The 115,343-nt window shown below is 47.3% G+C and carries 93 protein-coding genes and 2 pseudogenes (2 of these 95 running past the window's edge); 23 read left to right on the forward strand and 72 right to left on the reverse strand.

The window, feature by feature from the left end:
- The 6 genes from pyrF to ACSR9A_RS04915 form a co-directional block, all read right to left on the reverse strand.
- A protein-coding gene (gene pyrF, locus ACSR9A_RS04890; protein WP_473755985.1) for an orotidine-5'-phosphate decarboxylase crosses the window boundary here: on the reverse strand, nt 1-292 show its beginning. 608 nt of this gene lie to the left of the window's left edge; 292 of the gene's 900 nt are visible here — the first part of the coding sequence; its start codon is at nt 290-292; the stop codon falls past the left edge of the window.
- Between the two features lie 108 nt (nt 293-400).
- Nucleotides 401-1,564 carry a response regulator gene (locus ACSR9A_RS04895; protein WP_473755987.1) on the reverse strand — a complete coding sequence of 388 codons (1,164 nt, stop codon included), beginning with the start codon at nt 1,562-1,564 and terminating at the stop codon, nt 401-403.
- Nucleotides 1,561-3,369 carry a sensor histidine kinase gene (locus tag ACSR9A_RS04900; protein WP_473755988.1) on the reverse strand — a complete coding sequence of 603 codons (1,809 nt, stop codon included), beginning with the start codon at nt 3,367-3,369 and terminating at the stop codon, nt 1,561-1,563. Before ACSR9A_RS04900 ends, ACSR9A_RS04895 begins: the two co-directional genes overlap by 4 nt.
- Before the next feature lie 121 nt (nt 3,370-3,490).
- The gene (locus ACSR9A_RS04905; protein WP_473755989.1) at nt 3,491-6,748 is read right to left on the reverse strand and encodes a hypothetical protein; all 3,258 of its coding nucleotides are present in this window, start codon (nt 6,746-6,748) and stop codon (nt 3,491-3,493) included.
- Between the two features lie 275 nt (nt 6,749-7,023).
- On the reverse strand, nt 7,024-8,646 hold the full coding sequence (locus tag ACSR9A_RS04910; RefSeq protein WP_473755990.1) for an S-layer homology domain-containing protein: 1,623 nt from the start codon (nt 8,644-8,646) through the stop codon (nt 7,024-7,026).
- 61 nt (nt 8,647-8,707) lie between these two features.
- Nucleotides 8,708-10,057, reverse strand: coding sequence for a hypothetical protein (locus ACSR9A_RS04915; protein WP_473755991.1), 1,350 nt, complete (start codon nt 10,055-10,057; stop codon nt 8,708-8,710).
- Between the two features lie 318 nt (nt 10,058-10,375).
- On the opposite strand from ACSR9A_RS04915, the gene ACSR9A_RS04920 reads away from it, so the two are divergent.
- Nucleotides 10,376-13,495, forward strand: a complete 3,120-nt coding sequence (locus ACSR9A_RS04920; RefSeq protein WP_473755992.1) for a stalk domain-containing protein — start codon at nt 10,376-10,378, stop codon at nt 13,493-13,495.
- Nucleotides 13,496-13,602: 107 nt separating this feature from the next.
- Here the strand turns inward: ACSR9A_RS04920 and ACSR9A_RS04925 are convergent, their stop codons facing one another.
- The gene (locus ACSR9A_RS04925; RefSeq protein WP_473756110.1) at nt 13,603-15,123 is read right to left on the reverse strand and encodes a DHA2 family efflux MFS transporter permease subunit; all 1,521 of its coding nucleotides are present in this window, start codon (nt 15,121-15,123) and stop codon (nt 13,603-13,605) included.
- Between the two features lie 228 nt (nt 15,124-15,351).
- Between ACSR9A_RS04925 and ACSR9A_RS04930 the strand changes: the two genes are divergently transcribed.
- The gene (locus ACSR9A_RS04930) at nt 15,352-15,951 is read left to right on the forward strand and encodes a TetR/AcrR family transcriptional regulator (RefSeq protein WP_473755993.1); all 600 of its coding nucleotides are present in this window, start codon (nt 15,352-15,354) and stop codon (nt 15,949-15,951) included.
- Nucleotides 15,952-16,026: 75 nt separating this feature from the next.
- Here ACSR9A_RS04930 and ACSR9A_RS04935 read toward each other — a convergent pair whose 3' ends face one another.
- From ACSR9A_RS04935 to ACSR9A_RS04975, 9 genes are all read right to left on the reverse strand, one after another.
- Complete coding sequence (locus ACSR9A_RS04935) at nt 16,027-16,572, reverse strand: VanZ family protein (protein WP_473755994.1); 546 nt, start codon at nt 16,570-16,572, stop codon at nt 16,027-16,029.
- Nucleotides 16,573-16,767: 195 nt separating this feature from the next.
- A complete protein-coding gene (locus tag ACSR9A_RS04940) occupies nt 16,768-17,859 on the reverse strand; it encodes a sensor histidine kinase (RefSeq protein WP_473755995.1) in 1,092 nt (363 codons plus the stop codon).
- The gene (locus ACSR9A_RS04945) at nt 17,852-18,547 is read right to left on the reverse strand and encodes a response regulator transcription factor (RefSeq protein WP_473755996.1); all 696 of its coding nucleotides are present in this window, start codon (nt 18,545-18,547) and stop codon (nt 17,852-17,854) included. The genes ACSR9A_RS04940 and ACSR9A_RS04945 overlap by 8 nt, the downstream gene beginning before the upstream one ends.
- 62 nt (nt 18,548-18,609) lie before the next feature.
- Nucleotides 18,610-20,160 (reverse strand): SAM-dependent methyltransferase, encoded by a 1,551-nt coding sequence (locus tag ACSR9A_RS04950; RefSeq protein ID WP_473755997.1) that lies wholly within the window; start codon nt 20,158-20,160, stop codon nt 18,610-18,612.
- Between the two features lie 312 nt (nt 20,161-20,472).
- Nucleotides 20,473-21,402, reverse strand: a complete 930-nt coding sequence (locus tag ACSR9A_RS04955) for an MBL fold metallo-hydrolase (RefSeq protein ID WP_473755998.1) — start codon at nt 21,400-21,402, stop codon at nt 20,473-20,475.
- Between the two features lie 25 nt (nt 21,403-21,427).
- Nucleotides 21,428-22,474, reverse strand: a complete 1,047-nt coding sequence (locus ACSR9A_RS04960) for an ABC transporter substrate-binding protein (RefSeq protein WP_473755999.1) — start codon at nt 22,472-22,474, stop codon at nt 21,428-21,430.
- A gap of 27 nt (nt 22,475-22,501) precedes the next feature.
- Nucleotides 22,502-23,194 carry an ABC transporter permease gene (locus ACSR9A_RS04965; protein WP_341280178.1) on the reverse strand — a complete coding sequence of 231 codons (693 nt, stop codon included), beginning with the start codon at nt 23,192-23,194 and terminating at the stop codon, nt 22,502-22,504.
- A gap of 4 nt (nt 23,195-23,198) precedes the next feature.
- Nucleotides 23,199-24,038 (reverse strand): ABC transporter ATP-binding protein, encoded by an 840-nt coding sequence (locus tag ACSR9A_RS04970; RefSeq protein ID WP_473756000.1) that lies wholly within the window; start codon nt 24,036-24,038, stop codon nt 23,199-23,201.
- Nucleotides 24,039-24,067: 29 nt separating this feature from the next.
- Nucleotides 24,068-24,748 (reverse strand): Crp/Fnr family transcriptional regulator, encoded by a 681-nt coding sequence (locus tag ACSR9A_RS04975; protein WP_473756001.1) that lies wholly within the window; start codon nt 24,746-24,748, stop codon nt 24,068-24,070.
- Between the two features lie 361 nt (nt 24,749-25,109).
- Between ACSR9A_RS04975 and ACSR9A_RS04980 the strand changes: the two genes are divergently transcribed.
- From ACSR9A_RS04980 to ACSR9A_RS05000, 5 genes are all read left to right on the forward strand, one after another.
- Complete coding sequence (locus ACSR9A_RS04980) at nt 25,110-26,666, forward strand: response regulator transcription factor (RefSeq protein ID WP_473756002.1); 1,557 nt, start codon at nt 25,110-25,112, stop codon at nt 26,664-26,666.
- Between the two features lie 7 nt (nt 26,667-26,673).
- Nucleotides 26,674-28,416 carry a sensor histidine kinase gene (locus ACSR9A_RS04985; protein WP_473756003.1) on the forward strand — a complete coding sequence of 581 codons (1,743 nt, stop codon included), beginning with the start codon at nt 26,674-26,676 and terminating at the stop codon, nt 28,414-28,416.
- Nucleotides 28,417-28,584: 168 nt separating this feature from the next.
- A complete protein-coding gene (locus tag ACSR9A_RS04990; protein ID WP_473756004.1) occupies nt 28,585-29,961 on the forward strand; it encodes an ABC transporter substrate-binding protein in 1,377 nt (458 codons plus the stop codon).
- A gap of 87 nt (nt 29,962-30,048) precedes the next feature.
- Nucleotides 30,049-30,936, forward strand: coding sequence for a carbohydrate ABC transporter permease (locus tag ACSR9A_RS04995; protein ID WP_341280184.1), 888 nt, complete (start codon nt 30,049-30,051; stop codon nt 30,934-30,936).
- The gene (locus tag ACSR9A_RS05000; protein WP_341280185.1) at nt 30,933-31,739 is read left to right on the forward strand and encodes a carbohydrate ABC transporter permease; all 807 of its coding nucleotides are present in this window, start codon (nt 30,933-30,935) and stop codon (nt 31,737-31,739) included. The genes ACSR9A_RS04995 and ACSR9A_RS05000 overlap by 4 nt, the downstream gene beginning before the upstream one ends.
- Nucleotides 31,740-31,821: 82 nt before the next feature.
- Here the strand turns inward: ACSR9A_RS05000 and ACSR9A_RS05005 are convergent, their stop codons facing one another.
- The gene (locus tag ACSR9A_RS05005) at nt 31,822-32,862 is read right to left on the reverse strand and encodes an alpha/beta fold hydrolase (RefSeq protein ID WP_473756005.1); all 1,041 of its coding nucleotides are present in this window, start codon (nt 32,860-32,862) and stop codon (nt 31,822-31,824) included.
- 217 nt (nt 32,863-33,079) lie between these two features.
- Here ACSR9A_RS05005 and ACSR9A_RS05010 point away from each other — a divergent pair, with 217 nt between their 5' ends.
- A complete protein-coding gene (locus tag ACSR9A_RS05010; protein WP_473756007.1) occupies nt 33,080-33,772 on the forward strand; it encodes an MIP/aquaporin family protein in 693 nt (230 codons plus the stop codon).
- A 120-nt stretch (nt 33,773-33,892) separates the two neighbouring features.
- Here the strand turns inward: ACSR9A_RS05010 and ACSR9A_RS05015 are convergent, their stop codons facing one another.
- The 6 genes from ACSR9A_RS05015 to ACSR9A_RS05040 form a co-directional block, all read right to left on the reverse strand.
- The gene (locus ACSR9A_RS05015; protein WP_473756008.1) at nt 33,893-35,008 is read right to left on the reverse strand and encodes a response regulator; all 1,116 of its coding nucleotides are present in this window, start codon (nt 35,006-35,008) and stop codon (nt 33,893-33,895) included.
- Complete coding sequence (locus ACSR9A_RS05020) at nt 35,005-36,738, reverse strand: sensor histidine kinase (RefSeq protein WP_473756009.1); 1,734 nt, start codon at nt 36,736-36,738, stop codon at nt 35,005-35,007. Before ACSR9A_RS05020 ends, ACSR9A_RS05015 begins: the two co-directional genes overlap by 4 nt.
- Nucleotides 36,739-37,043: 305 nt before the next feature.
- Nucleotides 37,044-40,634: an S-layer homology domain-containing protein gene (locus ACSR9A_RS05025; RefSeq protein WP_473756010.1), complete on the reverse strand. Its 3,591-nt coding sequence runs from the start codon at nt 40,632-40,634 to the stop codon at nt 37,044-37,046.
- A 619-nt stretch (nt 40,635-41,253) separates the two neighbouring features.
- On the reverse strand, nt 41,254-42,681 hold the full coding sequence (locus tag ACSR9A_RS05030; protein ID WP_473756011.1) for an NAD-dependent malic enzyme: 1,428 nt from the start codon (nt 42,679-42,681) through the stop codon (nt 41,254-41,256).
- A 46-nt stretch (nt 42,682-42,727) separates the two neighbouring features.
- Nucleotides 42,728-44,149 carry an aspartate ammonia-lyase gene (gene aspA / locus ACSR9A_RS05035; RefSeq protein ID WP_473756012.1) on the reverse strand — a complete coding sequence of 474 codons (1,422 nt, stop codon included), beginning with the start codon at nt 44,147-44,149 and terminating at the stop codon, nt 42,728-42,730.
- Between the two features lie 32 nt (nt 44,150-44,181).
- Complete coding sequence (locus ACSR9A_RS05040) at nt 44,182-45,447, reverse strand: cation:dicarboxylate symporter family transporter (RefSeq protein ID WP_473756013.1); 1,266 nt, start codon at nt 45,445-45,447, stop codon at nt 44,182-44,184.
- Nucleotides 45,448-45,686: 239 nt separating this feature from the next.
- Between ACSR9A_RS05040 and ACSR9A_RS05045 the strand changes: the two genes are divergently transcribed.
- Nucleotides 45,687-46,958 (forward strand): sensor histidine kinase, encoded by a 1,272-nt coding sequence (locus tag ACSR9A_RS05045; RefSeq protein WP_473756014.1) that lies wholly within the window; start codon nt 45,687-45,689, stop codon nt 46,956-46,958.
- A gap of 4 nt (nt 46,959-46,962) precedes the next feature.
- On the forward strand, nt 46,963-47,892 hold the full coding sequence (locus tag ACSR9A_RS05050; RefSeq protein WP_473756015.1) for a DNA-binding domain-containing protein: 930 nt from the start codon (nt 46,963-46,965) through the stop codon (nt 47,890-47,892).
- 121 nt (nt 47,893-48,013) lie between these two features.
- Here ACSR9A_RS05050 and ACSR9A_RS05055 read toward each other — a convergent pair whose 3' ends face one another.
- The 4 genes from ACSR9A_RS05055 to ACSR9A_RS05070 all read right to left on the reverse strand — a co-directional run bounded on the left by ACSR9A_RS05055 (nt 48,014) and on the right by ACSR9A_RS05070 (nt 52,242).
- A complete protein-coding gene (locus ACSR9A_RS05055) occupies nt 48,014-48,481 on the reverse strand; it encodes an S-layer homology domain-containing protein (RefSeq protein WP_473756016.1) in 468 nt (155 codons plus the stop codon).
- 134 nt (nt 48,482-48,615) lie between these two features.
- Nucleotides 48,616-50,208, reverse strand: a complete 1,593-nt coding sequence (locus tag ACSR9A_RS05060; protein WP_473756017.1) for a hypothetical protein — start codon at nt 50,206-50,208, stop codon at nt 48,616-48,618.
- Nucleotides 50,205-51,089: an ABC transporter ATP-binding protein gene (locus tag ACSR9A_RS05065; protein ID WP_473756018.1), complete on the reverse strand. Its 885-nt coding sequence runs from the start codon at nt 51,087-51,089 to the stop codon at nt 50,205-50,207. The genes ACSR9A_RS05060 and ACSR9A_RS05065 overlap by 4 nt, the downstream gene beginning before the upstream one ends.
- Before the next feature lie 229 nt (nt 51,090-51,318).
- Nucleotides 51,319-52,242 carry an AraC family transcriptional regulator gene (locus ACSR9A_RS05070; protein WP_473756019.1) on the reverse strand — a complete coding sequence of 308 codons (924 nt, stop codon included), beginning with the start codon at nt 52,240-52,242 and terminating at the stop codon, nt 51,319-51,321.
- A gap of 174 nt (nt 52,243-52,416) precedes the next feature.
- Between ACSR9A_RS05070 and ACSR9A_RS05075 the strand changes: the two are divergent.
- Nucleotides 52,417-53,145: pseudogene (locus ACSR9A_RS05075) on the forward strand (SDR family oxidoreductase).
- 242 nt (nt 53,146-53,387) lie between these two features.
- Here ACSR9A_RS05075 and ACSR9A_RS05080 read toward each other — a convergent pair.
- Entirely contained in the window at nt 53,388-53,732 is a 345-nt protein-coding gene (locus ACSR9A_RS05080) for a winged helix-turn-helix transcriptional regulator (protein WP_473756020.1), read from the reverse strand.
- Between the two features lie 154 nt (nt 53,733-53,886).
- Here ACSR9A_RS05080 and ACSR9A_RS05085 point away from each other — a divergent pair, with 154 nt between their 5' ends.
- Nucleotides 53,887-54,240 carry a DoxX family protein gene (locus ACSR9A_RS05085; RefSeq protein ID WP_473756021.1) on the forward strand — a complete coding sequence of 118 codons (354 nt, stop codon included), beginning with the start codon at nt 53,887-53,889 and terminating at the stop codon, nt 54,238-54,240.
- Between the two features lie 82 nt (nt 54,241-54,322).
- On the opposite strand, the gene ACSR9A_RS05090 is transcribed toward ACSR9A_RS05085, so the two are convergent.
- The 6 genes from ACSR9A_RS05090 to ACSR9A_RS05115 all read right to left on the reverse strand — a co-directional run bounded on the left by ACSR9A_RS05090 (nt 54,323) and on the right by ACSR9A_RS05115 (nt 59,645).
- Complete coding sequence (locus ACSR9A_RS05090; protein WP_473756022.1) at nt 54,323-55,285, reverse strand: MBL fold metallo-hydrolase; 963 nt, start codon at nt 55,283-55,285, stop codon at nt 54,323-54,325.
- Nucleotides 55,286-55,548: 263 nt separating this feature from the next.
- Nucleotides 55,549-56,223 carry a hypothetical protein gene (locus ACSR9A_RS05095; RefSeq protein WP_473756023.1) on the reverse strand — a complete coding sequence of 225 codons (675 nt, stop codon included), beginning with the start codon at nt 56,221-56,223 and terminating at the stop codon, nt 55,549-55,551.
- Between the two features lie 97 nt (nt 56,224-56,320).
- A complete protein-coding gene (locus ACSR9A_RS05100; RefSeq protein WP_473756024.1) occupies nt 56,321-57,700 on the reverse strand; it encodes a sensor histidine kinase in 1,380 nt (459 codons plus the stop codon).
- Between the two features lie 17 nt (nt 57,701-57,717).
- Entirely contained in the window at nt 57,718-58,416 is a 699-nt protein-coding gene (locus ACSR9A_RS05105) for a response regulator transcription factor (RefSeq protein WP_473756025.1), read from the reverse strand.
- Nucleotides 58,417-58,433: 17 nt separating this feature from the next.
- A complete protein-coding gene (locus ACSR9A_RS05110) occupies nt 58,434-59,027 on the reverse strand; it encodes an NAD-dependent epimerase/dehydratase family protein (protein WP_473756026.1) in 594 nt (197 codons plus the stop codon).
- Nucleotides 59,028-59,039: 12 nt separating this feature from the next.
- On the reverse strand, nt 59,040-59,645 hold the full coding sequence (locus ACSR9A_RS05115) for a DUF4304 domain-containing protein (RefSeq protein ID WP_473756027.1): 606 nt from the start codon (nt 59,643-59,645) through the stop codon (nt 59,040-59,042).
- 338 nt (nt 59,646-59,983) lie between these two features.
- On the opposite strand from ACSR9A_RS05115, the gene ACSR9A_RS05120 reads away from it, so the two are divergent.
- Nucleotides 59,984-60,781, forward strand: a complete 798-nt coding sequence (locus ACSR9A_RS05120; protein ID WP_473756111.1) for an undecaprenyl-diphosphate phosphatase — start codon at nt 59,984-59,986, stop codon at nt 60,779-60,781.
- A 426-nt stretch (nt 60,782-61,207) separates the two neighbouring features.
- Entirely contained in the window at nt 61,208-62,101 is an 894-nt protein-coding gene (locus ACSR9A_RS05125; RefSeq protein ID WP_473756028.1) for an alpha/beta hydrolase, read from the forward strand.
- Nucleotides 62,102-62,220: 119 nt separating this feature from the next.
- Here ACSR9A_RS05125 and ACSR9A_RS05130 read toward each other — a convergent pair whose 3' ends face one another.
- The 4 genes from ACSR9A_RS05130 to ACSR9A_RS05145 all read right to left on the reverse strand — a co-directional run bounded on the left by ACSR9A_RS05130 (nt 62,221) and on the right by ACSR9A_RS05145 (nt 72,186).
- Nucleotides 62,221-62,769 (reverse strand): GNAT family N-acetyltransferase, encoded by a 549-nt coding sequence (locus ACSR9A_RS05130; RefSeq protein WP_473756029.1) that lies wholly within the window; start codon nt 62,767-62,769, stop codon nt 62,221-62,223.
- 217 nt (nt 62,770-62,986) lie between these two features.
- Entirely contained in the window at nt 62,987-63,766 is a 780-nt protein-coding gene (locus ACSR9A_RS05135; RefSeq protein WP_473756030.1) for a class B sortase, read from the reverse strand.
- A 19-nt stretch (nt 63,767-63,785) separates the two neighbouring features.
- Nucleotides 63,786-69,776 (reverse strand): DUF7601 domain-containing protein, encoded by a 5,991-nt coding sequence (locus ACSR9A_RS05140; RefSeq protein ID WP_473756031.1) that lies wholly within the window; start codon nt 69,774-69,776, stop codon nt 63,786-63,788.
- Between the two features lie 358 nt (nt 69,777-70,134).
- A complete protein-coding gene (locus ACSR9A_RS05145) occupies nt 70,135-72,186 on the reverse strand; it encodes a methyl-accepting chemotaxis protein (protein WP_488199543.1) in 2,052 nt (683 codons plus the stop codon).
- 297 nt (nt 72,187-72,483) lie between these two features.
- On the opposite strand from ACSR9A_RS05145, the gene ACSR9A_RS05150 reads away from it, so the two are divergent.
- Nucleotides 72,484-73,737, forward strand: a complete 1,254-nt coding sequence (locus ACSR9A_RS05150; RefSeq protein ID WP_473756033.1) for a DUF5050 domain-containing protein — start codon at nt 72,484-72,486, stop codon at nt 73,735-73,737.
- Nucleotides 73,738-73,885: 148 nt separating this feature from the next.
- Here the strand turns inward: ACSR9A_RS05150 and ACSR9A_RS05155 are convergent, their stop codons facing one another.
- The 3 genes from ACSR9A_RS05155 to ACSR9A_RS05165 form a co-directional block, all read right to left on the reverse strand.
- Nucleotides 73,886-74,794 carry an NAD-dependent epimerase/dehydratase family protein gene (locus ACSR9A_RS05155; RefSeq protein ID WP_473756034.1) on the reverse strand — a complete coding sequence of 303 codons (909 nt, stop codon included), beginning with the start codon at nt 74,792-74,794 and terminating at the stop codon, nt 73,886-73,888.
- Nucleotides 74,795-74,814: 20 nt separating this feature from the next.
- Nucleotides 74,815-75,930, reverse strand: a complete 1,116-nt coding sequence (locus ACSR9A_RS05160) for a kanamycin nucleotidyltransferase C-terminal domain-containing protein (protein ID WP_473756035.1) — start codon at nt 75,928-75,930, stop codon at nt 74,815-74,817.
- Between the two features lie 211 nt (nt 75,931-76,141).
- Nucleotides 76,142-76,408: a CD3324 family protein gene (locus ACSR9A_RS05165; RefSeq protein WP_473756036.1), complete on the reverse strand. Its 267-nt coding sequence runs from the start codon at nt 76,406-76,408 to the stop codon at nt 76,142-76,144.
- 923 nt (nt 76,409-77,331) lie between these two features.
- Here ACSR9A_RS05165 and ACSR9A_RS05170 point away from each other — a divergent pair.
- Nucleotides 77,332-77,517 carry a 23S rRNA (pseudouridine(1915)-N(3))-methyltransferase RlmH gene (locus ACSR9A_RS05170; protein ID WP_473756037.1) on the forward strand — a complete coding sequence of 62 codons (186 nt, stop codon included), beginning with the start codon at nt 77,332-77,334 and terminating at the stop codon, nt 77,515-77,517.
- Between the two features lie 57 nt (nt 77,518-77,574).
- Nucleotides 77,575-77,721 carry a 23S rRNA (pseudouridine(1915)-N(3))-methyltransferase RlmH gene (locus ACSR9A_RS05175; protein ID WP_473756112.1) on the forward strand — a complete coding sequence of 49 codons (147 nt, stop codon included), beginning with the start codon at nt 77,575-77,577 and terminating at the stop codon, nt 77,719-77,721.
- Nucleotides 77,722-77,759: 38 nt separating this feature from the next.
- Here ACSR9A_RS05175 and ACSR9A_RS05180 read toward each other — a convergent pair whose 3' ends face one another.
- The 8 genes and pseudogenes from ACSR9A_RS05180 to mmuP all read right to left on the reverse strand — a co-directional run bounded on the left by ACSR9A_RS05180 (nt 77,760) and on the right by mmuP (nt 85,459).
- Complete coding sequence (locus ACSR9A_RS05180) at nt 77,760-78,854, reverse strand: hypothetical protein (protein ID WP_473756038.1); 1,095 nt, start codon at nt 78,852-78,854, stop codon at nt 77,760-77,762.
- A 3-nt stretch (nt 78,855-78,857) separates the two neighbouring features.
- On the reverse strand, nt 78,858-80,048 hold the full coding sequence (locus ACSR9A_RS05185) for a hypothetical protein (RefSeq protein ID WP_473756039.1): 1,191 nt from the start codon (nt 80,046-80,048) through the stop codon (nt 78,858-78,860).
- Between the two features lie 45 nt (nt 80,049-80,093).
- Nucleotides 80,094-80,405 (reverse strand): annotated as a pseudogene (locus tag ACSR9A_RS05190) (type II restriction endonuclease).
- A 3-nt stretch (nt 80,406-80,408) separates the two neighbouring features.
- A complete protein-coding gene (locus ACSR9A_RS05195) occupies nt 80,409-81,356 on the reverse strand; it encodes a hypothetical protein (protein WP_473756040.1) in 948 nt (315 codons plus the stop codon).
- Between the two features lie 3 nt (nt 81,357-81,359).
- The gene (locus tag ACSR9A_RS05200) at nt 81,360-82,124 is read right to left on the reverse strand and encodes a hypothetical protein (protein ID WP_473756041.1); all 765 of its coding nucleotides are present in this window, start codon (nt 82,122-82,124) and stop codon (nt 81,360-81,362) included.
- Between the two features lie 70 nt (nt 82,125-82,194).
- Nucleotides 82,195-82,674 carry a 23S rRNA (pseudouridine(1915)-N(3))-methyltransferase RlmH gene (gene rlmH, locus ACSR9A_RS05205; RefSeq protein ID WP_473756042.1) on the reverse strand — a complete coding sequence of 160 codons (480 nt, stop codon included), beginning with the start codon at nt 82,672-82,674 and terminating at the stop codon, nt 82,195-82,197.
- Between the two features lie 227 nt (nt 82,675-82,901).
- Entirely contained in the window at nt 82,902-83,918 is a 1,017-nt protein-coding gene (mmuM, locus tag ACSR9A_RS05210; RefSeq protein WP_473756043.1) for a homocysteine S-methyltransferase, read from the reverse strand.
- 167 nt (nt 83,919-84,085) lie between these two features.
- A complete protein-coding gene (gene mmuP / locus ACSR9A_RS05215) occupies nt 84,086-85,459 on the reverse strand; it encodes an S-methylmethionine permease (RefSeq protein ID WP_473756044.1) in 1,374 nt (457 codons plus the stop codon).
- A 422-nt stretch (nt 85,460-85,881) separates the two neighbouring features.
- Here mmuP and ACSR9A_RS05220 point away from each other — a divergent pair, with 422 nt between their 5' ends.
- The 3 genes from ACSR9A_RS05220 (at nt 85,882) to ACSR9A_RS05230 (ending at nt 88,952) form a co-directional block, all read left to right on the forward strand.
- On the forward strand, nt 85,882-86,859 hold the full coding sequence (locus tag ACSR9A_RS05220; protein ID WP_473756045.1) for an iron-hydroxamate ABC transporter substrate-binding protein: 978 nt from the start codon (nt 85,882-85,884) through the stop codon (nt 86,857-86,859).
- Between the two features lie 81 nt (nt 86,860-86,940).
- Nucleotides 86,941-87,948: a FecCD family ABC transporter permease gene (locus tag ACSR9A_RS05225; protein WP_473756113.1), complete on the forward strand. Its 1,008-nt coding sequence runs from the start codon at nt 86,941-86,943 to the stop codon at nt 87,946-87,948.
- A complete protein-coding gene (locus ACSR9A_RS05230; protein WP_473756046.1) occupies nt 87,945-88,952 on the forward strand; it encodes a FecCD family ABC transporter permease in 1,008 nt (335 codons plus the stop codon). The genes ACSR9A_RS05225 and ACSR9A_RS05230 overlap by 4 nt, the downstream gene beginning before the upstream one ends.
- 105 nt (nt 88,953-89,057) lie before the next feature.
- On the opposite strand, the gene ACSR9A_RS05235 is transcribed toward ACSR9A_RS05230, so the two are convergent.
- The 7 genes from ACSR9A_RS05235 to ACSR9A_RS05265 form a co-directional block, all read right to left on the reverse strand.
- On the reverse strand, nt 89,058-89,825 hold the full coding sequence (locus ACSR9A_RS05235) for an anti-sigma factor (RefSeq protein WP_473756047.1): 768 nt from the start codon (nt 89,823-89,825) through the stop codon (nt 89,058-89,060).
- A gap of 2 nt (nt 89,826-89,827) precedes the next feature.
- A complete protein-coding gene (locus ACSR9A_RS05240; protein WP_473756048.1) occupies nt 89,828-90,397 on the reverse strand; it encodes an RNA polymerase sigma factor in 570 nt (189 codons plus the stop codon).
- A 60-nt stretch (nt 90,398-90,457) separates the two neighbouring features.
- A complete protein-coding gene (locus ACSR9A_RS05245) occupies nt 90,458-91,279 on the reverse strand; it encodes a cupredoxin domain-containing protein (RefSeq protein ID WP_473756049.1) in 822 nt (273 codons plus the stop codon).
- Nucleotides 91,280-91,307: 28 nt separating this feature from the next.
- Complete coding sequence (locus ACSR9A_RS05250; protein WP_473756050.1) at nt 91,308-91,994, reverse strand: plastocyanin/azurin family copper-binding protein; 687 nt, start codon at nt 91,992-91,994, stop codon at nt 91,308-91,310.
- The gene (locus ACSR9A_RS05255) at nt 91,952-92,869 is read right to left on the reverse strand and encodes a COG4315 family predicted lipoprotein (RefSeq protein WP_473756051.1); all 918 of its coding nucleotides are present in this window, start codon (nt 92,867-92,869) and stop codon (nt 91,952-91,954) included. The genes ACSR9A_RS05250 and ACSR9A_RS05255 overlap by 43 nt, the downstream gene beginning before the upstream one ends.
- Nucleotides 92,870-93,053: 184 nt before the next feature.
- The gene (locus ACSR9A_RS05260; RefSeq protein WP_338553732.1) at nt 93,054-93,221 is read right to left on the reverse strand and encodes a CxxH/CxxC protein; all 168 of its coding nucleotides are present in this window, start codon (nt 93,219-93,221) and stop codon (nt 93,054-93,056) included.
- Nucleotides 93,222-93,398: 177 nt separating this feature from the next.
- On the reverse strand, nt 93,399-94,757 hold the full coding sequence (locus ACSR9A_RS05265; protein ID WP_473756052.1) for a S1C family serine protease: 1,359 nt from the start codon (nt 94,755-94,757) through the stop codon (nt 93,399-93,401).
- Nucleotides 94,758-95,043: 286 nt separating this feature from the next.
- Between ACSR9A_RS05265 and ACSR9A_RS05270 the strand changes: the two genes are divergently transcribed.
- A complete protein-coding gene (locus ACSR9A_RS05270; RefSeq protein WP_473756053.1) occupies nt 95,044-95,283 on the forward strand; it encodes a hypothetical protein in 240 nt (79 codons plus the stop codon).
- On the opposite strand, the gene ACSR9A_RS05275 is transcribed toward ACSR9A_RS05270, so the two are convergent.
- From ACSR9A_RS05275 to ACSR9A_RS05345, 15 genes are all read right to left on the reverse strand, one after another.
- The gene (locus tag ACSR9A_RS05275; protein WP_473756054.1) at nt 95,252-96,058 is read right to left on the reverse strand and encodes an MBL fold metallo-hydrolase; all 807 of its coding nucleotides are present in this window, start codon (nt 96,056-96,058) and stop codon (nt 95,252-95,254) included. The genes ACSR9A_RS05270 and ACSR9A_RS05275 overlap by 32 nt on opposite strands.
- A gap of 45 nt (nt 96,059-96,103) precedes the next feature.
- Nucleotides 96,104-96,841 carry a two-component system regulatory protein YycI gene (gene yycI, locus ACSR9A_RS05280; protein ID WP_473756055.1) on the reverse strand — a complete coding sequence of 246 codons (738 nt, stop codon included), beginning with the start codon at nt 96,839-96,841 and terminating at the stop codon, nt 96,104-96,106.
- 14 nt (nt 96,842-96,855) lie between these two features.
- Nucleotides 96,856-98,217 (reverse strand): YycH family regulatory protein, encoded by a 1,362-nt coding sequence (locus ACSR9A_RS05285; protein WP_473756057.1) that lies wholly within the window; start codon nt 98,215-98,217, stop codon nt 96,856-96,858.
- Complete coding sequence (gene walK, locus ACSR9A_RS05290) at nt 98,217-100,061, reverse strand: cell wall metabolism sensor histidine kinase WalK (RefSeq protein WP_473756058.1); 1,845 nt, start codon at nt 100,059-100,061, stop codon at nt 98,217-98,219. Before walK ends, ACSR9A_RS05285 begins: the two co-directional genes overlap by 1 nt.
- Nucleotides 100,058-100,813, reverse strand: a complete 756-nt coding sequence (gene yycF / locus ACSR9A_RS05295) for a response regulator YycF (protein WP_341280251.1) — start codon at nt 100,811-100,813, stop codon at nt 100,058-100,060. Before yycF ends, walK begins: the two co-directional genes overlap by 4 nt.
- A 210-nt stretch (nt 100,814-101,023) precedes the next feature.
- A complete protein-coding gene (locus ACSR9A_RS05300; protein ID WP_473756059.1) occupies nt 101,024-102,592 on the reverse strand; it encodes a peptidoglycan DD-metalloendopeptidase family protein in 1,569 nt (522 codons plus the stop codon).
- A gap of 143 nt (nt 102,593-102,735) precedes the next feature.
- A complete protein-coding gene (locus ACSR9A_RS05305) occupies nt 102,736-103,575 on the reverse strand; it encodes a hypothetical protein (RefSeq protein ID WP_473756060.1) in 840 nt (279 codons plus the stop codon).
- A gap of 98 nt (nt 103,576-103,673) precedes the next feature.
- Complete coding sequence (locus ACSR9A_RS05310; RefSeq protein ID WP_473756061.1) at nt 103,674-104,222, reverse strand: NADPH-dependent FMN reductase; 549 nt, start codon at nt 104,220-104,222, stop codon at nt 103,674-103,676.
- A 93-nt stretch (nt 104,223-104,315) separates the two neighbouring features.
- Nucleotides 104,316-105,602 (reverse strand): adenylosuccinate synthase, encoded by a 1,287-nt coding sequence (locus ACSR9A_RS05315; protein ID WP_473756062.1) that lies wholly within the window; start codon nt 105,600-105,602, stop codon nt 104,316-104,318.
- Nucleotides 105,603-105,790: 188 nt separating this feature from the next.
- Nucleotides 105,791-107,152, reverse strand: a complete 1,362-nt coding sequence (gene dnaB, locus ACSR9A_RS05320) for a replicative DNA helicase (RefSeq protein ID WP_341283116.1) — start codon at nt 107,150-107,152, stop codon at nt 105,791-105,793.
- An 18-nt stretch (nt 107,153-107,170) separates the two neighbouring features.
- A complete protein-coding gene (gene rplI, locus ACSR9A_RS05325; RefSeq protein WP_056036137.1) occupies nt 107,171-107,614 on the reverse strand; it encodes a 50S ribosomal protein L9 in 444 nt (147 codons plus the stop codon).
- Complete coding sequence (locus ACSR9A_RS05330; protein WP_473756063.1) at nt 107,611-109,578, reverse strand: DHH family phosphoesterase; 1,968 nt, start codon at nt 109,576-109,578, stop codon at nt 107,611-107,613. The genes rplI and ACSR9A_RS05330 overlap by 4 nt, the downstream gene beginning before the upstream one ends.
- 18 nt (nt 109,579-109,596) lie before the next feature.
- The gene (locus ACSR9A_RS05335) at nt 109,597-110,547 is read right to left on the reverse strand and encodes a DUF2232 domain-containing protein (RefSeq protein ID WP_473756064.1); all 951 of its coding nucleotides are present in this window, start codon (nt 110,545-110,547) and stop codon (nt 109,597-109,599) included.
- A gap of 514 nt (nt 110,548-111,061) precedes the next feature.
- Complete coding sequence (locus tag ACSR9A_RS05340; RefSeq protein ID WP_341280258.1) at nt 111,062-111,484, reverse strand: CBS domain-containing protein; 423 nt, start codon at nt 111,482-111,484, stop codon at nt 111,062-111,064.
- A gap of 54 nt (nt 111,485-111,538) precedes the next feature.
- Nucleotides 111,539-112,588: an LCP family protein gene (locus tag ACSR9A_RS05345; RefSeq protein ID WP_473756065.1), complete on the reverse strand. Its 1,050-nt coding sequence runs from the start codon at nt 112,586-112,588 to the stop codon at nt 111,539-111,541.
- A gap of 212 nt (nt 112,589-112,800) precedes the next feature.
- On the opposite strand from ACSR9A_RS05345, the gene ACSR9A_RS05350 reads away from it, so the two are divergent.
- Nucleotides 112,801-113,154, forward strand: coding sequence for a DUF4870 domain-containing protein (locus tag ACSR9A_RS05350; protein ID WP_473756066.1), 354 nt, complete (start codon nt 112,801-112,803; stop codon nt 113,152-113,154).
- A 174-nt stretch (nt 113,155-113,328) separates the two neighbouring features.
- On the opposite strand, the gene ACSR9A_RS05355 is transcribed toward ACSR9A_RS05350, so the two are convergent.
- Complete coding sequence (locus ACSR9A_RS05355) at nt 113,329-114,096, reverse strand: DUF1836 domain-containing protein (RefSeq protein ID WP_341280261.1); 768 nt, start codon at nt 114,094-114,096, stop codon at nt 113,329-113,331.
- A gap of 244 nt (nt 114,097-114,340) precedes the next feature.
- Here ACSR9A_RS05355 and ACSR9A_RS05360 point away from each other — a divergent pair, with 244 nt between their 5' ends.
- A protein-coding gene (locus ACSR9A_RS05360) for a hemolysin family protein (protein ID WP_473756067.1) crosses the window boundary here: on the forward strand, nt 114,341-115,343 show its 5' portion. The gene runs 320 nt beyond the window's last position; only the first 1,003 of its 1,323 coding nucleotides appear in the window; the start codon lies at nt 114,341-114,343; the stop codon falls past the right edge of the window.

The raw sequence follows: 115,343 nt of genomic DNA on the forward strand, positions 1-115,343 counted from the left end.
TTAAATTTTTCGATTTGGCGTAGGCAATCGTTTTTTCTAATGCACGAATTCCCTCGCTACCATAAACCTCATAATAAGCTAGCTGTGGCTTTACAGCTACTACATGTTCGGCCACTGCATCAATCACAATTCGATTATAATGATAAATGGCCTCACCAGCCTTTTGATCGCTCACCTCACCGCTATCCAACAAATAATCCGGGAAGTATTGCAAATCGGGATCTAACCCTGCTACTAATACAGAGTTTTTATGTATGATTTCTTCAATGAGCACATCAGCGAAATTTTTCATTTTATACTCCTCTTATAAAGCAAAATAAATTGGGTCAGCTTAGTGATTTATTGTATCACACAATGCATACACTGTCTTCCAATCAATACAAATAATTCAGATTTTTCTCTATATATCCTTTCCATCATGCTGCTTCCAGTAAGTATTCAGTTCCCGCAGCAGCCGCTCATAAAGTATAGTAACCTCAAGCGACGGGCTGACACCCATCTCATGATGCAGCATATCCACAAATTTAATATATTGCTGAACTAATGCTTCTTTATTTTTCTGTATAGAATGGGCACGCATCAGCAGCTTTATTGTCTCTTCATCCAGCTCATTTATAGCAGACTGTTTCGTGAGCAATCGGATGGCTATAGCCGTATCCCCTCTAAGAAGCAAGGCGCTGCACAGCCGCTGGGAGAAGGCAACATACAATTGTGAGAAACGCTCAATCTCACTCCATGCCCAAGGATAGGCGCGATCTCCGAACAAATCCCCGACATAAAGCTGCTCCAGCTCGAGCGCCTGCTCGATATTTCCATCATGAATCGGCCCTATTAGCTTACAGCCTTCTTCAAAGCTGAACATATCGAAGCGCGCCTCATTCAAATTCAGACCATAGTGAACACCATCGGAGTGCAAGCTCCCCTTAAGTCCATTCGCTTCAAGCAGCTTTCGCAGCTGGTAGGCGGTTGTGTTCAAGTAGCTTTCGGCATTTTTTCGGGGCATACCGCCAAAAATATCCTCAATTAGCCGTGCCCGCGAAACGAGGCGGCCTTTATGCAGCGATAAATAGCCGAACAGCTCAGCACTTTTACTCGTCTTCCATTTAATAATTTCATCCCTGGCGCTGCGGATTTCCATTCTACCGAGACAATTGAACAGCACTTTGGCCGGGGCGGCCTTCTGTTCCTCGGGCAGCACAGCTGAAGCACCTTCGGACATCGCTTTGTGGATGGTCTGTCTCAGCCTCTCCAGTACGACAGGCTTCACCATATAGTCGTAAGCATAGACGCCGAACGCAGGCAGTGCATATTCCTTATGCGAGGTCACAAAAACCAGCTTCGTCCGCCTGCCTTGCTCCCTCAAGCGCTGAGCAAACTCCAGCCCGCTCTCCTTTGGCATGTTAATGTCCATAAAGATCATATCGATGTCCTGATTTTGCAAAAAAGAGAACGCCGCAGCTGTATCCTGAAAGCTGCCCATGATTTCAACTTCGTCTATTTTGCCCAGCATTCTATTCATAATCAAGTGCATGGCTAGTTCGTCATCGATAATGATGACCTTCATCCTGTCCCTCTCCTTTCCGACTGTTTATGGGGATAAGCTGGTGCTAGTGGAGGTAGAGGCAATGAAAAATAAAACGTACTACCCTGCTGAGGCGCCGTGTCGAACCAAATCTCGCCCCCGTTCAAGTGCACGAACTCCCGGCATAAAGTAAGGCCTAATCCAACGCCACGCTCACCCGCGGTTCCTATCGAAGGCACAGGGTAAGCATCCTGCTGCAATAGCGAATCCACCTGCTCCATTGGCACTCCCGCGCCTGTATCGCTAACCGATACGACTATTTTGCCCTCTGCAAGCTCCGCTCTTAAACGAATGCTGCCTCCGTAATCCGTAAACTTAATCGCATTGGACAGCAGATTTCTTATAATGAGATCAAGCATTTCCTTATCGGCGAAAATAAACGTCTCCTGCGGAATTTCCGATATAATACGAATGCTTTTGCTTTCACTGCGAACTTGCAAGAGACGCGCATTCAGCTGTACCGTCTGGTGAAGATCCCGCACCACCGGGTTAAACACCATGCCGCCCCGCTGGCTGCGAAACCATTCAAGCAGGCTCTCTACGAGAGCAAACGTCTTCTGAATTTGCTGTCCCATCTCCTGAACGATTTCATCATGCTTGCTCCCGTATTCCTGCAGCTCGTCCTCCATCAGCTCCACTAGATTCAGCGATACGGCGAGCGGATCACGAATATCATGGGCAACTACGCTGAACATTTTATCCTTGAACGTATTGAGCTCCTGAAGCTGTTTTGCATTTTCTTGCAGCCGCTCCTCGTTGCGAACGCTTTCGGTCACATCACTTAATAACAGCATTTTGCCGGCAGGTCTGCGCCGGTTATCGTGTATGAAGGAGAGATGGAGGTTATAAAACCGTTCATCGCCCTCCCTGGCAAGCTGGACTTTAGGATCAACAGCGGGGCCTTGAGCTATTTTTTCAAGTAGAATGGGGTACTGTGCGAATATGTAGGTGGCCGGCTGTCCAATCCAGCTATTGCGGAGGCCGGTTATGACTTTTTTTGCCGATTCATTAAAGCTGGTTAGCGAGTTATCCAGATCGAAGACCATAACGGCATCCTGCATGGAGGCGAAAACCTTTTGCAGCGCCAGCGGAGCCAGCCTCAACATATTAAACTGGTAAATACCCCACATATAGAATAGGCCGGAGACTAGAAATCCAAATGGAGAAATATCATACGGGATGTTAAGAATACCGCTTAAATAAACGAGAGTGAAGCCGTAAGGCCCCCACGATCCAATAAACATGAGCGCGATTTGTTTTTTCATCCGCGAAGCCGATTTAAAGAACATTTGAATCAAAAGAATCATGCCAATGACAAAAAATGAATAGGCGTATACGACATGAAGCTTATAGAAAGGCCCTTTTTCCAAAACAACTAGCGGGAAACCTTCCGAAAGATCTAGGGTCATGCTTGTATAAAAGAGGTGATGCCATTCATTGGTATGGTGGGCTAGAAAATTAATGAAGGGTATGAATAGAAGAAGAATGACGAGTTTTTTGGTAACCAGCGCTTGGCGGCCGGTATATTGCAGGACCATAATAAACCACAAAATGGTACCGAAAGGAATACCGATGTATTCAATATGCAGCCAAAACCGGATATCCTCCAAAGAATCGCTGACGATTTCAAAAGCATAGCCGAAGGTGTACAAGGTACCCGTCATCATCCCTAGTCCATAGCTAATGGCAATGGGAAGCTCTCTTCTTTTGAAGCAAAGATAGCAGATAATGATGGAACAGCAGGTCGCTGCCAAGAGCATGGCGGATAAGTACAAGTTGTTGTGCATGGCTGAATGCCCCCGTAGCAGATTATTCATTTATGGTGCACTTCATATCTTATCAGAAGACTCGGAAAAAGAATATAAAAAAAGAGCCAGTCCGCGAACGGGCTGGCTTGTGTCTTACCCCTTATAGCTCAATCACAATACATTCGTCAGCCTGCTCGTGAACGTCGGCCACTGCAAAGAGATCATGATCAGGGACCGTTTGTATTGGCTTAGCTGGAAGCTCAAATGCGCGCAAACGGTTATTCGGCGCTTTATCTGAATAAGCTTCTGATTTACCCTTCAGCGTCATCTCGATTTTCTTGACGTTGTCCAGATTGACCCCATCATTCATCGGCATATTAGCCAAATCGACCGTAGGCACCTTAATGGACCACACCGATAGCAGCCCCGGCAAAATTCGGTTTTTATCGTCCCCGACTACGCCTCCAGCTTTAGGTTTGTATTTTTCCACCATACCGCCTGCGCCGCGCCCCTTTTGAAAGGAAACCTCGTATTCATAAAAACCGAGGGTGCTATTATGAATAAAATCATGACGCTTAGCGTACCGATCCAAGAATGCAGTCGAGCCGGAGTGTGTGTATTGGACATGCACATCGCCTTGGGATAGGCGTGCTCCTGGCAGCTCAATTGAGCAATCGCTCACTACCAAATGCGCTTTTCCAGCTATTTTTTCCCGAATGATCTGGTTATTAAGCGAGATGGAGAAGACCGCCGCTTTTCCCTCGCGCAAAGCTTGAAATTGCTCAGGGAAGTTATCCTCGTTAAAAATGAATTTGATATCGGTAAAGGGCTGCGTTGGGCCTTCGGAGGCATTGAGCGCTTTTGTTAATTGGCTAGTAATCTCGGCATGGGCCATACTTAGCTCCGCAACATGACTGCCCTTTATCTCAGGAAAGCGGACATTGCTAAGCACCATATACCTGTAAGCTTGATACTCCTGATAGAGGAAATCAATTAAGGCAAGCTTAGCCTGACTGTACAAGTCATAAATAAACGAATGGAACAGCTGCAGGCTCTCGTCGTCATTGTCCCCTAGCCTCTGGCGCAAGCGCTCGTCTTCGGCATGAATTCTGATTAGCTCCGTTGCAAGCCTCTGATCCTCCAAATAAAGTCCATTGTACGCAAGCACCTTGCTTTGATAATCCTCTACTACATTCAGAAATTCATTAAAATCCTTACGATACTGTCCGGCAGCATTCGGAACCTTGCTGTATACCGGCGCAAGCATTTCCTCAAATTCCTCACGGGACATTGCTATTAAGGTTGAGTTGTATCCAAACGCCTTCTTCGCGCCATCTATTTGATTGGACAGATCTACAAGGCCTCCGCCCTGCTTATATAACGCATACCCGGCAGCCGCCGTCTTTTTAACATTGCCAAGCGCTTTCGAAAGCTCCTTCTCTTGCTCCTTTTTCTCTTTCTTGATTGCCCTAGCCCTATCACTCTTATCGCCTTCATTAATAACATTAGCCTTGCCTTCATTCCCCAAATTGCTAATAGCAGAGGCAATTGCTCCGCCAGACTTTAGAGCGACTACTACAGGAGCAGCACCCGTCGCCAGCGCGACTCCCGTTATGATTAATTCCACTGTGAGCTTTAACGAATCCAATCGCAGTTCTCTGCGCAAAGCCTCAACAAAATCGGTCGCGGTCTTCTGGAGAGCTTCGCCTTTGCTTTTTACATCAGCCAGCTTTGTATCTATATCCCGCTTGAGCTTCTCTCGCTCATTAACGAGCTCCTCTCTGCGGTTCTCTATCTCCTTATATTTTTTAATGGAGGTATCCAGCGCTTTTTTTATAATAGCAACCCGACTGTCTTGACTGGACTGGAACCGCAAATAATCCTTGTATAAATCCTCTGCCTGCTGAGCCGCAGTGATGAGATTATTACCCAGCAACAAATAGCGGTCAAGCGGCATAAGGGGAACCCAGTTCCATGGGTGCCCAAAATAATCGAGACCTTGACTGAGCTGGGCCACTAATATGGAGGTCTTGTTGCGCAATACAAGCCACTGGAGCGAGGTGGACTGCATTTGTTTGCCAAAATGAATGAATGACTTGCTCTCCTCATCATGCTCTGTTTTCAATTCCTCTTGCTCCAAAACATATTTAAGCTGATCAAACCATGCGGCATCCGGAAGCGTTTTTAGCAACCAGTCGAGCAGCGTGGCCGCTTCTTCAATTTTATCTTCATTCCCCGCTAAATACGCTATGCCAGCCGTGTGCAGGGTAAGTGTTTTTTGTTCCAATGTACCGAATAAACGCTGATCCATTAAACGTATGGGTTGCAGCTCAGGCTCAAGATGATCCACATGTGGACTACTCTCTAGCAGCTGCGCGGCCTCCACAGCTCCATAGAAATGCTTGTATTGAATAGCCGCAGGCTGTCCATCATTTTTGATGCCGCAAAGTCCTGGTTGTCCATTTAAAGCGGGAACAGCAGGCTGTCCATCCTTTCCTACTTTTCCTTCCTTTCCGCTTGATTCGCGTTCATTACCTAGAATATATTTTGAAAAAGCTGGTAGAGGCAAAGAATTCCAAAAATCCTTATTCTCCTCCATTGCAGGAGGCAAACGCAATTTACGGCCGCCTATACCACCCTTGCCCCCTACGTTTCCCTTTCCCGGAGTTGCTATCTCGCCAGCCAATCCGCCATTGCTCTCCATTGTAATGAAATGCTCTTTGGATGGAATAACATAGCCTACAAAAATAGTTCCTCCATGGCCTCCATTACCTGATTTGCCTGCATCTCCACCATTACCACCATTGCCACCATTACCTCCTACGATGGCATCTTCAGCAGAAAAACCTGCCTTGGCATCCGCTCCCTCTGAGCCTTCTGCACCTTCGCCCCCGCCTCCGCCATCCTGTCCACGACCGCCGTTGCCACCGTTTGCAATGAGTTTTAGCTGGCCGCCCAAATTGAACTTCTCTGCTGCTAATGAAATAGAGCCAGCAGAGGGGCCCTGCCCGCCGTTTCGTCCATTAGAGCCACTTTTGCCATGTTCACCTAGACCTTGAGATTTCTCAACTAAAATTGCTCCTGGCTTAAAATCATCTACCCGTGTCTTCTTATCGGCCGATGTATCAATAATGACTTCCCCATCCGATGAAATAATACGAGCATTAATTATAATATTTCTTCCCTTCACCTCAAGCTTGCCCGCTAAGTGAATAGTATCCGCATGAATGAAGTAGTGGACAGACGAATCATATAAATATTGCGATGTTAAAGTAAAATCAACAGCTGTTAAGTAAACCGTCTCTCCTTTCTGTACGCGCTGGACGTTCGAATACTGCATTTGGTTTGCTGTCCAATTACGTTCAACATGCTCTTGAACAGGTCTGTTTCCACTGATGTTATTCGTTTCAGTTGCCAATCCCTTCGCCTCCTTGAATTTAATTTTTAGTTACAGAAAGCTATGCTAATACAATCAACAAATCATTTTCCCAGCATTAAAAGCCTATAAGCTTCCAGCTAAACTAATATTAACAAACCGCTCTGAACGGATTTTGAACCCTATTATCCAAATTTTCATTGATTAATGACCTTTAGGTATTGCCATTCCAATAGAAAAGGCAGCCCCTATATGAGGGACTGCCTTATTTGTTTGTGTGCTTGCTTGCTTGTTAACATGTTATGGCTTCAATCACGTTATTTGCTTTTCAGCGCCAAAATATTCAGCAAAACCGTTACTGCTTCCGCTCTTGTTGTATTGGCTTGAGGCGCGAATTGGTTATCGCCTTTCCCCTGTACAATGCCAGCTTGCTTCGCATAAGCCACACCGCTTTTCGCCCATGCTGGAATGTCTTGATCATCTGCAAAGCTAGTTGCCGCATTCGTATCAGCAGGAATACCTGCTGCATTTGCCAGCATCGCTACCATTTCCGCACGCGTAATTTGAGCATTCGGATGGAATCCGCCATCGGCATAGCCTTTCGTAATGCCAGCCTGCACCGCTTGCGCGACTGCTTTTTGCGCCCATGCGCCAATGCTCGCTGTATCCGTGAAGGTCAGCGGCGCGCCTTCCGCTTCCGGTTTCAGCGTATTCATCAGCATGACTGCAAATTCTGCACGCGTTACCGTTGCATTCGGCTTAAAGCTGCCGTCCGGATAGCCGCTGACGATGCCTGCGCCTATCGCTTTCTTAATGTTTGCTTCCGCCCAGTGGCCAGCAATATCATTAAATTCCTGAGCTGGATTCACAGGATCGACGATAGGCTGAGCTACAGCCATAACTGCATACTTCGTGAAATGATTCACCGCTACCGTAATCTGGTTGCCGCTAACTGTTCCGCCAACCTCTACCCATGTTTTCTTCACTTCGTCAAAATAGAATACCGAAGCCTTCTGGCCGCTCTTCAGACTGGCTTTGTTGAAAGTAAACGTCAACGTAACCGGATTGCTGAAGTTCTCCGTGAAGTTTTTCAGAATTTCAAAGACCGAGCTAGCCAATACCTCTTGGTTCGTCAGCAGGCCTTGTACATTTTGCAGCTTTTCAATCGTAATTTTTAGTTCCTTCGCTGACGCATTAGCTGGAATCGAGACGATTACCTCACTATTCAAGCTAACCTCGCCCGTTCTGCCTACTGGAAGCGTCAGACTTCCGTTAGTAGAAATAATCTTGTCTGTGCCAGGTACAGCCGTCGAGCCGCCGCCACCAACAGCGCCACCGCCGCCCGTGTTCGGGGATTCGGCAAGCGTGTAGCTTGCGCTCATCACTTCGCTATTTATTTTGCCCGCAGCAACAGCAATCGCTTTAATCGTCAGCGCGCTGCTAACGACAATGGGCCCGCTGTACAACGTACTGCTTGTCGTTGGATTGCTGCCATTCGTCGTGTAATAAATAGCCGCGCCTGCTGTTGAGCTGCTCAGCGTCACGCCTGTTCCCGCTGCAACCGCTCCACTTGCCGGGTTTGCCACAGGGCTAGCCGTCGTTTGGCTTTCTGTTACCACCACATTAGTCGATGAAATTTGGTCGGCTTGACCAACGTTAATTTCATAGGTTCCGACCACTTCACTAGCACCAAGAGTAATGGTATCGCTGTACGTGCCGTTGTTAACCTTAGCAACATTGAAGTACAGAATGCTGCGGTCCGGACGGTACACTTTAATAATAACCTCGGACAGGTCTGAGGTTCCTGTAATGTTAATTGGGCTGCCGGGATGGATGCTGCCTGCTACCGGATTTACCGAGACAGCAGCCCATAAGGAGCTGGGAAACAGCGATAGGCATAGACCAATGATTAAAGTTAAGCTCCATGTACGTATTCTCACTTCAGACATACCTCTTTTCTATTCAATTAAAATAAAGGCTGCTCGCTCTTCCTATCCCTTATTAATCCCAGTTGCGCCATTCTTGGTAACGCTGCTCAAACTCAGTTGCATCCACTTCTGTTACAAGATTATAGCCCAGGTTGCTCGGATCAGCATTGTCTCCTGTAATGAGAAATACGCGTACCGCGTAGTTCGGGTTTGTTGCCGCATCCGCTAAATTGAAATGTGCGCGATTCGTCTGATAGCTATTCAACCTGTCAGTCGTCACCGAAACGGTGTCCACAGGTACATCGCCATTCATAAGCTGAAAAATGACTGTCGCTTGATCATTATAACTATTGTTAGTGATGTATCTTACGAATTTGACGGATGCGGTTAGTCCGCCGCTCGCTCTGTCAATAAGAGGCTCGCTCATATAATAGGAATGTTCGGATTGATGAAGAGTAATCTCGTATCTGCCATCCATCGTATCATAAGATTTCACAACAATTTTATTTTTGCCCTCCGATAGCACGCCTGCTTGCAGCACCATTTGGCCGTTATCTTGACCAAAAACCCCAGGCGGTGTGTAAGTATAGCTTTCACTTGGCACAGTCACGCCATTTACCTCAAAGGAATCCGGTACCCAGTCTGCGGTTGGAGGATTAACACTTATTGTTAAGGCCCTTCCAGTAAAATAGTAATCTTCATTATCACTACCTAGGTATGGCTGGCGATTTGACACAACCAAAACAGGCATGGTTATTCTTATCTTATCCCCTGTCAGATTATCTGCAATATCGAAGCTTACAGTAGCAGTGCCCTTACTACTACCTTGTAGATAAAAATAATAATAGCCTTGGTTGTTTATAGTTGCTATAGCCGGATTTGAGCTTGTGATATTGCTAACCGTTACTCCAGAGGGTGAACTGTAAATACTGGGACCATACACAATTTGATTATTACCAACTGTTGTTACAGGGAAAACATAGTTCAGATCAACCATTGGAGTCACCGTACCAATATGATTAGCTCCAACCGTTAGCGACTTATAACCTACAACTTCTCCGCTTAGAGCGTTTACTTCAACCATGGAAATGGTATCGCCAGCAGCAGCCGGTACAAACAAATTGTCACTCAGCTTATAAGTATAAACATCGACAAGCGTGCTAAACGATGTTCCTACTTCAGGTGTTGCCTCTGCACTCGCCTTTCCATAGGTCGACCACACGACCGTACTATTACTAACGCCCGTCACTTTCACTTTACCCTGTGTAACAATTCCGTTGTTTGTCTCCAAGGCAGCTGTACTAAGAACTTGGCCCACCGGAACCGAATTTGGAGCAGCCAAAGCCGCGTTCGGCACAACAGACAGCGCTACGACCAGCGCCAACATCATAAACAATACGGTGAAGCTAGATTTCCCTTGCACTTTTACTTTAAACCAACCTTTTAACATGAATCTTTCACTCCCCTGTGTTTTCTCGTTTTCGACATGCTGTTCAATGAGCAACCTTCCTGCTCACGATTCCAGTTCAGTATAATCCACCCCAATGACAGCAAAATGACAAACTCCGACAAAAAAAATTTTCTAAGTGAAACATCTCAAATCTCTCATACTTCCGTTATTCTCAGTTCCAGACTTTTTATGAACAAAATATGAATAAGCAGAAACTTTTACCCTTCTTGCTACGTCTTATTATCGATCCAGAAAATGATGGAAGAACGATCCAGAGGGGATATGAACGTTATGAGAAAAATGGTTTCCGCTCTAGCTGCTTTTGCAACGCTGTTTTTTGTGTTACTTCAGCCTGTAGCGCAGGCAGCAACAACCGATATTAAAATTTATATCGATGGGCAAGTGCTGCAAACCGATCAACCCGCTATTATTATTTCAGGCAGCACCTTTGTGCCCTTGCGCGGGATTTTTGAAGCTTTAGATGCCAAGGTATTATGGAGTCAAAAAACCAAAACGGTAACCGCCACGAAAGGCGATACGACCGTTGTTCTTAAACTGGGTGCAAGAACGGCTACGATTAACAATACAACCGTTACACTGGACGCCCCAGCCCGTTCCATTAAAGGAAGAACCGTCGTCCCTGTCCGCTTCGTCAGCGAATCGCTTGGCGAAGATGTCAAATGGGACTCAAAAACAAGAAGTGTACGCATTACTACAGCTGCATCCGTAAGTATTGGCGCAGCTACTTCGGTGAGCGTGTCCACGGTTAGCCAAAATGGGGATGGAAGAGATATGCAAGTTAATTTCACACCTCCATCCGACATGACGAATGTGAACAGCTACCGTATACTCGTCGTTCCGGCAGATAAAGCTGCGTCCTTTAATTTGGCTAAAGCACAAATTGTAGGCGGTACGAATTATACGGCAGTGCCTACATCGTCTGCATACCAAAACAATGTACTAACGGCTCAAACGAGAGATACAGACGGGGCGCTGCTTCGCTCTAATCTGCCTTATAAAGTATTTATTTTGACCGTTGGCAATATCGATCGTTATGCGCTATCCAGCGCTTCCGCATCCATCACCCTGAGCGTCAAATCGACGGTTGATGCTGCATCGAATGTACGGATTAGCGATGTTGGCGACTTCGGCGACGGCCGTGACCTTTCGGTCAGTTTTAACCGGGCCTCCAATGAAAGTAACATTTCCAGCTACCGCGTTATCATTGTGAAAACCGCTAATGCGTCCAAATTTGATTTGGCAGCAGCAAATACGCTTAACAGCTCCTATTACACGACCGTTTCCAAAACCGGCAGCAGTACGATGAGTACAGGCTTCAGTTCCTCGGCAAGGGACAGTTCGGGGGAATTTATTAAAAATGGCGTTGCCTATACGGCTTATGTTCTTTCTATGAGCAGCAGCGTCGGCACGACTTCTAATACCTTGTCCTCGGCTTCTTCGTCTGTGACGCTTGGTTCCTCCTCCGGATACACGCCGGCCATTACGAGCGTAACCGATGTGAGCAACTTTGGGGACGGACGCGATTTGCGCGTTAACTTTAATCGGGCATCGGATGAGTCCCGGATTAGCTATTACCGGATCTTCGTAGTAAGAGAGGCCGATTATGGCAGCTTTAATTTATCAGAGGCGAATAACGTATCGTCGGGAAGATATACGGATATTTCTAGAACTGGCAGCAGCAGCTACAGCCAAATCCTCTCTTCCAGCGCAAGAGACGTGAAGGGGAATTCCATTATTAATGGCGTTGCCTACCGCGTGTTCGTTATGGGTGTTACTAATAACAGCTCCACCAATTCCAGCACCTTGTCCACTGCCTCCTCCAGTATTGCTCTTTATAGTACAGGGGTTAGCAGTGTAACCAATGTTGGCGTAAACGACGTGAGCGACTATAACAATGGTCAGGATTTACGCGTTTCGTTCACTAGAGCTAGCGATGAGAGCAGCTTAAACCATTACCGTATCTTCGTCGTTAGGACGGCAAATGCAAGCAGCTTTAATCTAGCTGCAGCGAACAGTATAACGAATTCCAGCTATTATACGACCGTTTCCAAAACAGGCAGCAATATTAATCAAGTATTGCCTGCGACAGCGCGCGACATTAATGGGGCGCTTATCCAAAATGGCGTCAGCTATCAGGTATTCGTTTTGTCGGTTGGAAATGGCAGCTCGACCAGCAATAATGCTCTTTCCAGCAGCTCGATAGCAATTACGCTGTCAGCTAGCGCTGTAACAGCAGCAGCGAATGTTGCTGTCAGTGACGTAAACGAGCTTAACAATGGACAGGATTTGCTCGTTGCTTTCACTAAAGCAGCTGATGAAACCAACCTGAACCACTACCGTGTGTTCGTAGTTAAGGCTGCTAATGCAGCCAGCTTCAATCTGGCAGCGGCTAACGCCGTGAGCAACGCCAATAACTACACGACAGTAGCTAAGACAGGCGGAAATATTAGCCAAGTGCTCGCTGCAACTGCCCGGGATGTTAACGGCGATCTCATTCAAAATAATGTCAGCTATCAAGTATTTGTATTGTCCGTTGGCGGCGGCAGCTCTGCTGGCACCAATGCGCTGTCCCTAGGTTCAGCAGCTATTACCCTGACGACCACTAAGAGCGTATCTGCGGCAGCTAATGTCGTTGCAGTTGAATACAATAGCGGTCAAGATATCAAGGTTGATTTCGCAAAACCTACGGATGAAACGAATATTGATCACTACCGTATTTTCATCGTCAAAAGTGCGAATGCTGGCGGTTTTGATCTGACCACGGCGAACCGGATTACTCAGCCTGATTATTTTACAGCAGTCAATAAAAGCGATACACCAAGCAAAGTGCTTACTCGCAACACACGCGATACAGGCGGGGAGTTCATCCAAGATGGCGTCAGCTATCAAGTGTTTGTATTGTCCATTGGCGGCGGCAGCTCAGCAGGCACCAATGCGCTGTCTTCCGCTTCTGCGCCTATTACACTGCCTGTACCGCTGCCTCCGGCAGCAGCAGCAACAGCCGTTAATGCAACCCTGCTCGCAAGCGGTCAGGATATTCAAGTATCCTTCACGAAACCAGCTGATGGGCGAAATATCTCACAATATCGCGTATTTATCGTTAAAGACGCTGATGCTGGCAGCTTCAACCTCGCTGCGGCGAGTGCATCGGGCAACTATACGTTGTCGCCAGCTGAAGCTATCTTAACGCTATCCAAAAGCACACTCGATGTGAGCGGACAGCCACTAGCTTTTGACACCAACTATCGTGTATATGTGCTTTCCGCAGCCAATAGCGGTGCGAATGCCTTGTCCGATCCTTCGGCAGCCGTTCTAATGCCAACGCCAGTTGCGCCACCAACGGTACCTTCCGCACCAACGCCATCTCCTGATCAGCCTGCAGGAGTTTAGATTTAATGGAAGCTAGATGTACGCAGAAAGGCCGGAAACCCCTCAGTGGGTTCCCGGCCTTTTTTTGCATGACATGCCTCTCACCCATAAGAAGATTTTCTCTTCTATTAGGTGTTTTTTAGTTTTTTAGCGTGCCCGATTGCAGCTGGCACTTTATTTATTACCGGCATCTTAACGCCTTCCTCTTCACTTTGCTTGACCCGTTTAATAAAGAACGAAAGCACAAGTCCAATGAGGCCGATTCCAACGATAACAAGATACGCGTCATTAATGCCTTGAATGTTAGCGTGTATCATCATTTCCTTGGAAGCCGTCTGTGTGCCGCTACTCACCATCGTATCCGTCAGATGGGTTTTAGTGCTCGACGTCATGACGGTTACGAGCAAGGAGGTACCAATCGCGCCAGCCACCTGCTTAATCGTATTAGAGATAGCCGTTCCATGCGCATTCAGTCTGGCAGGAAGCTGGTTCAAGCCCGCTGTAGTAATAGGCATCAGGAACAGCGCCATCCCGATCCGTCGTCCCGTAGACATCAGCAGCAAGTAGTTATAGCTGGTTGAGTCCGTCAAATTTACAAATCCAATCGTAGTTCCGATTGTAATGATCATGCCCACAATCGACAGCCACTTTGCACCAAAGCGGTCAAACAGCTTCCCGGATACGGGCATCATCAGTGCCATAAGCAGAGCGCCAGGCAGCATAAGCATGCCCGATTCCAGTGCTGTATATCCACGTGCATTTTGCAAATAGAGAGGAAGCAGCATCATATCAGCGTACATCACCATAGTGACAGCGATATTGATAATAGTCGTTAAGGAGAACATATTATATTTGAACGCCCTGAGATCCAGCAGCGGACTGCTAGAGCGCAGCTGCTGCCACGTAAACACAGCCAAGGAAACAATCCCCACTGTTAGCGAAATCACAACTTCCGTGTTGGACCACCCTAGGCTGCCCGCCTTGCTGAACCCATAAATCACCATTCCAAAGCCGATGGTTGAGAAAATCATTCCCCATACGTCGAGCTTAGGGAACAAGCGCTCAGCCACATTTTTCAAATAAAAATGAGCAAGAATAATGACTAAAGCAGCAACAGGAATAATCGCCTGGAACATCGTGCGCCAGCTGTATTCCTCCATTACATAACCCGTGATAGCAGGGCCAACAGCAGGTGCAAAAACAATAGCTAAACCAACGACACCCATCGCAACCCCGCGTTTGTCTGGAGGGAAGATGGTTAGGATTACATTCATCAATAATGGCATGATAATACCGGCCCCAGCCGCTTGAATCAGCCGTCCAACGAGCAATATTTCAAATGAATTCGCTATCGCTGCCAGTATGGTTCCTCCGAGAAAAATAACCATGGCCGATTGAAAAAGCTCTCGTGTCGTAAAACGCTGCATGAGATAGGCCGTAATCGGAATGAGCACGCCATTAACCAGCATATACCCGGTAGTCAGCCATTGGGCTACGGCAGCCTCAATTGAAAACTCGACCATTAAATGGGGAAGCGCGACACTCATAATGGTCTGATTTAATACGGCGACAAATGCCCCTACGATTAAAACGAACAATAGGGGCCCTTTCTTAATTGAGCTGCTGTCAAAAACAGGGTTTGTACTAATCTTACTCAATCCTTTCGACTTCAACTAATTGACAGTCTGTAGTATAATTTACTTAATGTAAAAGATTATAGGCGTCTCGTTTTATGATTACAAGCGACACCTTTTTCATTACTGTTTATTAGTTTACAAATATCTATAATCTGTCGTTTTACTTCGTAATAATCTACAAATTCACTTAAAACCGTCGTATAGACAATTGATTTGAAAATGGAAAGGATCGGTGTTTGCATGCAGGCAAAATCACCAAAAATAGATCCGCGCGTTAAACGCACACGCCAATTGATTCGAGAAGCTTTTCTTGAGCTGATTCAGGAGTACGATTTAGAGAAAATCACAGTGAATCGACTTGCGGAGCGGGCGACCATTAATCGGGTTACCTTCTATCTTCATTACAAGGATATCCCGGATATGCTGAATCAGATGGCGGACAACATGAACACGCATATTCGTAATCTGCTAGAAAATGATTATGAACCGTCCGGTTCGGCTGATCATGAATGGCCCGAGCTGGTCAAGCTTATTCAGCATTTTTCCGATCATTCAACCTCCTACAAAATACTGCTCGGCTCCAGGCGTCTGCCCCTATTTACGGAGCGCCTTTCTGTGCTTATGATGGACTATATTAAAAGTAAAATGAGTAGTCACCATACGTCATCCAAAGCCATTACGCCCGAAATTCCAAATGATATTGCAGCCTGGTATGGCGCTTCTGCTTTTCTTGGCACAATCGTTATATGGCTGCGCAACGATACGCCCTATACGCCTGCCTTTCTTGCCAAACAGCTTCTGCTGTTGGCTCCATTCCGTTCAAATGTAGACAGCTCGTAGAACCCGATTCCTTACTTAAGCAAAATTTGACGCATAAAAGCCGGGAACCCCTTATGGTCCCCGGCTTTTCCCAGCTCATGTATGAGAAGTCCTCTTTAATCCTCTAGCCGTTGTGGGCTGGAGTACTCTCACGCCATCCGTAACGATTTTCCAAGCTATGTACCCGATCATTCCGCCAACGGTGTTTAACAGCAAATCATCCACATCAAAGATGCCAATACCTAGAAAAAACTGGTTGCCTTCAAAAAATAAGCTTAACAGCAGGGAAAACACGAATATTTTTATGCCTAATCCCCCTCGAGATCTGCTTAACTCCGCGATAAAAACACCCAACGGAATAAAGATCAGCGTATTGCCAATTAAATTGGTAAACAGCATCGAGCCAGAGATCGATAATCCATCAATCCCCCTTGAAATTTCATCGAATAGCTTTAGATTCGCTTGGCGCTCGTAAATGAGATACGGGTGGTACAAAAACGTTTTGAAATGATACCACCAAGCATCGAGACCAATAGCGTTCCATTTGAGCAAAATGATTTTAAATAATAAAAACAAATACACAACAAACGCCGATCCTATAAAAAGCTCCCACTTATTCGTTTTATTTGCCCTCTGTTCCAAATGGCATCCTCCTTTATCGTCACAATCTCGCCATTCTATTTATAAAGCTCTCTGTCCGTCGCTGCATAGCCCAGCAGAACCAAGCATATAAAAATGCCCCACTTCGTCATTAACGCGTCCTCCCCTTGCCTTATACTTCTAGGATAGAGAAAACTAGTTAAAAAAAAGTGGGACAAATTTAAAGTTTTTCTTAAATTATGAGCGTACAGGCAATCGCACCTCAAATACCGTCCGCACCACATTGCTCTCGGCCGTGAGGGTTCCCTCATGCTGCTCTACAATATTTCTGGCTATGAATAGGCCGAGGCCCGTGCCGCCCTCTTGATGCGCCCGAGACCGATCACCGGTATAATACATTTCGAAAATATGCGGCAAATCCTCAGGAGGAATCTCTCCTCCATAATTAGCGACTTGAATGACCACATGCCCCGTATCAAGGCGCCCATTAATGTCCACGTATAGGCCTTCTTTGCCGTGCCTGGCGGCATTGGTCAATAAGTTCTCGAATACACGGGCCAGCAGCTCCCCGTCGCCATTAATATACAGCTCGGGAGCCACATCCATTCGGGCTGCTAAATGATTTTTCTCAAAAACAGGGTACAGCTCCTCGTTCAGCTGCCTGAGCAGCTCGCTGAGGTCGATAGGCTCTTTCTCAACGGGCAGCTTGCCATAGTTCATGCGCGTAATGTCGAATAGTCCATCAATCAGCTTCTCCAGACGCTGCGATTTGTTGAAGGCAATCATGGTGTAATGCTTGATCTGTTCATCGGTTAGCTGATTATCCTTCACCATCAAATCCAAATACCCCAATATTGAGGTAAGCGGCGTTCGAAGATCATGCGCCAAATTCACAACCAGCTGATCCTTGCTATTTTCGGCAAAATCCCCTTTTTCAACCGCCGCTTGCAGCTTTTCGCTGGCCAAATTCAAATCCTCCGCAATGCTGCTGAACTCATCGTTTGAGGATATCTGGACCCGATTATCAAATTCCCCATTAGCCAGATGGCGGATTCCCTTGGAAATTTCATTGAAATAAGTCCCATATCGCTTTGTAAACCAGAAGAAAAAAACAATAGCCAGCGGGATAAAAATAATGAGGAACACATAAATATCCCCGACTTCCCTCATCATCCTCCGGTAAAGAGCCAATCGATCCCCTTCGCGGACATCGACATAATAAAGCTGCAGCAGCTTATAAATGCCATACGTAATCGCACCGGATAAAAGCATGCTTAAGCCCAGCAACATAATCATCGTGGTCCGAAAGCTCCGTCTGCTTTTAATCATTGAACGTGTACCCCACGCCCCAGATCGTCTTGATGAACTTTCGCTTGGTCGTATCTTCTCCCAGTTTTTTGCGCAGGGTACGGATATGGACCATAACCGTATTGCCGCTCTCATAGTAGGCCTCGCCCCACACCTGTTTAAAAATGCTTTCCGCGCTAAACACCTGCTTCGGATGGCTCGCTAGCAAATATAAAATGTCGAACTCCTTCGGCGTTAATTCGACGTCGTCGCCGTACAAGGTGATTTTATGCTGGTCGGGTGAAATCACGAGTCCGCCTAGCTCCAGCACCGCTTTATTCATGACGGCTGGCTGATTGAATTGCAGCGACCTGCGAAGCTGCGAATTGACACGCGCCACCAGCTCCATTGGGTTAAAGGGCTTGGTCATGTAATCGTCCGCTCCCATAACAAGCCCTGTGATCTTGTCCAGATCGGAGGTTTTGGCGCTCAAGAAAATAATCGGCAGATGGTATTGCTCCCGAATTTTACGAGTGACCTCGTACCCATCCATTTCCGGCATCATAATATCCAAAATAGCCAAATCAATCGTCTGCGATTGCACAGCTTGCATAGCTGTCTTCCCATCGGATGCTTTTATAATGTAGTAACCTTCTTTTTGCAGGTGCAAGGCCACCAGATCCGCGATTTCCACCTCATCATCTGCGACCAAAATCGTAATACGCCTCAAATCCCAGCCACCCCCAACTGTCTTTCCTGAAAATAATGATCAACAAGTTCAGCCTATGCTTATTATTCAAATCGCCCCAGCAGCGCCAATGCCTCTTCGTGATCCGGCTCAAGCTCCAAAAATTGCTGAATATAGCCCAATGCCTGCTCGTCCAGCTCCAGCTCAAAACAGCTAATAGCGAGACAATAAAACACGGTTGAAACAACCTCATCCTGTTCTTGCTGCACCGATATTTCTAGAAACTGCTTGGACTCTTCGTACATTTCCATCTCAAACAGCAGCAAGCCTGCATCAAGTGCCAAGTCATAACGCTGCTCCATGACGTAATACGACGACCACATCAGCTGGATGCCTCTTAGCAGGTCCTGCATTTCTTCATCATTCGCATCTGGCAGCAGGCTGGCTATTTGCTTCGTGCTCTGAATGAAAAACTCCGCATCATATCCACCCAAACGCCAAAAGGCGAGCAATGGTTGCAGTTCCATGCTGGCGAGATTGCGGTCAACCCACATTTTCATGCTGAAAAACTCATCCGGGCCAAAACGCTCAACAAATCGGCGGTAGGCTAATCGGGTATTCGCGTATGCCATCGGTTGATCCATATGGAGAATGCAGCCGACATTTATATTTTTATAATGATGCGGAGGAAACAACGCCTGAGCTCCTCTTTGCTCAAACACATGCTGAATCGCATGGTAGTTGGCGGTCAATGAAAAGCTGCCATGCAGGAACAGCTCCGGCGGCTCGGCAAATTTCCAGTTATCGAGCAGGTGGTCGCCTTTGTCAGCGGTTATCAATAGAAACCCTGCCTGAGACAATTGATTCAAGCGCTCCAAGCAGGTTAGACCAGCGGCAGGAAATAAAATATGCGAATCCTCCAGCTGTTCCTGATATACGGCAATGACATCGCGGTATGGATAGTCATCTTGCTCATACTCGGGCGCTCGCCTGTGCTCATAATGCAAAGCAATTTGATCTAATAGCTCGGCTGGTTTAAGGGCATCCCGATTGTCAGGATATTCGACAAAAACATCCGCCTCATAGATTTGGCCGTCGCCTACATAAATCAGCTCTTGTGGAATGCTGTCAAAAAAATAGTTGGCGACTATAATTAATGGCTGCTCTAATTCCTGTTCTCTAATGGTTGTGCCTGAAACGACGAGGTTTATCGACGTATCATGAACCGCATCAAATCGTGCAAAATCCAGCACGCCCTCGGCGATAAAAGCTTGCAGGGCAGGATGCTCCTGCCAGGCCAGAACATTTTTCATGGCCAAATCGGTCATAATATAGCGGAAAGGGGGAAGGGATATCCCCGCATAGTCTCTCAGCTGGCACAGCTCATGCAGCACATGGTAGGCGAGACGGCCTGCTCCTGCTCCAAGCTCCACAATAAATACAGGCTCTATGCGATTCCCCTGATTTGCCCGATCTTGAAGCAGCCCAAATATCATTTCGGCATAGGCCGAAGCAATCATCGGATTACTCGTTATATATTGAGGAACCTGATCATTATTCCAAGCCTTCATGCCTTCTTCTTCGAAATATTCCCTTTGGAGATGCCATATAGGAGCTTCACTAAAGCGATAGCGTTGTGTATGGTTAACGGTCATTTATATGAATCCTGCCTTCTGAAAGTTATTGCGTTACGTTGTATGCCAGCTTACTTGCCTGCACATGACTTATTTTCATAATATCCCTTTTTATGATAGCACATCCCTTACAAGTACGCCGTTTCAAACTGCTCAGGGCGTAGCCACACAGATATTTTTAGTTTAAAGGGTTACAACAATCAATAGTCCGATTGTCATACAAAAAAAGGACGCCCAAACCGGCGCCCCACTCTAAACGGATAGATTTAATATTCAGATTCAATAAGTCCGACAACAAGATAGAGGGGCGCCCTGTAGGGAGTCCTTTGTCCGCTACTTTAATTCGAAGACCATCAAGTCGCGACCTACTGTGATCGGGCCGGCGTAAATGCCAGCCATCCCCTCGATATACGCTTGCTCGGCCTCTGGATTCGCCTCTGGCGCGGGAATGTGATGCGTGAGCACGAGATGCTTGACTCCCGCCCGTTGCGCGATTGCAGCCGCTTCCAGCGTCGTCGTATGATACTTCGCGGGGTTTGACAGCGCCTTCTCGTGCTTCGGATATTGCGCGGTCAAGGCGTCAAGCCACGACTTGTTGTACGCTTCGTGAACGAGCAGATCTGCCCCGGTCGCTTGTTTCTCCGTATTGGCCACCGGAATCGTATCGCCTGATATAACGACCGTCTTGCCGTTATACTCGAACTTGTAAGCGATGGCCGGATAGACAGGGCGATGGTCCACTTCGAAGGCAGTAATTCGGATGCCGTCCTTGTTGTACACAACACCCTCATTGCATTCCGTATACTCGATTAGCGAGCCCGCTTCATCCGACAGATTATAGCTAATTCGGAGCTTGACGTCGAACTCGAAGGACTCCCGCATTTTACCGATGATCTCCTTCGTCGTCTCTGGTCCGTACACTTGCATGGGCACTGAACGACCTTCAAAGACACGTTCTGCGGTAATATGCGTGCGCCAACTCGTGATGAACACGTCGAAGAATCCTCCGTTATGATCGTAATGATGATGGGTAAACAGGACATCGGATATCCTTTGAGGCATGATGCCCGCTTTGATTAGTTGGTCCACCGTAGAGCCCCCGCAATCAACGAGGAACGTCTTGTCTCCCGCGAGCACCGCGGCTCCGGGCTTCGCTCTCCCATAAAAGGCACGGGGAGAACCCGTCCCGAGCAGAACGACGGTCAGATCTGGGTGGTAGTCTGGCCTCAAATTCATTTGTGGCTGGATATACATCGCTGTCATCGCTGTCAGCCCTCTCATTTTCGTTTTATTTGCCTTCCTGCGTCTCCTTCAGCAGCGACAGATCGTACAAGCCTGCCAGATCCAAGCCATCTGCTCCGACTCCCTTGATATAGCCGGCATCGACCGCCACCTGCGCCATTATCTTCAAGGAATCTTGGTCGATGTTCATCGTCAGATTTAGATGAGACAGTGTGGCCTTGATCAATTCGGCGTCCAAGCCCTTGCCCGTCAGTTCCTTCAACTCGTCGCTAACGAGAGAATATGTGTCGTCTGGACTATCCTTGATAAACTTGATTGCGTCCTCGTTGGCCAAAAGAACGGATTTGGCCAAATTCCGGTGTTCCTTCAGGAAGTCGTCGCTAGTTACGATAATCGTAAGAGGATAATTTCCCTTGTTCGGCGGAATCTGATCCCACTCGATGGCGATATTACCGATGCCTTCATTTTCGATCTGCGTCCCCCATGGCTCCGGCAATAGCGCCGCGTCTACCTGGCCTTGCTTCATGGCCGTCAGCGTATCCGCCGGAGCCATCGCAATAAGCTGAACCCCGCTATTGTCCGTCGACACCTCCAGGCCATGCTCCTGAAGAAGCAGACGCAAAGATATCTCATTCGTGCTCCCCTTTGTCGGGATAGCGACCAGCTTGCCCGCCAAGTCCTTGACGCTCGTCACGCCAGAGCCTTTTCTCGTCACTAGCACGGCGCCGCCGTTGTTCGCTCCTGACAGAATCTTGATGTTCTTGCTCCTTGTATATTGGTTGATTATCGGGCTTGGCCCGACGTAACCGATGTCGATCTGGCCTGTCGCCATTGCAGTCGAGAAGTCCGAGCCGTTATTAAAGCCCTGTACTTCGATCTTCACATTAGCGCCAAGACGGTCTTGCAGATAGCCCTTCTTGATCGCTACGAAGGCCGGAGCATGGGTCACGTTCTTGAGCAAGCCGATCCTCACCGTAATGGGGTCGACCGACTTGGAGCTTCCGTTACTCCGCGAGCCAGAGGTCCCGCAGCCGGAAAGCAGAGTCAGAATCAAGACGATCATAAGACTCGAATAAGCCACTTTTCTAAACATGCATCATTCCCCTTTTCCTGGTTAAGCTTACGTTTTGGCAGCATTCAGACCGTACTGGGTCCAGATCCGTTCCTCTATGCGCTTGAAGACGAGGTGGTCGGAGATTGTACCGAGAATCGCGATCACGAGTACGATGCAGAGCATAAGAGAGGTGTCGCCGAGACTTCGCCCCTCCTCCAGCAGCTGCCCCAAACCGATGCCGCGCGCAATGAGCTCACCGGAGACGAGTGCCCGCCAGGCGAACGCCCAGGCCATGCGCATGCCCGTAATGAGCTGTGGTATGGCTGCAGGGATCATCACTTGGTAAAAGAGTCGGAACCCGCGGCCTGTTCCAAACATCTCCGCCGACAACAGATAGATTGGAGGAATGTTCTTGATCCCACTCCGACTCGCAATCGTCATCGTCCATGTCGCCCCAATCGTCGTGATGAACACAACGGCGAAGTCGTTCAGCCCGAACCATATGATAGCGAAAGGTAACCAAGCGATGCTCGGCACCGTCTGCAGAGCGACGACGACAAATCCGAACGTCTCGTCCAGCAGCCGGCTCCGAGCGAACAAGACGCCGAGTGTCATGCCGATGCCGCATGAGAGGACGAACGCGATGAGGATTCGCCTCAAGCTGCTAAGCGTCGCTTCTAGCAGTTGCCCATTGGCCATCCCATCGTAGAATGTCTGCATCGTCTGCAGTGCCGATGGAAAGCGCCAGCCCCAATGCATTGTCCTATATGCCGTCTCCCAGATTATTAGCAGTAGAATGAGAAAGAGGGCTTTTCTCCAAAGTGTAGTCATTGCCATATTCCTCCTTCGCCACCTTCTCCAGTTCAGCGGCCAACGTATCCATAATCTGACTCTCGATATGGTGCAGAAGTGAATCGCCAGGCTCCCGCGGCCGTGCCGCCTGTACGCGGAACTCCTTCTTAATCCGTCCCGGCCGTGTAGACATGACGAGCACTCTGTCCGACAGTATGACCGCCTCCCGGATGTTATGCGTGATGAATAGAATGGTCTTCCGCGTGTTCAGCCATATTTGCTCCAATTCCTTATGCAGCAGCAGCCTAGTCTGTTCGTCCAGTGCAGCGAACGGCTCATCCATGAGCAGAATCTCCGGGTCCATAACGAGCGCCCGCGCTATCGCCACCCTCTGCTTCATCCCGCCCGACAGCTCGTGGGGATAGCGGTCCGCAAACTTCCCCAAATGGACAGCCCGGATCTGCTCCATGGCTCGCTCGCGGCGCTCCTTCTTTTTGATTCCCTTTTGCTTGAGACCAAATGCGACGTTCTCCAGCACGGTAAGCCAAGGATACAGTGCATGGTCTTGGAATACGACGATTCGATCAGGCCCTGGGGCCGTGACTTCCTTGCCGTTCGCTTCTACTCGGCCGTGATCCGTCCGCTCTAGACCTGCTACCAAGTTAAGCAGTGTGGACTTGCCGCAGCCGGAAGGACCAAGGATGGAGACGAACTCTCCCTTCCCTATCTCGAAGTTAATGTCTTCCAACGCAGTATAGCCCGCTCTACCCCGTTGCGCGAACGTCTTGCCTACTCCTTCTACCCGAATCATGCTCCCGCCCCCCATGGCTTTCCACATCGTTACAAGTGCTGTTGGAACTCGTTGGTATCGTGAATGACAACCATTTTCTTCTCATAGCGAATGATGCCTTCCTCCCGCCATCGACCCAATGTCTCCGTAACCGTCTGCCTGCTGCAGCCGATGACATAGGAGATCTCCTCATGGGTAAGCGAAAGCGTGACGACCGTCTCCTTCCCCACACGAACTCCGAGCTGCATTAGCAGCTGAGCCAGCCTCCAGGCAACCGGCCGTGAGATGAGCGTCTCTACGTAACGCTGTGTCTGCAGCAGACGACGGGCGTTGACCACCGTAAGCGCATAGAGGGCATCCGGATGTTTCTTCAGCAAGCTGGTGAATTGGGAAGTCGGAATCGAGAGAATCCGGCTGTCCGTGATGCATCGCGCATAGCGTTGTCTCTTCTGCCCCGTCAGCACCTCGGCCGCACCGAACACCTCGCCCTTGTGCCTCAGGAACAAGGTAATGCTCTGGCCCTCTTGCGCAAACTGCGAGATCTTCACCAGTCCGTCCTGGACGAAATAGATCTCCTGACTTTCTTCCTCGCTCCTGAAAATAAAGGAGTTCTTCTTCATGCCACAAGAAGAACCAAATTCCTGGAAGAGCTTCGCTAACGCGAGTTGCTCGGCTTCACCGTTATTCGTTACGGTTCCTTCCCAATAGAAGGACATACCCTCTTGGTCCATCGTCGTTCCACCCTTCTCTTGCTGTTGGCTAATTCAAAGTTTACCTATCGGTATTTACAATTATAATTCATGGTTTAAAACAAAAAAAGTCGGCTAGCCGACAAAATATAAGACGTATCATTGGTTTATTTGTCGGAGATGGTAGTAACAGAAAAGAATAAGGTGAGGAACGGTCTTATAAAAAATACAAATATTCAGGTTTTCGTCGTATACTTGGCGAAAGTTAGTCCATCTCTAAGAACACCTTTGGGTTCTCAAATCATCTGTCATTTATTGAAAGGGACAGGCTCAGTTGTATTTAGATACATGGCGCAAAAGAATGATAAATTTAAAGCATTAAGAATATGGAGGCACGAAACAAATGAACTGGGTTAAAGTGATGCTCGTGGATGATGAAGTGCTGGCGATTGAGCATATGAAAAATCTAATTTCGTGGCAGCAGCTCGGCTACGAGATCGTCTGCACGGCGAACAAGCCGTCTCAGGTCATAAGATTGGCGAGAGAGCATCGCCCAGACTTGATTATTATGGATATCGTCATGCCCGGCAAGGATGGGCTGGCGCTTAGCAAGGAGCTGCTGGCAGAGGGACTGGCGCTGAAAATCGTGCTGCTTACCTCCCACAAAGAATTTGAGTACGCCAAAGAAGCGCTCAAGCTGGGCGTGTCCAACTATTGGATTAAACATGAGATGGATGCGGAAACGGTCAAGCGAGAGCTCGGCGGTTTAAGGGAGGACATTGAAACCGATAGGCGGCTCCAGAAAAATGACCGCGGAAGACTGCTCGTTGATTGGCTCGGCGGAAGGCCTCTGTCGGACACGCAGTGGAGGACGGCGACAGCGGGCGTGGGCGAAGCGTTCGATCGGTTTCATCTGCTGGTGCTCGAGCCTGCCCGTATGATGCCGCTGCTGCCCGGTGTTATGCCAATTAAACCGGAATGGCCGACGGAGTGGCCCGATGTAAGAGATTCCAGCCTGCTAGCGGCGATCCCCTTTCTAGAAAGCTGCTTTGTTCTCATTTACGGGGATAAGAGCAGCAGGGGCGAGAGCAAGATGCGGGAGCTGCTTGAGGAAAAGGCGGCCGAGGCACGGCGTACGATCGAACAGCTGACGGGCCGCGCTGCATCCATGGCGATGGCGTACGGTTTGCCAAATCGGGCGGACGTTCCCGGAAAGCTGGCTGAAGCATTGAAATGGCTGTCACAGGCGATGTTTCATAGCCCTGGCCACTTGTTCCGATTGAACGAGCTTCAGCGTGAGGACGAGAAGCCCCCCTCACATCTGGAGTGGGAAGAAGGCCTCGGGAAGACGAAGGAACGGCTATCGGAGAGCCAATATGAAGAAGCTGCGCGCGAGGTTTCGGCCTTATTTTCGCTAGCTTTGATAGCAAAGGATGCCAGCGGATTCGCGGACTTGTGTCGGCAGCTGGTCAACCTGCTGAACCGCTATCGCGCCACTTGTGGACTGCCATCTCTAACGGAGACTTGGGCTGCTGGCCCGGGCACGAGAGCAGATTGGTCCTCGCTTGCGGGTATTCGCGATTGGTTTCTGCTAGAGTTGAATACGCTTGCACAAATGTCAGCCGGATCGCCCACAGTATCCCGCAAGGTGCGCCAAGCGCTGGAGCAGATGGAGCGCCATTACGGCGATCCCGAGCTCGATGCAGATACGCTTGCAAGGCAGCTCGGCATTTCACGCGACCACTTCCGCCACCTGTTCAAGCTGGAGACAGGCAAGACAGCGCTCGACCGGCTTACAGAAATCCGAATGGAGAAGGCCAAGCAGCTGCTGGATGAGGGAAACCTCAAGGTTTATGAAATCGCCGACCGGGTCGGCTTCCGCAATGGGCAGTATTTCAGCCAAGTCTTCCGCAAGCTGACGGGCATGACCCCGCTCGAATATATGGAGAAACGCAGGTGACCTTACAATGCGCATGAGGATACGCACCAAGATAATTGCCAGCACCGTTCTCGTCGTTTCCATTTCGCTTATTCTTAGCGGCTTTTTCATCTATGACTACGCCAAGGATATTATTCGCGAGCAGTCGATCAAGGACAGCCGGACGAAGCTCGCGCAAATTTCGTTTCAGCTCAATAAGATTCAAGAGCAGGTCGTTAAGACAGCGGAGTACATCGTATCCGACGAGGAAATAACAGCTCTCATTCACGCGCCAGCAAGCGAGGATATTGAGGTGAATTACTTCCGCAAGCAAGCCGTGCAGGAGAAGCTCGGGCGGTTTGTGGCGCTCAGCAACTTTATTCTGAACGTCGTGATCGTTACGCCGAAGGAGGAAACCTATTCCAACTATAGCGGTTACGAGGACTATTTCTCCGAGTACTTGAAGCAGGACTGGTTTGTGAAAATGAAAAATTCACGCGCTGCCTACAGCGAGCCGCATCCGTTCTTTTTTATTAGCGGCAACCGTCAGGTCTTTAGTTACGTGTTGAAATATCGCCCCATCGGGCAGGAGTTAGACGCGGAAAGCTATCTTGTCATCGATATCGCCTATTCCGAATTAGCAAACGTCTTTTTGCAAAGCGCGCAGGATTTCGAGCAAATCGAGCTGTTCACCGGCTCAGGCGCCCTGCTGCTTGAGGCCAATGATAAGCTGCCGGAAGCAGACCGGTCGTTCATGACGAGCGTCTTGCAATCTGGCGAGCCATTCGCGGAGGACGCCCGCACGATCGTATTGATGGACGATGCCATGAACCAGGGCTGGAAACAGGCGGCTTTGCTGTCTAAGAGCAAATTATTTATGAAAATTAATCGCGTGTTCTTTTTCTATATCATTATCATTGTTACCGCCATTATTGTAACACTGGTCGTCATGCTGCCCATTATTGTCAATTTGATGAAGCCATTGATCCGGCTGACGAATGCGATGAAGCGCGTCGCGGTCGGCGATCTCGGGACAAGCGTCCATATTCGCAGCGGGGACGAGCTTGAGATTATAGGCACAGGCTTCAATCGAATGGTCAGAGACTTGAAAAGCCTGATGGATACTGCCGTCCAGAACGAAACCTTGAAACGGCAAATGCAAATCGATTTATTGATGGCCCAGATCAATCCGCATTTTTTGTACAACTCCTTAAATACGGTCATTTACTTGTCCCATGCCAATCGCGGGACTGAAGCGGCCGAAGTGACGCAGGCGCTCATCTCCATTTTGCAAAATACGATTAAGACGGGGGAAGGGGCTGTACGCGCACCTCTGTCGGAGGAGAAACGGATCATCGACAAATACACGGTCATCCAGCAGACGCGTTATCCTGGCCAATTCCGGCTCATCTGGGAGATCGACGAAGCACTGCTTGATCGTTCGGTTCCCCGAATGGCGCTTCAGCCGCTCGTGGAGAACGCGATTGTGCACGGCATCATACCGTCGGAACTAGAGGAGGGCACGATTATTGTGCGGGCTTACCGGGACGGAGAACAGCTTGTCTTGGAAGTGGAAGACGACGGACAAGGCATGACGGTTCCCGAAGAAGGCTGGAGGATGCACATGGGGCAGGTGGGACAAGAACCGGAGCGTACAAGAGGAATTGGCTTGTCCAATATCCAAGACCGGCTGCAAACCCATTTTGGCGCATCGGCGCGTCTGGAAGTATCTAGTGAATGGGGCCAAGGAACCCTTATACGAATTATGCTTCCTTGGACGGAGCAAGCGTAAACGGCTTTCGCCATCCTCTGGCGGCAATGCTTCCGTTTCGCGTAGAAATTGAGGGGATCACCGGATTTTATACGAAATCGCCGTTTTGGCTGATTACCGGCTAATAGGGTCCTGAGTTACGATAGCAGTGTAAGCACTTACAAAACTATTTTAGGGGGACTCACCAACGTGAACATCAAAAAGAAGAGCAAATGGGTGGGCGGTTTCGTATCTGTGATGATGCTGACTGGGCTGCTCGCAGCCTGCGGCGGCAACAACACCACTGTAGACAACGGTACGGGCAACAATGGAAGCACTGCTGCTCCTGCGGTGTCGACTGCGGCCAGCACCGATCCGACGCAGATTAGCGGCACCGTGAAAGTCTGGGATTGGGATGAAGCGTTCCAGAAGGGCATGATCGTAGAATTTAATAAAAAATATCCGAACATCAAAGTCGAAGTAACCGTCGTTAATCCGAACGATTACTTGCAGAAGCTGCAAAGCGGCATCGCTTCCGGCTCTGACGTTCCCGACGTCATTCTTGGAGAGTCGGCCTACCGCGGCAAGCTGTTTGACCTTGGTGTGCTCGACAACCTTGAAGCGGCGCCTTATAACTTCGATAAAAACACCATTATAGATTACGTCGTGCCTTACGTCTCTAATTCCAAGGGCGAAGTCATTGCCGTTGATCAATCGCTAACGCCCGCAGGCTTCGCTTACCGGAGAGATTTGGCGAAGCAATATTGGGGCACGGACGACCCAGCTGAGCTAGAGAAAAAGATTTCAACCTGGGATGATTTCATCGCTGCCGGCAAGGAGCTTAAAGAGAAGAGTGCTGACAAGGTGCTCATGTTCCCTGGTCTTGGCGATGCCTTTCTTGCTTTAAAAGGACAGAATTTTGTTTCCTACGTAAACGGCACAGAAATCGATTTGACGAGCAAGCTGCAAAAGCCTTTGAACCGCTTGTTTGAGATGCGCGACGCTGGCATTATTGGCAAAAATGAATTGTGGACACCCGCTTGGTCGGCTTCCATGGCGAAAGGCGAGTTCATGTTCTATCCAATGGCACCATGGGGAGCCAAATGGCATATTTCAGCGAATGATCCCGATGGTTCGGGACGCTGGGGTCTCCTCAAAGCGCCAGAAGGCGGATTTACCCGCGGTGGAACAGCGATCGGCATCTACAAGGACAGCAAGGTTAAGGATGCGGCTTGGGCATTCATCCAATACGCCTACTTGTCCGAAGAAGGCTCCGCATTCAACTTTAAGACATTCGGCAATATGACCAGCTCCAAGTCATTCTATGAAACTCAAAAAGCGCTCATCGACGCGCCAGGACCTTACGACGAGTTTTTCGGCGGCCAAAACCTCGCGAAATATTTTGTCGAAAATATCGTTCCCGATATGAAAGGCGAGGCACAGTCCAAATACGATTCCGTCGTAGACTCTGTATTTAACGCTCTGTACCCGCTATGGATGAAGGACGGATCGGTTACTTCCGACTCCGCGCTGCAGAAGTTCATTCAGGAAACGAAGAATAAAGCGTCCGATGCGACCGTTAAGTAAATTTTGGGAAAACGAGGGATGACCGTGAATGCGGAACGCATAATTAAGACTTCCGCCGCATCCAGCAAACGCAGATGGGGGCCACGCATGTGGCCCTATCTTTTCGCCCTGCCTTTCGTGCTGACGTATGCGGCGTTTCAATTGTATCCAGTCCTATACTCATTCGTGCTCAGTCTGCATGACTGGAATGGCATAGGTGAGAAGACGTATGTCGGCTTTAAAAACTATGTACAGCTTTGGACGAATGACCCTTTGTTTATTAAATCCTTGTGGAACACCTTGATCATGATGGCTATGTTTATTCCAGTAACCTTGATTCTAGGGCTCACGCTGGCGTATTGGACTTTCCATTTGACGCGTGGCAAGAGATTATTTCAGACAATCAATGTATTACCATATATTACGACACCAGTAGCCATCGGCTTTATTTTCTCTTATTTGTTCGACTGGCAAACGGGAATCGTGAACCTGCTCCTTACGAAAGTCGGACTACTGGACGAAGCCTTTTACTGGCTTCAGGACCCATGGGGCTCCAGAGCGATTATCGCTCTAATGGTCATATGGCGCAATCTTGGGTATTTTATGATTATTTTCATGGCTGGCATGACGGTCATTCCGCAAGACGTATACGAAGCCGCTAAGATGGACGGCTCTACAGGGCTTCATACCTTCCGTAAAATCACAATGCCTCTGCTTCGGAACATTATCGTATTTCTCGTCGTCACATCCGTTATTAACGGCTTACAATTATTCGATGAACCGAAGCTGCTTTATGGCGGATGGTCAGGCTCGGCGCAGGTCGGTGGTCCTGACAACACAGCACTAACCATTATTTGGAAATTCGTGGATGAGTCATTCGGTTCCAACACGCGTTTCGGCTACGCTTCAGCTATTGCCTACTCGCTGTTCTTGCTAATCGTATTATTCTCCATTCTAAGCTACAAACTTACAGCACCTAAGGAGGACAAACGATGAAAGCAGCCAGCATGTGGTTTTGTCTAATTGTCATCTCCCTGCTCTCGCTATTTCCGTTCTATATTATGATCGTAATGGGGACCCATTACAGCGAGGATCTATTCAAAGGGATTCCTATCCTTCCAGGCAGCTATTTGGGGGAAAATCTGAAGACGGTACTGCAGGCCGACTTTATCAAAGTATACGGAAACAGCTTGATCGTATCGATTGTATCCGTCGTGCTAGCGACATTTACAAGCACGCTGATCGGCTACGCCGTGGCGAAGTTTGAATTCCGCGGACGCAAGCTGCTCCAGACCTTCGTTATCATCACCATGATGGTGCCGACCCAAGTTGGATTGATCGGTTATATTATCGAAATGAGACATCTCGGTGTCGGAAACACGCTGTGGCCGGTCATTCTCGTATGGGCAGCATTCCCGTTCGGTGCATTTTTCATGATCCAATTCATGCGCGATTCGATTCCAAACGACCTGCTGGAATGCGCGCGCATTGACGGCTGCTCGGAGCCTGGAATCTTCGTCCGCATCGTGCTGCCCATTATGAAGCCGGGTTTGGCGACGCTGGCGACACTGGTGTTCCTATGGTCGTGGAACAACTACTTGCTGCCTCTCGTCACAATCAACAAATCAGAGTGGTACACGCTCCCGATTTTCATCTCGAATTTAGGCATCGTGCATCGGACTGATTACGCGGCACGAATGACCGCACTTACAATGACGACGATTCCCGTCCTGATTTTATTTATCCTTGGTTCCAAAACGTTCATGAAAGGCTTGACCGCTGGAGCGGTTAAAGGCTAGACGTTATTGGCAATATGACTAGGCTCCCCCTACAGCAACAGGTTTTATGACAAACCTGTCTGCCGCAAGGGGAGCCTATTCGTTATTTTTCTAACTTTAGAAAGGTATCCGACATCCACTTAACAAAACGTTCCTTTTCTTCATATTGCGGGTAATGCGCCGATTCCGCATAAGGAAGGAATTCCTTGTGCATAGCATCAATACTGTCAAAATAGTTCCGAGCTGCATGGGATGAAGTCATAAAGTCATAGTCCCCCATAACAAAATAGAAGGGCAGCTCCAGCTTATTGACTAAGGTAGGCAATGGATGTTTAAAGACCTCCTCAATTAATATCCCCTGGGATTGGGTCATCCCTTTGTTGTAACGGATGGCATCGAGCAAGTTGTATTCGCTGGTGAACATCAAATTCACCAGAGAACCGTCTGGAATTTTGGTTAGTCTGGATGCCCCGCCGTATTTATTGACATAGTGGCGAGGAGTCAGAGCCCCACCCGTCTCAATAGCTTCCTGCAATTGCTCCAGTTGTGCGGTATCCTCGGCGTTTCCTTCTACTTGTGCCTGTCCCAGAACGTAATGCAGAGCGTCGATCTCGCTTTCTACCGTATCCCCCATTTGACCGATTCCAATATAGGCTTCGTACTTTTCAGGAGCTCTTGAAGCAGCTTGCGTAGCAAGATAGGTACCGTATGAATGACCGATCAGAATAATCTTTTCCTTGCCCAGCCGTTCCGCAACGTAATCCGTTACCGCCAGCAGATCCTTCACCAGCAAATCAGAGGAAAGATTAGAATAGTCCTCGTTAAAATGATAGGATTTGCCGCTGGCCCTTTGATCGTAGTTAACGATGGTAAACTTCGTTTCCAATAGATCCTGCATGCTTTTTGCAAAGGGAATTTCCGAAGCGCCTGGCCCTCCATGCACATTCAAAATAACCGGATTATTTCGATTGTTGCCCCTAATCATAATCTCTTGTTTGGTCCCATTCAGATCAACGTGCTCCAGCACACTTATACTATTCTCGCCTTTTATACGAGGCGTCCATGTCGGGAAGAAGAGGGTTAGACAGACTAGCGCAATAAGCGCGATGCTAATGATCAAGGTTGGTTTTACAATGTTTTTCATTTCATGCGTTCCTTTCAAATTCATAATCTATCAGCTAATGATTCCATAATACTCCACTGCCGATTATTCTAAATCCATCTCATGGATGAAATAAGGCACCGTCTCTGGTTGTATATGAGAAAATAGGGAGCTCTGCCCTTCCCCGCCCCATGTTCAGTTTTTGTAAATATGCCTCCTTTATAATCAAAAGGATATTTAATCATTGGGAGGTAAGTTGATGAACGCTTCATTCAAAAAATATGCTGCCGAATTCATTGGAACATTCGTGCTTGTTCTGTTCGGCTGCGGCAGTGCCGCTACAGCGGGAGGTGAGCTTGGCTATTTGGGCATTGCATTGGCATTCGGTCTGACTATTGTGGCGATGGCCTATGTCATCGGTCCAATATCGGGGTGTCATATTAACCCCGCGGTTTCACTTGCCATGCTTATTAGCCGCAAGCTAACGGGGGCGGATTTCATTGGGTACGTGGTTTCGCAAATCGCTGGTGCTCTTGCTGGCTCCGCCATTTTGTACGCAATTATTGTGTCCGCAGGCCTGCCCACAACGGGGCTTGGTCAGAATGGCTTTGGCCCTGGGTATGGAATCGGGATTTCAGCGCTGATGGCATTCATAGTCGAAATCATCTTAACCTTCGTATTTATTTATACGATACTGGGCGTCACCTCCACTGAGGGCAATGGAAATGTAACGGGCCTCGTTATCGGACTGACGCTCGCTTTTGTGCATATTCTTGGCATCGCCTTAACCGGAACTTCTGTCAATCCGGCAAGAAGCTTGGGCCCTGCATTGCTGCTTGGCGGCGAAGCGTTATCCCAAGTGTGGGTGTTTCTTATTGCCCCGCTTGCCGGCTCGGTACTGGCCGTTGCCACTTACAAGTGGCTGAACAGCCCTAAGGGGAAGCAAGCCTAAAATGATTTCAAGCTCGTTTTGAGGAATTTCGGGAGGAGAGAGCTGCTGGGAGGTTTTCCAGCAGCCTTTTTACGTGTATTTTTCCATAAAAAAAGACCCCCTCAATAGATGAGAAGGCGATCACTGATACCATTTATAAATCTGAAGAAATTCCTCTGAAGGGTGGAGGCCAAGCTCATTAAACAACAATTGCGTATAGTGCTCATAATAGCTGCTTATGGACTGCCGATCCCCCATAGCCACGAGAATTTTCAGCAGCAGCAGATTTGATTCCTCTTCAAATTCATTGCGGGCTACCATTCTTCTCATTATTTGCGCCGCTTCTCTAAATCGCTTCTGGTCCAGCAGCCAGCTTGCAAGACGCTTAGCCAAGGAATCATAGATAATGGCTAGTCTCTCCCGCTCCACAGCTGCCCACTCAAAAGATTTATCATCAAACAAATCGCCAGTAAATTGCTTCTCCAGCTCTATAGCCGTCTCTGCATTGGATGCATGGATTTCATATAGAGCCTTCGCCTGCTGCTCAAACTGGATAAAATCGACATCGGCATGATCCAAATCAACCCGATACTGCTCTTGCGCTGAGATGACCACCTCTTTCAACCCATGCGGTGACAAGACTTTTCTAAGCTGGTATGCCGCTGTACGGAGATACGTTTCTGCATTTTTAAGAGGCATTTCCGGGAAAACATCCTCTAAAATACGGGTTTTAGAGGTGCTGCGGCCATGATTGATGAGCAAATAAGCGAATAATTCCATGCTCTTTTTAGAAATCCATCTTACGTCACCTTCTTGCCTGCTGCTCACCTCGAAACACCCTAAGCCGCGAACCACTAGTCGATTAGTCGTAAGATCCTCCGCAGGATGGGAAGAAGCGTCCTGTCTTCTAGCCGCTTGTGTAATGGTCTTGGCCAAGCGCTTTCGGGAAACCGGTTTAACCATATAGTCCAATGGATAAACATCGTAAGCTTCAATGGCAAATTCAGAGTGGGATGTCGTAAATACAATATCCAGCTTAGCACGAAGCGAACGCAAGCTATGGGCGAGCTCGAGACCGTCATCCCCAGCTATCCTGATATCTAAAAATGCCAGCTCCACGTCATTTGCCCGAACGAAGTCCAGCGCCTCAGCAGCCTTCTGGAAGCTTCCCACAAGCTCTACGTCGTCCATAGTAGACAACAGCCGCTTCATAGCAAGCAGCATAGCAGGCTCATCGTCAACGATAACCACCTTCATCGCTCTGTTCCGCCTCTCACGCTGAATTGAAATAGGCTTCCTTGTCCTAATTTACTCTCCACCCATAAGTTTCCCCCGCCTAGTTTGACAAACTGCCGGCTTACAAGCAGACCTAGTCCCGCTCCCTTTTCTCCTAAAGTGCCCGTCAATGAGTCCAGCTGCTGCTCACTAAGCAGCCTGTGAACCTGATCCTCATCCATTCCAACTCCATCATCACGGACTGAAATGATCACCATATCCTCCGATAACTCGGCCCCTATATGAACAGACCCGCCCAGCCCAGTAAATTTAATTGCGTTGGATAACAAATTGCGGATAACTAAGCCAAGCACCTGTTGATCAGCATATACATAAGTCTCTGCAGCAAGGGTGTGATGTACATTTATTTGTTTAGCCTCGCTAGTAATATGCAGCAGATGGAAGCATTCCTCTACAATCTCAGACAGCTCCAGCAGCTGTGGCCGGAGGATCACGTCTTCCCGCTGGCTGCGAAACCACTCCAGCAAATTATTGGCTATGCCGAGCGTATTACGGATCTGGCCACCCAGCGCCTCAACGATTTCCCGGTGATCGCTCGCCATTTTGTTTCTGTCTTCTTCTAGAAGCTCCACTAGTTGAAATTGCAAGGCCAGTGGACTGCGAATATCATGAGAGACGATCGTAAACAGTTGATCCTTCAGCTGGTTAAGCTGTGCGATTTGTTCCAAATGGCGCTGCTTCTCTGTTATATCGAAGATAAGGGAAATACTGCCCTGCGTATGCTTGCTCTGCTTTTGCAGCGGATATACGTTTATGCTGTAAATTCTCCTCTCGCCATTGAGCCAAGTATCAATCTCCACACTGCCCTGCTGCATAGACATGCACAACTTCTGCCATTGCGGCCATGGTGCTAGCAGCTCCGCCATTCCCCGGTCATAAATTTCGGCATGACCCAGCTCTAAAAACCACTGAACAGCCTTTTTATTGCTGTCGATGATCTTTCCTGAAGCATTTGCAATCAATATACTTTCCTGAAGCGTGTCGAGCACGGCATCCCTAGCATAAGGAACAATAGAGAAAAACTTATACCGCATGGCAATGACCATCATGATCATACCTGTAAATCCACAATAAACCGAGAGCCTTAGCAGCCATGACGACATTTCCGGATTCACGAATTTAATAATCTCAAGCACCAGTGGCAATGATCCTAGACCTAGAACCCACATGCCTGGCTTGCGAAAATCATCTCGAATATTTCGCACATAATGAATTAAAAAATAAATACATACAGCCACGATGCTGTAACAAAAGAGCGTAAATAGGATGGAATAAATGGTTTTTGTCGTTATTAATTCGCCATTATAGAGCTCAATCGTGCGAAAAATCAAGTGAAGCTCGGGGTCGAACCATACCAGCAGCGACCATAGCACGAATACCGTGAACAGCAGCACTTTCCATCGAAGCTTAATAACCTTGTCGGAGCCGATCAAATAATACACAAATAAAACTAAGAAAGGCACCATTAAATTAAGCATCGTATGCTGAACATTACGAAAAATCAGCTTTTCCAGTAAGAGGGGACGGTTCTGCTCCAAAATGATAGCACCAGAGTAAATCATTCGGCATACCGTCAAACCAATGAGATAGCCCACTCCGCGCACTCTTCTAAAACCATACTCTGATAATAAAATAATTCCCATCATTATCAATGAAGCAATCATAGAGACGAGCTCTATTGTGAAATCCATATGGAAGGTCCCTCTATATTTGACATAAATAGAATAATGACTTTCTACTCTCTTCATACAGTATACGAATACGAAACCATAGAGCGCAATATATGCCGCCTCCTATTTCAACAAATAAACCTATTATTCGACAGCATGGGGTGGGGGGATGAGACCGCAGCGTATATAGAAAGTCAAAAAAAAAGACTGGCCGAGCCTATCATTAATCAATGATAGGCCCAGCCAATCTAATTCATAAATCGGGGGATGGGCACTGCAGCATCGGGGGATGAGTACTGCAGCCTATTAAATAAAGATTTGTTAGATTAATAAAGAATGTTCCAAAGCCGCAACAGCAAGGCAGTAGCTTCGGCTCTAGTTGTCAAACCGGCTGGCACAAATTTATTGCCTTCCCTGCCCTCTATCAGCCCATTCGCACGGGCATTGTAAACATGTGCTTTGACCCAGGCTGGAATGCTTGCATCATCGGTAAAGGAAGCACCTTCCTGAGTATCAATCTCCCACTTCATTGCCCGGGAGACCATGGCGGCCATTTCAGCCCGGCTTACCGTTTGCTGCGGCCTTAGTGTCCCGTCGGAATACCCTTCGAGTATACCCTCAGCTACTGCTGTCTGAACCGCCTGTTGGGCCCAGACTGGAATACTGTCCTTATCGCTAAAGGGCATCGTAATCGATTCATTGCCAACCGGGATTTGAAGGGTGCGAAGCAGCATAAGAGCAAACTCTGTCCGAGTTACGTAGCCATTAGGCACGAAAGTTTCAGCACTCATACCCTCCACAATTCCAAGCTTTGCTGCTTCGCAAATATTTGATGAAGCCCAATGATTATTAATATCTTCAAAGGTACATGAAGAGCCTGCGTTCCCAGTATCGGAAATGCGATTAATCTTTAACGTATACGTTTTTATCGTTCCATCCTCGGCTTGAACCGTGATGGTGACACTATTTTCTCCCACTACTAAAGGAACCGTCTTTGTCTTAATTACGCGTTCTCCCAGCAGCCTAGCTGTTGCCATGGCATGAGCAGGCGCCATTTGCAGCTCGACTTCTTTGGTATTCGTACTCGTTATATACTCCGTAGTCCCGGGTGCAAATATTGGCGATAGCTCTATAGCCTTACCGCCTGCAAAGACGTTTAAGTACGCCAGATTTGCATCGCTAGAGCGCGTTACGGATGGTGAGGATGGTGAGGTTGGAGAGGTTGGTGCGCTCACTACGCTAAAGCTTGCAGCTGCTGCATCAAGCACATTTCCATATTCATTTTCCACTTCGCCCCCAGCTACATTCACTCTGTACAAGCCAGTGCTAAGCGTGCCGTTTAACGTCAACGTGTAGGTTAGCAAAGACTCATCAAACGTTGTCGTATAAGAGGAAAAGGCTTGTCCATCCTTCGTCATGCTGATCAGAGGCTGTGCATTTGCAGAAGTCAGCAGAGCCCCATCATGGATCCAATATACCGACTCGCTCACAGTCACGGAGACTTGGGCCGGCGGCACAACGAATGACTGCTGATCGTTAAAGCCACTGAATGCAACGACGGGTTTCGAGTTATTATCCTGTATAAAGGGATTAGATACGGCATCGACCACATTGCCTACTTTGTCTAAGGCTCGAATGTGCAAGTACCAGTCGCCATTAACATTGGTCTGACTTAATGTATCCTCGTTATTGAAAGCCGTCCAGCCTCCGGTCGGAACAGCTGTGCCTTGCGTCCACGCATACAGCATTGAGGAAGGCTCCACGCCGCTTTGCGTGTCACTAACCGTGACTTTGCTTGAGGCGCTTGCTGCAGACGTTACTCCTCCATTTATGCTGAATGCTACCTCTGGTGGAGTTGAATCGATTTCTAGCGCAATTCTGTACGCTTGGTTTGGATAGAAATAAGGCTCGACGCGAACAGGAATAATTGTATACGCTATTGCTCCCGCCACATTGATTGTTGCCGCATTGCCGCTCGTTATAGATTGATTATTCACATAGACCAAAATTTCATCTGGATCTGTCATCGTTGGCGTTAGATGGGCACTGGATAACGATTGCCCATCATAATAATAGGTGTACGATGTGACGGAGACGTCAAAGGCTTCCGTAAAATCCCCTTCTTGCAGCTTTAAATCGATCAGCTTGCCTGGTACGGTGCTTTGACCATAATCGTCGTTCCCCCAGGCAATGACGCTTCCATCTGCTTTTATGGCAAGTGAATGCTCAGCTCCAGCAGCGATGGACACCACATTTTGGAGGCCAGCTGGCACACTAATCTGACCGCTAGCATTGCTTCCCCAAGCGACGACGGTGCCGTCCGCTTTTAAGGCAAGTGAATGGTCAGCTCCAGCAGCAATGGACACGACTTGGTCCAATCCAGCCGGAACCGTGCTTTGACCACTATCATTATTCCCCCAGGCAACGACCGTGCTATCCAATTTCAAGGCTAGCGAATGGTTGTCCCCAGCAGCAATGGACATGACTTGATCCACTCCAGCTGGCACCGTGCTTTGACCATCATTATCTCTTCCCCATGCAATGACCGTATGGTCCGCTTTCAAGGCGAGCGAGTGAAACTCTCCTCCGGCAATAGCAACTACTTTATCTAATCCGATCGGAACCGTGCTTTCACTATAAACATCGCTGCCCCATGCGGTAATCGTGCGGTCCGCTTTCAACGCAAGCGAATGATTGGCTCCCGCCGCAATCGATGTTACATTTTCGAGACCGACAGGAACGGTACTTTGGCCATTACTGTTGCTTCCCCATGCAGCGACGGTACCGTTCGATTTCAGCGCAAGCGAGTGACTAGCTCCTCCAGCGATCGACTCCACGCTTCCTAGTCCAGCCGGTATCGCACTTTGTCCATCGCCATTGTCTCCCCATGCGGAGAGAGTTCCATTCGATTTCAAAGCGAGCGTATGGGACCCGCCCGCAGCAATTCTGCTTCCTTTAATGGGGGAAGCATAGCCTGCCGGAATGTTCTTCTGTCCATTCCCATTAGAACCCCACGCAACGACTGTACCATCTGCTTTCAGGGCAAGTGAATGAAACCAGCCGTTAGTAATCGCAACCACATCATTCAGTCCCGCAGGTACATCCGCCTGTCCTGCACCATTTTCTCCCCATGCAACAACAGTCCCATCCGCTTTCAGGGCCATTGCAGTCGATCTGTTTGCAGAGATCGATACTACTTTACCATCTGCTGCATCAGTGGGTATTACCGCTTGACCGCTTGAATTAAGTCCCCATGCGACGATCGATCCATCCGATTTTAATGCCATCGCAAAAAAGGCTCCTGCGGCGATTGACACTACGTTACTCAGACCAACAGGGACATTCGATGTGGGATTGCTCCCCCATGCAATGACCGTGCCATTCGTCTTTAATACGAACGAAGCCTCTTTTCCGGCAGCGATTGAGACTACATCCGTCTTTGCTGCTGGGGGTATGCTCAAATGATCATAGGCATTATTGCCCCACACCACGACCGTACCATCCGCTTTCAAGGCGAGCGAAGAGCCTCCTCCTGCAGCAATGGCTTTTACCCCTCCCGCTGCTAATTCATTCGGAATTGTCGTTTCCCCTCCGCTATTGTTTCCCCATCCGACGACTGTGCCATCTGCTTTTAGGGCGAGTGAATGATCACTCCCAGCTGCAACAGAGATGACATGGGCAAGGCCGATCGGCACATTCGTTTGGCCCACATTATTGTGTCCCCATGCGACGACGGTACCATCCGCTTTTAACATGATGGAATGGTTAGCTCCTGCGGAAATCTGTACGCCCTTCACGCTTCGCATGCCCTCTTGTGCTGCATTAACGGTATTCCGCCCATAGGGTGTAAGTAATCCCATTAACAGCACGAGGATAAGTACAGGGTAAACCATCTTTCTTGCTTGATTAAATAACAATATGTACACCTTCTTTCATGCCAAAAATTTTGGTTGAAATTCCCTTGTTGAAATTTTAACAAATCCCCGTGAAAGAATAATGAAAGACTTTTGGCTAGGTCCCGAAAGAAGCCAGCGTTTAAACTTCTACCCTCTACTATAGGGAATGGCACGACTTGGAGGACACAGCAGCCGCTATTTCAACCGAATCACTGGTTTGGGTACAGGCTGCGGACACAGGAGCCGCTAATGTGCTGCCTACCTTCATTTTGAGAGGAATGTGAGAGCAATAGCGAATCTCCTGTCCGCTTACGACCTGAAATGGGATTAAGAGCTAGAATAGCGGAAGCTCAGTCCGCCGAAAAAGGAGTGAGCTCCCAAAGCTGCGCGGTCTCCGTCACAGTGCTTTCTGTAGCAGTAGGTCTCTGCACTCCCGATAAAACTATCATTGAGATTTTGAAGGGAAAGCTGCGGCAGGGTACAAGGTAGATTTTGAAAACGGGTCTGCATGATCTGGGTAAACCAGTTTTTGCTGGCTAAACGATAAAAAGCAGTTATCACAAAAGAACGCTTTTGTGATAACTGCTCCTATGAGTAAGCTTCGCAACGCAACGCACCGTAACAATTACAGTGGCAGAATTTACTCCTTATTGGAGTCTCTCAATCTTTTTCGGGCAACTCCGGTATTATAGGCCGCTTCTATAACAGCCTCTCTTACCTTCTCCACTACCTTCTGGTTGAATACGCTCGGAATAATATACGTTTCGCTCAATTCTTCATCCGTCACAACGGATGCAATTGCCTGAGCGGCCGCAAGCTTCATCGCTTCATTGATTTCACTCGCCCGGCAATCCAAGGCGCCGCGGAAAATTCCCGGAAAGCAAAGCACGTTATTGATCTGATTCGGCTTGTCGGACCGCCCTGTCGCCATAACTCGAACGTAAGGCTCGGCCAGCTCCGGATCGATCTCCGGTACGGGGTTAGCCATTGCAAAGACGATTGGGTCCTGCGCCATGGACTGGACGTCTTCGACCTTGAGAATATTCGGAGCCGAAACGCCAATAAATACATCCGCTCCCTTGATCACTTCAGACAAGCTGCCTGTTTCCAGATGCGGATTCGTTAGCTCGGCAAATGCCGTCCAATGAGGATTGCCATACGAGATGCTCCGACTAATGGCGCCATCGCGGTCCACACCGATTAAATTGCGCACGCCTGCCGCCAGAAGCATCTTCGAGCAAGCAATGCCCGCTGCGCCGATACCATTCACAATGACCTTAATATCCGACATTTGCTTGCCGGTAATCTTGAGCGCATTGAGCAGCCCGGCCAGGATGACTACAGCCGTTCCATGCTGGTCATCGTGAAACACGGGGATGTCCAGCTCCCGCTTCAATCGCTCCTCGATTTCAAAGCAGCGCGGTGACGAAATATCTTCCAAATTGATGCCTCCGAATGCCGGAGCGATGGCCTTTACGATGCGGATAATTTCTTCGGTGTCCTTCGTATCCAGGCATATCGGAAAAGCATCCACACCAGCAAATTCTTTGAACAGCATGGCCTTGCCCTCCATCACGGGCATGGCCGCCATCGGCCCGATGTCGCCAAGCCCAAGTACGGCCGTTCCGTCAGAAACAACGGCGATCGTATTGCGTTTGATCGTCAGCGAGTAGGCCTTATTCGGCTGTTCCGCAATCGCTGTACAAACTTGGGCGACACCGGGGGTATATACCCGCGATAAATCATCACGGTTTTTCACCGGAATTTTGGAGGTAATCTCAATTTTACCGCCCAAGTGCACAAGAAAGGTCCGGTCCGACACATGAATGACTTTAACGCCTTGCAGCTTCTCAAGCGATTCGACAATCTGCTTGCTGTGTGCCTGATCGGATACGTTAACGGTAATATCGCGGACGGTGCTCGTACGGCTCGACGAGATCACATCAATTCCCACGATATCCCCGCTTATCCTTTCAATCGCGGCGGCGATATCGCCAAGAGAAGTTAGTTGTTTATCAATTTGCAGCCGAAATATCATATAGGTGCTGGCACCATTTGCTACGGACATGTCGCTCTCTCCTTTTTTGGTCACTCTATTTATGAAAATGGCTTTTTTATCTCTTGTCCAACAGCTCCACTCCCGCAATGCCCGGGTTTGTCATCTCATACGGATCGAGAATGATTTGGAGCTCCTCTTCCGTCAGCACATTGTAAAGCAGGCATAGCTCACGAACCGGACGGCCTGTCAAAATGGCTTCGCGCGCAATTCGGGCTACGACCTCATAGCCAAGATGCGGGTTGAGCGCAGTGATAACTCCGACGCTTTTCTCCACATACTCTTTGCAGCGCTCCACATTCGCTTCGATCTCTTCCAAGCAATGGGCCCTGAAAACTTTGAATACTTGATTCATCATGCTGAGAGATTGCAGCAAATTAAATACAAGCACAGGCTCCATGACGTTAAGCTCCAACTGCCCGGCTTCAGAGGCCAAACAAATCGTATGATCATTGCCGATGACCTGGAACGCCACCTGATTGACGACCTCCGCCATAACCGGATTGACCTTGCCCGGCATAATGGACGAACCCGGCTGGCGGGCGGGCAAATTCAATTCCCCGAATCCGGCACGCGGCCCGGAAGCCATCAAGCGCAAGTCGTTGGCGATCTTGGACATGTTGATCATGCATACTTTGAGCGCAGCGGACACCTCTGTATATGCATCCGTATTTTGCGTAGCGTCGACCAAGTGTTCTGCATTAGTAAGCGGCAATCCGCTAAGCTCGGCAAGCGATTCAACGACCCGCTTAATATAGCGGGGATCAGCATTGAGGCCGGTTCCAACAGCTGTTGCTCCCATATTGACCTCGTACAAATGGCCGCGGGTCTGCTTAATCCTTTTAATATCACGCTCCAGAACACGGCTGTATGCCTCAAACTCCTGCCCAAGTCGAATAGGTACGCCATCCTGAAGATGTGTTCGTCCCATCTTGATAATGCCGTCGAACTGCACGGCCTTTTTTCGAAACGTCGCCAGCATTTCCTCCATCGTCGCAAGCAGCTTCTCAATTAAAACAAGCGTTGCAATATGAATGGCCGTTGGGAAGGCATCGTTGGTCGATTGGGACATATTCACATGCGTATTGGGGCTGACTTTAAAATAATCGCCTTTGGTTCCTCCGAGCAGCTCTATCGCCCTATTGGCGATGACCTCATTGGCATTCATATTAATAGACGTGCCCGCTCCGCCCTGTATCGGATCAACGATAAATTGCTCATGCCATTTGCCGTCCATCACTTCCTGTGCTGCTTGCATAATCACTCTTCCAGTGTCTGGGTTCAGCTGTCTAATCTCCATGTTTGCTGCAACCGCCGCATGCTTAACGATGGCCATCGCACGAATCAACTCTTCATGAATGCGGTAGCCAGTAATTGGAAAGTTTTCTACCGCTCGCATCGTTTGAATGCCATAATAGGCGTCTTCCGGCACTTCTTTAGAGCCAAGAAAATCTTTTTCGATTCTGAAATGAGCTGACATTGGACGTTCCCCCTTGTTATGAGCTTATGAGCTTATGAACTTTTTTTGAGCGTCTCCAAATATTGTTGTCCCTTACTCTGATCATATTGTTTCTCCCATTTCGCCATAACAACCGCGGCAATGGAATTTCCAAGGACATTGACTACTGAACGGGCCATATCCAAAATCCGGTCAATACCCGCGATAAAGGCAAGCCCTTCGAGCGGAATGCCGACAGATCCAAGGGTGGCCAGCAGAACGACGTATGAAGCGCCCGGCACCCCGGCAATTCCCTTCGAAGTCAGCATCAATACGAGCACCAGCATAATTTGAGAGCTAATCGGCATGTGAATGCCGTACATTTGCGCAATAAACAATGCCGTTATCGCTTGATATAAGGTTGACCCATCTAAATTAAACGAATATCCGACCGGTATGACGAAAGAGGTGATTGATTTCGGAACTCCGAACTTTTCCATCTTCTCCATCATCTTAGGAAGCGCTGTTTCGGAGCTTGCTGTCGAGTACGCCAGTATGAGTTCATCTTTCAAAATGCGAATGATCGATATAAGACTGGTGCCGCATATTTTCGTAATTAGGCCAAGAATAAGCACCACAAACAAAATCATGCCCACATACACGGCCAATACTAATTTCCCCAAAGGCAGCAGCGAGGCGATGCCAAATTTGGATACCGTCATGCCGATTAATCCAAAGACGCCGATTGGAGCAAATTTCATAATTTGATTCGTTACCCAAAACATCGATTCGGCAAGACCTTGGAAAAAAGAAAGAACCGGCTTCCCTTTTTCACCGATAGCGGCAATGCCCAGACCTAGAAATACTGAGAAAAAGATGATGGCGAGCATATCGCCGGCTACTAAGGATTCGAAAATGTTTTTCGGAACAATATTCACAAATGTATCCATGAAGCTATGATTGGTCACTTTTTCCGTTGCTTCCACATAACTCGTGATGTCCGACTTGGCTAACCCCGCCATATTGACACTGGCACCGGGCTGAAAAATATCCGCGATGAGCAGGCCGAAAACAATAGCTGCTGTCGTGACAATTTCAAAATAAAGGATCGTCTTCCCACCCAGCTTGCCGAGCTTTTTAATATCTCCTACACCCGCTATTCCGACAACCAGGGAGGAGACGACAATCGGAACGACAATCATCTTGATTAATCGTATGAAAATGTCTCCTGCCGGTTTCAAGTAGCTTTCGATGGTTGGGTTGCCATAAAAGATAGCCCCTACGGCTACCCCTAATACGAGGCCGACTAAAATTTGAAAAGCCAAACCAAATTTTTTCATCATGCTTCCCCTTTTCTATAGGTTATTAAGCGCTTTCATTTTGTGTAGTTTCGGTGTTTCTTTGAATGGTCTCATTGTATGGGCAAGCTACACAAATCTATTCGAATCTACAAATTCGTTATAAGAATTTATAAATTTCGGCATAATGAGGAGACAGAAGGGCGCTTTTCACGAAGGAAAATGGGAAATGATGTCGAATGACTGTTACGTCATGCAAGAAAGGGGGCTGGGATGCAGCATTGAGAGACAAATGGCTTTTGCTTCTGCTCATGGTTGTTTCGGTGCCGCTTGCGGGGGAATTGAATTTTTATCCGTTTCATAATGATTTTCGAGTCAGTTTGGGAACACCAGCCTTCTTCTTGTTTTTACTCTGGCTGAGGTTTCCTTCCCCTTTTGTTTCCGGCCTGCTTGTCGGTGCCGCGGTTACCTTTTTTCGCACGGGGCTTGAGGTGGCCATCGAACCGGCCAGAAGCTGGGACGCTGCTTTTCTGCACCACTATCCGGTATTCTTCTATTATTTGACCTATGCGGTGGCATTTAGAGCTGTACGACTGAATCGTTATCATAATCGCCCCATTATTCTCGGTTTATTAGGCGTGACGATTGAAATTGCTGCATCGCTCACAGAGCTGCTGATACGCTATTCAGTTACGGAGCAGGTCGTGAGCTTCTCAACTTGGAATCAAATTTTGCTCATCGGGATTTTCAGAAGCTTCTTTGTGCTTTCCTTATTCAATCTCGTCATGCTGCGGCAGTCGAAGGCGGCCGAAGAGCTGACGCGCAAGGAGAATGAGAAGATGCTGCTGCTCATCTCGGAGCTGTATGAGGAATCCATTCAATTGAAGAAAACGCTGCACAATGCCGAGAACATCGCTCGGGACAGCTACGGACTCTATCAATCGTTAAAAGCTGAATATCCCGCGCCGCTTGAAGAGCTGGCTCAAAAGGCTCTGCAAATTGCCGGACAGGTTCATGATATCAAAAAGGACAATCAACGCATTTATGCCGGACTGTCCGGCTTAATCACGCACGAAAGCGAATATATGCGGGTGGAAGCCTTAGTCGATATTGTTCTACGATCCAATCAGAAATATGCCCGCTCGCTCGGCAAGCAGATCGATTTCTCATTGCACACGGAGGGAGTCTTTCCTTTGTGTCACGTATACGTTTCTTTGTCCTTGCTCAACAACCTGGTCGTGAATGCCGTTGAAGCATTAAATGAAACAGGCACTATTCGAATCGAAGTTAAGCGGAAACAGGAAGCTGTTGTTTTCACCGTAGCCGATAGTGGCCCGGGCATTGCACCCAAGTATCGGGAGAAAATCTTTATGCCCGGATATACGACGAAATACGATGAAGCCGGCACTCCCTCTACGGGCATTGGCCTTGCTTACGTCAAGCAAGAGACAGAGCGGCTGCTCGGAACCGTCCGAGTTCAAGCTGGCAGCGATGGAGAGGATACTATTTTCACGATCACACTGCCTGTGGATCAAATAGGAAAGGAGGAGTAGAACGATGCGTTTCTTTATTATTGATGATGATCCGGCCGTACGCTCCATGCTGGAGCAAATGATTGAGGATGAGGATTTGGGAAGTGTTGTAGGCGAAGCGGAAGACGGGGCGCATGTCGATCATACTTTGCTCGACCTCAAGCAAGTGGATATTGTGCTGATCGATTTGCTGATGCCCATTCGTGACGGCATAGAAACCGTTCGAGCCCTATCAAGCAGCTTCAAGGGAAAAATCATCATGCTATCTCAAGTGGAATCAAAGGATATGATCGGCAAAGCCTATTCCTTCGGAATTGAACATTATATCACCAAGCCCGTCAACCGATTGGAATTCATTTCGGTTGTTCGCAAAGTTTCCGAGCTGCTGCGTCTGCATCAATCGCTTCGAGATATTCAAAAATCGCTCAGTTCCCTAGGCTTAGGCGGCGCATTAACAGAGAAAGACCCGTCATCCAGTGATAAAAGCATCATCACTTGCGGAAACTACGTTTTATCGGACCTTGGGCTAATCGGCGAAGCCGGCTGCAAGGACCTGCTGGAGATGCTCGATTATTTGTTCCGTTATGATCGCGATCATCCATTGGAGCAGGGCTTCCCTCCGCTTCAAGAAACCTACCAGCAGCTCGCCCAGAAGAAGCTAGGCCCCACCGCTTCTGCACCCGACTTGAAAAAAGAGGGCAAAGCCGCCGAGCAGCGGGTACGGCGGACGGTGAATCAGGCGTTAACCCATTTGGCCTCTTTAGGGTTGCTTGATTATGCGAATCCAAAGTTCGAGCAATACGCGAACAAGTTTTTTGATTTGAGCGATATCCGCAAACGGATGAAGGATTTGGAGAATGAAGAGGCTGATTCCGCCAGCTTGATCCGCCAAAACACCAAGAAGTTTATTCAGGTCCTATATTTTGAAGCTAAAAAGCTAATGAGCCAGCGGTAAATAGGAGCGGCCTGCGATAGACTGCATCATAATGACTTGCAGCTCCTTCTCCGCCATACGTCCCTTTTACGGAAAAATGAAAAAGCAGATCTGTCCCGCTCAAGGGCAGATCTGCTTTTATTTAATTAGGATTAAGTAGAAGGATCACCATTTCTTCTCGGCTGATCGTTTGGTTCGGCTTGAAAGATCCATCGCTAATATTGAATATGCGAGAAATAAGCATAGCGAACTCCGCACGTGTGATTTTGCCATTAGGCTTGAACTGTTCTGCCCCATAACCATCAATAAAATGCAGCTTCACAAATGTATGAATCGTCTTATCAGCCCAATGTCCTGTAACGTCAGCAAATTTAGTCTCCATATTCGCTTCCTTCGCTTCTGCTACCTTGGCTTCGATGGTTTTAACCAGGTTGGCTTGGTTAACCATACCGTCATTAAATACATCAACCATCGGTGATGTCGGTACTGGAGTCGGAGTCGGTGTTGGTGTCGGAGCTAGTGTTGCTGTCGGAACCGTCACCGTTCCCCCTCCTGATATACCCGATCCCCCGCTTCCTCCTGTATGTAGAATTTTGTCTATCCTGCTCATTGTAGAACGGCCTTCTATAAAAACATATCACCCAAATGGGGGGATATGGAGGCTCTTAACCAAACATTTCCATGAAAAAGCCAGACCAAAAAAGCGCCAAGGACACATCATGTGCTTCGACGCTTCGACTACTTTTAACTATACATTTTCGCTTGTCGCACTCTTCCCATGACGGCCAGCATCAGCAAGATTATAGTGGCTAGCAGGTAATAGACGTATATCCCTTGATCCAGGCCTTGCGGTGTCGACCCTATAAAATCCAAAGCCTCCCACTTGTTAAAGGGACCTAGATACCACAGCAGCATAAATACCACTTGAAACAGCTTGCCATTCCCCGACCATATGCCCAATGCTACAGCTAATGCAGGTATAAACAATCCGCCAACGGCCATGGCCATTAAACTATCCCATTCACCCGCAATAAGAAAACGAATGAGGGCACCGCTGCCCGTCAAATAAGCCACAATAATGCCAGCCAGCCACAATCCGATAAATGTATTCCGAACGGGATGCACCGCTGTAAAAATCAATGAATGGGTACGGTAATACGTTTCATTTGTCCCCATGGTCGACCAAATGAGGATAGGCAGCAGCCAAGTAAAAGGGACAACATACGCTGCTACGGTTTCAATCGGTAATACTAATCCTAATACGATCATAACTAGCGCTGCCAGGTACCACCACAAACGCTGCCCTTTGAGCATCAGACGCAGTTCCAGAGCTAATGTTGTAAAATAGTTTGTTTTCCACTTTGCAGCCGCATAAGGAGTTAACTTTATATCCGTCTCACTCCTAGATGCAGGCTTACTGTATGGCTCCGCATTTTCCGTTTCATTGGGCTTGCTGGTTTTATTTATTTTAACGTAACGTGTCAAATCAAACCGGTGAAAAAAGAATGAAGCCACTATTGCAATTATGACTGCCGCAGCAAGCCAAGCATACCGTTCTATAAACATCTGAATCGTCCAATGTACACCGTTCCAGTTGTAGGTTAGCAGCTCTCCCCTCAAGGGGCTTATCCCTGAGATATGGCCCCCATGGCTATTAGAAATCCTTTCATTCGCCTCACTCGACATGTTGATAATGATTGGCGAAATCCCGAGTATGTCCTTGATAGAATGAGTGGCATTAGTCGAGAAAATCAGCGAAAAGATCCATATTATAAAATATATTAAATTGCCTAATCCCTTACGCAGCCATGGTACCGCTTCAAAAAAGATAGCAATTGAAGCCACCAAAGCCATCGTTGGCAAGGTCGAATACATAAATGGAAGCCATAACGCGACCAAATCAACCGCGTAATCTTCCCCTCTAATCAGCTGCATGGCAAGCGCAGATACCATTAATACAGCAACGATAGACAGCAAGTATACGAAGTTGCTCCACATTTTACCCATGGTGTACATCCATCTAGTAATCGGAGTCGTCGCAATAATTTGCCCAACCCCAGTCTGCACATCTCGTTCTATTGCATTTTTCACTAGAAAAAACGCCGGAAGACTTAATAGCATGGATGCTAATACCGCTACTCCACTCCCGACCCATGCAGAGTTATATAGGCCGCGCATAGATTGCAGCGATAAGGTTAAATAATTTTCATCACTTGAAGGGATGTACTTATATACGAGGAACATGGACAGGAGCACAGTAATCAAAAAACTATAGCGCCGAACCCTTTCCAAATAGTCCGCCTTCATCATATGAAAGAGAATACGAAGCGAGGTCATGCTATTGCCCCCTGCTTGCTTGCTGAAATGTAATACAAATACGCATCCTCTAACGTTGGCGTCACCAAGCGGCTCTCCGCTGAAGGCTGCGTATCGGCAATAACCCTTACACGCACCCCTTCACTGGTTTGAATGGTGCTGCTGACCAGCAATTGTTTGCGCACCTCCACCCATGTATGACTCGGTATTAGCCACTCCCAAACTTTCCCGACCGTCGCTGCTAATAATTCGCTTGGTGCTGCCTGTATGACACTTCGTCCTTGGTTGACAATGGCGATATCGGTCGCGGTCGCTTCGATGTCGGATACGATATGGGTGGATAAAATAACAATACGTTCTCCTGATAGCTCGGATAGGAGATTACGAAACCGAATACGTTCCTCCGGATCAAGTCCCACCGTGGGCTCATCCACAATTAATAGCTTGGGATCGTTCAGCAACGCCTGTGCTATGCCCACTCGCTGTCTCATCCCGCCTGAAAAACCGTTCAACGGTTTTTTGCGCACCTCATGCAGATTAACCAGGTGCAGCAGCTCGTCAATTCTTTTTCTTGCGATTTTATAATCCAGCCCTCTGATTGACGCCAAATATTCCAAAAACTCAACCGCATTTAAATGCGGGTAAACGCCAAAATCCTGTGGCAAATAACCTAAAATGCGTCGTACAGCATTGGGATCTTTCGTAATATCGATACCATTCCAGCTCACCTTTCCGCCTGTTGGCTGGGTAATGGTCGATAGAATTCTCATCAATGTTGATTTTCCTGCACCATTCGGGCCAAGCAATCCCAAGACGCCTGTTTGTATCTCTAGCGATAAGTCCCGAAGCCCATAAAAATCCCCCTTATATTTCTTGCTCACGCTTTCAATCAATAATTCCATAATTGCCCCCGCCTATATGTATGATGATTACACCTGCTCTATTTTGCTAATATCCAAGGTTATCCTCTGCAACTTACTTTAACTAAAAATTACCTATTCCGCGTCTGCCTTAGGTTCAGTTCATTACTAGACTTTGGTCTCGGAGAGAACGGAGAGCTTGCATGGGACGGACAATAAGAAAAACCGTCAGAGAGATGCGTCCTGACGGTTTTATTAGGTTTATTGCATATCAATCAACCGGAACACTTAAGGCATTACGCAGATGCTTAACATCGTTCATTGGGGGACGTCCAAACATGCGGCCATACTCCCGGCTGAACTGCGAAGGACTCTCGTAGCCAACGCGAAAGCCCGCATCAGCGGCTTCTAATCCCTCCGAGAGCAGCAAGCGGCGTGCTGTCTGCAGTCGGATAGCCTTCTGATACTGTAGTGGGCTTATCGCCGTTACCCTTTTAAAATGCTTGTGCAAAGAAGAAGGGCTCATGTTTGCTACCTTCGCCAATTCTTCGATCACAAGAGGCTTGGAGTAATCGCGGTTAATCAGATTGATTGTTTTGAAAATGCTATGCGCATAGCTGCCGACTATGGCAAATTGCCTGATTAAAGCTCCCTGCTCACCTTGCAGCAAACGATAAAGGATCTCGCGGGTGATATGCGGCGCAAGAAACTGAATATCTTCAGGTGTATCTAGAAGTCTGACAAGCCGAAGCAGCCCATCAAGCAGCAGATGATCGGATTGGCTCACCAATATGCCTCGCCCCGTCTTTCCGTTCCATTGGGAGCTGCTCTTATGGATAATGTCCATAATATCATCTGGGTTAATGGATAAATGAAGGCTCAGATAAGGAATATGCGGCGAGGCTAAAGTGATTTTCCCGATTACAGGCAGATGCACTGAGGTGACCATGTAGGTGGCCGGATTGTACACGTAATTTTCCCCGGCCAGCATTGCAGTCTTTGAACCTTGTGCGATCACGTACAGTGAGGGCATATTGACCGTATGCGTCGGCTCCGACATATGGCTGGCGCGCCTGAAACAAAGGTCCGGCACTGCTGTGGCGTGTGTTCCGTCCGAAGGCGCGTGACGTTGAATAAGAAGAATCAGTTCTTGTAGATGAGCAGAAATCTTAGGGGAGTGGACGAAATTGTGCATGCTTCATCTTTCCTTTCCGCGAACTCTGATGGCTAATTATATCCACACCGGATAGGATTAGGCAAGAATAGGACATGATTGATCTACCCGATTCAATCGAATTTTTCTTAAAATGTACTTGCAAGGCCAAGAGATCACAGAAAGAAGGATTGGGCTATGAGCTTGGAAGGAAGAATGGAGAATAAAGTCGTCGTCATTACGGGTGCAAGTAGCGGAATTGGAGAAGCAACAGCACTGTTGCTAGCCGAGCGCGGAGCAAAGGTCGTCCTTGGGGCGCGCGGAGTGGATCGACTTGAAGCGCTGGCGGCACGCATTACAAATAGGGGTGGCGAAGCTGTTTATGCAAGCACTGACGTGAGACGGCGTGAGGATATGTGCAGACTCGTTACGCTGGCATGCGAACGGTACGGGAAGCTAGATGTTCTCGTCAGCAATGCCGGTGTTATGCCCATTTCCCCTCTCGATGATCTGTGCGTCGAAGATTGGGAGGACATGATTGACGTCAATATTAAAGGCGTTTTGTATGGCATAGCTGCAGGTTTGCCTATCTTTCGAAAACAAGGTTTCGGGCATTTCGTGAACACTGCTTCTACAGCAGGACATAAGACCGTGCCGAACCAGTCGGTCTACTCCGGAACGAAATTTGCTGTGCGCGCGATCTAGGAGGGGTTGCGCCAAGAGGCTGGCGATAAGCTGCGCGTAACCATCATTTCGCCCGGTATTGTGCAGACGAATTTCACGGAGGGCATGACAGACCTGGCATTAAGAGATCAACTCGCCGCCATCCGGGATAAACTAGCAATGACACCGGATGCGGTGGCCCGTGCGATTGCATACGCAATCGAACAACCAGATAATATCGATGTGAACGAGATCGTGATTCGTCCCACCGCTCAAGTGTAGAGTAAATAAAAGGGCCTATTTTCCCCATTCCCCTATTGGGGAACTACCGAGAGACATTCTTGTTAGCAGCACTTATCATCCTACAACTACAAAAATCAAAGGAGCAGCCCCTTTGTGGGCACGCTCTTAAAAAACTTGCTCCCACTTAGGGTAAGGTTTAGCTTAACGGGGCTATCAGCGAATATGCATTTAACGCCTAACAGGCTTATATAACCGCTGCTAGCCATCCTTTTTCACCCAACTTAATCCCCTGAACGATCTTCCCCGTGCAGCTCAATCATATGCTGGCCATGGATCTCTCCCCAATCGTTAAGTGCCTGTAACACTGTACTTAAGCCTTTGCCGTATTCTGAAATGGAGTATTCCACTTTCGGCGGAATTTGGTTATACACCTTGCGATAAACGATGTCGTTATACTCAAGTTCTCTTAACTGCTGCGTGAGCATCTTTTTATTGATATCCGGTATTGCTCTTTGCAGCTCGCTGAATCTCATGATGCCGTTCGAAATAAGCTGAAGCAGAATGACTGACTTCCATTTCCCCACTAAAATATCCAGTGCCGATTCAAACTTGCAATATGATTTCATTAAAGCCCCCCCATTTCTTCATTTCCTTATGCTTGGTTAAGGTAACCTTTTGTTAACTATGTTTAGATAAAGTGCCTACTTCCTTAAATCATGGACTAAGGTCTATTATACCTTTAGCAAGTAGCGAAAAAGTAGTTAGGAGGCAGCATGATTCATGAATATCGCGTTATGGATCGTTCAAGGTCTAGCAGCACTGGGTTTTGTTTACTCAGGATGGTTGAAGGCATTTCAGTATGAAAAAGCCCAAGCTTCTTGGGGATGGGTAAAGGACGTTTCAAAAGGGTTTGTAGTTTTTATTGGATTAGCAGAATTACTGGGGGCAATTGGAATCATTCTGCCTCAAGCGACAAATATCTCACCGGTGCTGACGCCAATTGCCGCAACAGCACTTGCCGTAGTCGTTCTCTTCGGTGCCCTCTTTCACATGAAGCGTAAGGAATATCGAGAAATTAGCGTGAACATCGTCTTTTTCGCATTCGCTGTATTCGTTGCGATCAGTCGTTTTTAGGTAGTAGCTCTATCAAATAAAAACAACATCCCATCCGAATATTGACGGAAAAGGATGTTGTTTGGGGGCATTTAGCGTTAACTTATGGCCAGGAAATTTCACCTTTGATTACCTGAGCGCTCATCTCCAAGTCACCTGTATTTTTGAAGTCTGGATGAGCCTTTTCCATGGCCGCAATCAGCTCTTTGGAATCTTTGGCCTTCTCTGCCGCAGCTTCAAATTCAGCAATGTAGTCTCGGGTGAAGGTTATACTGGATACCTCTCCGGAGCTCTCACCCAGGTAATGACCAGGGATAGCCCGTTCCGGATTCAGCGCTAAAATCTGGTCCAAAAGCTCGCGCCAGTGATCACGACTCTCTGGAGTCTGGTTGTCTGCCATCCACACATGCACGTTTTCGTAAATTGGAACACCGCCAAGGACCGTCTTTTTGGAAGGCACCCAGAGGACCGTATGAGACGGATCTGAACCACCAAGACCGATTACCTGTATAGCTTCGCCATCTACTGTCAGTTGATCTCCGTCAAGGACATCAGGAATGATCTGTGCTGTCGGGGCGTTTTCTTTCAAAATCGGATTCCAGTAATCATTCTTAATCTGGATCGTTTCTTTAATCCCTTCCACAGTAAGTGGGGTAGCGACAATTGTTACATCTGGAAATGCTGATTGAATTTCTGACAGACCAAAGTAGTAATCTGGGTCCTTATGGCTGATATAGACTGTAGTCAGTTTCTTTCCGGTGTCTCGAATCATTTTGACCAATTGCTCGGCATCATTCTTTTGGAACTGGGCATCGACGAGCACCACTTCATTCGGCCCTTCGATCAGGCTTGAAGAGACAGGAAAAATACTGCTTTCTCCTGGATTGAATGTCGTAATCTTAAGATCCACCGCCGGTGCTTTATTTTCTTCGCTCGCGGTGTTCGTGGTAGCCGTCGCAGCATTCGTTTCAGTATTCGCCGTACTCGCTGTACCCGAGCATGCGCTAAGTATGAACATAAAACAAACTAACAAAATAACTCCAATTGATGATTTCTTGCTTAACATTTACAAAACTCCCTCTCTTTATAAACCTAATGTTCCTTTCACACTCCATTAATGTAACAATGAAAGTTACAGGTTAAGTTGTAATTATTATAGTTACAAACCATCCGCTTTGTCAAGTATCTTTTCAAGGTGAGGTTAATTGCGCTACAGCTAAAATCAGACATGCAATAACCTTTGCCAAAAAAACAAAAAACGAGCCCCTAAAATCTCTTCTAGGGCTCGTTTAGCGTTTAGGGAATCATTTTACGTTCTGATTGCAGAGCTTAGTCCAAAAGCGAGTACATGAGGATGCTTTTAACCTTGGTATCTTTTATGTAAAATGTCATAACATCCGCATAATTCGCCGTTTCATACTGAAAAACAGCCTCTTCGCCAGGTGTTCCGTTTCCAAACAGATGACCTTCGGGATAGGCTTCCCTTAGCTTCTTGACACTATCGCCGACTTTGATATTTCTAACCGTGGAATATTTGGAGTCGGTCATTTTAATATGGAATATATAGAACTTTTTGTCCTCAGTCGCATCAATAGTTTTTATCTCAAGCCCTGAAAATTTATATCGCTTCTCGGTAGAACCAAGCAGTCTGTCCATATTTAAATCATCGTATTTGGAATAGGTGTGGGATTTTTTCTCGACCGCATTTCCCAGCATGCTTTTAAGCTTTTCATCATCAACAATGTCAGAAATAGCGACGGTATGGTCGTTATAGACAAAGGCAAGCTCCTTTAGAATTACATTCCCGTCCTTTTGAATGATGCCCTCCTTGATTACCTCGGAACCAGAGCCATTGCCAGCTGAATGACCGGGTGTTGGACTGGCCAAAGTAGCAGTGGAGGCAGCCGCCTGCGAATTATTCTGATTGGTCTGGCAGCCTGCCAAAAGTGTCGTACGCAATACGACCAGCAACATCAAGGCTGTTGATTTTCTTAATGCTTTCATTTTTACCCCTCCATAAATTAAGTTATTTCATCTTATGGGGTTATTATAGGAAAACCGTTTATTAATGTAATAACAAACATGTATCATTCTTGTAACTTCACAGCAACGGAAGAACGATGGAAACGGTGGTTCCTACATTCACTTTGCTTTCAATGCTCAAATGCCCGTTGAACTTCTCAGCTATTTCTTTGCACATGGATAGGCCAAGTCCCGATCCTTTGGCAGCATTTGAATTTCTGGCTCTGTAGAACCTTTCTTGGACCCGTGCAATCTCATCCTCATCAATCCCTATACCTTGATCGCTTATTTGTATGACCGCTTCATTCTGCCGGATAAACGTTTCCATTCTTATCTGCGTTTTGGGATTGGAATATTTTATAGCGTTGTCTAGAATATTTGCAATGGCGTGTGACATCAAGATTTGATTTACATATACGAAAGCCGATTTGCCCAGCTTAATAACCAACTCTATATCCTTATTTTCGGCTTTTCCTCTCATATCTACTGCCATTTGGTCAATTAGAATAGATAAATCGGTCTTTTCCGGGCCAATCTCCTCCGGGCCTGCCTTGTCAAACCGGGATAGCATCAATAACTCATTGATGAGCAGGGTAAGCCGATCTGATTCATTTACAAGATGAGAATAAATTTTTTGCAAATCCTTATTCTCATTTTCACCCTCATATAAATACTGGGAGAACCCTCGGATAGCAGCGAGCGGTGTTTTCAATTCATGAGATACGTTGGAGACAAACTGCTTCTGATACTGTATATAGTCGCTCAGTTGAATACCCATCCGGTTTAATCCTGCTGCAAGCATCCCCAGCTCGTCCTTCCTGTTCAATTGCACCTGCTGAAACTGTTGCTTGGAGAAGCTCTCTGTTGCACCAAGCAGATATTTAATCGGTTTTGTTGTATTACGGGCAATGAATAAACTGGAAAGAGTGATCAGAACAAGGAATCCACCTGCCCCAACAAAGAGGATATAACGAATTTTGTCCATGATATCAAAAAAGTAAGAGATGTCCTCCACGAACTCAAACACAAAAACATTCTGATAATACTTATCCTGAATGGGTATGGAGAAATACAGCTGATGATTGTCTGTGATCGTGTAAGAATAATTCCCCTTTAAGGCATTTTGGATATTCCCCGGAAAAATCTGGGGTGTCCCGTCATTAATGATGATTCCATCCACCGCTAGTCCCAACAGCTTCTGATTACTGTCATAGATCCGCACTTCCTTGCCTGAAGCCTTTAACCTTTCCAGAGCGCTTCTTGGCACATCCGAGACTTGCCCCTCCACAGATGCTTTTTCATGCTTTGCCAGTATCTCTCTAAATGACAATTCGTTTAAATCCGCTTTTTCCATCATTTGCTTTTCTATGGTCGCGAAGCTGAAGTAATCAATCGCTTTATTGACTGAAATAATAATAACGGCAAAGGACAATACCGAAAAAAATAAATAATTCAACAAAAGGCGGGTTGCATATTTCAGGTGGAGCCACCTCCAAGCTGATAACCGAATCCGTAAATGGTTTTCACGTATTTTGGATTTTCAGCGTCATCCTCCAGCTTCTTCCTTAACCGCATGATCGTCATATCTACGCTGCGACTGTCCCCCAAAAAATCATATCCCCATACGATCTCCAGCAGTTCATCCCTTGTAAAGATTTTCCCTGGCCTTCTCAGCAGCGTTTCCAAAATTTTAAATTCTTTTGCTGTCAGCGAAATCGGGATTCCGTTTTTCAGCACCATCCTGGTTTCCAGATCAAACGCCAGTTCTTGATGAGTAATCCGAGTTTCTTCGTCACTTTTTGTCGGATCGATGTTCTCATATCTTCTAAGCACAACTTTGATTCTCGCAATGAGCTCCCGGTTATCAAATGGTTTGGTCATGTAATCTTCTGCCCCAAGCTCAAGTCCTAAAACTTTATCTATGATTTCATTCTTTGCCGATAGCATAATAACTGGAATCGCTTGCTTCTTAATGATTTCCTTGCATAGATCATAGCCGGAGTAGTCAGGCAGCATTAAATCCAGTACGACCAAATCCGGCTGAAAGGTATCTAACATTTTAAGTCCCATACTGCCATTCTCTGCGGTCTGCACCCGAAAGTTTTCTCTTTTGAGCACAAGCTCAATTAAGTCTCTAAGTGCCGCTTCATCATCAATTACAAGAATTTTTTTCACTTGATCCCTCTCTCCCTTCAAGTATGGATATTCATTTGCCTCCTGCCATGCAAATCCTTTTCCACTTCTTTTACATACCCCCTATCAGTAAAATGGCCACCTAATGGGTGGCCAAAAACTAATGATAAGCTATTACAACCTTTTGCTAACCGGAATCCATACCTCACATATTCCTCCAATTGAACAACGGTCTCCACGAATTTATTTATAGGACGGTAGCCCAAGTCGTTTCTGATTTTATTGCAGTTATACGTCATTCTTATTGGGTTTCCATCAGTTATGATTAGCGTTTTGTTCATAGCATACGCCATACGTAAAGTAAACTCATTTTCTGTATAGTTTCCGTCCACAGCGTTGTAGACCTGGTTTACTGCCGCAGAATGCGTCGCTGCTAATACACACATCTCAGCTAGATTACCCGCATGCACCCATGGTGTCAAATCCTCAGAATGAATCCAATCCACCTTTTCTGCCGCAGCAAGCTTTGCGATCAGCTTGTAGCCCCAGTGGGAGCTATCCCTTGCACCCTCTTTGAGACACTTTGTGGCAATTTTGTCCCCTACAGTTCCGGAAATACCTGTAACAAAAATAACCTTATCACGAAGCCTCATTTAAATCCCCCTTTATTTAAATTCTACTCCGTATTTATTGAAGATGGCCTCGTACTTATTTTCAAATATGGTCCATCGATTTTCTGCTCCATACTTCTCCTGCAAAGCCTTTAAATATTGTTTTGCCGCTGCCTTATCGTTGGATTGCAACAGCAATTGAAAGCTCTCCTCGCCCAGATGCAAAAATGGACCCGAAATGTAATAGTCCACAACAGACCTCGCACTGGTCATCGTATCATAGAAATGAATAACTTCTTCCAATCCGTTTAACAGCGTTTTTTTCAACTCATCCCTATCCGTATCTGGAGAAATGGCAAAGCGAGCCGGAACAGCCCGGGCAATCGCCTCGATTCTTGCTCTGTAGTGACACTCCGCCTCCTTAGGCTCCGTCAAAATCTCTTTCGATTGAATTTGCGCTAACTCCGCCGCATAAATGCCGCAGTTCACATAAAACATAACATTGTCCGCCGAATTGCCCGAGGATTTTTGGAAATTGAACATGTAGATGAGACCTTCTGTTGCTTTACTGAAATTTAAACTCTTCTTTGCAAAGCCATGCTGAGCAAGGAACGGCTTTACATCCTGTTTAATCAGATCGTTAAAAAGCTGCTGCAACACAATCCCTCCTAGGTAAAATTGCCATACCTGCTGTCTAGCTTTTATTTAATACTGCTGAATCCGGTTTATGACAAAGTCTTATGCACGTCTGTTACTTTTATTATATGGATCGTTTTTCTGGAGTCTACCTCCTTTTCACCTGAATTATCGATTTGTCAAAATATGTTTTCGCCCGGAAGAAGCCGGCTTTCTTGTTCTTTTTGATTATGCAGCTCCTCTCTCTTACAAATTTGTAAGGAAGAAGCTTGATTTTGTAATCTAAATCGATACATTCTTGGATTGCTTGTTAACTATAATCGAGTAAGTATTAAAATGGGGAGGTTATTAGATTGAACGAGATAAGCGGATATGTTAAGGCCGTCATCATGGGGATGATTGAAGGGCTAACCGAATTTCTGCCTGTATCGTCTACAGGCCATATGATACTGGCGGGGCGCTTGCTGGACTTTGAAGGGGCTGTTGCCGATACTTTTAAGATCGTTATTCAGCTTGGGGCGGTTCTCGCCGTGCTAGTTCTTTATTGGAAAAGGTTTCTCGGATTTTTGAAGGTGACTCCCGCAGCGTTGAAGCGACCGGGCATTAATATTATCCATGTCATTATCGCAATGATCCCCTTCGTCATTACCGGTTTCACAATCCACGGCTTTATAAAGGAGCGATTATTCGGCCCTGCGCCCGTGCTTATCGGACTTGTCGCCGGTGGTGTTCTCATGATTATCGCAGACAGGTATAGAGGAAAAGTCAATGCGGAGACAATGGATGACATTTCATATAAACAGGCTTTCGGAATCGGCTTATTTCAATGCTTGGCCGTATGGCCCGGGTTCTCGAGATCCGGATCAACAATTTCCGGAGGGATGCTGCTTGGGACAAGCCAAAAGGCGGCGGCTGAATTCACGTTTATCGTCTCCGTTCCGATTATGTTCGGAGCTACTGCCTACGATCTCTATAAGAGCAGAGACTTCTTGACCTCCGCCGATATTCCGTTATTTCTCATCGGCCTGGTTGCGGCGTTCATCGTCGCCATGATTGCGATTATAACTTTCCTAAACTTGGTCAAAAAGTTGAGATTGTCATGGTTTGCCTATTACCGGTTCGTCCTAGCAATCGCCTTTTTTATTATTTTATATTTATAAGACTGATTAGAAGTCTCATGTTACCTAATTCATATCGCCCAAGCCGAGGCAGCGATTAATAATCTCCCTTCAAACCACCGAAGGGAGATTTGTGAGCCCGTACGAAGTTTCAAGCAAATCTGGTAAATATGTATTATATTGTGGCGTGAATAGATTGCGAAAATCATGATTTACATAATATTCTAAATATGGTACCATCATCTTGAATGCGTTTACATTCATGACTGCGCATGGCTTTGATTCTCGGGCTTGGATATTACTGCGGGTCGGGAGAGGGGGGCGGCCATTCCATATTGAAAGGGTTTACAATCTGATAGTAAAAGGAGAGTAGCTTCTAAAGAGAGTCATAGAACAGAGTGAATTAGGGTCCACTCGAACTAGCAAGGCCAAGAGCATTCACAAATTTATTCAAGGAGGATTATTGAAATGAAGAAAACCTTATCTCGCATTTTTAGTCTGGCTTTGGTCACTGCGTTAATGGTGCCGACAATGTCTTATGCTGCGTCCCAGACACAAAACCAGAGCAGCCCTGCTGTCACGGCTACCAGCGGACCTATAATCCCGGCTCCGCAAGGATATACCAATTATCGCGCAAATATTCCGCACGGAAACGTGCAGCAGATTTCCTATTATTCCTCAACAGTAGGCAAGTCGAGAAATGCGATGGTGTATACGCCTCCGGGCTATTCAACTTCAAAAAAATATAATGTCCTCTACTTGCTGCACGGTATTGGCGGGGATCAGAATGAATGGCTCAATAATATGAATCCGAGGAATATTCTCGACAACCTGTACTCCGAGAACAAACTGGAGCCAATGATTGTAGTATTCCCGAACGGTCGCGCAATGTGGGATGATCGCCCAGTTGGCGATATTTATGCTCCGGACAAGGTAGCCGCCTTCGAAAGATTTGAGTTTGATCTGATCAATGATCTCATTCCTTACATCGACTCCCATTATCCGGTGTATACAAATCGGCAGAATCGCGCGTTAGCCGGCTTATCGATGGGAGGCGGACAAACACTGAACTTTGGACTAACCCATCTGAACAAATTCGCTTGGATTGGTGCGTTCTCATCCGCTCCTAATACGAAGTCAGCATCGCAGCTCATTTCCAATCCGCTTCAGGTTGCCAGTCAACTGAAGCTGCTGTGGCTGTCATGCGGCGCATCGGACGGTCTGCTGTGGGTCAGCCAAAACTTCCATAATAGCTTGAACACTATGAATATCCCGCACATGTGGTATCTAGATGTGGGCGGACATGAAGGGAAAGTTTGGAGCAGCGGGCTGTATCAATTTTCGCAACGCATCTTTAAGTAAATAAAACGATAGCGATTGCGCACCTCTTACGTAGCATAAGCCCATAGGACTGTCCTGTGAGCCCATAAAGTGAAAGCTGGACGAAAAACGTGATGTTTTCCGTCCAGCTTTTTTACGTATCAATTCTGGTTCAAGCCATTTTTGACCCACTCTTTTTTTAGCAAAGCGTATTGAAAAGTATTTTCGTATTTCGGTGTTCCATCAGCGTAATTCGTAAATGAAATGAATTCCATAAAACAGCCTTCTTTACGCATACCTAGTTTTTCACATAGCTTTTGTGATCTGAAATTATCATCCTCGACATACGCATATAACCTTCTTGCTTCTTCTTGTATAAAAAGATACTTTAATAAGGCCTCCGCGCTTTCAGTTGCATATCCCATTCCTTCGAATTTAGCGTTAAAATTCCAACCGATACTATACGTGTCAGGCTCTTGCTTCAGGCAAAACAGTTCTCCAATAATATGGTCACTTTCTTTGAGACAGACCGCAATATGAGAGTCTTCACTGCCTTTTTTTTGAACCTCTAAAGCCGCTTCTTCCAGAGTTGAAATACTATCCTGAAGAAAGCAATTTACTCTGGGATTAGCCGAGTATTCTAGTAGTCCTGGAGCGTCTGCCGCAGAAAAGTTTCTTAATATCAGTCGATTAGTTTCAATAGCTTGCACTGTAATTCCCCCTGAGATTATGCAGTTTCCAAAAAAACTTGCTACTATTTATGATACAGTTCTACGCGCTATCTGTAACGGTAATTTTTTTGCGATTTTTCTTATAATATATTTGATGGACAAGGATATAACACCACAGAGTTTCGGAGGCAAAAAAATCGCGTCCTCCAAGTGGAGAACGCGATTTGAAGCAAATTGATTTCGTGTTTCAGCATCGTCATGAACGCTTTCGGGCGACCACCGCTAACCGGCCGTTTTCGGTCGAGTACTCGCATGTGGACAGCACAATGAGCTTGTCGCCATACCGGGCTGTTACTCCAGTGTCATAAAGAGCGAGTTCTTTGATATTTTGAACATACGAATCGAACTCGGCGGGCGTACTTGCATTCTCAATCTGGTAGTATTTAAAGACGTCTTCCGATTTGCGATAAACTTTTGAAAGCATAACGGCAACAATCTCATACTCTTCCTTTTCGTAAAGCGTGCTGAACTGGAATGTAGCATGCTCTTTATAAAAGCTTTCGTTCTTGTATTTCATTAAATCTTTAAACATCCAGCCACTTTTCATGTGATGTCCATGAATTAGCAGAATGTCCGAACCGTCGGTCCGACTATGCGCGTCCAAAAAAGGGAGGCCGCCTTTGTTTTCCTTTTTATCGAAATCATGATTGAGATAGTACTCCGCATCCTGTAGATTCTGCATGACTGGGTACTCAATTCGGGTGCCGTCAATCTTCAGCCAGCCCACAATGTCCGGGTTCCTCTCGTAAAGCTCTCGAAATTCGGGAAGCATGACCGACTCATTCGCCTTATTGAACAAAAGGGAGGGGAATGCATCCCCTCCGACTTTGTCAGACCCTTCTTCCCAAACATTTGTCAGCTCTTTAATTTTCTGCTGCTCAGCATAATCCCGCAGGAGAGTTCTCGAAATACTCACGAGAGAAAATACCAACACAAGGAAGGAAATGGCGATAAGAAATTTCTTAGCTTTGCTCATTTTCTTACCGCCTTTCCGGTCACTGGATGTACTTTTTCTTCTTGTTACCGAGTAGACAGAACCCAATCGTCAACAAGGACATCAGCGCCAAAGCCATATAGAAAATTGGCGGTACGCTGTTGTCTCCGGTTTCCGGAGCATCGTCCAGCTCGTTGTTACCGTTGTCGGTTCCACTGTTGCCGTTGCCGGTTCCGCCGTTACCGTTATCGGTTCCACCGTTACCGTTGTCGGTTCCGCCGTTACCGTTGTCGGTTCCGCCGTTGCCGTTGTCGGTTCCGCCGTTGCCGTTGTCGGTTCCGCCGTTGCCGTTGTCGGTTCCGCCGTTGCCATTGTCGGTTCCACCGTTGCCGTTGTCGGTTCCGCCGTTGCCGTTGTCGGTTCCGCCGTTGCCGTTGTCGGTTCCGCCGTTGCCGTTGTCGGTTCCGCCGTTGCCATTGTCGGTTCCGCCGTTACCGTTGTCGGTTCCGCCGTTACCGTTGTCGGTTCCACCGTTACCGTTGCCAGGGTTGCCACCGTTACCGTTGCCAGGGTTGCCACCGGAACTGATCGGCTTCATTGGCACATCATATTTTACAATGTCAAAATCGACAGAAATCGTATTACTCTTGTGCGTCTCGTATCCGTCCTTCGTTACGATCAGATAGTAATCCGCTTCAGGAAACACCATGTACGCATAGAAGCCATTTTCGTCGCTATCCTGCTCCGGACTCTCATTATCGTGCGGTGGAAAATTTGGAACCGCAGGAAGCGTTACTTTTGTATCCGGAATGCGGCCTTTATCTCTATTGCGCTGCGTATCCGCATAATACAATGTAACTTTGGCTCCGTCAATTTTCTTGCCAGTAATGGCATCTCCTGTCGTTTCATCATATACGGTACCGTAAGGATCGACCAATTCCTCGGAAATATTCAGCTCTCCGTTAGCCTTTACGTCCAGCTGTGTCACCTTGAAGAGCAGTTCCTCGCCGGTCACAGCTGTATAGCGAATCTCCATTGTGTACTTCTGCTCGCTTAGCCCTTCAACGGAGAAAGTTCCGTTCGAAGCCATTGGAAACGCCTTGGGACGACCGTTCTCCGTAATATAATGGCCGTCCTGGTCCTTCAAATAGATATGCATCTGGCTGGTAAACGAATTGTTGAATAGCTCTGTTGCTCCATCCAGCTGCTTGAACAGAACGATCCCTACCGCCGTAATATCCGCCGGAACGGTCTCGCCTGTCACGCTGCTGTCCACATTTGCTTTTTGCGTGAATTCTACAGGGACATCCTTCCCGCCTACCTGATACCTCTTTGTATATGTGATCGTATAGTCGGTATCCGCTGTGACTGGGACCGAATACTCACCCTTCTCATTTGTCTCCACCTGAAGCTCCTTGCCTGTCTTCAGATCGGTCACCGTAATGGGTGCATTCGGAATGACTTCTCCTGTGTTGTTGTCACGCAGCACGCCTTCCAGATACGGGCGTGTATTGACAAAGTGTGCTTCGCCCACGTTTTTCTCCGGAATGGTGCCTGTGCGAACGAGACTTTCGGGATCCGTCACATAGCCTTCATTCGTATAATCATCTTGAGTCACTTTATACTGGAGATACGTCGGAAGTCCTTGCACAACGAGCGTCTGGCCATGTGTAAGCTCGAAGGTCTCTCCGCTCCTGATCGTGCCCTTGCTGCCGTCCGACTTCTCATAGGAGTAGGATTCGCTTGCTCCCTCGCCTGTGAAGGTAACCGTGTACTTGAACGGCAGCTGTTTGTCTTCGTCTTTGCCTTTAACCGTGTTGCTGATTAGCAGGCCGCCCTTCAAGACTCGCAAGTTCGTAAATGGGGCCTCTTCATCTTTGCCCTCCATGACTCCGGTATAATACCGTTCCTCAGGAATGGTCACGTATTCGTCGGCTGTGTATTCCTTCTGGGTAATGGTATATTTCAGACCCTTAGGCAGATCCAAAATATCCAGTGTCTCTCCATCCTTGAGCTTGAAGGTATCGCGGGACTTGATCGTACCTGTTCCGCCGCCCGACTTCAAGTAAGAGTAGCTTCCATCCTTGCCTGCATCCTCAAAGAGGACCGTGTACTCGAACTCCTTCGTCTTGTCGCCGCCGTTACCCATGACCGTATTGCTGACGGTCAGCTTGTTAACGTTTCGCTCATTGAGGAAGTCCGCCTTGTGGTCGCCTTTATTCACGATTGTTTCAGACAGCTCTCTCGTCTCCGGCGTGGTGATATAACCATCAACGGTCGTATAATCGGCCTCGGTTACGGTATAGACCAGATCCGCAGGCAATGCCGGGAGTGTCACAGATTCTCCGTGCTTAAGGGTAATCTTGTCTCCGCTCTTAATCGTGCCAAACGTATTATCCGACTTCTGATAGACGTACTCTCCATCTTTGCCTTCACCAGTGAAGGTCACGGTGTACTCAAAATCCTTGGAAGAGTCGCTGCCGTTTCCTTCCACCTTATTGCTGATGGTCAGCTTTCCTTGCGCCGGCGTAGGTACGACCAGCGGAATATCAGAGGTTACTTTCACGCCGTCTACCCAGATGGGCTTTCCAGGCGTATTCCCTACGTATACCTGATAAATTCTTGTAGTTGGCAACCATGTCGTTGTGTCAATATAAGTTTCCTTCAGCTCATAATACCCTGGATCTGGGAATAGCAGATTAAGTTTCCCTCCGCTATCGGTTGTTCCTTTAGCGACTTGAGTTCCGTCGCCTTTCTTATAGAGCGTGAACTCTACATCTTTTAGCGGATTGTTGCCCGGATCTACCTTTTTCAGAGGCAGCAGGGCATTGGAGTTTGAACTGCCGGCTACGTCTGAATTGTCCAGCGTGCTTTCGCTTTTGGCACTGACAGATTTCAGCTTATCATCGCCCATCAGCTTTACCTCGTTGCCCATTTTGTCGCCAGCTCTCGCTTTAGAAGGGTCAACCTCGGTTTGGTACACAAACTGGTAAAACTTATTAGGGTCGTCCATTTTAAATAGTAGAACCGTAGTGCCGTCCTCACCGGGCCCAGCTTCCACCCGAACTTCAGAATTCGGGTCGCTGAGATTCAGTGCAGCACCGTCTCGTTCCAGAGCGCCGCCAGCAGTCAGTTTAGCAGGATAGACCGCCATACTAGGCACTGTCAGCACAAGCTTCCCGTCTCCTTCATAGCGTAGATTCATACCTGCACCTAGGGTATCCTGTAAATAAACGCCCTGCTCCATGTTGAATGGCGGGGTATAGTTTACCGTCCACTCCAGCACCCCTGGAACTGGTTTAGTTACCGACTTGCCCAGAGTCTGAATAGGTACAATAACTTTGCGCTGTTCAGTGAGAATCTTCTCTTCTCCGCCCCATGTCATATGTAGGTCGGCTTTGTTATACAGCACCTGCTTGTCTGTGCCGTTGGTGGTATACTCCTCTAAATATTTCTCCAGAGCTGCATTGGAAGGTCTTGCCTTTACCAGAATGACATAAGGGCTTTCCAACTTGGAGAAGGTAAAGGTGCCTTCATTACCGCTATGGGAGAAACTCGCCACATGAGCAGGGTCGTTTGGCTCAATAATGGACACGGCGTTGTTTCGAACCCCATAGCCAGTGCCGCTGACATTATCCGAGTAGCCCTTATAAAGCTCATAGTCCTTTCCATCTCCATAAGGAACGAATTCCCAACCTTCCGGTAAGGTGTCCACCAGCTTCACATTGGTAATGACCCGACTTCCGCCGTCTTTCGCCATTTCGACTGTGTTGTAGCCCGGCATATTGACGCCTAGGCGGAAAGTGACCGTCTTAGTTATCCGGTCATAACCAGCAAAGGTATATGCGTCGCTGCTTGATGAGCTGTCATAACCGATATAGCGTTGAACGTTGTTCGGAGTATACCATGTGTCAGCCGTCCCATCCCCCTTAATAGGGTAGGAGGCCGTAAGCATATCCTTGTTCAGCATACGCAGGTGAAGGCTGACGCTGTTTTGCGCTTGTTTTACGCTTTCGCCGTCAATGAGCAAAGCCCGATTCCAGATTACTTTCCCTGCATTATTATCCTGTCTGAAGAGGATGTCTGTGTTGGTCTCAAGTGCACGGAAGCTGAAGGATGCAGCTTCTTCGGTGTATCCGGTCACCTTGATCAAATCCGCCACCACTTTACCGTCCACGGTTAAAGGAATGTTTTTTATGGTCAGGCTGGTTGCATTAGTCTTTAGAGTTCCCGCCTGATATTGCTTCCAAAGCTGCGCAGTATTGACGTTGCCCTTGATTTTCGCAATCGTTCCCGCACTAACCTCGCCCGTTTCATCCACAGCGTTGTCCAAGACGTTCAAATCTCCGCCATGCACCAACACATCGTATACCGCTGCATTTGGCAAGGCATACTGTGGCGTTAAATTAACGGTCCATGTAACGCTGCCCAGGTTATAGTCCTCCATCGTAATAGCGCCTGTTTTTGTAAAAGTGTGCGCCCCGATGGTGACAATCGCCTCGTCAGTCACTGCGTTAGGTCTTGTACCAGTCATGACATCGTTGTTCTGTATGCCATTTGGTGTATCCAAATTCCAGTTGGCACGAGGATCGATTCTAAAGCTGGAACCGCTTTTTACCTTGCTCTTAATTACTAATTCCACTTTACCGTTAATATCCCCAAAGGAATAAACCCCGTTGGAATCTGGTGCAATTTGTGTTGCTTCAGATACAGTACCATCTACCGTTGTCTGCCATGCAGCCGATTCAAATTCCAGCCCAGCAGGTAATACATTGGTTATAGAAAAGTCCTTTAACCCTTTTTTGTTATATTGGTTAACCGTTACTTTCCATGTAATCGTTTCATTTGGATGGTCATAGGAGGCGGATGCTTGAATCCAGTCGGGTGCTACCCACGTTTCCCGCACTGCAGTGGCTTTTACACTAGCACCCGCATCCCTCAGTTCAACCTTTGGATCAAAACGCTGACCGTTAGATCGACCGGGATCGAGTCCCACGCCCCGATACTCTTTATAAAACAAATCCTTATTGAACCATGCTTGATACTCAACTTTTGGATCTACCCCAGTATCTGCCGGGAAAATGTAGCTCAGCCCGCCATCTGCATCGATGGTTGGCTCTACCGTAGTGCCGTTTACCTTGAAGGATCCCGGTACATAGACCATACGGTAATCAGAAGGCTTTGTATAGAACGTCATCCCATCTAGTGGCAGCTTAATTGTTGCATCAAGCACATCAAAAGAGGATGAAGTAGATTGGATGGTCAGATAACCATTCTGATAGGCAGGCACGGTCACATACCACCAAGTCCAGCTCCCATTCTTTGGCCAGTTGTTTCCTGCCAAGTTGATGCTGTACGCCGGCGTAACATCCGGGTTCTTTAGCTCATACGCTCCCCCGAAAATCGAGATAGGCTTGGTATCGCCGTAATTCATGCCCGTTACATCCGAATTGGCAGTGGTTTCAAAGCCGAAGGTAACTGCTCTACCAATACCATTGAAAAACCAATCGTCGCCATTAAATACAATCTTGATGCTATTCGGGGTGAAATAAGCGGTGCCAAGCTGTTTCGCTCCGAATTCAGTTGTGGCCATCAAGGATTTGGTAGCTGTTGGCAGCACCACTTCCTTGAAGTAGGGATCCCTTTTTAGCTCAATCGAGTCTCCCTTCTGAATGTACTTGGTCGTGTCATTTTCATCCGGGGTATTTGCATAATCCCCCTTCACCGGCACCTTGAGGCCCTCTGATTTGAGGGTAAATGCCTGTCGGCCCTGAATTGTACCGCCTGAAGCAATTTCAGTTCCCTGCGTCACCTTCAGCGGAAAGGCTGAATTTTCATCCATGAACAACACCGTTTTGTCCGTCACGGCTGCCGTCATCATTATGGAATTGTTCGGCACATCGTATACCGCCTCAGTTACTGATTGCGGTTCTTCCGTGCTCGAGGTGCTTTCCGCATATGCAGGGACAGAAAATGCCACCGTCTGCAGGACAAGCATAATGGCCAGGCAGAAAGAGAGTATTGCTTTACCTATGCTGCGTTTACGTTTCAAGACACATTTCTCCTCCATTCCCGAAACTACTGATATACTTTCACCCAAATTTCGACACTTTCTTTCTTAGTTTAAAAACTTAGCCTCTACAAAATCTCTACAATGTAAGGAATTTTTTTCCTCTTTCAATTTTCAATAAAAAAACAACCACTGACAGACTTCAAAACATCAAATATAGTTCGCAATAATGGCTTCCTAACCTCGCATTTTTTCCTTTAAATGAATGGATTGGGGTGTGGGGTATTACTGAAGCGATCTCCGTTTTTGGAAAGGGGGCTTGTTCTAAAAGTAATGCGTTTGAATTCCTTTTCGCAAAATAAAAAGGCGCCCATTCAGGCACCTTCTAATACTAAATCCATTAAAGCTTAAACTTATCCACGACCGCTTGCAGGTCTACTGCCATACGGGTCAGGTGAGACGAGGAGGAAGATATAGCTTCCATTGAAGCCAACTGCTGCTGCGTTGCTGCCGATACCGTCTGTGCGCCCGCAGCAGTCGATTGAGAAACATGGGAGATGTCCCTAATTGCCTTCACCACTTGCGATGCCCCTGTAGAAATTTGCCCAGCTGTCACCTTTACCTCGCGAACCTGACTATCCACCTCGTCAACAGAACGCTCAATATCGGCGAATAGCCTACCCGCCAGCTGAACAACATTCATGCCTACGCTCACTTCGTTCGTCGTTACTCTCATTGAATTCTCCACTTTGCTGATCTCTTCACGAATCGCGACGATTAGAGCAGCCACTTTCTCCGTCGACTGCGTGGATTGCTCGGCTAGCTTCCTCACTTCTCCCGCAACTACAGCAAATCCGCGACCTTGTTCCCCTGCCCTCGCAGCCTCGATTGCTGCATTTAATGCCAGCAGGTTCGTTTGCTGGGATATAGACGAAATAGCTTCAATAATTTGGCCAATCTCGGTCGAAGTATGCACCAAATGGCTAATGACGTCAGACAATCCGTCGACTGAGCTGTTTATCGAGCTCATTTGTTTCACAGCGCTTTGAACAGCTTGTCCGCCTTCCGTTGATTTTACTGAAACCTGCTCAGTCATTGTTGCAGTCGTATGCGTGCGTTCGACAATTTGCTGTATTTTACCCGAAACGTCATCAATTGTTCGTGCACTTTCGTCAACCAAGCTTACCTGCTCATTGGCACCATCCGCCATCTGTTCAATTGCACCTGCGATATGCTCCGTGGCCGTTGCGGTTTGTCCCGCGCTTGCTGACAACTGTTCTGACGAAGCTGCCAACTGAGTGGCCGAATGACCTACTTCGGATAAAACCGTTCTTAGCGAATCGACCATTAGATTAAAGGTAGCGCCAAGCTCACCAAACTCGTCCTTCGACTTAACGTCCACCCGCTGGCTCAAGTCTCCCCCACTAATAATTCGGGATATATCGGTTAGAGCTCTCAAAGGCTTAATAATTGAACGAACGATGAAGAACATTAGGCATGATCCGATTAGCGTGCACAACACAATTACGAGCAGCGTATTGTTTAGAATAGGAGCCGCTGTACGTGTAACTTCACTTGGAGAGCGATCGCCTGCAATCTTCCAACCTGTTAATGAATTTGTAATGTAAATCAAACTCCGAGTATCCCCATCTGGAGATACCTGCTCCATTTGACCTGACTCGTCGCTGAACATCGCTGGTGGTTGATTAGCCGCATTAGCTGTTGTTTCCTCAGATATATTAGCTGTTGTATTAGCTGTAGCAGCGGCACTATCCATTCCCTCCGATGCTTCTCCAACTCCCCAAGGAGGAGAAACAATACCGAAGCCTTCGGAGCTAAGAATAATAATAAAACCATTTTCTCCGATCTTTACATCATTAACGGTTTGCTTTAATTCTTCCAAATTAAGCACGACAGCGACTACTGACTGTCCGTTACTCGCGGCCTTCGTTATAGCCACAACCGTATTTCCCGTTTCCGTCGAGGTATACGGTTCCGTAATTACGACCTGATCCTTACTCTGAATAGCCTGCGTGTACAATGTACTTTCCTTCGGGTTGTAATCCGAGGCAAGCTTCAGACTGCTAGGGGCATAGAGATAGTCCCCGCTGCTTGCAATAATTGTGACGGCTTCAACCTCGGGGTGGTTCTGCGCATACACATTCAGCTGTTCGCCAGCCGATTCATTCGACAGCTGCTGCGACAATGTATTTACATCAGCAATCTTTGCTTCTATGTATTGATCGACCATTTTGCTAACAAGAGATATATCGGTTGTAGCCATGCTCTGGAGCTGGTCATCCACTCTATCCTTTGCCGTTATGTAAGAAAAACCCCCAATTGCTAAGCTAGGCAGCAACAGAATAAGCATGAACGAGATAACTAATTTGTTTCGGACTGAGACGAGCTTAATCTTAAACTTAGAATGAAATAGTTTGATAACGGGTTTCATCTTGTTGCCTCCTTCATCTAAAAATGGGTTACCACGATTATATTCTATTTCAAATTTTTACATATGAACCTGAACTTAAACTCCGCTGAAGAAATGCTGAATGTAACTTAATGCGCTACGTGTTGCAATAAAGCTATTGCTGTCGCTTCGATCTGTCATACAACGCTCCGAACGCTCCGCTCTATCTCTAACGGCATTTCTTAAATTTATTTCACTAAATTATCCAAGCCTATTGCGGTTTATGATATCTTTAGTTACAAAAAAGAAAATACAGCTTACTAAATGAGGAGATAACAGATGAAACCGTGGAATGGACTAGTTGCAGTTGTGCTCGTGCTCGCTCTACTTATTTGTACAGACACCATTTCAGCGCAACAAGTAAGGCTTACTACGGAGCAGAAGGACGTTCTAGCACAGACCTTGGCTGATGCTAACGAAAATAATTTAATTGGAGTTTCGGACACCGGATGGGTTTATTACAAGGATAAAGATTGGACAACGCGCAAACGTTATTTGGATGGATCGCAGGATCAATTGGCTTCTTCAGAGAAGCTGCTATATTTTGCTGCTCCGACTGAATATTTTACTCGTGACAATCGTAATATGAATGTCTTATCGATTCGTGACGATCAACCATTTTTGAATAAGCTGTATGAAAAACCAGAGTATTATTTTTTCTTTAAATCGGGTAATTCTATTATTTATTGGGAAGGTACGGAGAGAAAAAAGGTTAAATGGGCTGATGAATGGATTTTTAAGTATACGAAAGGAAATGTCAAAATCGCGGGTCTTGACGGCAGCGGAGCAAAAACGCTTTTCAAAGATAATGGAAATCTCGATTATTTCTCGATGGTCATTCATAATGGATATTTGTATTATGCACTTCTTAACGAGGATCGCAACGGGGGTGATTTGTTCCGTATCGGTCTTAACGGGCAAGGACGAGTTAAAATTACGGATGACTACCTAACTGGTGTTGAGTCCAATGACGGAAACGTTCCTGGAGGTCTGCGTTTCGATGCGATGAATGGAGAGCGTTATAGCCCTGGTCTTGTCATTAATAATACGGTTTTCTATCAATCGACTGACTACTCGTACTACCGAATTAATGTTGATGGCACCAAGAAGATTAAGCTTTCCGACAATATGTTTGGAAATATAATCGATGGTGACTCGATGTATTACATAACACCGATAGTTAATAAAACAGGCGAAATAAGCTTTAATGGTCCGATCTATAAAATAAAGCTCGGTGGCGGGAAGCCAATCCAGCTAACCGGAAAAATGACTATTTTTTTAACCGCTAAAGATGGTTGGATTTATTACATATATAAAACGATTAACGAAAAAACTGTACTGGAGCGAAAGAAGACAGATGGCTCTGGACTTAAACAGCAAGTCATGTCGGGCCAGTTAAAAAAATACTCTATAAATAAACTTGTCGATAACTGGTTCGTATACTCTGACGAGAACGGTCTGTCTCGGGTGAATCTTAATAGTGGTCAAAAAGTTGCAGTTGAGATTTATCCGGATAAAGAGTGGTGGCAGTAATACTCTTAAAGGGCTATCGGAGGGGAGTTATTGTATCTCGTCATTGGTAGCCCTTACGATGGAAAGATTCCGCCTAAAACTTGACGTTATTTAAGATACGATTCTTGCTGTCTGTAACGGCAAGTTTTAGGACCCACCTTTATGCATTTCATTGCTCCTTACACGTTAGAAGCCAACTTTGAGCTTGTTTCTCTAATTGAGCAACTGTCTCTTCGAGCTTTTTTATGGGACGGTAGCCTAATTCGTTTCTTATTTTATTGTAGCTATATGCCATTCTTATTGGGCTACCATCAGGTATAATGAGCTTTTTATTTAGAGCATGCACAATACGTACACTAAACTCACTTTCTGTATAGTTTCCGTCCACCGCATTATAGGTCTGATTGACTGCCGCAGCATGCGTTGCTGCTAATACGCAAATCTCAGTTAAGTTATCCGCATGCACCCAAGGTGTTAAATCCTCAGGATGAATCCAATCTATATTATCTGCCGCAGCAAGCTTGGCAATCAGCCTGTCGCCCCAGTGGGAGTTATTTTCGGCACATATAATGCCTGGACGCAAAATGACGCAGTCTAACCCTCTAACCATTGCATCTCGTACAATTCGTTCCGATTCACATTTCGTTGAAGTGTACACCTCAGAATGACCGTATGCTAATTCACTGGCTTCATCCAACTCCACCTCTCCTTCAAGATGACCATAAACGGATACAGTGGAAATATGTACGAGGCGTTTAACTCCTGCTGATATAGCCTCATCAACCAGACTTTGGACCCCTTGAATATTAGATTTCTCAGCAGTGGCCCTATCGTCACCAAGATACGCTGCAGCGTGAATGATAACATCTACATCTGCAAGTGCTTCCTTTATGACGCTTCTATCCGTTAGGTCTCCGATTATAGGGACAATGCCAAGATTATCACAAAGGAGAACTTGCTCTTTGCTTCGTATAAGCCCTTTCACTTTTGCGCCCTCACTGAGGCATTTTGTGACAATCTTGTCTCCTATGGTTCCCGAAATACCGGTAACAAAAACAACTTTATTGCGAAGTCTCATTTCAATTCTCCTTTATCGCATTAGACTTTGTTTGTATAAAATGACTCGAATTCAGCCACAGTGTCAAACTGATTCAAAGGTACACCTTCTGTTTTAAGATGGTTTTCTAACTTTTCAGTAAGCTGTAGAACGGCTAATCGCAACGGCTCGAAATCTGTTGGATCCAAAAGCGCAACAAGATCTGGATACCCATATTGGATGTAAAACTCGCGATGCTCACCTAAGTCAATATTGCTAGGCCAACATCCTTTTTCCGCCGCATACAAATTTCGCGCTAAACCGTCCTGCACACCAATAGCAACGAAAAAGGCTGTTTCGTAATCGCCCTTCTCGCACGCGGTTAAAAGTTTATTCAACATACCTTTTTCCTCTTCATAGTACCCATTCATTTGTCCATTATAAGAGCGAAGCTTTTTTTGACTGTTTTGTCGCTCCGATATAAGGCAAATTGTATCCGTAATTAGTTTTTCACAAGCTAATATAACTTCATCCGGAGTACGGCTGAACATAATAATATCAAGATATTGATCCAGTTGGTCCGGCTTAATGGGGAGGCTTCTGACTTGCTCGCGATAGTGGCCCCACATGCGCCTATAGTAAATTTGGTTTAAGAAGCCAAGAGACTTAAAAATTTTAACCATAATCATCTGAGCCTGAGTTCGACAATACGACAACTCCTTGGAGCTGCCAGCAAGCTGCATTTTAGCCATGTAGAAAAAGCAATCCTTTACTACTAATTCGGCTTTGATCGTCAATTCAATTGCTTTGGATTCACTCCCCATGTTGGATATGGTCTCACGAAGCTCCATGAACCTCGCAAGATCGCCTTCTGATCGAACATATAGCAGCTCACAGTCTGCTATAATCGTCGTATTCCACTCCTCGAATGCTGCCATTCTCTCTGCACGATCCCACCCAATTGGCCAGAAATCAAAGCTAATGCCGTCGATTATAAACTGGCACCCTGCTTGTCTCCCTCTGGCTGTGGCCGGAATAAAGAAGAAATCTAAATCCGATCGCTTGGTCGCTCGACCTTGCAGGTATGATCCGTAGTAGCCGACAATTGCAACATCCTCAGGGTAATAGGTCTTTATATGTTTAACAATAATGTCCGCCACAGCAAAAACATCAATCATTGAATAATCTCCTTATTGTAAAACAAGTAACATGTGCTTTGTTTTTATTCCTATAGTAACCATGCCCTAAGCTTTAATATATATAATAAATACTTAGAAACCATTTATTACTTAAGGATTTTTGAAAGATGTGCTGCTATTGGTGTATTCCCTCTTTTTGAGAAAAAAGAAAAAGCCACACAGGAATTCCTCCCGATGTGACATTGTGAGATTATTTCTTTGAATAAACGATTTTTTTAATGCTATCGCAAGAAAGACAAAATTGTTCGGATAGTTGATCAATTTTTGCACCAGCTGAAAAGTTTCTGCGTATTTCGTCATTTCTTTGGTTTAAGTATGTTCGGCCCCCGGAGTTTTCGCCCCATTTTTTACGCGACTGCTCAGGAGTAGGTATGTATATCATTCCGCCTTGGACATACTTCTGCACTTCCTTTAGCAAGCTTTCAGGAAGGATAATATCGGCATTTACATATTTCATAATAGCTCTGCCCCTTAAAATGATTTTTAAGTTTTAAGGAAGCAAAGTCTATACTACAAATCGTTTCATCATGCTATGATGTCAGGCGGTAAATGATTCGTTCGCTCTATACAACAACCGCCGTTGTTTGTAGTGTAGACTTCGCATAGAGCAGATTGCTAAAAAACCAGTCATCTTCAACCCTCCTTCCTAAAAGATAGATTAAAGCTCTATTATAACGGTAAACCGCTTTCAAAAATATGCATAAAATAGTTATAATCATTTATTACACAATTGTATAGAATAACCACAAAAATATTAACAAAGATACTACTGAATCCGGTGTGCTGCGCTCCAGTCGTATCTTTGTTCTTTGCTATTTAAAATCACCATTAAATTCGCTCTATATTTTATCACTATTCGTAATACGGTTCACCGAATCGGTTTTTAGGGAAAACTCGGATGAAACAGATGCTTCGATTCATTAACATACAACGGTTCGTGCAGGCACGCGAAGTCACTTTTGCGTGTTTGCTTAGTGTGTAGGCATAATAATTGCACTAAGAATGTTATTTAAACCTCTGTACAGCCATTTAAGAGGTACTGACATTGGATACATTAGAGTTTCTCAGACAGGATGCTGAAACCCGATGATGGCATGAGGATAAGCAGAAGTACCTGCATGTCAGAACTTCTTTAAATGAAGGGGCATTGGCAGAAGGCCCAGCTCACGGGGAGAAACGAAAAGCCGTCCAGATGGCTCTGGAGCTTCTCTAGCTTGGAGCGGGCACATCTATAATTCAATGCTTTCGAGATGTCTGAGGCTGAATTGCTTGCTCTAAGAGAGAAAAACTGAATTTTCCGGATAAAGAGTCGGTCAAATAAAGGGCTGACTCTTCTTACTTGTTTAAGAACGTGAGGTAAGAGCTATAATAAAAATCAGTATGTATGCTGTCGGCGACAAGATGGAAAAATTCATTCTTGAAGCGATCAAAGAATATGAGAAACGATTGATCCACTACTGTAGCATTAAGCTCATTCATTTGAGGAAGGAAAGCGAACTGCAAAAGAAGTTGAATCCAACTTCATTTTTGGTGACCGTCGCAACTTCCGGGACGAGCACCTTGTAAGAAGAACTGGCGGTTAGACTAGATCGTAAAGCACCGTCTGGCGTCTCTGACAACTCCATTGTTGTAGGTGCATATCCACCTGAATACAATGAGACTTTGATACTGAGCCAGATGGAGATGGATTATGGCTTGCAGACTGCTATCCTGTTTGAGCAGATTTATTGGGCTTATAGAATCATTAATAATCATCCATATCATAAATAGAAGTCATCTCCTACGTTTTCTGCAGGAGGCATCTTCTACTACATGTTTATTTCTAGTAATAATTCCACAACAAGATCTTCAAACGCCTCATTTATCTGACTGATTAAAGAGTGCCCTTCAATAGGTATACTTCTATAATCATGCACCAACAAGTTTCTTACACTATAAAGTGCATCCGATGCATTTTTCTTTGAATCTCGTCCAACGATATTCAATAACTGGTTACTATATTCCATTACAACTTCCTTTGATCTAAACGAGCGAGTATAACTATTAAACAGTTTATTAATTCTCTTCTGCTCTTTCGCTAAATCACCAAGCTCCTCCTTCAATTTAAACAATTTATTTGATTGTGCAGTTATTTCTTCAACCAAATCAATAATTTCTTTGTTGAAGATTTTTTCAATTAATAGCTCAACTGCCTGATACAATAAATAAAATCTAACCAAATGATGCTTTTCATTAATTAAAAGTTCTTGAAAAAGATGTATCAAGAAACCTTCATTTTTAACGTGTTCAGAAACGCTTTGGATATACAATTTCTGCCCTTCGCAATTAATAACCGGTTTTCTGTAGTTCCCTATCGTTGCATACAATCCTTGATTATACAAAGAAGGATAGTAATGTTTTATATCAAAATCGGTAATCGCATCTATATTTGCATTACATACGATAAATATAAAACTATCCTGAGGATAAAAATCAAATAAGGATAAGACTTTATTATCTTTATTTGGAGGGATTTTTTTTGTGTCACAATTACTTTGATCAGCAAGTAGCTTTTGAAATGCAACAAAAGCATAACGTAGAAAATGAATGTTCTCACTATAATCGTGTTCCTGTGAGATAAGTGCCTGTATTGGAAAAACCCAACCAATTCTCTTTTCTAATTCAGATTCATATACTTGATATATATTATTCTCAATATAGTCGTTATTATAAAAGATACAAATATTATAGTCTTCCACAGCATATGATTGATCTGGTCTTAAAATATAATCAACTAAAAGATTGTATTCGATCTCTTTTGTGTGTGAGATGAATTTAAGTTTAAAACTATTTTGTTCAGAATTAAAGTTAACATCGGATAAAAATAAATTCTCATCTTGATCAGTTTTAATTTGAAGTGCCATCTCTTACTCCGATTGACTACGATATTTTTGATATCCATTTTCTATAGCTCTCTCAAAACTCAAATATGAATCTCCATCAGAATTAAACAGCTCTCTAAAGAAGTATTGAAAGTACATTCTTTGTGAATTTCCTATTTTCTTAGAGTTACCTCTGATGTTATCCAATCTGGAAAGAAGCATCATTAACCAGCGAATAGGATCATCGTCAGATTCCAGTTTTCCGATAATATAGTTTACTTGGTCAAATGATTGAATAATACCGAAGTCCTTGAGTTTTCCTATTGCCGCACCATACCCTGTAAGTGCCTGAGATTTATTGAAGATCTTATAAGCTTGTTTACCAAACGGTTGCCCGCTTAGTACTATATCATCTTCATCCACATCCAATTCCCAGTGTTTAGAAAGGATGTCTATTTTTATTACAAAGCGGTTATACGATTCCAAAAAATCCCTAAACACATCTCTTTGCTGATTTTCCTCTGATAGCTTTTCTAACCCCTTAATGTTGTTGAGTAATTCAAACCTATCAATAGGCAATTCATTTCTTTCTAAATATGAGTTGAACCCGTCAACAACATCTTTAAATTTGTATTTACCAATTTCATTAACTATTTCATCTTCAACTTCTCTAACTAAACGTATACCATTTAAATCATGATCAATATAATTCTTATATAAAATCTCAATCTGGTGCCTTATTGACATAGGAGTTTGTCCTGTATTTAGAGTCAACATTCTATATAAGATTCCAAATTTATTAATGCCTAAATATAATTCAATTCGTAACTTATTTGAATAGAAATGCTCTAATTGTTGATGAGTTCCATCCCTAGCCAGTTCATTTTCAGCCTCAAGAATGGTATTAGTTCTTTGCAAACCATCTAGAATAACCAAGCTTTCAATGTGTAAATTAATGTATCTAACAATTTCTTCATTAGATAATTCATTAAAGTTAATTTTGTCCCCATCTCCATTAGTGCCAAGAGCCAGTACAATAGGGGGAATTACACATCCACTTTTAAGATCATTTCTTAAAAGTGAATATACAGTGTTGGATGACTTTACTCTGCGTCTTTGTAAATCATTGTTTCCGATAATTTTTCTGGCTATCTTCAAATACCTTTCATATGTCATTTCAATGAATATATTTTCTGCATCTATTCTTATATCAGTTATTCTTGAAGTGATCTCCATTCTTTTGCCCCCTAAATTAGAAGAATTTTGACGCACCTTAGCCATTTAAATAAACGAGTTCAAGTCCTTAAGCCAGCTTTGCTGAGCAGGGTGGTTTGTATCATGTAACCACTTCGGCAGTACCAGTTGGAGATGGTTCGCCTGCATTTCATCCGTCTGATTCTCACTGATGCCGGGCTCCAGAGTGAAATGGTGCTTGTTGTTAATGCGGTTTGCTTCGGCAAGTACCTGACGTCATCTGTCCTTGCACGTAGAATTGACTCCCAGCATTGTCAATCTTAATTCCGGGAAAATCAGATCATGGTAATTTCTGGTATGAGGGAACAAAAAATCCGGCTTCGATTTGTTCTCGGTTATAAATTATATAATTTGTGATCTTGATACTGTCCAGCCATGAATTGATTTTATGAGTTGAATTACTAATAAAATATTAACCAATGCTATTTCTGATGTTTTTATCCAAGGATCACTTGTTAACTTATCTCTATCATGTGCTGAACTATTTCTAATTGTAGAAACTGTCTTAGCTATCTCTCTATGCCTTGGATGAATTATTAGTCTTGCTTTACTACCTAGGTAATCTGCTATTTGTCCCATACCATCACAACTGGTTAAATCCTCTCCAGCATGGATACCTACTAACCGTAAGTAATTTTCTAAGGCTTGCCCCGCATATTCGCATGATTTTTCAGGATCGATTCTGTAATTTAAAAGCGCTTTTGTTAGTTTTTCTTTCTCAGGGTTCTCTAAGGAGTAGAATATCTCAGGAGTCAATTTTTTGGATAGGAATAACTGTACTGCCATTTCAGAGGTTAGTTCAATACCATTTATTTCAGTTTCATGCGGAGGATGCTTGAGCGTTTCGCTAATATAGTATTCTGTTCCCTCAAAACTCAAGACACTGAGATCTGTGGCTAAATGTAAAACATTCTTAGCGCTAACTGCATGCTCTTCATCAATTTTAAGAAAAGCCAGCGTTTTTCTAATTGCGATCTTATGTCCTTTAGAATTATCTAAAAACCCACACAAAACCTGAAAGAAACTCCAATGCTGTAAGTACTTCCTTACAACAAGTATCTTATCTTGGCTGGATAAATGCTTATTAAATTCATCTACTACGAAATAAAATTTCTCGGCTTCCCCCTCATTTACTAAGCTTAAAGAAATTAGTATCTTTAAAGCATTGTTTACAGTAGGCTTGCTAAGGCCTGTAAATGCTAAAATATCTTGATGGGAGCAGGGCTTGTTCCACGTAATTGCTTCAAGTACCTCTAGAAGTGAGTTTAAGCTGACACGACCAAAATTCAATAATTATGCCTCCTCTACTTGCAGTTCCAATAATTCAATTTGCTTACGAAGAATTTGTATATCCTTTACTTTCAATCCTGTTGGAACCACTAATTGAGCAAACTTACCATCAGTGAGTGTAAAGTTAAATGTCTGCTTTCTGTCATTATCAAAAGGAGAGTTATGTGAATCTGTGCCGTTTGTTACAGGTATCATGTCAACAACTTCTAATCTTTGATGTCTATTAGGCGTCGGGATATAAATTGTTTGTTCAATTTCTTCATGCAAGCCCAGCTCTTCGTTGTTGCTGTTAATAAAGATTTTATTCTCATCGATTAACTTTGCATAATTTGCAGATTCAATAAATCTCCTTGCTGCATCTTGACTTGCGTTTGCAGTTATTCCAAAGTCACGACATAAAATGTTCTCTAATTGATCCGGAAAACGTCCATCTCCTAGATATCTTTCTACAAGCTCTGAATATAGTTCAGGTGTCCTAAATGCTTCAAGGATTGAACTATCTAGTTCCACTTTGTCTTTAGGATGGGTTATTTTCTCGCTCAACTTACTTAAAGAATAACCATCCTTCTTCTCCAATAGTCCAAATTGCACCATTGTAGAGATACGTGTTCCAGATTTCCCATTATAACTTTGATAACCTAGAGCAACTGATATTTGTTCCTTATCAATCTTTCCTCTCCCTAATTGAGTCCTAATTTGTTTTGTATCTTCAATTGCCTTTTCTAAATTAACACTCGGATAAGAACGACTTCTTTCTCTCTTAACCATCGTATCACCTCATTACTTACATTTTTATCCTATTATATCACAATAACTAGCACTAGCAATCGCGTTGCCGTTATTTATGATACGGCTCCCCCCGCACAATCTTAAACACCCGATATACTTGCTCTATCAGCACAAGGCGGAGCAACTGATGCGGATACGTTATCCGCCCAAAAGAAACCTTCATGTTAGCGCGGCGCATGACTTCATCAGCGAGCCCCAAGCTACCGCCAATGACAAAAGCGATCTGGCTTTTTCCATACGTACCGAGCTCTTCGACATGCTTCGCCAGTTGCTCCGACGTCCACATCTCGCCTTCAATAGCCATTGCGAAAACGTATGTATCCTGTTTAATATGGCTCAGTATCCGCTCGCCTTCCTTCGCCTTCACCTGCTGCTCTTCACTCGCGCTAAGCTGCTCCGGCGCTTTCTCATCGGCTACCTCAACCAGCGTTAGCTTCGCATATGGAGCCAAGCGCTTAGCATATTCCGCAATCCCTTGCGTTAAATATTTCGCTTTCAGCTTGCCCACTGAAATAATCTGTATTTGCACTGACAACTTCTCCTTTATTCGCAGCCTGTTTATCGGTCTGTCCTATTAGTAACAATCATACCATCCGTCCGCCGCAAAAACACTTTTATAAGCCCAGAAAAAAAGGCCAACCAGACCGCTCTCTGGCTGACCTTATGGATCAAAAACCTAAACATTATTCCCGCATGTCCAATAGGCTCTATTACTCAGTAATATCAATCAGACTCCGGCTTTCGCAAATAAGCATCTCAAGCTCGCCATTTCCTCGCGATCGCTTCAATCTGCTGCGGTGAAGTCCGGCAGCAGCCTCCAATAATACGGGCGCCGGCTTCATACCAGCCTTCCGCTTCCTCAAGGAAGCTCGGGCAGCTGCCTTCGCCATGCCAAGTCTTCGTCTCCGGATTATAGCTTTCCCCGGAATTCGGATAAACAATAACGGGCTTCTGCGAGTGCGTGCGAAGCACCTTAATCGCCTCCGTCACGACAGCGCCGGGGGCGCAGTTCATGCCGATCGCGGCAATCTGCTCGCTTTGCGCGAAGGCAGCCGCGCATTCCGCCAGCGAAGTGCCTTCGCTGATCGCCGTTTCATTTTTCAATGAAAACGACAGCCACGCATACACGCCCGGAAATTCCTTCAATAAAGCATCCAGCACTCTAGCTTCCTGAAGAGAAGGAACGGTCTCGAACGCCAATAGATCCGCACCAGCTTCAATAACCGCTGCCATTCTTGGACGGTGAAACTTCGTCAGTACCTCATCCGTCACGCCATAGTTGCCGACGTACTCCGAGCCATCCGCCAAATAAGCGCCATATGGCCCAATGGAAGCAGCAACGAGCGGCTTCGGTCTATTCGTGGCAAGAACACCAGTCCCAGATGAAAAATCACCGTTACCCTCCTGAGCAGCACTTGCATCCGCACCCTCTTGCTCCCAATAATCATCACGCGCTTTCCGCGCCAGCTCTACTGTGCTCTTGATCAGCTTCAAAGCTTCCTCTTCGCTAAGCCCGCGCTTGCGAAAACCATCCACCGTCGCCTGATAGCTTGACGTCGTCGCGCAATCCGCTCCTGCGCGGTAATAATCCAGATGCACCTGATAAATCAGCTCAGGCTGTGACAGCAGCACCTGCGCTGACCACAATGCATCATTCAAATCGCAGCCATGCCGTTCCAACTCCGTCGCCATTGCGCCATCGAGCACCATAATCTCATGCTTCTGTAAAATATCTTCTATAACATTGTGCGCAGTACCGTTAGGCTTTCCCATAACGTTTTCCTCCCCTTTTCCTACTATCTATCCATCTCTTTTTCTTTCAGCTCTATATTTCCCGTCACTTCAAGTAACCTCAAGTCACTTGAAGTCACTCTAAGTCACTTCAAGTCACTTCAAGTCACTTCAAGTCACTTCAAGTCACTTCACGCCTGCCTCACTCACTACTTCTTCACCCGATAAAACGCATAATAGCTAATGTAGCACAGCGCAATAAACGGAACCCCGCAATACAGCGCAATTCGCTGTGTCGGATCAAACGCGATGCCGATGCAGGACGCTAAGCACAACAGAAACGAAGCAATCGGCACAAAAGGATACCAAGGCGTCCGATACGCTAGCTTGTCCACCGAGTTCCCCTCTCGAAGATACTGTCTGCGGAACATAAACTGCGAGGCGCTAATGCTCATCCACACGACGACAACTGCCAGCCCCGATATGGATACCAGCGCAATATACACCGTGCCCGGCGCAACAATACTGGAGAGCAGCGCAAGCCCGCCACCCATCATACTCAGAATGACAGCATTCAGCGGCACGCCATGCTTCGACAATTTTGCGAACAAAGGCGAAATGGTCTTCTTATCGGCCAGCGACCACAGCATCCGCGAAGACGCATACAAGCCCGAGTTCGCCGCCGACAAAATCGCGGTCAAAATAACAAAGTTCATCACATCCGCCGCATACGGCACGCCAACCCGCTCCATTACCGTCACGAAGGGACTTTCCGTTACCCCCGCCTCCGACATAGGCAGCAAGGCTGACAGCACAACAATCGTTCCAATGAAAAAAATAACGAGACGAAACAGCGTCGTGCGAATCGCTTTCGGAATCGTCTTCTCAGGATTCACCGATTCTCCCGCTGCAATCCCGATCAACTCCGTGCCGGAGAAGGCGAAATTCACCGCCAGCATCGTCAATAAAATCGCAAAGGCTCCATTTGGAAACCACCCTGCGCTCGTAATATTGGATAATAAGGGTGCTGGCTCCGAATCCGCCATTGGCACAATGCCGAACATCGCTCCCGCTCCGATGACAATAAACAGCACAATCGTTAAAACTTTTACAGATGAGAACCAAAATTCCGATTCCGCGAAAAACCGCACCGATCGTGCATTTAAGACAAATATTAACGCAGCGAATAACGCGCTCCAAATCCAGACATTAACCGAAGGGAACCAGCGCTGCATGAGCAGCCCCGCCGCCGTAAATTCCGAGCCTAACGCCACCGTCCAGGTGAGCCAGTACAGCCAAGCGACGGTGTAGCCCGTTGCGGGACCGAGATATTTTGCCGCATAGCTGTGAAACGCTCCCGTCTCCGGCATATGTACCGACAGCTCGCCCAAGCACAGCATAACGAGATATACCGCGATGGCGCCAACCAGATAGGACAAAATCGCGCCAAACGGGCCCGCCTGCTGAATCGTGTAACCGGAGCTTAGGAACAGGCCCGTCCCAATAACACCGCCAAGAGAGAGCATAACGATATGCCGCGCCTGCATTTTCCGCTGAAACTGCTGCTTACTTCCACTGTCCACGTTCATTCTCCTAGGTATCAAATTCAGAAAAGCGCAAACGGCACCCGCCGTCCTCTGGCGGCAAAGCTACCGTTTTGCGGGTAAAATATAAAAACACACTCCCTTTCGAAAAAGAGTGCGCCACTAACGAATCCACGGATTCGCATTAACAGATTTTAATAATCTCTCGCCCTGCAACAAGTTACCTTCAATATATCGAGCTGTCAGGTTCATGTCAATGTTAATATTGACCGACATCTTGACAAGCAGAGCAACACGCATTAAAATTTGCAAGTGTGATGATGAGAATCATTATCAACAATTTGGCTTAAAGACTTTGGGGGTCTTGCCGCATTACAGTCATTCACAGTATTTTGAAGTTTTTCGAGTCCGTCAAAATGATTTACAGACGCCACGGCGTTAAAACAAAGGAGAGAATTTCATTGAAGAAGCTTTTTCTGCCATTCCTACTTATCCTTATGCTCGTGATTAGCGCTTGCAGCAATAATGCAGCATCGAACGGCAAAGGCAGCAATGCAGCGGCATCTACTGCACCATCGGAATCACCAGCAGCCAGCGATGCAGCGGCTTCCACAGATCCAGCGGCAACGGGAACGATAACGTACCAATCGGAGCAAGGTCCTGTCGAGGTACCGGCAAACCCGCAGCGCGTAATCGTGCTTTCCTCTTATGCGGGTAACGTGATGGCGCTGGGTGTAAACCTCGTCGGCGTAGACGACTGGTCCAAGATGAACCCTAACTTCGAAGAGACATTGAAGGATGTTGAAGCGGTAACCGACGAAAGCCTGGAGAAAATCATCGAGCTTCAGCCAGACCTGATTATCGGCCTATCCACCCTCAAAAATGTGGACAAGCTGAAGCAAATCTCCCCAACAATTACTTACACCTACGGTAAAGTGGACTACCTGACACAGCAGCTCGAAATCGGCAAGCTGCTCAACAAAGAGAAAGAAGCAACTGCTTGGGTCGAAGACTTTAAGGCTCGCGCTCAAAAAGCCGGCGAAGACATTAAAGCGAAAATCGGTGCAGCTTCCACCATTTCCGTTATTGAAAGCTTCGATAAGCAGCTTTATGTGTTTGGCGACAACTGGGGACGCGGCACTGAAATTCTGTATCAGGAAATGAAGCTGAACATGCCGGAGAAAGTAAAAGAAATGGCATTGAAGGACGGCTATTACGCCTTGTCCGCTGAAGTGCTGCCGCAATATGCGGGCGACTATGTTATTTTCAGCAAAAATCCCGATGCCGACAACGCGTTCCAGAACACCGATACGTATAAAAATATTCCTGCCGTGAAAAATGGCCATCTCTACGAAGTCAATGCGAAAGCCTTCTACTTCAACGATCCGATTACGCTGGAATATCAGCTGGAATTCTTCATTAAGAGCCTGCTGGGCTAATGCTTCATCCATATATGTTGAAGGAACTCTTCCTGCAAGAGTTCCTTCTGTATGCTGACGGAAGGAACGGATGAGATACTGATGAAGAACAAGAAGCGCTCCATCCCTTTTATTTTCAAACTGATTGGCTGTCTATTCATCTTTGTCGTCTTATTTGTACTATCGCAAATTTATGGCGCGGCAGATGCTACCGCCAAGGATGTATGGCTGGCGATTGCTTCAGATGAGGTGAGCGACAGCATTCTCATCATTCGTGAGCTGCGGCTGCCGCGTGAGGTAGCCGGTATTTTGGTAGGAGCCGCGCTCGCTGTGGCTGGAACCATTATGCAGGGCGTTACCCGCAACCCGCTTGCTGATCCGGGACTGCTTGGCCTGTCCTCGGGGGCGAGCATGGCGCTGGCACTTATCCTAGCTTTTGCTCCAGGCGTAGGCACGTTCGGCATTATGTTGGCCTGTTTTTTTGGCGCGGCGCTGGGCGCTTCTCTCGTTCTGCTACTTAGTGCCATGCGCAGAGGCCAGCTGTCCCCTACCCGAATCATTCTTGCCGGGGCGGCGGTATCTGCTTTTCTGTACGCCGTATCCGAAGCGGTCGGTCTTTATTTTAAAATATCCAAGGATGTGTCCATGTGGACGGCTGGAGGGCTAATTGGTACGACGTGGGATCAAGTTCAAGCGATTTCTCCCGTTATTATTATTGGGGTTGTAATCGCACTGCTGCTCTCGAAGCAGCTCACCATTATGAGTCTCAGTGATGATGTGGCCGTTAGCTTGGGCCAACGGCTCGTGCTGATTAAAGCCTTATTGTTCGTTGTCGTTATTGTGCTAACTGGCGCATCGGTCGCCCTTGTCGGCAATATCGCCTTTGTCGGCCTCATGATCCCACATATTGTCCGTACTTTCGCGGGCACCGATTACCGTGCCATTATGCCCTTATCCGCCATTACAGGCGCTTCTTTCATGCTGCTGGCCGATACGATGGGGCGTACCATTCATGCGCCATACGAGACGCCCGTTGCTGCCATTGTTGCGATGATGGGTTTGCCTTTCTTCCTGTTTGTCGTAAATAAAGGAGGGGGAAAACGCTCATGATTCCAACTGCTCTTATTCGAAAACAACGGCTCATCGTCCTGTCCAGCTTGCTGCTTATTGTTGCAACTGCCATTGTCAGCATGGGCCTAGGCGCTTCGTCACTGTCCTATAATCGGCTCATTCCGGTCCTGCTCGGCGATGGGGTGTTTAAAGAAAATTTCGTACTGTTCTCAGTACGGATGCCGCGCATTATTATTACGCTGCTCGCAGGCATGGCACTAGCTTTGTCCGGCTCTATCCTGCAAAGCATTACGCGCAACGATCTTGCCGATCCCGGCATTATTGGCATTAATTCAGGCGCGGGCGTCGCCATCGCGATCTTTTTTCTTTATGTTCCGATAGATGTCGGCTCATTCGTCTATGTTTTGCCGCTGGTCGCTTTTATCGGCGCGGTCATAACAGCGGGGCTGATCTATTTGTTCTCCTACCGCCGTTCGGAGGGACTGAACCCCGTCAAGCTTGTTCTGACCGGTGTCGGCTTCTCGCTCGCGCTGTCCGGCATTATGATTGTCATTATTTCGGCGGCAGAACGACAGAAGGTGACGTTTATTGCCCAGTGGCTGGCGGGAAGCATTTGGGGGACCGATTGGCCGTTCATTTGGTCGCTGCTGCCGTGGCTCGCCATCTTGATTCCATTCACGCTGTACAAATCCACGCGCCTGAATCTGCTTGGACTTGGTGAGCCCACCGCCATTGGCGTCGGCCTGCGGGTCGAGCGCGAGCGTCTCGTCCTACTGCTGACCGCTGTCGCTCTTGCTGCCTCAGCGGTAGCTGTGACCGGCGGTATCGCCTTCGTCGGCCTTATGGCGCCGCATATCGCCAAGTCGCTTGTCGGCCCGCGCAACCAGCTGTTTATCCCCGTCGCCATCTTGATGGGCGGCTGGCTCCTCCTGCTGGCCGATACAGTCGGACGCAATCTCGTCGATCCGGACGGCATTGCCGCAGGCATTATGGTTTCGCTAATCGGCGTACCTTATTTTGCTTATTTGCTGCTCAAAAAATAAAGCTAGTCACCGTTTAAAGGGGCTGCCCCATAAGTCATGAAAATGACTCCGAGGCGCCCCTTTTGCTGCATACTCTATATTCACTGCGGTCTCACCTGCTACTTGTTAGACTGAGCGGTATATTTGCTTGCCCCTTGGCTGCGCGCCCTGATCATCCGGTTCCAGCGTAATACCGATGGAGTCAAATGACAGCGTCTCCGATGCTAGGGGGACGGCCAATACAGCAACACCCTGATCGTTGGCGACACGCATCGTTCCGGCGCTTTGGCGAACGCCATCCTTAACCATCCATACTTGATAAGACTCTTCGCCAATTGTTTTTGCAGCACCAAACAAATAGACAACAAACTGCGTATTTTGTCCGCTTCCCACAACGCACACTACGCCTGAGCTCTCCCCCTGCTGCGCGACCGTCTCCAACAGCACCATTTGCTGTATTTCGGCTGCGGGCAAGCTCAGCGCTTGATCAATGGACAGCGGAAGGCTTGATTTTTCCTGATACAACCATACATTCCCGAGCAAGCTGGCTGTCAGCATGATCAACAGCAAAACGGCCGATACGGCCATATATGATCTTTTCCTTCGCTTACGCCAGCTTATCCTGTTTGTCCCGTCCATCTTGTTTGTTTGTTCCGCTCCCTGCTGCTCCTCAGCCGCAAGCACCGCATCCATAACCTGCTGCTTCAAATCCATTGGTGGCTCCAACCATTCCATATCGACAGGAATTGCCTCCCATGCCATACGCAGCTCTTCCATTTCGACCTGACAAGCTTCACAGCCGGAGAGATGCCGTTCAAAGGCAAGCTGCTCCTCCTCGGTGCAAGTTCCTGACAGAACCTCTAGCGTCAAATCACAAAGCTTCTTTTCCTCCACTGTCATCCCTCCCCTTCAACTGCCAGATGTCTGCGTAATATTTTTAATGCTTGATGCAATCTGCTTTTGACTGTTCCAAGCGGCTCCTTATAACGGGCAGCTAACTCGCTCAGGCTATATCCATGCCAATAAAAATGCTCCAGAAGCTCTATTTGCTGTTTCGACAGAAAGCGATAGGCGCTTTGGAGCTGAGCCTTCAGCGATTCACGCTCCACATATTCCTCAGGTGAAGCAGCCCGTTTATCAACGAACTGCTCCAGCTCCTCTGGGAGATAGGAAATGATATCAGCCTCCTGCCTGCGCTGCTTACGCAGCCAATCCGTTGCCAGGTTGCGGGTTATCGTCAGCAGCCAGCTCTTAAATTGCCCTTTTTCTGAATGGTACTCCGATTCGGTCGTCCACAGCCGTACAAAAACAGATTGTACAATCTCACGGGCGGCCTGCTCGTTACTCACCGCTTTTCGGGCAAAGGAATATACCAATGCCGCATAACGGTCATACAACTCGGACAAAGCATCATGCCGCTTTCGCTTTACGAGCAGCATCAGTTCATAATCGGAATGATTCCGCATACCGCAGGGCCCCCAAGTCGGCATAGTTATAATTATTCATCTTTCTACTAAAGCAAATGGTCAGCTGGCCGTCACCTTAATTAAGCCCGTCATGCCTGGGTGAGGGGTGCAGAAATAGCTGAAATCTCCCTCTTTATCGAAGGTAATGATCTTTTTTTCACCTTCGCCGAGCAGACCCGTATCAAAAGATTTATCATCCGCGGTTGCTGTATGCTTCATTTTATCCCGATTAATAAACGCCACCTTGTCTCCAACCTTAATATCCAATTCGGCAATCGAAAACGCAAAGTCTACAATTTCAACGACATGCGTAACGCTAGCAGGCTCTGCCTTCGGCGTCTCTGTAGGCTTGGCAGATGCCGGTGTTGAGCTGCTGGAACTCGCCTCTGGTGTAGCAACAGGCTTAGGGGTTGGCTTAGGCGTTAGGGTTGGCTTATTTACGCTCACCTTGTCCTGCGGACTCGCAGATGCTGCTGCATTGCCGCTTTTAGCTGTCGTTTCTTTTGCACTAGTGTCCTTGTGAGCCGATGTCGTGCCGCTTCCACTCCCTGTTGTTTCATCCTTCTTCGCCGTTGACGGCTTGTCTGCATTTTCTGCAGCTATTTCATCTGGTTTATCGGTTTGGGCTGTATCGCTTGGTTTAGCTTCATGTTCTTTATGAGGCTGATTCTCCGTTTTAATCTCTGCGTTGCCGTTTTGGGTGTTAGTCTCAACATTTGTCTCAGTTGCTGTTCCTGTCTGATTTCCTTCTGGTGATGCTTCCATTGTAGGACTGCTGCTGCTTGCTGGCACCTGATTAGCATCAGATTCCGAAGATGTACTCGAGCTTCCACAAGCAGTTAGAATCAACATCGCAGCCACCGTCAGCCAAGAAGCTGACATTCGAATATGCTTTATAATAGTCTATCCCTCACTTTACAATAATTTGGCCGGTCATAAAACTTTTGTGGGGCTCACAAAAATAATCATACGTTCCTGGCTTATCCAGCTTAATGGAAGCCGATTCACCTTTGCCAATCAGCGGAATGGCGAAGGTTCCGTCCTTGGCCACTGCGTTATGCTTCATATCGTCCAGGTTGGTGAAGATGATCGTCGATCCAGCCTCCACCGTTAACGGGCCAGAACCAAATGAAAAATCCTTAATATCAACACGATACGTTTTGGCTGTCGATGCAGCTGAAGCAGCCGCTTCCCCGGCAGTAGTACCTGTAAACTTCGCCGGATCGATTACGAACCAAACGTTATTCACATCTTGCCCCATCGTATCGCCATGAGCTTTGTCAGCAATAAACGTATACAACGGATATCCTTTATAGGTTGCCTGAGTTGTTCCGTCCACTCGCTTGATGGAGCCAAAATCAGCTTTGGACAAGGTGGATGGTACACTGCCTCCTGCTATGCTATATGCTGGCCAATTAACAAGACATTGGCCTTCACATACGCTTGTCTGTGGAGCATCGTTGTCAAAATAGTACAACGTGCGTCCCATGCTATCTGTCAAATAATGACCCAGCACGCTGTTCGTTCCAAGCATTACGGAATAATCCGGCTTGGCTACAAACCAAACATCCGAAACCGCTTCACCCTGTACATCCACTGCTTCGTACCGTCCTTGCGTGTAAGCATAGTGAAATCAGCTGCGTTAAGAGATGTCGGAATTTGCAAACTCTCAGAGGTAAATATAGGCCAATTTTCAATACATGAGCCTGTGCAAGCATTCAGATCCTGCGCATCCTTCGTGAACAAATACAAGGCGCGTCCTTTTCCGTCAGTGAAATAGGTGCCCAGCTTCTCATTTGAGCGCAAGGCAATCTGCTCGCTGCTGGCCAGCGCCGTGTCCTTAATAACACCTTCCGCCTTCAACCTATCGAGTAGCGAATGACCATGAGCTGTAGTCGCAGAGAGTGCTTCGATCAGCGCAGTAGCGATATGGCTGTTGGTCAATGCGGCAGTTCCGGAAATCTGGACAAGACCTTTGCCAGCGGCAAATGATTCGGTGAGTTTGTATTGGAAGTCACTCCCTACTTTGTAGCCCATTGATTCCAATATCGCCTTATACAACTGCTGCGAGCTGATCGGTGAGAGCGGGTCGAACTTCGCTCCACCCGAGCCGGACCATCCTGCTTGCGGATGATCCTTTAAATAAGCAAGCACCGGCTGATTGCTCTTTCCTGCCAGACTGGCATCCGCAAAGGTACGGCTGCCTTTATAGGCGAGCGCTTCCGCAAGCTTACCTTGCAGACGAAGCGAAATAAGCGCTGCCTGGATTCGGGTGCTCTTTTTGGCCAGATAAGCCGCGTTCACACCTTTTCCCTCTCCAACCAGTAAGCCTAGCGACTCCGCCGTTTGAGCATAGGTCTGTACCTGCTCGCCCGCCTTCTGACCTTCCTCCGCGGCAGTGGCCGTGGCAAATGGCATTACAAGGAATGCACAAATTACAAAAGCGACAATCAAGCTTTTTCCTTTTCTCATTTCATCATTCTCCCATCTAAAAATAGCTTCTATTAAGAGATAACGCCCAATATGCAAACCCGGTTTGCCCTTTCATCAAAAAAAAGAAAACATTAAAAAAAGAGCCCTACTCAAAGTCATAAAAATGACTGAGAAAGGCCCTTTATCTTCATCCTATTTTCAATAATTAATAATTGAACTCATGCTATACGACAAGAAACAGTGCCCCATCCTCGCATAAATCGCATTTGCGCGGCGGGTCCCAGTCTGCAAATTCCGTTTCCTTCAAATCTACGATATCCGGCGCGTCCTCGTACTCATCAACGAACTTATCGATCGCTAGCTCCACGTGTTTTTTGCATACACAATACATAGTTGGTTCGCTTCCTCTTCTGCTTGATTTAATCAGGGTGTTGTCCCTTTGCCTTCCGTTAGCATAACAAACAACCTGCATAATGTGAAGCCAGAACCTATCAGTCAGAAAAAAAAGAGCCGCCGCAACAGGCTTCCTCCCTGTTCACGACCGCTCTCCCTAATAGGATGACGATTTTTATTCTTCCACCTTATCGGTTAAATCCAATTGCGCCGTTGTCAGCTTGCCGTCCCGGTAGAAGGTCACTTCCACCTTGTCGCCGATATGCTTCTTGGAATAAAGGTACTTCCGCAGCTCCATCGTACTGCCAACGGCCTGCTTATCCAGCTTGACGATCACATCGTTGAAGACGAGGCCAGCATCCTTCGCTGGACCAACCGCCTCGAGCACGATGACGCCAGCACGGACATCCTCCGGCAAAATAAGCTGCCCCGCTCCTTCAGCCTCTTCATCGCTGCCATCCTTCGAGCTGCCAGCTTTCCCGCCAGCTTTCCCGCCAGCGCTACCGCCCTGCTGTGCAAAATATTGCGCCAAGTCCATCGTGTACACGCCCAAATACGGACGCGGCACATAGCCTTTTGCGAGCAAATCGCTTACGATTGGCATCGCATTGTTCGTCGGAATGGCGAAGCCGAGACCCTCCACGCCGATATCTGCGATTTTCATGCTGTTGATGCCGACAACCTGACCATCGAGATTAATGAGCGGGCCGCCGCTGTTGCCTTGGTTGATGGACGCATCCACTTGAATAACCTCTTGCTCCCAATCATAGTTGCCATCCTGGTTCAGCGAGACAGGCACGATTTGACGTGTTTTGCTCACGATACCCATCGATAAGGAATCGCCCAATCCGAGCGGATTGCCGATGGCAATGACGAATTCAGCCGGCTGCAGGGCAGAGGAATCGCCAATTTCTGCAACGGTATCAATGCCCTTGTCGTCGATTTCCAGAACAGCCAGATCAGAAATTTGATCTTCGCCAACCATTTTCGCCGCGCGCTGCTCGCCGCTAATGAGCGTCACTTTAAGCGCATCCGCATCGACGGTGACATGATAGTTTGTCATAATATAGGCTTTGCCATTTTCTTTTTTGAAAATAAACCCTGAACCAACGCCAGCCTGCTGCAGGCTGTTCTTCTCCGTGCTGTCTTTGCTTTCAGCCTTGCTGCCTTCGCCTTCTTCATTTGGAACGCCCATGCTGAAAACCTGCCGCTGTTCATTAATCACGCTGACAACTGCCGGCCTAACCTTCGCCGAAGCCTGAATCGTCTTCATTTCCAGCGATTCGCTGTCACCCGACATCTTCGCCGTGGAAACCGCCTGCACTTTGGCGCTGCCGCCAACTCCACCATTAAAGAACAGCCCGAACAGCAGCACAGCCGCTATTGCGCTCGTAGATGAAGAGATAAAGGCAATGCGCACACTGGACCAATTCCGCCTCGTCTGCTTGCTCGACAAGATGCGCCGCTCCTTGCTGAAGGCGCGTGTGCGTCTGGATACTTTCGTCGAATAGAAATCGTCATCGAATAATCCCATATCTATCTCTCCTCTCGATGTCCGGCCGACATCAAGACTATTTGGTATATCTCTCGATCCAAATCAATGCTGCTAGGAATAATTTCGGAAGATTGGACTACAATAATAATAGATTACAATTTGCAGCCAAGCGTAAACGGCTGTCGCCGTCCTCTGGCGGTAAAGCTAACGTTTCGCGGTGAAATATAAGCGGAGTATAAGGGGAAACTTATACATGCTTATATTTTGGAAAAATCATTTTAGGACGATCAGCTTTCTATTTCATTGCCAAAGGAGCTTGATTTTAATGAAAAAACCTTCTTCCATCCCATCCGCTTGGGAGCACGTGCAGCTCGGCGCAATGCTCGCAGATTTGAAAGAGGAGCACTATCGTACCGTTCTAACCTTAAGCGCTTTGCTAGAGCTTCTGCTAGAGAAAGGCATTATCACACTAGAGGAATTACAAGCCAAGACTAGCCAGCTTGACGGGCAAATGGATGAACAGCTTCAGAAGCTTATTTCTTCTTCACTTCGTCCCATGGCGTAGGCTTGTCGTGATACGTATGCCGCAGGGGGAAGTCCTCTTTTTTGAAGAAAATCCCGTTGTCTTCTAATATATTATTAACGGTTAGCATCGCTAAGTCCATTAAATTATGATCAAGGCTAAGATGGGCCAAATACACCCGTTTTGTCCGGTCAGTCAGCAGCTCGCAGAGCGCTTCCCCAGCCGCTACATTGGATAAATGTCCGACGTCGCTTAAGATGCGCCGTTTCGTATTCCATGGATAACGCCCCATACGAAGCATCTCCGTATCATGATTGGATTCCAGCACCAGCACATCCGAATCGATGATCGCCTGCTTCACCTTATCGCTCATATAACCTAGGTCGGTCGCCAGACTCAGCTTAACGCCCTGATCGACGAACGTATAGCCAACCGGCTCCGCAGCATCATGCGAAATCGGAAAAGACTGTATTTGCAGCGATCCAAAATTAAGCGTATCTCCTGTCTCGATCACGATGCGCTTATCGGCATCGATTTTGCCAACATGCCGCTCCATCGCGCCCCAAGTCGCTTCATTCGCATAAATAGGCAGCTCGTGCTTGCGCGCAAAGGCGCCGAGCCCTTTAATATGATCGGAGTGCTCATGCGTGACGAACAGCGCATCCAGCTGATGGCCGAACACTCCGCGCTCCTTCATGAGCTCCTCCATTTTTTTGGCGCTAAGCCCCGCATCGACGAGTACCATCTTGTCGCCATTATTGATAATTGTGCCATTCCCCGTTGAACCGCTTGCCAGTACTGTAAACCATAGTCCCATTTCCGCCTCGTCCTATCCTTTCTCCCTCTTGAGCATGGCAAGTACCTACTGCTCCTTATCCTGGGCAACCTCACCGCTTACCGCATGGATATAATAAGGGCGGTCCGCATCCTCTACTAGTACTCGCCAATAAGGCGCGGATACTTGCATGTCCGTATCAAACGTCTGTCCATGATAGCCAAGCTGAATATCGGTAATAACCGAGCCATCCGGCAAATTCCGCTCAATGAACGGCGCTACCGCCTTCGCTGCCGGCAGCACCGTCTGCTGCTTCGCATCATTGCTATCCAGCACCTCAATGCGCGACTGCTTAAAACCCGTAATTTTCTGATTGCTGTAATACAGCTCCAGCTTGACCTCGAACAGCGGCCGGTTATCGACCATCCGGTACAAGACGAACACGCCTGCCTTACTGCCGAGCGGATCGAAAGCGTATTGTTCAATGTCCGGAATTTGATTGCCTAGTGCAGCGAGCAAATCCTTTTGCGAGAAGACGATTCGTCTATCCACTGGCGTCTCCAGCTTCACAAGCTCCTGTTTCTCCAGACTTAGCGACTTGAGCTGGTAGGTTAAATCACGCATGCTTGGCGTTTCAAGCGGCAAGTTGGCGTTCAGCTCGATGCGCTTCTGCTTCATCACCGCGACGGTGTCTGGCGGAAGCTCCGCTGAGTGATTGTTAATGTCCAGCTGCTCCCGCACCTCCAGCCATACCTGATAGCCAAGCAAAATATTAAGCAGCAGGAAGCTGCCGATTAGCACACTTTTCGCTCTGCTCCAATCCAAACGCCTCTCACCTCCTACTTCGCCGCTCCAGCCGATCCTTCAGCATCGGTCGTTACTTCCATCGGAACGTAGCCTGTTGGATAAGCCTCCATCAGCACTTCCTGCGTGCCATCCGCAAGCTTCACACCCCATACGGGGACAAAATCCAGCTTGCTGCCTTCCTTCGGCACCGCCTGAAGTGCCGGGAACAGACTTGTGACCTCAGATAGCTTTGCATAATGCTTGAGCGCACCCCGCAAATCATCGCCACCCGGCAAATAACGCGATTCCCGCGTTTCTGCTTGATTGCCAAGCGTAATCAGCGAACGATTGTACTCCGTCACCACGCCCTGCTGCAAAATCAGCCGAATCCAGCCATACTGAAAGCCCGCCGCCTCCAAAACCGGATATTGCTCCAAATACTGCTGGAACAGCACCGTTCTGCCCAGCTTGCTGTCCGCATCCAGTACAGGATTAACGAAGCGATGCGTGCCATCCCAGCCGCCATGCTGATTTACAAACTCCACTGCGGCATACACATTATCGCTCAAAATATTATCTGCGCTCTTTGACGCCGCCGGATCGGTATAAATCATCCAGTTGCCGCTCTGCTCCACTTGAAGCCCGCGTTTGCCATCGGTATAGATTTGTGCGCCGCTGCGATCCTTAAGCGCCTTCGTCGTACCTGGATCGAAGAACAGATTGCGCTGCACCACATCTGCCGAATAAATCGTATATGGATACACGATTTCCACCGCCTGAAGCGGCTTATCCGGAATATACAGATCGCCGTCCGCATACTGATAATTCGTCTGATATTCCCCGAAGCCGACGTAATCCTGCACATCGCGAACCGTCAAATCGGCCTGAACCGATTCATAGACGATATCGCCACCCTCGCTAAAGAAGAAGGTTCGCACCTCTTCCGTATTGCTCGTTTTGAAAATCCAGATGCGGTCAATCGTCTCATTCAAAAACATAATGTCGCCCTGCACCTTCAGCAGCTTGCGCAGCAAATCAACCGGTACGCCATTTTGGAAGCGCAGCTCCACACCCGCATCCTTTTTCCGCACCTGCTCCCAATCCATGACATCGATTGGACTCCGCTGAAATCCTTTAAACTCGCGACCCTGTATGCGGTCCTTGAGAATCATATTATAGAAGGTCATGCCCGGATACAGCACCGTATGCTTGTCCCCGCCAAAGTGGATGATCAGCTCATCGGGAAAAACAACATTTTCCACCGTCGTCTCTTCACCAAGCGGCTCCGCATTAATGTAGTCCTGCTCCGTCCGTACCGTAGCCCCAAGCCCTGGCATGCTGTAAGCGAGGAAATAGCTTTGTATGAGACTGAAGGCGACCAAAAAAATTAATAGCATCGTTTTCGCCCGTTCCATTAGCTTCGCTCACCGTCCTCTTCCAGCATCGGCAGCGTGAACGTAACCGTCGTCCCGACATTCAGCTCCGAATCAAGCGAAATCGTGCCGCCATGCGCTTTGACGATTTCCCGGGCAATGGACAAGCCTAGCCCTGTTCCGCCCATATTGCGCGAGCGGGCCTTGTCTACGCGGTAGAACCGATCGAAGATCTTTTGCAAATCCCGCTTCGGAATACCGATTCCCGTATCCTTGACGCTAATCGCGATTAACGATTGCTCCTGTTTGCGGGCGCTTAGCTGAATTTTGCCGCCGTCCAGCGTATATTTAATCGCATTGGAAAAAAGATTATCCAGCACCTGATCAATCTGATCCCGGTCCAGCCAAGCCTCTTTCAGCTCGCTATCGACCTCAATAGAAGCCCGAATCGACTTCTGGCGCAGCTGGAACGAGAACCGATCCGCCACCTCGTCGAGCATATCGTGGATGTTCGTCTGCCTGCGCCGCATGGGCGCCTGATTGGAATCCAGCCGTGACAAATGCAGCAGGTCGGACACGAGCCGAATCATTCGCTCCGTCTCATTGCTGATAACGCCGACGAAACGCTCCGACAGCTCCCGCTCCGCTAGCGCCCCGTCATTCAGCGCCTCTGCATAGCTCTTGATCGTCGTCAGCGGCGTCCGCAGCTCATGGGAGACATTCGCAACGAACTGCCTGCGCGACTGCTCCAGCTTCTCCTGCTCGGTGACATCCTGCAAGACGACAATGGTCCCCGTCGTCCCTTTATCCCGGCGGTGAATGGGCGTAAAGGTGACGCGCATTATCCCTTCCGCCTCATCCATTTCCGCTTCCTCGCCGCGATCAAGAATGAGCGTCTGCTCCTTGCCCTGCCTCAGCTCGTCCAAGCGCTGCTGAGGCAGCGACAGCAGCTCGGTCAGGCTGCAATTTTCGCAGCTTTTGCGATCAAGCATTTCCAGCGACCGCCGATTCCAGACGATGACCTTCCCGTGTTCATCCGCTGCAATAACGCCATCGCTCATATTCGAGAGAATGGAATTCAGCTTCTCATTCTCCTCTTCATTGACCGACAGCGCCTCCTTCAGCCGGATCGTCATATCGTTAAACGCCATGCTGAGCCGCCCAATTTCATCATCGCCCAGCACCGGCACCTTGAAATCGAACTTCCCTTCAGCGACCGCTGCCGCCTGCCGGGTCAGTCCTTGAATGGGGCTCGTGATCGTATGGGCAAGCAAAATGCCGAGCACCCCCGTCAGCCCCAAAGCGAGGAGCGTTCCCGAGAAAAAAATCTGATTGACCCGGTTCACCGTGTCATACAGGCTGTCCATCGACGCGACCATATAGACCGCGCCGAGCACATTGTCATTGTCGTTGCCTGTTACCGGCAGCGCAATGATCTTTTTCCGGACATTATTTTCGTCAATGATCTCTTCCTCGTTCTCTGGAATGCCGACCAATGCCCGGCTCACCGCGAGCGACGGATTTTTCTTGCCTACATACGATTCCGGCACCTGAACAGACGTCGCAACGATCTTGCCATTCGCATCGAGCACCTGCACCTCTGTGCCGCTTATGCTGAACAAGTTGCGAACGACGAGGCTGAGCCCTTCCGCGCTTTCCACATTCGTATCCAGATCACCGCCTGGCTTGATCGACAAGTGGCGCGCCGCCAGCTTGGACAAAATATCGGCCTGCTCCTTGAGGTTGTTCGTGAAGCTGTCCGTCAGCGAAGTCTTGACCGTGCTAATGAAATAGACGCCAATCAACTGCATCGCCACCAGAATCAGCAGCAAATAAATAATGACCAGCTTCACCTGGATCGTGCGAAAAAATCGCCGCACCATCATACGTAACCGTAACCTCCCGGCTTCGTGCTTCGCATCATATAACCCAGCCCGCGCCGCGTCATAATGAACTCCGGCCTGCTCGGATCATCCTCGATCTTCTCACGCAGCCTGCGGATTGTTACATCCACCGTCCGCACGTCGCCAAAATATTCAAAGCCCCATACCGCCTGCAGCAAATGCTCCCGCGTCATGACCTTGCCGCTGTTGCGCGCCATATAATAGACAAGCTCGTATTCCCGGTGCGTCAAATCAAGCGGCTGGTTGTCCTTGTAGACGACATACATATCGGTATCAATGAACAAATTAAACAGACGCAGACCCTGCTTCTCCTGCTGTTCGTCCTGTCCGCCATCCGAGCCTCCCGCACTTACCGTAACCTCTGCCGACTTCTGCTGCCGTCTTAGATGAGCCTTCACTCGTGCCAGCAGCTCGCGGGTGCTGAACGGCTTCGTCACATAATCATCCGCACCAAGCTCAAGGCCCAGCACCTTATCGATTTCCGTATCCTTCGCCGTCAGCATAATGATCGGCATATGCAGCTTCGCGCGAACCTCGCGGCACACATCCATGCCATCCTTCACCGGAAGCATCAGGTCGAGCAGCATTAAATCCGGTTTCTCTGCAAAAGCAAGCTCCACAGCCTGTCCGCCATCGAAAGCACAAATAACCTCGTAGCCTTCTTTCTCCAAGTTGAACTTCAATATATCTGCAATCGGCTGTTCGTCGTCGACCACTAAAATTTTACCGTGCATCGTCACACCGCCTGTCGCTTCCTAATTCTGATCTGTTTAATCTTCCCATACTTTAGGGTAAAACCTTATATGCATAGCAATACTATCTTACCATACTGCCATACCCAGTTCCCAATTAAAGTTCCTTCATGCGCCTGAGTTGAAAATAAGAAGAGGAGCGCCCCCGCAAGCTTTCGCTTCGGCTGCACTCCCCTGATAGTATAAGTCCGATTATAAATATTTCAACGGGTTTTGAAGCTCTCCGTCTTTATGAATTTCAAAATGAAGGTGGACGCCGTAAGACCGTCCCGTGTTCCCCATAATACCTAGTGTATCGCCTTTTTCTAATATATCGCCTACGCTGACGCTAATCGAATCCAGATGCCCGTACAGCGTTTCATATCCGTTCTTATGGTCAATAATGACTACGTTGCCGTAGCCGTTCTTCGTGCCCGCAAAACTAACAACGCCATTGTCAGCTGCTGTAATCGTTTTGCTGCCCGTCATGTCGATGCCTTTATGCATCCGTCCCCAACGCTGTCCGAACGTGCTGGACACCGAATAGCTCGATACTGGAGAAGAGAATAAACCCGTTCCTTCACCCAAAATGACCTTCGTGCCCTTCATCATAACGGTTGGAATAGCTTCCGTAATCACCTGCTGGTCTACCAGCTCTTCGCTGATTAGGTAACCATTCTCTTTCACGATTTTGTAGGTTAGGCTCTTGGAGCCGCTGACGCCTGCGCTGATCAGCTTGGATTCTCCAACGCGCATGTCATCATTTTTCTGAACCTCGGTTGGCGGATCGATCGTTACGATCTCCGTCAAATTCTCGGTTGTCCGGACAGAAAGCTCCGGCTGGCGAACCGTAAGATCAAGCACATCTCCAACCTTGATCATATCATCTTCAATGCCTTTGTTATTCTCATAAATCACTTGCGGTGAAATATCAAATTTCTGAGCGATACAACCGACGCAATCGCCTTGCGCTACCGTATATTTCGTTGGTTTAATTGTGCCCTCTACGAGCAGCTTGTACATATCATTGTCTGAGACAATGTCGCTAAGCGAAGTCGATACTGCATCCGTCTCCACCTTCTCTACGAAAGCGACATCCGTCAGTTCCTTGCCTGCCTTAGGTGTATTCTTGTCCGCCTCCGCTTCCTCTGGTGAAAAAGCGAGTGCGCGAACCTTCGTTGATTCCTTCTCCGCCTTCTCTTCCGGTGCATATTTGCTCTGCACACGTGCCAGTACGGCATCTGCTGCTTCTTGGTTTTTCACAATACCGATTACTTTGCCATTTACCTTCACCTCTACGCCAACAGCGTGGGTTGTAAGCAGGCCTTCCAGCTTCGCAAGCGTCTGCTGCGTATCCGGGACACCTTTGTATGCACTTGTACTCGTATATGTAAGTTGACCTGATTCCACCAAGATTGGAATATCCGGCGTTGCCTGCTGTGCTTTGGACGCCTTCTGCTCAAGCAGCGCCCCAACCTCCAGCGGACTGCCGACCGTCCCTACTTCGGTGCCGTTCATATATAAGTGATAATAGTCATTCGTGTTAGCCTTAATATATTGTATACCGCCAATTCCGACTGCTGCCAAAATCGCGATAATTCCGCCTGCAAGGATGATAGGTTTCTTATAGTTAGTAGCTGCTGCTGTTGTCGATGTCGCTTGCACTGCTGCGGTCGGTTGCTGATTGATGCCTTTCGAGTCTTGTGTTCGGAATTGCCGAAAGAACTGAATGGATGTATTCCACGCCTTTCGGATCCGACCCGTTGCCCTAAAATCGGTCATGATCGTCTCCTTCTCGCCTTAATGCCGCTATCTTAATTAGGTCTTCCGAATCATATCAGGGCCCTTTGTCCCGTCAGAACACCCGACTATTACTTTAACATAGCCTTAATACGAGGAGCAACCTCTCCGAATACCGCCTAATATTAATATTTCTTCAGAATACTCATAATTTGCTCGTATTCTTCCTTGCTCAAATGCTGGGCAATGACCTGTTGAAGCTCTGTAAGCTCTTGATCTGTAAGGCCATTTTCCATGTAGCCGGATATCGTCTGCCAAGCTTCTTGGGGCAGCTTGGTCATTAATAATCCGAACAGCTCTGTCTTGTCCGTGTCGCTCATTTGGCTTTTGACCTGATTCAGCTGATCCGTCGTAACCGCTGTTTCCGTACCGTCAATGGAAGAGCCATCTGTACCCGGCTCCGACTCTACTAAAGGCTGCTCTCCATCCACTTCTTCCGTACCGCCGTTCGTCGTACCGCTACCCTCTGTACCGCTTTCCGTGCCGCCTGCGCCTATACCTAAGGCCGCACCGCCGCCCGCTTTCGTCCCGCCGCCAATGCCCATATCAGTAAGCGGCGGCTCCGATTGCTGACCGAAAGCATCGATGGCAAGCGGGGAATCTTCCCCTGCCGCTGCGCCCTCGCCCGAGGAAACCTCTCCGCTGGGCTTCTGAGCTCCCGTCTCTCCTTGCTCAGTCGAGCTGCTGCTGCTCGCCCCTGAGCCATCCTTTTCAGCCTGCGAGGCGCCAGACTGACCCTTGAAGCCTCCTGTGTCCGCCATCAGCGGATCAGCGCCCCACATTTTTCCCCATAATCCAGTCAGCGCCATTGGCTTTACTTCCAGAGGTAAATTATATTGCTTCAAAATCGTATCCACGTAACTGCTCACAATATAGCCCGTCGTCCAAATCGACAAAAAGCTTATAATGATTCCTGCTGCCACCGTTTTCGCCAGCCAGCCTGTCATTTTCCACATGCTCTTCACCTTGCCCTTCCTGCTTGATCCATTCGCATATTGGCTTCTTTTACCATTATGGACAAGAGAAAGGGCACATAACCGCTGCTCAGCGCTGAGAGGCCCTTTTATTCAAGAGAATTGGGCTGTGCCAGATTAGCCAGCATAGCGAGCAGTTGCCGCTTCGTGTCTTCATCCGTAATAACGCCTTCTTTGTTCATCTTGAGAGTGATATGCGGAATAATGACTATGCCTTGATCCACGATAATCGCATTAATCATATTCAGCGTAAGCAGCAGCGAAGCATTGGCTTTATCCCCGCCCATTGGAGATGGCGATGCCGTGACAACCGCCACCCTTTTGTTGACGAATTCGCCAGAGGACACGATCCAGTCGAGCGCATTTTTCAAGGAGCCCGGGACACCATTCCCGTATTCAGGTGTACAGATGAGAACGCCGTCTGCCTCCTTTAGCTGTTTGCGCAGCTCTCTAACCGCTGCTGGCCCTTCCTCTACATCCAGATCAGGATTAAAATGCGGAAGCTCGCCCAGCCCGCTGTAAACGCTGAAACGTACAGGCTCCGCAGCCAGCCCGATAATCGCGCTCATAAGTGCCGTATTGGAAGACTTCTCACGCAAGCTTCCCGAAATCGCCAAAAGCTGAATATCCTTGCTCATTCCACATCATCCCTTTTCATTTATTGTGAAAAAAAAGAAAGAAGACAGCATTCGCAGCTGTCTTCCTCTTTGTTATCCGTCTAGCGGTTTCGTCTATTTGTAAATAGCTACAACCGGATTTGTCTGCTCGCGGTTGCGGCCGACTGAGAAAATCGCAATCGGAATACCTGTCAGCTCCGATACGCGGTTCAAGTAATTGCGCGTGTTCACTGGCAGATCATCCAGCGTTTTTGCGCCAGAAATATCCTCAGACCAGCCTGGAAGCTCCTCATATACCGCTTCGCAATCCGCAAGCATTTTCAGGCTTGCTGGATAGTGCGTAATGATTTCCCCATTATATTTGTAGCCTGTGCAAATTTTAACCGTTTCAATGCCTGTCATAACGTCGAGCGAGTTAAGCGACAGGCCTGTAATTCCGCTAACACGGCGAGCATGGCGTACAACTACGCTGTCGAACCAGCCTACACGGCGCGGACGCCCAGTAACCGTACCGTACTCATGGCCTTTATCGCGAATCAAATCGCCGATTGCATTGTTTTGCTCAGTTGGGAATGGACCATCGCCAACACGTGTTGTATAGGCTTTAGCTACGCCGATAACTTGCTGGATTTTCGATGGGCCTACGCCAGAACCGATACATACGCCGCCAGCGGATGGGTTGGACGAAGTTACGAATGGATATGTACCTTGGTCAATATCCAGCATAACGCCTTGCGCGCCTTCAAACAGCACCTTGTTGCCAGCATCAATCGCATCATTCAGGACAACGGACGTGTCCGTTACATACGAGCGAAGCACTTCAGCATAAGCGAGGTATTCCTCAACGATGCTGTCGGCATTCAGCGGCTCGCCGCCGAATACTTGCTCAATCACTTGGTTTTTCTCGACAACAAGGCGGCGCAGCTTCTGCTCAAACTCTTCTGCATCCATCAGGTCGGCGATCCGAATGCCGTTGCGAGCGGCTTTATCCATGTAGCAAGGACCGATACCTTTGCCCGTTGTACCAATTTTATTATCGCCTTTGCGCGTTTCTTCCAATGCATCAAGTACGATATGATAAGGCATAATGACATGGGCACGATCGCTGATTTTCAAGTTTTCAGTCGAAAACCCGTTTTCTTGAATATAGTTAATTTCTTCAATTAGCGCTTTAGGGTTAATAACCATACCATTACCGATGACACACACTTTATTGTGGTTAAAAATACCCGAAGGTACCATCGTTAATTTATATTTCTTATTGTCAATGAGAATAGTGTGTCCGGCATTGTTACCGCCTTGATAGCGAGCGACGACGTCGGCGCCTTCCGCCAGATAATCGGTAATTTTGCCTTTTCCTTCGTCTCCCCACTGCGTACCAACCACAACAACCGTAGACATAAACATACCCCCGTCCGGTGTATAGACACACCGAAATTTACTGTTCTTCTATTGCACCGGTTTTCCCTTACTTACGAGAACAACGGGTGACACACGAAGACAGCAATATTAGTGTAGCAGTACCCGAAATAGAAGTCAAACTAAAAACGAACAATTGTAGAAAGAGCTCTACAATTGTTCGGATATCATTAGGATGCCTGCGATGGATCCTCATGAGAACGGTCCAAGCTGACGAATTTATTGAAATTTTTCAGAAACACCAGCTCAACCGTACCAACGGGTCCATTCCGCTGCTTGGCAATAATAATCTCGATAATATTTTTTTTCTCCGATTCCTTATCGTAATAATCATCCCGATAAAGGAAGGATACAATGTCGGCATCCTGCTCAATTGAACCGGATTCCCGAAGATCGGACATCATCGGACGCTTGTCCTGACGCTGCTCAACGCCCCGGCTGAGCTGCGACAGCGCGATAACCGGCACTTCAAGCTCACGGGCAATCTGCTTCAGTGTACGGGAAATTTCCGATACTTCCTGCTGCCGATTTTCCCCTGCCTTGCCGCGGCCGGAAATAAGCTGGAGGTAATCAATCAAAATCATGCCAAGCCCGCGTTCTTTCTTGAGACGGCGGCATTTCGCACGAATTTCAGCGACCGTTATGCCGGGTGTATCATCAATAAAGATCTGCGCCTCGGATAAGGCGCCAATCGCCATCGTCAGCTTTTCCCAGTCGTCGCCCTCCAGAAAGCCTGTCCGCATCCGGCCCGCGTCCACATTCGCTTCCGCACAAATCATCCGCTGCACAAGCTGTGCAGCCGACATCTCCAGACTGAATATGGCGACCGTCTCGCGTGCCCGAACACCGACATTTTGGGCAATATTCAGTGCGAACGCCGTCTTACCAACGGAAGGACGGGCCGCAACAATAATGAGATCGCTGCGCTGGAAGCCGGACGTCATTTTGTCCAGATCGACAAAGCCCGATGGAATGCCTGACGTACCGCCTTTGTTCATATACAAGTGCTCGACCTTCTCGAACACTTCCATCAGCACATCGCGGATGGAAATAAACCCGCTGCTGGAGCGCCGATTGGAAATTTCGAGAATTTTCTGCTCCGCATCGCCCAGAAGCGCACCTACCTGCTCCGTTCCGGCATAACCTTCGGTTACGATATTCGTAGCCGTGCGGATCAGACGGCGCAGCAAGGATTTCTCTTCTACGATCTGCGCGTAATAATCGACGTTCGCTGCCGTTGGAACGGAGCTGGCCAGCCGTGCCAAATAAGACACGCCGCCAATTTCGTCGAGCAGCTGCTGATCCTGCAAATGCGCAGTGAGCGTAACCAGATCGATCGGCTGATTATTTTCAGCCAGCTCAATCATCGCTTCATAAATACGCTGATGGGGGCCACTGTAAAAATCTTCACTGCGAAGACGCTCCATAGCTGTAATCAGCGCTTCCGCCTGCAGCAGCACGGCACCGATAACGGCTTGCTCCGCCTCCATGTTCTGCGGCGGAACGCGATCAAACTTCAGCTCTGTACTCATCATTTCCCCCTATAACTATTATTCCTCAGTTGTTTGCACGCGCAGCTTGGCTTTCACTTCAGGATGCAGCTTCACAAGCACTTCCGTCATGCCAAGTGTACGAATGGGCTCTTCCAGCTCAATTTTACGTTTGTCGACCTTAACGCCTTGTGCAGCCAACTGCTCTCCGATTTGCTTGGATGTGATGGCACCGAATAAACGGCCGCCTTCGCCAGCCTTCGTTTTCAGCACGATCGTCATTTCCTCCATCTTCTTCGCAAGCGTCTTCGCATCTTCCTTCTCCTGCGCTTTACGCTTCTGCTCGGAAGCATTTTGTACTTCGAGCGTCTTCAGATTGCCGTCTGATGCCGGTTTCGCCAGTCCTTTAGGAAGTAAAAAATTACGCACATAACCTTCGGATACATCTTTAACCTCGCCTTTTTTCCCTTGTCCCTTAACATCTGCCAAAAAAATTACTTTCATTCAAATAACCCCTCTTCCTTATCAATTTCTTTTAGTACCGCTTTAAGCTTCTCCGCTACTTCACTAACGGTGCCCTCAAGCTGGGCGGCAGCATTCGTTAAATGCCCGCCTCCGCCCATTCTCTCCATCACGACCTGCACGTTCATGTCGCCAAGCGAACGCGCGCTTATGCCGATTAAGCCGTCTGTTCGCTCGCCAACGACGAACGATGCCAAAATATCCGTCATATTGAGCAGCGTATCTGCCGCCTGTGCAATTAACAGCTGGCCTACCTTGCGGCCCGGATCGGTTACAGCAATCGCGATATGCTCATAATGGACGCTAGCATGCTTAATAATTTCCGCCTTGCGTACGTACTCTTCCAAATCTTCCTTCAGCATCCGCTGCACAAGCATGGAATCCGCGCCGTTGCGCCTTAGGAACGATGCCGCCTCAAACGTTCTGGCGCCGGTACGAAGCGAGAAGCTCTTCGTATCTACCGTAATGCCAGCAAGCAGCGCAGTAGCTTCCCTCACATCAAGCACGATGCGATCCGCAATGTATTGGAGAAGCTCCGCTACCAGCTCGCAAGTGGAAGACGCATACGGCTCCATGTAGACCAGAATCGCATTCGCAATAAACTCCTCGCCGCGGCGGTGATGGTCAATGACGACGATTTTCCCATGTGCTCCAATTAGCCGCGGTTCCTTCACCATCGACGCCTTGTGGGTATCGACGACAACCGTCAGCGTCTTATTGTTCGTCATGGACATCGCCTGCTCCGGCGTAATGAACCGTTTGGAGAATCGATCATCCTCGCGCAGCATCTCCATCATTTTCTGAATGGAAGGGTTGATGCCTTCCAGCACAATGAAAGCTTCCTTGCCGAACATTTGCGCCGCCTTCGTAATCCCAATAGCTGCGCCGATTGCATCCATATCCGGCATCTTGTGGCCCATGATAATAATATTGCCGCTTTCCTTAATCAAATCTCTAAGCGCGTGCGCCACGACGCGAGCCCGAACACGGGTCCGCTTCTCGACCGCATTGGACTTGCCGCCATAGAAAGACTGCCTGCCGCCGATTTTGACAGCTGCTTGATCGCCGCCGCGCCCAAGAGCAATATCAAGGCTGGATTGCGCCCACTGGCCCAGCTCAACAATGCTCTCTGCCTCAGCAGCAAAGCCGATGCTGAGCGTCGTAGGGATTTTCTGATCGCAGGTAAGCTCGCGAACTTCATCGAGCAGCACAAACCGAGACTGCTCCAGCTGCCTAAGCGTCCTGAGGTTCGTGATGAGCATAAACCGGTCTGAGGTCAGCCGCTTAATATGAAGCTGATAACGCTGCGCCCACTCGGTAATCTCGGTCGTAACCTTGGACAGCAGCGCCGAGCGCTGGTTGTCATCCATGCCCTGTGTTACTTCATCCAAGCTGTCAATCATGACGATGCCCAGTGCCAGCTTCTCCTCTTCATATTTCTTGGAGAGATGCCACAGCTCGGTAATATTTTTCACGTACAAAATGCGCTCTTCCGGCTTGAAAATCAGCTGAAAAACATAGTTTCCCACTATAACCTGCTGCTCTGCCTCGCGTTCCTTGTCCTTCGTCTGGTGCAAGGAGGGGAACAGCTCTGCGATGGTCTGCCCCACGACAGAATCATGGCCCAAAATCTCAGCAATATAAGGGTTATGCCATTCGACCGTCTTGTCTTCATTATACAATATAATACCGAAAGGAAGCTCGCTAATCACATCATTGCCGGCCTTCTTTACCCGGTAAGAAATCGTACTTAAATACGTTTTTAAATCTTTGCGGAACGCCCGCTCCGCTAGAAAACCATATACGCTGAAACCGATCATAAACAGCAGAGCAATAAGCCCGATTCGCCATTCGAACCAAGCAAGGGCTGTCGTCATAACCGCCATAATAGCGAAAGCCGCCAACTGATGCATGCCATGCCAGCGAACAACTAAAAACTTTGGCATTTCCTGATCGCTCCTGTGCTAGGATTTCTTCGTAAATGACTTACGGATAGGGAAAGCAGCATCAAGCACACCGATTAAGCTCAGTGGCGAGAAAAGCAGTACAGGTATTGCAATAAGAACTGGAATAGCCGGGTTCCATTTGCGCTCATGGGCCAAATAGAAGAAGAAACCGACGGCTTGGATTGCAAAAGCGAGCCTCAGCAGCGGCAGTAAATTCAGCACGGCTACTCCCATGAAGGACTTGCTGTCTGGACTGACAAACAGGCTGAGAATGTAAACAATCACATAATAAATAACTAATACCCGCGGCAGCATCCAATCTTTCGCCAGTGGCATTCTCGGCACCTCTATGCCCGAGGATACAAGCACACGCCGCGAAATATATTGGGTAACAACAGCGTAGAAGAACGATACGCTAATAACAGCGAGCGGAATCGTATTCAGCATCATTTGAATGAGCATCTCGGTATACTCATCGCTCCATTCCGCAGGAAGCAGTGGCTGCAATTGCGGATCGCTAAATACGGAGCGGACAAAATTGCCCATTTCGCTAGTCAGGGACAAATCTAAAATCACTTCAAAAGCTGCAAATTCCATCAAAAACAGTACAAGCAGCGTAATAACCGTTCTTGACAGCACTTTATGTGCAGGCAGCTGCTTCTTGAACATATGCCCCATCACAATAGAAGGAACAAGGAAAAACAAACCGATAATTAACGCTGGAGCTCCTAATATGAGGAAGGACACTACCCATACCGGCAGCATATGCAGAATGAACCCACGCGCGGGAAGCGCTGTGTACAACACCACATAAGGAACCATAAGACACAAGATGGTCAAAATATTAAGAAAAGGTACAGCTATGGACAATAACAGGAGCAGTGCTACCGCGCTCCATAAAACAGATTTCATACCGGTCTTCAAACCGTTCACCTCTTGCACATGTATATTCGTAAATCTAGCCGCCATGCTTGCCAGACCCCATTATATCACAAATAAGCTTCACCGCATCCAACAAGCGTAAACGGCATCTCCTTACTTTGGAGGCCGTGCTCGTTTCGCGATGAAATAGAAGCCTATTTAGGAGACCGTGCTCGTCTCGCGATGAAATGTTAGGACGTGGATGCCAACGTAAGCGAGCCAGATGCTGATCGAATGTAGCGTCAAATGTAGTCCCTCTATTACTTGCCCTGAAAAAAGATAAACTTGACGGACACAGCAGCCGCTATTTCAACAAAATCAGAGTTAAGGATACGGCCTGCGGACTCAGAAGCAGCTAATCAGCTGCAAATAGCCATTTTGAGAGGGTAATGAGGGCAATAACGGCTTTCCTGTCCGCTTACGTCATGAATCTGGATTAAAAGCCGAAATAGCGGAAACTCAGTCCGGCAAAATAAAAGTTTGCATATTTCCAGCGTAAACGACAAGGCCTTACATTGATAAAAGGCGGAGAGCCGCTGCTCTCCGCCTTCTTTGAAATAGACTATGCCTCAATCGCAATTGCGCTTTGCATAATCGTCTGACAATAATCAATAATTTCACTTCGCCGCACAATGCCAATAAAATGCTCGCTGTCATCAACGACCGGCACAAAGTTTTGCACCTTCGCCAGCATAATGAGGTCTTCCATGTTCGCGTCAATTCGAACCGAGCGGTGACTGAGCCGCAGCGGAACGTCCGCCAGCTTGACTTTATTCGTCATTTCGAAAGTAAGCTCCGGCCTATTTTTCATGAACCATAATAAATCGCCTTCTGTGACAACACCTGCATATTCGCCCTCAGCGTTAATAATCGGTACGGCTGTGTAACGGTGATGCTCCATTTTCTCCAGCGTCTGCCTAAGTGTTGCGTCATGTGTTACCGTTACGACTTCCTGCTTGGGCAGCAGAAAAAACGCAATGTTCATCCGTCAATCAACTCCATTTCTTCCTTCGCTTACCGCCCTGAGACTGCCCGCAGTCTACTCGGCGTCGCTTGCGCTGGACAATGAGCCAACCGGCTTTTGCACTTTGGAGGTGTACTCATCCGGCATGATTAAATCCTGCTTCGCCGTATCTGGGTTCAGCCAGCTGCCAATCATCGCCTGCGTCTTGGACAAATCGTCTTTATCTGCAAAATAATACCATGCGCCGCCGTTCGTCAGCCTGTGTCCCTCGCCTTTCAGCGTATGGCTGTATATCGTGCGGTTATCCTGTTGCAGCAGCTGCTGCGCCAGCTTAATCATTTGGTCAGGCTGGATGTCCGTACTGAAGTTTTCGCCCATAATGTCAATCAGGTCAGGGATTTTGCTCCATTGACCGACCTCTGATGCTTTATCCAGCAACTGATTCAGAAAAATTTGATGTCTTCCCGTACGGCTCATATCGCCTCCGGCATCTTCACGGTAACGAACGTAATTCAGCGCATCATTGCCATTATATACATCCTGACCGCCTTTCACGACAAATTTTTCGTGATCGGGATCCTTATTTACTATATCTTCTGCAATCGGCAGGGAAATCCCTCCCATTGCATCAATAACAGCACGAAAACCCTGAAAATTAATAGCCGCATAATAGTTAATAGGCTGGTTAAATAGATTTTCGACCGTCTCAATGGCCATCTTGGCACCACCAAATGCGTACGCATGCGTAATTTTGTCCTCTTTATTTTTACCCACAATTTCCGTATACGTATCACGCGGGATAGATACCATGAGAATAGCGCCGTCCTTCGGACGTATGACCGTGTAGATCATCGTATCCGATCTTCCCGTTTCCTTGCCCCGCTGGTCGACCCCAAGCAGCATAAACGCGAACGGATTCGTATTCATATTGCCGACTTGAATAGGTTCGCGGCCTTCTATTGGTTTATAGGTTTGCTCCAGCCCAGTAGCTACCTGATCAGAGAGAAACCAGTTGAAACCCAGCATAGCAAGCGCTCCGCGATTAAAATAACCCGCCGTTCCAAGCACGAGCACCGCTGCGCACAGCGTATATATCCATTTCTTCTTTTTGGTCCAATTTGACATTTCCCTAACTCCTAACTATTAAGGTTATAGTGCTTCAGAAGCACACTCACCATCATAAACGACAACCTTGAGCCATAAGTTACAAAACTTTTACAAGACTTTGCTACCAATTGATGTATTCTAGCGAGTTTTGGCAGGAATAATAGTGGGTAAGGAAGAATATAGTATAACGCACCATTCATTTTTCGAATCAGAAAGGATGACCTTCACAAATGCAACAAATCAATCAACCTGATCAATCCTCAACTGGGCTCGATCCTAAGGTCGCAGCGCTGCTTTGTTATGTTTTTGGCTTTATCACCGGTATCATTTTCCTGGTCTTGGAGAAAAACAGCCGGTATGTGAAATTTCATGCGATGCAATCCATTATTACATTTGGCGGCTTGCTCGTGGTTACGATGGTACTGAACATCATCCCAATTATAGGCACACTGGTTAGCGGCCTGCTTAGTATTGCTGGGTTCGTCCTCTGGATCTTCCTAATGCTTCAAGCTTACCAAGGCAAGCAATTCAAACTGCCTTACGTTGGCGATATTGCCGAGAAGCAAGCTGCACAATTTAAGTAAATGGCACAAAGTGTAACGGCTGTCGCCATCCTTTGACGGCGCGGCGCGTTTCATTCCGAGAAAAATAAGGCTCCCATCCGCTTAAGGATAGGAGCCTTATTGTTTACCCGCCTTGCGCGTATGCCTGAGCAGACACTGTAAGCCTAATCGGACATGTCTCCTGCTGCAGCACGGTTACCGATGCAGAAACAGAGTGGCATTCAAATAACGGCGGGCCAGCGAGTGGAAATACGCCGTCTGGATCGAAATTGCTGCAATAAACAAAATATTGCGAAGCGCCTCCGACTGGTCGTTCGTCAAATCCGGCAGCTTCCGGGCAAAACGGTCAGCCGAAGCTTTAATCGCATTTTCCGTCAATGCATCCTGCTTGCTGCCACCCTTTACATGGCCGAATGTATCCAGAAGCTGATCGTTGTTTGCATCAAGCTCTTCAAACATGGCCGAGTAAGACGCATACAGCTCAAGCGGACCAATCAGATCGGCCGATTCATCCTCTGGCTTAATGAATAAAATCTCAAGCAGCTTACGAATCGACTCAAAATCGAGATTCGACTTCAAATCATCAATGACGAACAAAAGCGCCGCTTGATTCAGTGAATATTTTTTCCCCATTTTTGGACAATCGAAATAAACCTTAAAATCGCGCTTCACCCAATTCTGCATAGAGGTAATAGACATGTTGGAATACTCCACCATATGGCCGAGCGTAGCGATTTCCTGCAGTGAGAAGCCTCTCACCTCATTGCCTTTTATCATCTTCTCCAGAATGGGGGGAAGGGCCGTGGATAAGAAGGCGGGCAGAGAAGCTCCGGCTTCCAATGCATCGCGGTGCGTCTTCTTCCAAGCATCCTGCAGCACCTGCAAGGGACGATGTCCATCCTGTCCATCTAGCGCCATCAGCAGGCAAGCCATTTCTTTTCGAGTAAGCGTGAAAGACTCCATATCGCTTTCCTCCTACTTGTACTGAACCATTTCAAGTTCGAATGAACTTATCATACGCCTGCGATATAGGAATGTAAAGACGAGATAATAGCCAATAATATCAACATTTTTCGCATTTTTGCCTGTAATTTGCCTCATATGGCCTGCTAACAACGAATGGCGAGATTGCATATTGACCCTTGAGTTCGGTATATTAGTTCATAAGAACTTAAAATTCATTTAAAAAGGATAGTGAAAAGTAGACATGGGTATAGGACTTAATCTGTTATTGATTGCATTATTAATTGTGATGACTGCCTTTTTCGTGGCAACGGAATTTGCTGTTATCAGGCTCCGGGCAAGCCGGGTCGATCAATTAGTGCTTGAAGGCAAGAAAAACGCTCTTGCCGTACAACAGGTTACAAGCAATTTGGATGGTTATCTGTCGGCCTGTCAGCTTGGTATTACCATTACAGCTCTCGGGTTAGGTTGGCTGGGTGAACCGACAGTGGAGAAAATCCTGTTCCCTCTTTTTCAACAGCTTAGTATAAGCAGTGAAGTCAGTCACATATTGTCCTTTATTATTGCTTTCGCTTCCGTTACATTCCTGCACGTTGTTATTGGTGAGCTTGCTCCGAAGACGTGGGCAATTCAAAAAGCTGAGTTTATCAGCTTCACAGTAGCAAAGCCAATCATTTTATTCTACAAAATTATGTATCCTTTCATCTGGGTACTGAACGGCTCCGCTAACGCGCTTGTGCGCATGTTCGGTCTGAAGCCCGTTAAAGAACATGAAGACGCTCATAGCGAAGAAGAAATTCAGATTATTCTGAATGACAGCTACCAGAGCGGCAAAATCAACAACACGGAATATGGCTACGTGAGCCGCATTTTCGCTTTTGACGAAATGCTCGCGAAGGAGATTATGGTGCCCCGCACCGATATGATTTGCCTGTATTCCAACAAATCGTTAGTTGAAAACATGGAAATTATTCATAAAGAACAATATACACGCTTTCCTGTCGCTCAAGACAGCAAAGACAACATTATCGGCATGATTAATACGAAGCAGATGTTTTTGCAATTCCATCATAATAAAGAGTTTGATTTCAAAAAGCTGATCCATCCTGTACTTACGGTTTCCGAAGTGCTGCCTGTCAAAACGCTGCTTAAGCGCATGCAGCAGGAGCAAGTTCATATCGCCATTTTGATGGATGAATACGGCGGAACATCCGGCCTCATTACGATTGAAGATATCTTGGAAGAAA

Source organism: Paenibacillus sp. R-74696 (assembly GCF_055814915.1).

Excerpts from the sequence above, each read along its gene's own strand:
- ACSR9A_RS04895 (WP_473755987.1), bottom strand. The coding sequence starts at position 1,564 with ATGAAGGTCATCATTATCGATGACGAACTAGCCATGCACTTGATTATG.
- ACSR9A_RS04900 (WP_473755988.1), bottom strand. The coding sequence starts at position 3,369 with ATGCACAACAACTTGTACTTATCCGCCATGCTCTTGGCAGCGACCTGC.
- ACSR9A_RS04920 (WP_473755992.1), top strand. The coding sequence starts at position 10,376 with ATGAGAAAAATGGTTTCCGCTCTAGCTGCTTTTGCAACGCTGTTTTTT.
- ACSR9A_RS04930 (WP_473755993.1), top strand. The coding sequence starts at position 15,352 with ATGCAGGCAAAATCACCAAAAATAGATCCGCGCGTTAAACGCACACGC.
- ACSR9A_RS04940 (WP_473755995.1), bottom strand. The coding sequence starts at position 17,859 with ATGATTAAAAGCAGACGGAGCTTTCGGACCACGATGATTATGTTGCTG.
- ACSR9A_RS04950 (WP_473755997.1), bottom strand. The coding sequence starts at position 20,160 with ATGACCGTTAACCATACACAACGCTATCGCTTTAGTGAAGCTCCTATA.
- ACSR9A_RS04955 (WP_473755998.1), bottom strand. The coding sequence starts at position 21,402 with ATGACAGCGATGTATATCCAGCCACAAATGAATTTGAGGCCAGACTAC.
- ACSR9A_RS04960 (WP_473755999.1), bottom strand. The coding sequence starts at position 22,474 with ATGTTTAGAAAAGTGGCTTATTCGAGTCTTATGATCGTCTTGATTCTG.
- ACSR9A_RS04965 (WP_341280178.1), bottom strand. The coding sequence starts at position 23,194 with ATGCATTGGGGCTGGCGCTTTCCATCGGCACTGCAGACGATGCAGACA.
- ACSR9A_RS04970 (WP_473756000.1), bottom strand. The coding sequence starts at position 24,038 with ATGATTCGGGTAGAAGGAGTAGGCAAGACGTTCGCGCAACGGGGTAGA.
- ACSR9A_RS04975 (WP_473756001.1), bottom strand. The coding sequence starts at position 24,748 with ATGGACCAAGAGGGTATGTCCTTCTATTGGGAAGGAACCGTAACGAAT.
- ACSR9A_RS04980 (WP_473756002.1), top strand. The coding sequence starts at position 25,110 with ATGAACTGGGTTAAAGTGATGCTCGTGGATGATGAAGTGCTGGCGATT.
- ACSR9A_RS04985 (WP_473756003.1), top strand. The coding sequence starts at position 26,674 with ATGCGCATGAGGATACGCACCAAGATAATTGCCAGCACCGTTCTCGTC.
- ACSR9A_RS04995 (WP_341280184.1), top strand. The coding sequence starts at position 30,049 with ATGTGGCCCTATCTTTTCGCCCTGCCTTTCGTGCTGACGTATGCGGCG.
- ACSR9A_RS05000 (WP_341280185.1), top strand. The coding sequence starts at position 30,933 with ATGAAAGCAGCCAGCATGTGGTTTTGTCTAATTGTCATCTCCCTGCTC.
- ACSR9A_RS05005 (WP_473756005.1), bottom strand. The coding sequence starts at position 32,862 with ATGAAAAACATTGTAAAACCAACCTTGATCATTAGCATCGCGCTTATT.
- ACSR9A_RS05010 (WP_473756007.1), top strand. The coding sequence starts at position 33,080 with ATGAACGCTTCATTCAAAAAATATGCTGCCGAATTCATTGGAACATTC.
- ACSR9A_RS05015 (WP_473756008.1), bottom strand. The coding sequence starts at position 35,008 with ATGAAGGTGGTTATCGTTGACGATGAGCCTGCTATGCTGCTTGCTATG.
- ACSR9A_RS05020 (WP_473756009.1), bottom strand. The coding sequence starts at position 36,738 with ATGGATTTCACAATAGAGCTCGTCTCTATGATTGCTTCATTGATAATG.
- ACSR9A_RS05030 (WP_473756011.1), bottom strand. The coding sequence starts at position 42,681 with ATGTCCGTAGCAAATGGTGCCAGCACCTATATGATATTTCGGCTGCAA.
- aspA (WP_473756012.1), bottom strand. The coding sequence starts at position 44,149 with ATGTCAGCTCATTTCAGAATCGAAAAAGATTTTCTTGGCTCTAAAGAA.
- ACSR9A_RS05040 (WP_473756013.1), bottom strand. The coding sequence starts at position 45,447 with ATGAAAAAATTTGGTTTGGCTTTTCAAATTTTAGTCGGCCTCGTATTA.
- ACSR9A_RS05050 (WP_473756015.1), top strand. The coding sequence starts at position 46,963 with ATGCGTTTCTTTATTATTGATGATGATCCGGCCGTACGCTCCATGCTG.
- ACSR9A_RS05055 (WP_473756016.1), bottom strand. The coding sequence starts at position 48,481 with ATGAGCAGGATAGACAAAATTCTACATACAGGAGGAAGCGGGGGATCG.
- ACSR9A_RS05060 (WP_473756017.1), bottom strand. The coding sequence starts at position 50,208 with ATGACCTCGCTTCGTATTCTCTTTCATATGATGAAGGCGGACTATTTG.
- ACSR9A_RS05065 (WP_473756018.1), bottom strand. The coding sequence starts at position 51,089 with ATGGAATTATTGATTGAAAGCGTGAGCAAGAAATATAAGGGGGATTTT.
- ACSR9A_RS05070 (WP_473756019.1), bottom strand. The coding sequence starts at position 52,242 with ATGCACAATTTCGTCCACTCCCCTAAGATTTCTGCTCATCTACAAGAA.
- ACSR9A_RS05080 (WP_473756020.1), bottom strand. The coding sequence starts at position 53,732 with ATGAAATCATATTGCAAGTTTGAATCGGCACTGGATATTTTAGTGGGG.
- ACSR9A_RS05085 (WP_473756021.1), top strand. The coding sequence starts at position 53,887 with ATGAATATCGCGTTATGGATCGTTCAAGGTCTAGCAGCACTGGGTTTT.
- ACSR9A_RS05090 (WP_473756022.1), bottom strand. The coding sequence starts at position 55,285 with ATGTTAAGCAAGAAATCATCAATTGGAGTTATTTTGTTAGTTTGTTTT.
- ACSR9A_RS05095 (WP_473756023.1), bottom strand. The coding sequence starts at position 56,223 with ATGAAAGCATTAAGAAAATCAACAGCCTTGATGTTGCTGGTCGTATTG.
- ACSR9A_RS05110 (WP_473756026.1), bottom strand. The coding sequence starts at position 59,027 with ATGAGGCTTCGTGATAAGGTTATTTTTGTTACAGGTATTTCCGGAACT.
- ACSR9A_RS05125 (WP_473756028.1), top strand. The coding sequence starts at position 61,208 with ATGAAGAAAACCTTATCTCGCATTTTTAGTCTGGCTTTGGTCACTGCG.
- ACSR9A_RS05135 (WP_473756030.1), bottom strand. The coding sequence starts at position 63,766 with ATGAGCAAAGCTAAGAAATTTCTTATCGCCATTTCCTTCCTTGTGTTG.
- ACSR9A_RS05145 (WP_488199543.1), bottom strand. The coding sequence starts at position 72,186 with ATGAAACCCGTTATCAAACTATTTCATTCTAAGTTTAAGATTAAGCTC.
- ACSR9A_RS05150 (WP_473756033.1), top strand. The coding sequence starts at position 72,484 with ATGAAACCGTGGAATGGACTAGTTGCAGTTGTGCTCGTGCTCGCTCTA.
- ACSR9A_RS05155 (WP_473756034.1), bottom strand. The coding sequence starts at position 74,794 with ATGAGACTTCGCAATAAAGTTGTTTTTGTTACCGGTATTTCGGGAACC.
- ACSR9A_RS05160 (WP_473756035.1), bottom strand. The coding sequence starts at position 75,930 with ATGATTGATGTTTTTGCTGTGGCGGACATTATTGTTAAACATATAAAG.
- ACSR9A_RS05165 (WP_473756036.1), bottom strand. The coding sequence starts at position 76,408 with ATGAAATATGTAAATGCCGATATTATCCTTCCTGAAAGCTTGCTAAAG.
- ACSR9A_RS05170 (WP_473756037.1), top strand. The coding sequence starts at position 77,332 with ATGTATGCTGTCGGCGACAAGATGGAAAAATTCATTCTTGAAGCGATC.
- ACSR9A_RS05180 (WP_473756038.1), bottom strand. The coding sequence starts at position 78,854 with ATGGCACTTCAAATTAAAACTGATCAAGATGAGAATTTATTTTTATCC.
- ACSR9A_RS05185 (WP_473756039.1), bottom strand. The coding sequence starts at position 80,048 with ATGGAGATCACTTCAAGAATAACTGATATAAGAATAGATGCAGAAAAT.
- ACSR9A_RS05200 (WP_473756041.1), bottom strand. The coding sequence starts at position 82,124 with ATGGTTAAGAGAGAAAGAAGTCGTTCTTATCCGAGTGTTAATTTAGAA.
- mmuM (WP_473756043.1), bottom strand. The coding sequence starts at position 83,918 with ATGGGAAAGCCTAACGGTACTGCGCACAATGTTATAGAAGATATTTTA.
- ACSR9A_RS05225 (WP_473756113.1), top strand. The coding sequence starts at position 86,941 with ATGAAGAACAAGAAGCGCTCCATCCCTTTTATTTTCAAACTGATTGGC.
- ACSR9A_RS05230 (WP_473756046.1), top strand. The coding sequence starts at position 87,945 with ATGATTCCAACTGCTCTTATTCGAAAACAACGGCTCATCGTCCTGTCC.
- ACSR9A_RS05240 (WP_473756048.1), bottom strand. The coding sequence starts at position 90,397 with ATGCGGAATCATTCCGATTATGAACTGATGCTGCTCGTAAAGCGAAAG.
- ACSR9A_RS05245 (WP_473756049.1), bottom strand. The coding sequence starts at position 91,279 with ATGTCAGCTTCTTGGCTGACGGTGGCTGCGATGTTGATTCTAACTGCT.
- ACSR9A_RS05255 (WP_473756051.1), bottom strand. The coding sequence starts at position 92,869 with ATGAGAAAAGGAAAAAGCTTGATTGTCGCTTTTGTAATTTGTGCATTC.
- ACSR9A_RS05260 (WP_338553732.1), bottom strand. The coding sequence starts at position 93,221 with ATGTATTGTGTATGCAAAAAACACGTGGAGCTAGCGATCGATAAGTTC.
- ACSR9A_RS05265 (WP_473756052.1), bottom strand. The coding sequence starts at position 94,757 with ATGGGATTATTCGATGACGATTTCTATTCGACGAAAGTATCCAGACGC.
- ACSR9A_RS05270 (WP_473756053.1), top strand. The coding sequence starts at position 95,044 with ATGAAAAAACCTTCTTCCATCCCATCCGCTTGGGAGCACGTGCAGCTC.
- ACSR9A_RS05275 (WP_473756054.1), bottom strand. The coding sequence starts at position 96,058 with ATGGGACTATGGTTTACAGTACTGGCAAGCGGTTCAACGGGGAATGGC.
- ACSR9A_RS05285 (WP_473756057.1), bottom strand. The coding sequence starts at position 98,217 with ATGGAACGGGCGAAAACGATGCTATTAATTTTTTTGGTCGCCTTCAGT.
- walK (WP_473756058.1), bottom strand. The coding sequence starts at position 100,061 with ATGATGGTGCGGCGATTTTTTCGCACGATCCAGGTGAAGCTGGTCATT.
- yycF (WP_341280251.1), bottom strand. The coding sequence starts at position 100,813 with ATGCACGGTAAAATTTTAGTGGTCGACGACGAACAGCCGATTGCAGAT.
- ACSR9A_RS05300 (WP_473756059.1), bottom strand. The coding sequence starts at position 102,592 with ATGACCGATTTTAGGGCAACGGGTCGGATCCGAAAGGCGTGGAATACA.
- ACSR9A_RS05310 (WP_473756061.1), bottom strand. The coding sequence starts at position 104,222 with ATGAGCAAGGATATTCAGCTTTTGGCGATTTCGGGAAGCTTGCGTGAG.
- ACSR9A_RS05315 (WP_473756062.1), bottom strand. The coding sequence starts at position 105,602 with ATGTCTACGGTTGTTGTGGTTGGTACGCAGTGGGGAGACGAAGGAAAA.
- dnaB (WP_341283116.1), bottom strand. The coding sequence starts at position 107,152 with ATGAGTACAGAGCTGAAGTTTGATCGCGTTCCGCCGCAGAACATGGAG.
- rplI (WP_056036137.1), bottom strand. The coding sequence starts at position 107,614 with ATGAAAGTAATTTTTTTGGCAGATGTTAAGGGACAAGGGAAAAAAGGC.
- ACSR9A_RS05330 (WP_473756063.1), bottom strand. The coding sequence starts at position 109,578 with ATGCCAAAGTTTTTAGTTGTTCGCTGGCATGGCATGCATCAGTTGGCG.
- ACSR9A_RS05335 (WP_473756064.1), bottom strand. The coding sequence starts at position 110,547 with ATGGCGGCTAGATTTACGAATATACATGTGCAAGAGGTGAACGGTTTG.
- ACSR9A_RS05340 (WP_341280258.1), bottom strand. The coding sequence starts at position 111,484 with ATGAACATTGCGTTTTTTCTGCTGCCCAAGCAGGAAGTCGTAACGGTA.
- ACSR9A_RS05345 (WP_473756065.1), bottom strand. The coding sequence starts at position 112,588 with ATGTCAAATTGGACCAAAAAGAAGAAATGGATATATACGCTGTGCGCA.
- ACSR9A_RS05350 (WP_473756066.1), top strand. The coding sequence starts at position 112,801 with ATGCAACAAATCAATCAACCTGATCAATCCTCAACTGGGCTCGATCCT.
- ACSR9A_RS05355 (WP_341280261.1), bottom strand. The coding sequence starts at position 114,096 with ATGGAGTCTTTCACGCTTACTCGAAAAGAAATGGCTTGCCTGCTGATG.